The sequence below is a fragment of the Paraburkholderia fungorum genome, from assembly GCF_900099835.1.
GTDB lineage: Bacteria > Pseudomonadota > Gammaproteobacteria > Burkholderiales > Burkholderiaceae > Paraburkholderia > Paraburkholderia fungorum_A.
Map to the genome: position 1 here is coordinate 3510285 of NZ_FNKP01000001.1, position 112772 is coordinate 3623056.

The window sequence follows — 112772 nt, forward strand, 5'->3', positions numbered from 1 at the left end:
CTTCAAAGGCACGTACGACCAGACTCTCGCCGCAGGTATCGCCGCTTATCGCAGCGGCAACGCGCCGGCCATTCTGCAGGTCTACGAAGTCGGCACCGCCACGATGATGCAGGCGAAGAAAGCCGTCATTCCGGTCACCGAAGTGTTCAAACAAGCAGGCGTGCCGCTCGATCAGAAGGCCTTTGTGCCGACCATCGCCAGCTATTACAGCGACTCGAAAACCGGCGAGCTGATCTCGATGCCGTTCAATAGCTCGACGCCGGTGCTCTACTACAACAAGGATGCGTTCAAAAAGGCCGGGCTCAATCCGAACCAGCCGCCCAAAACCTGGGCCGAGTTGCAGGTCGACGCGCAGAAGCTGAAAGCGTCGGGTATGTCGTGCGGTTACTCGTCGGGCTGGCAAAGCTGGATTCAACTGGAGAACTACAGCGCATGGCACGCCGCGCCGTTCGCGTCGAAGAACAATGGGTTCGACGGCCTCGACGCGCAACTCGAATTCAACAAGCCGCTACAGGTCGCGCACATCCAGTTCCTGCAGAACATGGCGAAGGAAGGCACGTTCACCTACGTCGGCCGCAAGGACGAACCGGTCTCGAAGTTCTATAGCGGCGATTGCGGGATCATCACGAACTCGTCGGGTTCGCTTGCCACGATCAGGAAGTTCGCGAAGTTCAGTTTCGGCACCGGCATGATGCCGTACGACGCGAGCGTGAAGGGTGCGCCGCAGAACGCAATTATCGGCGGGGCGAGTTTGTGGGTGCTGTCGGGCAAGGACCCTGCCGTCTATAAAGGCGTGGCGAAATTCCTCGCGTATCTGTCGTCGGCGCCGGTGGCCGCGAAGTGGCACCAGGACACGGGCTATCTGCCGGTCACCACCGCCGCGTACGACATGACCCGGCAACAGGGCTTCTACGACAAGAACCCCGGCAGCGACACCGCCATCCGTCAGATGCTCAACAAGCCGCCGCTGCCGTACACGAAGGGTCTGCGTCTGGGCAACATGCCGCAGATTCGCACGGTCATCGACGAGGAACTCGAACAGGTGTGGGCGCAGAAGAAGACGCCGCAACAGGCGCTCGACTCGGCCGTGGCACGCGGTGACGACTTGCTGCGCCGCTTCGAAAAAGCGGGTAACTAGCCAGGCGCTCGCCTGCACGAGGCGCGGCGCACTCATCTGCGCCGCGCCCCGATCAAGGTCGCTGCATTCCCTGGGAGTTCCCAACAAAAATGGAAAAGCGCTCCAGCTTCGGCACCAGCCTGCTGCCCTACCTGCTCGTCGCGCCGCAACTCGCGATCACGCTGCTGTTTTTCTTGTGGCCCGCAGGCGAGGCGCTCTGGCAGTCCACGCAAACGCAGGACGCATTCGGCACGTCGAGCGAGTTTGTCGGGCTTGCCAACTTCAGGCAGCTCTTCGCCGATCCGCTTTATCTGTCGTCGTTCTATACGACGCTGATCTTCTGCACACTCGTGACCGTGTCGGGACTGGCCATCTCGCTGCTGCTCGCGGTATGCGCCGATCGCGTGACGCGCGGCGCGCGCATCTATCAGACGCTGCTGATCTGGCCTTATGCAGTCGCGCCCGCGATTGCCGCCGTGCTGTGGTCGTTCCTGTTCAATCCGAGCATCGGCCTGGTCACCTATACTCTGGCGAAATACGGGATCGTGTGGAATCACGCGCTGAATGCAGGTCAGGCGATGTTCCTGGTGGTGCTCGCGTCGGTCTGGAAACAGGTCAGCTATAACTTCCTGTTCTTCTACGCCGGTTTGCAGGCCATTCCGCGTTCGCTGATCGAAGCGGCTGCAATCGACGGCGCGGGTCCGGTGCGCAGATTCTTCGGTATCGCTTTGCCGCTGCTTTCGCCGACCAGTTTCTTCCTGCTCGTCATCAACATCACGTATGCGTTTTTCGATACGTTCCCCGTCATCGATGCAGCTACCAGCGGCGGCCCCGCTCAGGCAACCCGCACGCTGATCTACAAGATCTTCGCCGAAGGCTTCCAGGGACTCGACATCGGCAGTTCAGGCGCGCAGTCGGTGGTGTTGATGGTGATCGTCGTCGCGCTGACAGTCGTGCAATTCCGCTTTATCGAACGCAGGGTTCAATACTCATGATCGAGAACCGGCGCGGCTTCGACCTCTTCTGCCACGCGGTGCTGCTTGTCGGCGTCGTGCTGGTGGTGTTTCCCGTGTACGTGGCGTTCTGCGCGGCCACGATGAGCGAGCACGAGGTGTTCAGCGTGCCGCTGTCGCTGGTGCCGGGCACGCATCTGTTCGAGAACATCGCGACCGTGTGGACGCACGGCAGCGGCAACGCGGCGGCGCCGTTCGGCCGCATGCTGCTCAACAGCCTCGTGATGGCGCTGGTGATCTCGATCGGCAAGATCGCGGTCTCGATGATCTCCGCGTACGCAATCGTCTACTTCCGTTTTCCGTTCCGCAATCTCGCGTTCTGGCTGATCTTCGTCACGCTGATGCTGCCGGTCGAAGTGCGGATTTTCCCGACCGTTCAAGTCGTTTCGTCGATGCATCTGAGCAACACGTACAGCGGTTTGACGCTGCCGCTGATCGCGTCGGCCACCGCGACGTTTCTGTTCCGCCAGTTCTTCATGACGCTGCCGGACGAATTGATGGAAGCGGCGCGCATCGACGGCGCGGGGGCGATGCGCTTTTTCTGGGACGTGGTGTTGCCGCTGTCGAAAACGAACATGGCCGCGCTGTTCGTGATCACGTTCATTTACGGCTGGAATCAATATTTGTGGCCGATCCTGATCACGAGCCAGCAGTCGCTGATGACGGCCGTGGTCGGCATCCGCAGCATGATCGCGTCCGGCGACACCGCGACTGAATGGCATCTGGTGATGACCGCGACCTTGCTCGCGATGCTCCCGCCGCTCGCCGTCGTGCTGACGATGCAGCGCTGGTTTGTGCGCGGGCTGGTGGACTCGGAAAAGTGACCGGCGGCGACGCAATCGCGGCGCGTGTCGCGTCAGGAATCAAGCAAGCAAACAAAGGCTAAAACCGCATGGCTGCACTGACTCTGCAACGCGTTAAGAAAACCTACGACGGCAAACAGTTCGTGCTGCACGGCATCGACGTGGACGTCGCCGACGGCGAATTCGTCGTGATGGTCGGACCGTCCGGCTGCGGCAAATCCACGTTGCTGCGGATGGTCGCGGGACTCGAACGCATCTCCGAAGGCAGCATTTCCATCGCCGGAAAGGTGGTCAACGAGCTGGAGCCGAAGGACCGCAACATTGCGATGGTGTTCCAGAACTACGCGCTTTATCCACATATGAGCGTGGCCGAGAACATGGGCTACGCGCTGAAGATCGCCGGCGTCGAAAAAGCGCAGATCGCGAAGCGCGTGCAGAACGCCGCGCAGATTCTCGAACTCGAAGCGCTGTTGCAACGCAAGCCACGCGAGTTGTCCGGCGGACAACGGCAGCGGGTTGCGATGGGCCGCGCGATCGTCCGCGAGCCGGCGGTATTTCTGTTCGACGAACCGCTATCGAATCTCGACGCGCGTCTGCGCGTGCAGATGCGCCTCGAAATCCAGCGCCTGCATGCGCGGCTTGCGACGACGAGCCTGTACGTCACGCACGACCAGATCGAAGCGATGACGCTGGCGCAACGCGTGATCGTGATGAACAAGGGTCACGCGGAACAGATCGGCGCACCGACCGAAGTCTACGAGCGGCCGGCCACGGTGTTCGTCGCGAGCTTTATCGGCTCGCCGGGGATGAATCTGCTGGAAGGCCGCATATCGGATGACGGCGCGACGTTCGATGTCGCCGGCAACGGCCCGAAACTTCCGCTAACGGGTGCGGCCGCGATCGGCAATGAAGTCGCCCGAGGCCGCGAATGGACGCTCGGCATTCGTCCGGAGCACATGAGTCCGAGTCAGGTGGACGTGGCTCACGCGACTCTCACCGTCGATTCGTGCGAGCTGCTCGGCGCGGACAACCTCGCGCATGGCCGCTGGGGCAAGCACGATGTGACGGTGAGATTGCCGCATGCGCATCGGCCTAAAACGGGCGACGCGTTGCAGGTGGCACTGCCCGCAGCGCATCTGCATTTCTTCGACCCGGCGACGGGACGGCGGGCGAATTGAGGTTTCGCTAAGCGCGTAAGCCAGAAAAAATCAGAACAACAACGTCATCCATAACAATGAAAAATATCGCCGCCAAAACCGTCCGCTTCTGCTGCGCCGCTGCTTTGGCGATGCTATTCGGCGTGTCGTCCGGGGCCGCGTTTGCGTACGCCGCGCCGGCCCCCGGCTCGGATTCCGGCGAAGCCGACCTCAGCAATCACAATACATACACCAACCGCGACGGCAACACCGTCCACGCGCCGGCCCGCTCGCTGTCCGGCAAAGCGCCGGAAGGCGCAAGCGCACGCTGTCGCGACGGCACCTACAGCTTCAGCCGACACCGCAGTGGTACATGCTCCCGGCACGGCGGCGTCGCGGACTGGCTTTGAGCTTTGAGGCTTCGAGCTTCGGGCAGGGGCTTCGAACCCCGAAGCCCCCGCCCCAAAACCAAAGCCCCTGCCGCCCCACCCTCACCCCGAAGTACAATGCCAGCTGAACCACCCGCCCGCGCGCGGGGCGTCGCTGAGTCCGACGCCGCGCTCGATACCGCGCCGGCCGGCGCCAGGCACTCCGCCTGGCTTGAGCACCGCTAATACCGATTACCCATCCACCCCACGACTGCCCGCCCCCGCGCGGCCGGCGTCGTCAACGTCTATTGCAAGCAAATGGCCCAATACGTCTTTACCATGAACCGGGTCGGCAAAATCGTGCCGCCCAAGCGTCAAATCCTGAAAGACATCTCGCTGTCGTTTTTCCCCGGCGCGAAGATCGGCCTGCTCGGCCTGAACGGCTCGGGCAAGTCGACGCTGATCCGCATCATGGCCGGTGTGGACAAGGACATCGAAGGCGAAGCCACGCCGATGCCGAACCTGAACATCGGCTATCTGCCGCAAGAACCGCAGCTCGACCCGAACCAGACGGTGCGTGAAGCGGTCGAGGAAGGTCTCGGCGACGTGTTCAACGCGCAGAAGAAGCTCGACGAAATCTACGCGGCCTACGCCGAGGAAGACGCCGACTTCGACGCGCTCGCGGCCGAACAGGCGAAGTACGAAGCGATTCTGGCGACGTCGGACGGCAACGCCGAACAGCAGATCGAAATCGCCGCCGACGCACTGCGCCTGCCGGCCTGGGACGCGAAGATCGAGCATCTGTCGGGCGGCGAAAAGCGCCGCGTCGCACTGTGCAAGCTGCTGCTCGAAAAGCCCGACATGCTGCTGCTCGACGAACCGACCAACCACCTGGACGCGGAATCGGTCGACTGGCTCGAACAGTTCCTGACGCGCTTCCCGGGTACCGTCGTCGCCGTGACCCACGATCGCTACTTCCTCGATAACGCCGCCGAGTGGATTCTCGAACTCGACCGCGGCCACGGCATTCCGTGGAAGGGCAACTACAGCAGCTGGCTCGATCAGAAGGAAGAGCGCCTGAAGCAGGAAGAGTCGTCGGAATCGGCGCGTCAGAAGGCGATCAAGAAGGAACTGGAGTGGGTGCGCCAGAACCCGAAGGGCCGTCAGGCGAAATCGAAGGCGCGTATCGCCCGCTTCGAGGAACTGAACAGCCAGGACTACCAGAAGCGCAACGAAACGCAGGAAATCTTCATCCCGGTCGGCGACCGTCTGGGCAATGAAGTGATCGAGTTCAAGAACGTCAGCAAGTCGTATGGCGACCGTCTGCTGCTCGACGACGTCAGCTTCAAGATTCCGGCGGGCGCGATCGTCGGCATTATCGGGCCGAACGGCGCCGGTAAATCGACGCTGTTCCGCATGCTGACCGGCCGTGAACAGCCGGATTCGGGCGAAATCGTGCAAGGTCCGACCGTCAAGCTCGCTTACGTGGATCAAAGCCGCGACGCGCTGGACGGCTCGAAGACCGTGTTCGAAGAAATCTCCGGCGGTGCGGACGTGCTGACGGTCGGCAAGTACGAAACGCCGTCGCGCGCATACATCGGGCGCTTCAACTTCAAGGGCGGCGACCAGCAGAAGGTCGTCGGTAACCTGTCGGGCGGTGAGCGCGGCCGTTTGCATCTGGCGAAGACGCTGATCGCGGGCGGCAACGTACTGCTGCTGGACGAACCGTCGAACGACCTCGACGTCGAAACGCTGCGCGCGCTCGAAGACGCGCTGCTCGAATTCGCGGGCTCGGTGCTGGTGATTTCGCACGATCGCTGGTTCCTCGACCGGATCGCGACGCACATCCTCGCGTTCGAAGGCGATTCGCAAGTGACGTTCTTCGACGGCAACTACCAGGAATATGAAGCGGACAAGCGCGCGCGTCTCGGCGAAGAGGCTGCGCGTCCGAAGCGTCTGCGTTACAAGCCAATCGCGCGTTGATTGTAGGGCTGGCGGCCCTGCCCGAGTTTGGGCGGGCCGCTTCGCTCAAGTAGTTTTGCGGGCTGAATCTGGTGGTCGACATGGACCGTGAGAGACGGCCCGTTTTGTATTGGACTCATCGGGCCATCATTGCGGCTTGCCTCAACGGAATGGCGGCAATGGGTGCCAGGGCACATGCATTGCGTGCCACCGCGTGATACATGTCGTGATGCTCGCGGAACGCCGTATTCCGCGAGAACTAAAACGCCGCAAAACCGGCCAGAGCCACACCACGCACAACGTGATGACGAGGAGAAAACATGGCGATGTCGAAGGGCAAGCGCTGGTTGATCGCCGTGGGCGGCGTCCTGCTGGTGCTGGTTGTCGGGGTGCTCGGCGCGCTCCAGTTCGCACAGTGGGAAGTCAAGGAACGCGTGATCGCTGCCCTCGGCCCGCTCGGCAGCGCCGAGAACATCGACGTCGGCCTGACCTCGGTTCATCTCACGAACGTGCTTCTCAAACCGCCGCCCGGCTGGCCGGCCGGCGATCCGCTGCGGGCGGACGAAATCACCCTCACCCCCGATATCCGCGATCTGCTCGCGCGGCGCATCCACATCCGCAGCGTGGTGGTGCGCGGGTTCGACATGGCCGTGCTGCGCACGAAGGACGGCTCGCTGAATCTGCTGCCGAATCTGCGCGAATCGGTCAACAAATCGGATCAGGAAACGAACGGCGCCAGCGGCGCGGAACCGACCACGCCGCGCGAAAAGCAGATCGACCAGATCCGTTTCGAGCAGGGCAAATTCCATTTCTACGACATGACAGTCGGGCCGCCCGCGTTCAAGGTGACGGTTAGCAATGCGAATGCGACCGTCGGCAATATCCATTTGCCTGAACTCACCGAGCAGACCACCGTCGACGTCAGCGGCTCGATCAAAGGGCCGACGCATACGGGCACGGTGTCGTTCGGCGGCTGGATCAGGATCGCCAGCAAGGATTCGCAGACCACCAGCAAACTGCGCGGCATCGATATCGTGATGCTCGATCCGTATCTGCTGAAAAAGGCTGGGGCCAAGGCGCAAATCAACGGCGGCACGGTCGATCTGACGGTCGAGTCGACGGTGCGCAACTATCAGTTGCACGCGCCCGGCAGCGTGACGGTCCACAACCTGCAACTCGCCGACAGCGACAATCCGCTCGACACGTTCATGTCGATCCCGACCAAAGCCGCCGTTGCCGCCCTGAAGTCACACAACGGCGACATCACGCTGCATTTCGTGCTGGACGGAGATTTGCGCGATCCGAAATTCTCGGTGCGCGAAGGCATCATGAAACGACTCGGCGCCGGCTTCGCGAAGGAGTTGGGCGTGAGCGTGGAAGGTGTGGCGAAAGGCGCTGGCGAAACGGTGAAGGGTTTGGGGAACGCGTTGAAAAATTTGCTGGGACAGTGACGATTGTCAGTTGTCGAGGCGGCCGGGCAGTGAGATTGCCTGGCCGACGCCTCTTACGTCAACTGCGCGCTCAAACCGGCAGCCCCAGCTCCCGCAGCTTCGCTTCGGTCTGCGCGGCATTCGTGTGATGCACGCCATGCCAGCCAAGCGCGGTCGCGGCTTGCGCGTTCTTCAGGTTGTCGTCAATGAAAACCAGTTCGGCGGCCTGAATGCCAGGCATCTGCAACTCGATCCGCTGACGCATCTCCGCGAAAATCGCCGGATCGGGTTTCACCAGCTTTACCCGCCCCGACACGACGATGTCGCGAAACCGCCGCAACACCGGGTAGTGCTCCCACGCATACGGAAAAGTCTCGGCCGACCAGTTGGTCAGCCCGAACAGCGGCACATCGGCGGCCTCGAGCTTTTCCATGATCGCGACCCCCTCTTCCAGCACGCCCGCCACCATCTCATGCCAGCGTTCATAGAAAGCGCGGATCAAGGGTTCGTGATCGGGAAACTTCGCGATCAGCTCGTCGGTGGCTTCGACAATCGGCTGACCGCCGTCCTGGCGGATCACCCAGTCCATCGAGCAGACGTGAGTGAGAAACCAGCGGCGCTCCGTTTCGTCGGGAATCAGCTCGCGGTACAGATACTCGGGACTCCAGTCGATCAGCACGCCGCCGAAATCGAACACGACTGCCTTGATGGCCATGCGCTCTCCGTAAAGTCAGTTGCCTGCCAGCCGCCGCCCCACCGCGAGCGGATCGGGTTCAGATTCAGATGGGTTGTGTGCGCAACTCCAGCCACGCAAGCGCGTCGCCCGACACATGCGGCGACAGACGTGTGCGCACCGTTTCGTGATACGCGTTAAGCCACGCACGCTCATCGTCGCGCAGCAGCGACAGGTCGAGACAGCGCGTGTCGATCGGGCAAAGCGTCAACGTTTCGAACTTGAGAAAATCGCCGAATTCGGTTTTCCCGGCCGCCACATTCAGCACGAGGTTTTCGATCCGCACGCCCCACTTGCCCGGCCGGTAAATACCCGGCTCAACAGACGTGATCATGCCTTCTTCCATCGCGGTCCACGGTTCAGCGGGCGCGTAGTGCGAGATCACCTGCGGGCCTTCGTGCACATTCAGGAAATAGCCGACGCCATGACCGGTGCCGTGCCCGTAGTCAGCGCCCGCTTCCCAGATCGGCGCGCGGGCGATGGCGTCGAGCATCGGCGAGCGGATGCCGCGCGGGAATTGCGCACGCGACAACGCCATCGTGCCCTTCAGCACGATCGTGAAATCGCGCCGCTGCGCTTCGCTCGGGGTGCCGACCGGCACGACGCGCGTGATGTCGGTCGTGCCGCTCAGGTATTGCGCGCCGGAATCGATCAACAGCAATCCATCGCCTTCGACCACCGAATGTGATTCTTCGGTCGCGCGGTAATGCGGCATCGCGCCGTTCGCGTTGAAACCGGCGATCGTCGCAAAACTTAGCGAGACAAAGCCCGGACGACGCGCTCGCGCCGCCGTCAGCTTTTCGTCGATGGTCAATTCGGTGATCGTCTCGCGGCCCAGCGCGCTTTCGAACCACGCGAAGAATTCGGCCAGCGCCGCGCCGTCCTGCTCCATCGTCGCGCGCACGTGGGCGGCTTCGGCCTCGGTCTTGCACGCCTTGAAGAACGTGGACGGATTGACGGCCTCCACCACCTTCACGGTCGACGGCACCGGTTGCAGCGAGCCATAAGTGATGCGGCGCGGGTCGATCAGCAACGTGCTGCCGCCCGGCAATGCGGCAAGCGCGTCGGCCGCTTTTGCATACGGCTCGACTTTGATGCCGTCGCGCGTGAGCGCCGCGGCCAGCTCTGGCGAAACCTTGCCGTCTGCAACAAACAGCGACGCACCATCGACACCGATCAGCGCGTGCGCGACAAACACCGGGTTATAGCTGACGTCGGCGCCGCGCAGATTCAGCAGCCACGCGAGGTCGTCGAGCGTGGAAATGAAGTGCCACTGCGCGCCTTTGTCGGCCATCGCGCGACGAATCTGCGCCAGTTTTTCCGAACGCGCGACGCTGGCATGCGGCGCCGCGTGTTCGAACACAGCCTCAGCAGGCAACGACGGACGCTGCGGCCAGATTGCGTCGAACAGATCGACGTCGGTGCGCAGCTTCACGCCGCGCGCGTTCAGCGCCTGGGTCAATGCCCGCGCCGCCGCCACGCCGAGCACCGCTCCGTCGACACCCACCGTGCCGCCCTCCGCCACGTTTTGCGCGAGCCAGTCGAAGTGCGGCGCGGTTTGCTGGCCGCCTGTCATCTTCATGAGCTGGACGCCCGTTCCGGCCAGCTGCGCGTTGGCCTGCTCCCAGTAGCGGCTGTCGGTCCAGACGCCTGCGAAATCGGCGGTGACGACCAGCGTGCCAGCCGAACCGGTGAAGCCCGACAGCCATTGCCGGCCCTGCCAGCGCCCCGGCAGATACTCAGACAGATGCGGGTCGGCGGACGGTACCAGATAGGCGGCCACGCCCTCGCGCGCCATGGCGTCGCGCAAAGTCGTCAAACGTTCGGGGATGGAGGAAGTTTCGGGGAGTCGGGCATTCATGGGAGTCACCTGCAAGTATTCATCGACGGGAAAGCAAGCCGACCGTCACGGCAACGGCGAACAACGCAACGGCAGCGCAGACCGGCCATTCGAGCGTATCACCATCATGGAAAAGACCGGTCACATTGCCGGCCATGCGCGCGACGGCCGCGCCCAGAACGCCGGCCAGCAGCGCGAGCCACCAATGGGCACGGCTCGACCGGCGCAGCGGATGCAACCACCAGCCGGCGAGACCAATGACGACGCCGAGTACAACGATGCCGGGCCATCCCATTAGCGGTCAACCTCGCGCAGTTTCAGATTTGTCTCATGGGCGCAGAGGGCCAAGACGTCTAGCATTTTTGTCTCATTAACTTTGAAGTTCGGCACGGCGCTTTCCGCATAGCGGTTGAGTTTAGGGGTCGGGGTGATGTTAGGCAAGCCGTCAGCCTTCGGCCAAGCCTTCCCCGGTCATTGCCAGGCTGACACCGCGCCATGCGAATCGCTCTAATCGAACCCGACGTGCAGCATGCCCGAGCGATCGACCGGCTGGTCTTTGCCGGCGGCCATGTGTGCCAGCACTTCACCGCAAGCGCTCCATTTCTGCAGAGCGCGCAGACCGACTTCTTCGATCTTCTCATCACCGAAAACTGGGCCGGCGACCATTGCGCCGAAGACGTGATTCCGCTGGCCCGCGCAATCCTGCCGGATTTGCCGGTCATGGTGCTGATGGCCGCGCCGCGCGAAAGCCAGATTGTCGCCGCCTTGCACGCCGGCGCCGACGACTGCCTGAACAAACCGGTGCGCGGCCCGGAAATGCTGGCGCGCATCCACGCGCTGATGCGTCGCGCGGGGCTACGGCGACCGCCCAACCGGCGGCGGGATGTGATCGGCGGCTATTCGTTCGACGCCGCGCATTTCGCGGTCGCCTTCCGTGACCAGACGGTTATCCTGACGCCCAAGGAATTCCGGCTGGCGCTACTGCTGTTCAGCAATCTCGCGCGGCCCGTTTCGCGCGTACATATCCTCGAAGTCGTCTGGACACGTGGCCGCGACGTACCGTCGCGCACCGTCGACACCCACGTGTCGCGCGTACGCAGCAAATTGCAGTTGCGCGTCGAGCTCGGCTATTGCCTGACGCCGCTTTACGGCTACGGCTATCAACTCGACCCGGTTCCGCTCGAGACTCCCGCCGAGACCGCGTGACGGCTCGAGGATGTGGAAATCGTGGAAACGCTATAATATTGGGCTAAACCATAGTGCCCCCAAATGCAGCTTCTAACGATCGGAATCAATCACCACACTGCGCCTGTCGCCCTGCGCGAACGCGTGGCGTTTCCGCTCGAACAGATCAAGCCTGCACTGGACACATTCAAAGGCGTCTGGCTCGGCCGCACCGCCCGCACGGCGCCTGAAGCGGCAATTCTTTCCACGTGCAATCGCACTGAGCTTTACTGCGTCACCGACGACCAGGCCGCGCGCGAAGCCGCGATCCAGTGGTTTTCGAAGTACCACAATCTCCCCATCGACGAACTCGCGCCGCACGTCTACGCACTGCCGCAGTCTGAAGCGGTGCGCCATGCGTTCCGCGTCGCGTCGGGGCTCGATTCAATGGTGCTCGGCGAAACGCAAATCGTCGGACAAATGAAGGATGCGGTGCGCACCGCATCCGAAGCCGGCGCGCTCGGTACGTATCTGAACCAGTTGTTCCAGCGCACCTTCGCGGTCGCGAAGGAAGTACGCAGCACGACGGAAATCGGCGCGCAGTCGGTTTCGATGGCGGCCGCGGCCGTCCGGCTCGCACAGCGCATCTTCGACAAGATTTCGAACCAGCGCGTGCTGTTCATCGGCGCGGGCGAAATGATCGAGTTGTGCGCGACCCACTTTGCCGCGCAGCATCCGCGTGAACTGGTGGTCGCAAACCGTACCGCCGAGCGCGGTTCGCGGCTTGCCGAGCGCTTCAACGGCCGCGCTATTCCGCTGTCGGAACTGCCGTCGCGCATGCATGAATTCGACATCATCGTGTCGTGCACGGCGTCCACGTTGCCGATCATTGGGCTCGGCGCGGTCGAGCGCGCGGTGAAGGCGCGTCGTCACCGGCCCATTTTCATGGTCGACCTGGCCGTTCCGCGCGACATCGAGCCCGAAGCCGGTCAGCTCGAAGACGTGTTCCTTTACACCGTCGACGACCTCGGTGCGATCGTCCGCGAAGGCAATGCTTCGCGGCAAGCCGCGGTCGCGCAGGCCGAAGCGATCATCGAAACGCGCGTGCAGAATTTCATGCAGTGGCTCGACGCGCGCAGCATCGTGCCGGTTATCCGCCACATGCATACGCAAGCCGACGTGCTGCGCCGCGCCGAAGTCGAGCGTGCGCAGAAAATGCTCGCGCGTGGCGAAGATCCGGCTGCGGTGCTCGAAGCGTTGTCGCAGTCGCTCACCAATAAGCTGATCCACGGTCCCACGCATGCGCTCAATCACGCGAGCAGCGAAAGCCGTGACACGCTCATCGAACTGATGAGCGGTTTTTACAAACACTCCGGTTCCACCGAGCGTTAGCGGCGCAGCCTGCGCCGCGCTGTCCGCGCCTCGCACGAGTGGCGCGCGACGTGCTTCTGACAGGGCATCTGCCCACTCCCCTAGTCGCCGTCCCGCGGAGTCCGCTCCGATACCGATACCCGTCCGATGAAAACGAGCATGCAACGCAAGCTCGACCAGCTCACCATAAGGCTGGCCGAACTGAACGACCTGTTGAGCCGCGAGGACGTCACCTCGAATCTCGACCAATACCGCAAGCTGACGCGCGAACACGCCGAGCTTGGGCCGGTGGTCGAGCATTACGCGCTGTGGCGCAACGCGATGAACGATGCGGAAACCGCGCAGGAACTGCTGACGGACGCGTCGATGCGCGATTTCGCGGAAGAGGAAATTCGCGCGGCGCGTGACCGGATGGAGCAACTCGGTGCCGAACTGCAGAAGATGCTGCTGCCGAAAGATCCGAACGACGACCGCAATATCTTCGTCGAAATTCGTGCGGGTACGGGCGGCGACGAGTCAGCGCTGTTCGCGGGCGATCTGCTGCGGATGTATTTGCGCTATGCCGAGCGTAATCGCTGGCAGGTCGAAATGATGTCGGCGAGCGAATCGGACCTCGGCGGCTACAAGGAAGTGATCGTGCGGATCGCGGGCGAAGCCGCCTATTCGAAGCTGAAGTTCGAATCCGGCGGACATCGCGTGCAGCGCGTGCCCGCCACCGAAACTCAGGGCCGGATTCACACGTCGGCGTGCACGGTGGCTGTCATGCCTGAAGCCGATGAAATCGGCGAGGTCGAGATCAATCCGGCCGATCTGCGTATCGACACGTTCCGCGCGTCGGGCGCGGGCGGTCAGCACATCAACAAGACCGATTCGGCGGTGCGCGTCACGCACTTGCCGACGGGGATCGTCGTCGAATGTCAGGACGACCGCTCGCAACACAAGAACAAGGATCGCGCGCTGAAGGTGCTCGCCGCGCGCATCAAGGACAAGCAGTCGCACGAGCAGCAGGCGAAGGAAGCCGCGACGCGCAAAAGTCTGATCGGTTCGGGCGACCGTTCCGAGCGGATTCGTACGTATAACTTCCCGCAAGGACGGCTGACCGATCACCGGATCAACCTCACGCTGTATCGCCTCGACGCGATCATGGACGGCGATCTGGACGAACTGATCGCGGCGCTCGTCAGCGAGCATCAGGCCGAGTTGCTGGCTTCGCTGGGCGACGCGGACTGACCGGCAAGCCGATGACTTCTGCCACTCCGGTCACGCCCGCCGCGCTGTTGCGCGGCTCGCCATTGCCGCCGCTCGAAGCGCGGATTCTGCTCACACACGTGCTCGGCTGGCGGCCCACGCAGTTGATTACCCGCAGCGACGAAGCGCTCGATGCCGCGAATGTTGAGCAATTCCGCGCGCTCGAAGCCCGGCGCGTGGCCGGTGAGCCTGTCGCGCAACTGGTCGGCGCACGCGAGTTTTTCGGGCTGGATTTCGAGGTGACGCGCGACGTGCTGATTCCGCGTCCCGAAACCGAATTGCTGGTCGAAACCGCGCTGGCTGCCATGGAGGGCATTTCGCGTCCGCGCGTGCTCGATCTCGGCACTGGCACGGGCGCAATTGCCGTGGCGATTGCGTCGATGCGGCCCGACGCACAAGTCTGGGCGCTCGACCGTTCGGCCGAAGCGCTGGCGGTTGCCACACGCAATACGGTCCGTCTGCTGGATGCAAAACGGCCGGGGGGCGCTGTCGCGTTGAGCCGGAGCGACTGGTACGACTCGCTCGATCCGGCGTTGCGCTTCGACGTGATCGTCAGCAATCCGCCGTATATCGCGGACGGCGACCCGCATCTGTCGGAAGGCGATCTGCGCTTCGAACCGCGCGGCGCGCTTACCGACGAAGCCGACGGCCTCAGCGCGATCCGCAAAATCGTCGCTGGTGCGACCGCGCGGCTCGCCGCCAACGGCGTCCTGTGGATCGAGCACGGTTACGATCAGGCCAAAGCCGTCCGCGAACTGCTGACGGCGCAATGCTTCGCGCAGGTTCGCTCGGAGCGCGATCTCGCCGGAATCGAGCGGATCAGCGGCGGCCGCGTGAGCGCTGCCGCCTAGAACCGGCGGATCTCAAACCGGCCCTCGGCCGGCCGAAGCGAAATCCGCTATCATTTCAGCCTATTCCCTACACATCACGGAACCGCAAGGTCAGTCATGGATACGCAACAACGCATCAAGCAAATCGTCGACGAAAATAACGTCGTCCTCTTCATGAAGGGCACGGCCCAGTTTCCGATGTGCGGCTTTTCCGGCCGTGCCATCCAGATCCTGAAGGCATGCGGCGTCGGCGAAATCAAAACCGTCAACGTCCTCGAAGACGACGAAGTCCGCCAGGGCATCAAGACGTTCTCGAACTGGCCGACCATTCCGCAGCTCTACGTGAAGGGCGAGTTCATCGGCGGCTCGGACATCATGATGGAAATGTACGAATCGGGCGAACTCCAGCAGCTGTTCGCCGCGGCCTGATCGGCCTCGTCCGGACGTTTGTTCCCCCCGCATTTCCCGATAAGGCGCCGCGAGCCATGGAAACACGCGCTGCGGCGCCCCGCCGGCTGATCGTCGCGATCACCGGTGCAACCGGCGCCATCTACGGCATCCGGCTGCTTGAAACGCTGCGCAGGCTCGGCGGCGTCGAGAGCCATCTGCTGATTTCGAGCGCAGGCTGGCTCAATATCCAGCACGAACTCCAGTTGAGCAAAGAAGACGTGCATCCGCTCGCGGATGTCGTCCATTCTGTGCGCGACGTCGGCGCGAGCATCGCGTCCGGCTCGTTTGCCACCGACGGCATGGTCGTCGCCCCCTGTTCCATGCGAACGCTCGCAAGCGTCGCACATGGCTTTTCGGACAACCTGATCACCCGCGCCGCCGACGTCACGCTGAAAGAGCGCCGCCGGCTCGTCCTGCTTGTGCGCGAAACGCCGTTCAACCTCGCGCATCTGCGGAATATGACGGCGGTGACCGAAATGGGTGGCGTGATTTTCCCGCCCCTGCCTGCTTTCTACAATCAGCCCACCTCAATCGATCAGATGGTCGACCACACCGTCGCACGCGTGCTGGATCTATTCGCGCTCGGACCCGCGTTGTCGCCTGCCTGGGCTGGGTTGCGCGGTCCTCAGGAATAACGGGCCGACCGATTCTGGTCGGAATCAGCGAGCGCCGATTAATAACAACGGCGACACAATCAATTCTGATTTCGCCCGTTTATCAAACCTCAGTGTGGGCCTATATTGGTAGCAACCCCACTTCTGCGCCGCATTCACGCGGCTGCGTTGCTGCCATGAACCGCCTTCCTTCGCTTTTTCTTTCGCACGGCGCGCCCACGCTGCCGATCGATCCGTCCATGCCGTCCGCCGAATTCGGCTCGCTGAGCGCCCAGTTGCCGCGCCCGGAGTCCATCCTGATGCTGTCGGCCCACTGGGGCACGGCGCAGCCCGTGGCGAGCACGTCAACGGCCCCGGAGACCATTCACGACTTCTATGGCTTTCCGCGTCAGTTGTACGAGATCCAATATCCGGCTCCCGGGGCGCCCGACGTTGCGCGCCGCGCCGCCGCGCTGCTCGGCGACAACGGCATCCTCGCGGATGTCCAGCCGCACGGGCTCGACCACGGCGCGTGGGTGCCGATGCTGTTGATGTTCCCGCACGCCGACGTGCCCGTCGCCCAGTTGTCGATCCAGCCGCACATGGACGCCGCGCACCACTTCCACGTGGGCCGCGCGCTGCGTGCGCTGAAGGACGACGGCGTGATGGTGATCGGCTCCGGCCAGATCACGCACAATCTGCGCGCCGCCGATTTTTCAGCGCGTCCGGAAGACGCCGATCCGCGTGTTACGGAGTTCACCGACTGGTTCGAAGACAGGCTCGCCGCGCACGACGTCGACGCGCTGCTGGACTACCGCCGCCAGGCTCCGCACGCGGTGCTGATGCATCCGACGGACGAACATCTGCTGCCCGTCTTCGCTGCGCTAGGTGCCGCCGACGACGATTATTCGCTCGGCATCCAGTCGCTCGGCACGTTCCAGCGGTCGCTGGCCATGACGAACTACGTGTTCGGCACCGCCTGACCGACGCCGCCGCGCGAGCCGTCGGCAAACAAAAAGCCCGCCTGAGCACAAACTCAGGGGGGCTTTTTTTATCCGCCGACTCTAATCAGGAGCCGGCATCCAGCATTCGGCGCAGCAAAAAGTTAATGCGCGCCCATGCCTTCGAGCACTTCGTCGTGCGTCTGACGCTCTTCGAGGTATTCCGAGCGGTAGCCGCTCTGGACGCCCCAGTAGTAGAACACCAGCGCGAAAGCGATCACCACCACCATGTCCCAGCCGTACGGCAGGATGCCGAAACCGCCGAACTCCTTGCTGCCGATCAGCGACAACACCGCCATCACCGGCAGATACGCGACCAGCCACCACGCCGCCTTCAGATCGCGGCCCCAGCCGGCAAAACCCGACTTCGCCTGGAAGTAGAAGTACACCGGCAACGCGACGACCATCAGCAGAATGATTTCGCCGGTGAGCGGCCACTTAGCCCAGTACAGGATCAGCGACGCGCACGTGAACGCGAACGGCGCAATCACCTTCATGCCGACGATGTGCAGCGGACGATCGAGGTCAGTCGCCGCGCGGCGCAACGCCATCAGGCTGATCGGGCCCGTCAGGTACGAGATCACGGTCGCGACCGAAATCACGGCCGCCAGCGAGCTCCATCCACGGAAGAAGAACAGGAAGATGAACGACACCAGCAGGTTGAACCACATAGCCTGACGCGGTACGCCGTAGAACGGGTGCACGTTGCCGAACATCTTCGGCATCGTGTTGTTGCGCTCCATCGCGTAGATCATGCGGGTCGTGGTCGCCATGTACGTGGTACCCGTGCCGCTCGGGCTGACGAATGCGTCGACATACAGCAGGATCGCGAGCCAGTTCAGGTTCAGCGCAATCGCCAGTTCCGCGAACGGCGACGCGAAGTTGAAGTGACTCCAGCCCTTCATCACGTCGGTCGGGTTCACCGCGCCGATATAGGCGATCTGCAACAGCACGTAGATCACCAACGCCAGCAGAATCGAGCCGATCACCGCGAACGGCACGCTCTTGGCCGGATTACGCGCTTCACCCGCGAGGTTGATCGGGCTCTGGAAACCGTTGAACGCGAACACAATGCCGCTCGTGGCAACCGCCGTGAATACCGACGACCAGCCGTACGGCGCGAAGCTGCTCGCTTCACCGAAGTTTTCCTTGTGGAAACCCGTCAGCATCAAGCCGAGGATCGTCGCGCCAGGAATCAGGAACTTGAAGATCGTGATCGCCGAATTGGCGCGCGCGAACAACTTCACGCCCCAGTAGTTCAGCAGGAAGTAAATGATCACGAGACCCGCGGACAGTAATAACCCGTTGGTCGTTAATGACCCATTCACGAATAGCGCATGCGCCCATGGATAGGGCCACGTACTCATATATTGAATGGATGCTTCAGCCTCGATTGGAATCACCGAGACAATGGCAATCCAGTTGGCCCACGCGCTGATAAAGCCAACCAGCGCGCCATGCGAATAGCGCGCGTAACGCACCATCCCGCCGGATTCCGGGAACATTGCGCCGAGTTCGGCATAGGTCAACGCAATCGCGAGAATCACGACTGCGCCGATAATCCACGCACAAATGGAAGCCGGACCTGCAATTTTTGCGGCCTTCCACGCGCCGAACAGCCAGCCCGATCCGATGATCGAACCCAGGCCGGTCAGCATCAGCGCGAACGGCCCGATGTTCCGTTGTATAGAACTTTTCACGTCTTCTCCTGTTTCAGAACCATGTCGGCACCGCGTGACATCGCTTGGGGCGCTGGAGACGGGGTGACGCGCATGCATGCGCGACGGGTTCCATTCTAGACAGGTGCAACCGACGCGCGGCGCGTAGTTTAACGGTTGCACCGCATGGATGCAGCGAAACTAAGGGTTCTCCCTGGCAAATTTATGAGACACGCAGCAAGCTTTGTAAGCAAATTCCGCGCCCGTTAGTCAAATATTCGTAAAGTTTTAGGGAGAGTGTTGACCTTCTCTCAAAATCGCCGTATAACGTCCGGGCAGGATTTCAAGCGGCGAGTGAATTGGTCTTTCGTAGGTCGCCCATCAACGGTACTCCGGTTGTCCCATTACCCCCTTCCTTGATTTTCATGCACTTTCTGGGCTTCGGCCTTATTTACCATCTTTAGGAACAAGTAATATGGAAACCGGTACCGTCAAGTGGTTCAATGACGCAAAGGGCTTTGGCTTCATCACGCCGGACGGCGGTGGCGAAGATCTGTTCGCGCATTTCTCGGAAATCCGCACGGAAGGCTTCAAGACGCTGCAAGAAAACCAAAAGGTCACGTTTGAAGTCAAGACGGGCCCGAAGGGCAAGCAGGCTGCTAACATCAAGCCGGCTTAAGTGGCCAGGTAAGCAGACAAGCTTCCTTCTGGACGCAAAAAAACCCCGCCTCGGCGGGGTTTTTTTATATCCAGCTCAATTGAATCAATTGAATAAGCTGATTATCTTCGCGATACGCGATTGATTAAGTTCGGGTTTATCCGAAGATACGGCGTGCGTGAATACCGAGTCCCGTTGCGACGCTGGCGAGTCGATCGCCGAATACCGCTTTAGCGTCCGGAAATGCCGCCGCCAATGCACCCGATAGAAACGAAAGGCCGGTCGATCCACCTGTGAAATAAATCGCGCTGACGTCGCGGGTCGCGACGCCTGCCGCCTGCACCGTGTCGCGTGCGGCTTGCACAATGCGCAGCGTTTCGTCATGACCGGCTTTGATCAGTTGCGCTTCGTCGAATGCGAGGCGCAGGTCGTCTTCCACTTCGTCGAGATCGATCACGGTCTCACCGCCCGCCGCCACGCCGATCTTCGCTTCTTCCGCGTGCGCGGCCAGTGCGTGACCCAGACGGCGGTCCACGACGCGCATCAGCCGGTCGTGGTGCTTCGTCTCGGTGAACAGGTGGCGCATCAGCGTGAGTTCGCTGATGCGTTTCGGCGCGTAGACCGTGTTGATCAGATGCCACGTCGCCAGATCGAAATAGATCCGGTTCGGGATTTCGCGTCCTTCCGAATCCAGCGACTGGTAGCCGAGTTCGCGCAGAATCGTCGCCAGTTCGACGCGGCGGTCGAAGTCCGTGCCCGCGACGTGCACGCCGTGGTGCGCCAACACGTCGTCCTTGCGCTCGACGCGCTTCATCCGCTCCGGCCCCACCCGCACCAGCGAAAAGTCCGACGTACCGCCGCCGATGTCGGCAACCAGTACGAGCCCTTCTTCCGTCAGATGCGACTCGTAGTCGAACGCGGCTGCGATCGGCTCATACTGAAAGTGGATTTCCCGCAAACCGACTGCGCGCGCGGCCGCTTCGAGCTGCTGCTGCGCCATCAGATCGGCGCGCGGGTCGTCGTCGACGAAAAACACCGGCCGGCCCAGCACCGCGCGATTGATCGCGCCGCCCGTGCTCTTTTCGGCCGAGCGCTTCAGATGATCGACGAAGATCGCGATGATATCGGTGTACTTGATCGCCGTACCGTCGCCGAGATCGGTGGAATTCTCGGCAAGCGGCGAGCCGAGAATGCTTTTCATCGAGCGCATCAGACGGCCGTCGAAACCGTCGATGTAGGCCGCAAGCGCCGCCCGCCCGAACTCACGGGTGTCTTCGTCAGTGTTGAAAAAGACCGAGGTGGGCAGCGTCGTGTAGGCGCCTTCGACCGGCGCGAGCTTGAGCTGCGCGCCGTCAGGCACGGCTACGGCCGAGTTGGAAGTACCGAAGTCAATCGCGCAATAGTTCATGGCAGGAATCGCCGCTCACGGCTGGCGCGGACAGAAAGGGGAGCGGCTTTGTAACACGAAAGCTCGATCAGCATCAACTAACGTCCTCGGATAGCTGCGAAAAACGCAAAAGCTGCGCTCAACGGAACGAATATTGCTCTTTCGGACAGGATACGCCGCCAAATTTCTTTATTCAGGAGACCTCCAGCAATGAGCGCGCCGCCTACCGCCGTTGTCCGCGAAAAAAATGCCGGCCTGATTGAAACGGATTTGCCATCGCGGCTCGACCGTCTGCCGTGGGGCCGCTTTCACTCGCTGATCGTCGTAGCGCTAGGCGTGACGTGGCTGCTCGACGGTTTGGAGGTGACGCTGGCGGGGGCTGTGGCGAGTGCGCTGAAAACCAGTCCGGCGTTGCGCTTTACCAACGCCGACGTGGGTCTCGCGGGCAGTGCGTACATCGCGGGCGCGGTGCTCGGGGCGCTCGGTTTCGGCTGGCTGACCGACCGGCTCGGACGACGCAAACTGTTTTTCATCACGCTCGCGCTGTATCTGGCGGCAACCGCCGCGACCGCGCTGTCGTGGAATCTGGCGAGTTTCCTGCTGTTTCGCTTCCTGACCGGTGCAGGCATCGGCGGCGAATATACGGCAATCAATTCGACGATTCAGGAGTTCACGCCGGCGCGGGTGCGCGGCTGGACCGATCTCGGCATCAACGGCACGTTCTGGGTCGGCGCGGGGCTGGGTGCGGCGGGGTCGCTGGTGCTGCTCGATCCTCATTTGCTGCCCACCGACTGGGGCTGGCGCGCGTGTTTTTTTATCGGCGCGGTGCTGGCGCTGGCGATTTTGCCGATGCGCATCTGGGTGCCCGAAAGTCCGCGCTGGCTTCTGACGCACGGCGACGAGCGCGATGCACGCTCGATTGTCGACGGTATCGAAGCGCGTTTTCGCGCGGAAGGTCATACGCTTTCCGACGAGCATCTCACCCGCCTGCGATTGCGCGCACGCGGCCACACGCCGCTGAAAGAGGTTTTCCACACGCTGTTCAACGTGCACCGTCGACGCGCGCTAGTCGGCCTGACCCTGATGACCGCGCAGGCGTTTTTCTACAACGCGATCTTTTTCACCTATGCGCTGGTGCTCACCGATTTCTATCACGTGCCGGGCGATCACATCGGCTGGTATCTGCTGCCGTTCGCGCTCGGCAATTTCCTTGGGCCGCTGCTGCTCGGCCGCCTCTTCGACGTGATCGGGCGACGCAAGATGATCGCGACGACTTACGGCCTGTCCGCGATTCTGCTGACGCTCAGCGGTTACCTGTTCGAGCAGCAGATGCTCACCGTCGTCACGCAGACCATCGCGTGGATGGTGATTTTCTTCTTCGCGTCGGCCGCGGCGAGTTCGGCGTATCTGACGGTCAGCGAATCGTTTCCGCTCGAAATCCGCGCACTGGCAATTGCGGTTTTTTACGCGTTCGGAACGGCGCTGGGCGGCATTGTCGGACCTGCATTTTTTGGACGGCTGATCGACACGCATCAACGCAGCGCGGTGTTCTCGGGCTACCTGGTCGGCTCGGGGTTGATGCTCGCGGCCGCTATCGTCGCGGCGATCTGGGGCGTGGATGCGGAGCGCAAGTCGCTCGAAAACGTGGCGGCACCGTTGTCGAGCGTCGCCGATGGTGACGGTCACAGCGAAAACGCCGCGTAATAAAAAAACGCGCGGTCAGCGCCGCGCGTTTCGCCTGCTTCAAATAAACCAGCCGCTCAAAGCGCCTTCTTCCAGCCGCCACCAAACGCGATATCCGCCAGCGGCAAACGCTGACGCACCGACTTCTCACGCTCACGCAGCACCGGGTCGAGCTTGTCGACATCGCCGAAATGACCAATCGAAATCATCGCGATCACATCGACGTCGTTCGGCACGTTGAAAGCCGTGCGGAACGCGTTCGGATCGAACCCGCTCATCTGATGCGCAGCGAGACCGAGCGCATGCGCCTGCAACACCAGAGCCATGGCCGCAGCACCCGCGTCGTATGGCGCGCAGCGGTTCACTTCACCCTTGTTGTTGAGCGTGTGCGTGGTCACGGCGATCAGCACCGGCGCGGGCGCATTCCAGCCCTGGTTGAACGGCACCAGCGTGGCAAAAGCCTGCTTGAACGAAACTTCATCGACGCTGCGGTCGAATACGAGGAAACGCCAGGGTTGCGCGTTATACGAAGACGGTGCCCAGCGAGCCGCTTCGAGCACGGCACGCAGATTCTCGCGGCTCACCGGCTCGCTCGAATACGCGCGCGGGCTCCAGCGGCCTGCAAGCAGCTCGTGGATGGCAACTGCGGTAGGGGCGGGTTTGTTGGTCATGCGCTTCTCTCGGTCGAAATTCATGATCGCCGGGCGGGCGCCCGGGGCCACATAGCATACCCGGGCTTCGGCGCTCGTGCTCCAACTGGCGGGCAGTTTGTCTTCGCACGGCGTGGAAAAGAAACGGCCCTGCACAGAGGGCCGTCGATCGTTCGATTCGTCAGACTTTTCCGTTCTTTTACAGCACCGTGTATTACACCGCCTGCGTCTCAGGAACCTTGGCTGGCCGGTTGATCTGCAACACGATCACCGCCGCGACCAGGCACAAACCGCCGGAGATCATCGACGCCACCGTGTACGTGCCGAGGCTCGCGCGCAACATGCCCGCACCGAGCGCCGCGAAAGCCGCCCCGAGCTGGTGACCCGCGACAACCCAGCCGAACACTACGGGCGCCGATTCCTTGCCGTACACATCCGTCGCGAGACGCACGGTGGGCGGGACGGTCGCGATCCAGTCGAGACCGTAGAACACGGCGAACAGCGGCAAACCGAAGAAGTCGATCCCGAAGGCGTGCGGCAGATACATCAGCGACAAGCCGCGCAGCCCGTAGTACCAGAACAGCAGCACGCGGCTATTGAAGCGGTCCGACAGCCAGCCCGACAACGTCGTGCCGAACAGATCGAAGATGCCCATCGCGGCGAGCAGCGACGCGCCCTGCACTTCCGTCATGCCGTAGTCGCCGCACATCGCGATCAGATGGGTGCCGACGTAACCGTTGGTGCTCGCGCCGCAGATAAAAAAGCTGAAGAACAGCAGCCAGAAATCGCGCGTTTTGCTCGCCATGGCCAATGTGCCGAAAGCGATAGCCAACGGATTCTGCTTCTTGACGGCGCCGGCTTCCGGCGCGTCGTGCGGCTCGCCGTACGGACGCAGTTTCATATCAGCCGGACGTTCGGGCAGCAGAAAGGCGACCAGCGGAATCACCACCGCCGCCGCGAGCGCGACCACCCACACGACCTGACGCCAGCCGTAATGCTCGGCGATAGCGGCGAGCATCGGCAGGAACACGAGTTGGCCGGTGGCCGAACTCGCCGTGAGAATGCCCATGACGAGACCACGGCGCGTGGTGAACCAGCGTGTCACCACGGTCGCCGACAACGACAGCGCCGCCACGCCGGTCGAGCCGCCGACCATCACGCCCCAGATCAACACCATCTGCCACGGATGCGTCATCAGCGACGACAGCGCGACACCCGCCGCCATCGTCCCGAGCGCGGCCAGCAATGTCGGACGAATACCGAAGCGCTGCATCGCCGCTGCCGCGAACGGCCCCATCAGCCCGTAAAGCGCGATGTTCACGGAGATGGCGAGCGAGATCGTCGCGCGGCTCCAGCCGAATTGATGCTCCAGCGGCACCATCATCACGCTCGGCGTGGCGCGCGTGCCGGCCGCCGCCAGCAGCACCAGAAACACCACCGCGACGGTCAACCAGCCGTAGTGAAAACGCCCGCCAATCAATCTCGCTGCCCAGTTCATCGGTTCTCCCATCGACGCCCGACCGATCAGCCGCGTCGCATCCATTGTTACTGCTTCAGTAAGAGACTTGTGACAGATCAGTCACAATTGTGGTTGCGATATTAGTTACTGGTCGGTAACATGTCAAGGCGTCAATTCAATTCAGGTGGTCCCATGTCCGATAGTGAAACCGACAAGCCGGTCCGCGCAAGGCGCGCGCGCGGCGCGCAAACGGCCGGGCCGCAGGCGCAGGAGAATTTGTTGCGGGCTGCGGGCGAGCTGTTCTATCGCGAAGGGGTACGCACGGTCGGCGTCGATGCGGTGGTCGAGCGGGCTGGCGTGAACAAGATGAGTTTGTATCGCCAGTTTTCTTCGAAGGATGAACTGGTGATGGCGTATCTGGAGCGGAAAGACGAGCAGTTCTTCGGCTACGTCGAGAAGAGTTTCGCGCAACATCCCGGCGAACCAACTAAACAGCTTCAACAGTATTTCGACGACCTCGCACAGCGTGCGTCGATTGACGACTATCGCGGATGTCCGTTCGTGAACGTGTCGGTGGAGTTTCCGGACCCGGCGCATCCGGCGCGGCAGTTCGTCTTCAGCAACAAGCAGCGTTTGATGGCGCGGCTGCTCGAATTGACGACCGCCGCGAGCGCCGACGATCCGCCAGCGCTGGCCGACGCGCTGGGGCTGCTGATCGAAGGGGTGTACGCGGCGAGTCAGACCTATGGGCCGGGATGCGGACCTATTCGGGTCGCACCGAAGGTGGCTGCGCAGTTGATCGCGGCGGCTTGCGAGGAACGTGCGACGAAGCAGACCATGTAACGCGGGCCGCCTGATTTAGCCCGGTAAAATGACGCTTTTCCTCCAGCATTTCCCCGCCATGTCGTCGTTGCCCGCCGAATCCCACGAAGCCGTTATCGCCACCACCCGTCACTGGCTGACCGAGGCCGTGATCGGCCTGAATCTGTGTCCGTTCGCGAAGGCTGTGCACGTAAAGGGGCAAATTCGCTACGCCGTCAGCGACGCAGTGGACATGGAAGGCGTCCTGACCGATCTCGAAGCCGAGCTTCAGACGCTGGTCGCCGCCGACCCGACCGCCGTCGACACTACACTGCTGATCCTGCCGCGCACGCTCAGCGATTTTCTCGACTACAACGACTGCCTGTTCTTCGCCGAACGAATGCTCAAGCAGCTTCGGCTGGAAGGGATTGTTCAGATCGCCAGCTTTCATCCGGCTTATCAATTCGAAGACAGCGAGCCGAACGACATCGAAAACTACACGAACCGCGCGCCCTACCCGATTCTGCATTTGCTGCGCGAGGACAGCATCGAGCGAGCCGTCGACGCGTTCCCCGATGCGGAAGATATCTACGAACGCAATCAGGAAACGCTACGGCGTATCGGCCTCGCGGGCTGGAACGAGTTGATGAAGCGCTAACCGGCGCGGCAGATCAGGCGACGCTCGTTTCGACGAAAAACCGCTCCTTCAACTCGCCGATTCCGAGTGTTTCCATCACTTCATTGAGCCGTTCGGCCGGCCGGCGCCGCGGCAAATCCTTGTACTGCGCGATGATCAGTTCATTCTTCATCGAATGCTCCCAGCCCACGAGTTCGGTCACGCTGACCTGATACCCATGCGCCTCGAGCTGCAAACAGCGCAGCACATTCGTGATCTGGCTCCCAAATTCCCGTGTATGCAGCGGATGCCGCCAGATTTCGGTCAACGCATTCGCGAGCGACTTCTGCTTGTTCTGCCGTAACACCCCCGCCACTTCAGCCTGACAACAGGGCACGACCACGATGTACTTCGCCTTCTTTTCGAGCGCGAAGCGGATGGCGTCGTCGGTGGCGGTATTGCATGCGTGCAGCGCCGTCACGATGTCGATTTCGGCGGGCAGACGCGTCGACGTGATCGACTCCGCCACCGACAGATTCAGGAACGACATCCCCTTGAAGCCGAGCCGCGCGGCCAATTCTTCGGACTTCGTAACGAGGTCTTCGCGCGTTTCAATGCCGTAAATGTGCGAAGCCCCACCTGCAGCGTCCTGAAACTCCTTGAAGAAAAGATCGTAGAGGATAAAACCTAGGTATGACTTGCCCGCGCCGTGATCGACGAGGGTCAGGTTGCCCTGGTTCTCCTTGAGGTCTTTGAGCAGCGGCTCGATGAACTGAAACAGGTGATAAACCTGTTTCAGCTTGCGGCGGCTGTCCTGATTCATTTTGCCGTCGCGCGTGAGGATGTGGAGTTCCTTCAGGAGTTCGACGGACTGATTCGGGCGGATTTCGTGGGTTTTGCTGGACATCATGGGGGACCGCCATCAATTGCAGTACGAACGTGCGACAGATGACGGAAAAAAGGAATAGTTGCTGCCAGTTTACCCAAAGTGCGGCGCGCTTACCGAAGGAGCCGCGCTGACCATGCAAGAAATGCCGTCAACCTGGAACACTTCCTGCTCGATTTGAACTACGCGGGCCGTTCCGGGGAGTAGCAGAAGACAGCTTGCGCATCGGGCAAAGTCAATTTGCACAAGCCATGTCGCTGATAACAATAGGCTAGCGGCCGTGACAAGTTCACGCGAACCGGATGCATGTGGGGAGGGCGGTCCCGGAACACGGGCCGAACGTTACGTAACCAGCAGCGCGCCGAGACACTAACCGGACGCGCGCTCGGATAGATGAGGCGGCAATGGATACGGTACCCAACGGAAACGTAGAACAGAAGTTTCAGGAAATGCTGGCGAAGCTCATCGCGACGCCGGCCTGGTCGGAGAAGCAGCAGTTGGAACTGGAGATGGCGCGCGACATCTCCACGGAAATGCTTCGCCTGGCGGAAGTCATGCGCGATGGCAGCGTCGATATGGAAACGTGTCTGACGATGCTCAAGTACGCGAAGGTGCTCGATTTCGTGATGACGACGCTCGCGTCGCGGCGCGATATCAAGCCGCAAACGCTGCGGGTTATTTTCAAGCTGGCGGGGTTGAAGGTGGATGAGGCTTATCCTGGATAGGTTTCGTTCCGGTTTTTTGGTTTTGCAGTTCCGTCGATGCGGATAGAGATAAAACGGCGACAACGCCGCGATTTGCAAAAGCGGTTTCGTGCCGCTTGCGCGGGTCGCGGCGTTGTTTTTGGCGGCGGCTTCAGGCGCGCGGTGCTTCGACGGGCGGCGTACCGTCGTGAAACAGCGTCTTGAGTTGCGCGCGCAGTTCCGGCGAATCCGTGTGTTTGTGCACGGTCACCGCGTGCTGGACGGCGGCGTCGAGAAGCTCGCTCTCGGTGTCGGCGGATAAGGCGATGGTGCAGTTCGTGTCGCTCGGAAACTCGCGGCAATCGATATATTTGCGGGTCATGGCAGCCTCCTTGATCGGTATCGAGCAGCTATCGGATTTCCATGCGAACGGGCGACGCGTGGATTTCGTCGGTTCGTCCGTCAAGTCATTGCGGCAGTCGTGGACGCAACCGCCAACGGCTTTGCGGAAACGATGGCGATTAGCCAGTCAGGCTGGACGAACGAGAAAAACGGCGGGCGGGTTTAACTTAACGCGCGAGAAAATACGCGAGTCGCGTCGGATGGAAGGTGTTTGAAAAGTATAGGTCGCGTAGGGTAATAGCCAAGTCCAGCAAAGGCTCGGCGGCCGCCGCCAATGCAACGTAATCGCCACGACACAGCGCAGCGTTCCGGCTAGATCGCGCTGCAAATCACCGCTTTTGCAGCTTGCCCAACCGCCCACCCGTTTGCCCTGCGCTGTCCGCGATGTAAAAATAGCGCCCTCCGCGCCGCCCGATCATCCGATCCCGCCGACGCGCCGCCTCTTCCGCTTACCTCGCAGGTCCGCATGTCATCCTCGTTCGATTCCGTCCGTGTCGCCGTCATTGGCGGCGGTCCTGCTGGCCTGATGGCTGCCGAGGCACTCGCCCGCCCGGGCGTGCAGGTCGACGTCTATGACGCGATGCCGTCCGTCGGCCGGAAATTCCTGATGGCGGGCAAAGGCGGCATGAACATCACGCATTCGGAGCCGCTCGAGCCGTTTCTCGGCCGCTACGGCGCGCGTCGCGAGCAGATCGCGCCGCTACTCGACGCCTTCGGGCCCGACGCGCTGCGGGCCTGGTTGCAGGGGTTGGGTGTCGAGACATTCGTCGGCAGTTCGGGACGGGTTTTCCCCGCCGACATGAAGGCAGCGCCGATGCTACGAGCCTGGCTGCATCGATTGAGGGAAGCCGGCGTGCGCTTTCACATGCGGCACAGATGGAACGGTTGGACATCGCCCTCTTCCCGCAGCGACAACGACACCACCACGCACGCGCTCACCTTTGAAACGCCCGAAGGCGTGCAAACCGTGACTTGCGACGCTGTAGTGTTCGCGCTCGGCGGTGCAAGCTGGCCGCGCCTTGGATCGGACGCCGCCTGGGTCCCGCTGATGACCGCGCGCGACATTCCCATCGCACCCTTGCGCCCCGCGAACTGCGGCTTCGACGCGGATTGGAGCCCTTATCTGCGCGAGCGTTTCGCGGGTCAGCCGGTCAAGCCGGTGGCTATCACCGTCACCGATGTAGACAATAGAGTCCACAATCGACAAGGTGAAATACTTCTGACCGAAACGGGCCTCGAAGGAAGCCTGATTTATGCGATGTCGGCGTTCATCCGCGACCGGATTCTGGCCGACGGCGAAGTCACGATTTCGCTGGATCTGGCGCCAGGCCTGGCTCTCGAGCGAGTAGTCGCCGAGGTCACGCGTCCGCGCGGGTCACGTTCGATGTCGAGTCACCTGCACGGTCGAATCGGGATTGGCGGAGTAAAACTGGCGTTGCTGCACGAGATTTTGTCGAAGGAAGCGTTTTCGGACGTGGACGTTCTCGCGCAAGCGATCAAGGCGCTGCCGGTGAAGCTCGTGCGCACGCGGCCAATCGCCGAGGCGATTAGCACGGCAGGTGGTATTCCGTTCGAGGCGCTGGACGAGCGAATGATGATCGAGCAGTTGCCCGGCGCGTTTTGCGCGGGCGAGATGCTCGATTGGGAAGCGCCGACGGGCGGCTATCTGCTGACAGCCTGTTTCGCTAGCGGCCTGGTGGCAGGCAGAGGGGCGCTGGATTATCTGAAGGCTCGCGGCGCATCGGTGTGATGTAGCGCCGGGGCGCGGTTTCAATGGGCCGATGTTCGTGTAGTCGCACGCTCAATACAAAGCGTAAAGCGACAATTGACGCCTCACAACCAAGTCGTGACCCCTCGAATCAGCCACGTCACTTGAGGTCAAATCGAAACAAGCGTCGCGTTGATGCAAAACCCGGCGACACGCGCCGACGCATCAACGCGACGCTCATCGGCTCACCGCACCACTCGTTACCGCGGCTTCAACCGCCACAACGACGTCACCTCGGCCACACGCGCCTGATGCAGTGCATCCGTTTCATCGGTCGACTTCGGATGCCGCGGACGAATGTCCTCACGCCCGACCACCGTCAGCCCTGCTTTCTCGATCGCAGCCAGCAACCATTCGCGCGTCCGCAAGCCCAGGTGCTCGGCGAAATCCGACATGATCAGCCAGCCCTCGCCGCCCGGCGACAGATGCTCCGCGAGACCATTCAGGAAACCGAGCAACATCCGGCTCTCCGGATCGTAGATCGCGTACTCGACCGGCGACGCAGGCCGCGCCGGCACCCACGGCGGATTGCACACCACGAGCGGCGCGCGGCCTTCCGGGAACAAATCCGTCTGGACAATCTCAACCTGCTTGTCATAGCCGAGACGCGTGAGGTTTTCACGCGCACAAGCTAGCGCTCGCGGATCCTGATCGGTTGCGATAATTTTCTTGACGCCGCGTTTCGCCAGCAACGCGGCAAGCACGCCCGTACCCGTGCCGATATCGAACGCCTTGTTTAGCGAAGGCAGCGGCGTGCGCGCGACCAGATCCACATATTCACCGCGCACCGGCGAAAACACCCCGTAATGCGGATGAATCCGCTCGGCAAGCGCAGGAATCTCGACGCCCTTCTTGCGCCACTCGTGCGCGCCGATCAGTCCGAGCAGTTCGCGCAGCGACACGACCGACGCTTCTTCATTGGACGGCCCATAGGTTTCGATGCAGGCTTGCGCCACATCCGGCGCGCGGCGCAGCGGAATGCCGTAAGCGGCGTCGAGCGGAATCAGGATCATGCCGAGCGTGCGCGCGCGTTGCGACTGCGCCTGCCGATGCAGGTTGAATGCGTCGACCGGCGTCTCGCCCTGCTTGCGCGGTTTGCGCTCCAACCGGCGAGTGACCGCCTGCAGCAACTGGCGAGCGTTCTGGAAGTCGCCGTTCCACAGCAGCGCCGTGCCTTCACAGGCGAGGCGGTAGGCCGAGTCGGCGGTCGTCCGGTCATCCGCGACGATCACGCGCTTGGGCGGCGGCACGTTCGCTTCGGAGCGCCAACGCGCGGAACGGGGGCCTTCAGCTTCGGGCCAGGTAATGAATGCGGGGCTGGTCATGATGAGGTGGGATCGGTGTTGCGGGAGTGACGCGATGAGACGCTGCGTCGTCGGGGGCGTTGCCCGCCGGACGGAGTACTTGATAGCAATGCCGACTGACGCCCGAATAGTACCTCTGCTAAGCGGCTTCGCGGCGGGCTATTCGTCGACCGGAACGGCTAGGGTGAGTATCGAAACACATCAAATGTAGACAAAACAATCCACAATCGACAAGGTGAAAGAGATATGGTGATTTTGGGCCGTTCGCGGCCTCACCGGTGAGTGCGTGACCAATGGCTTTTCAGCTCCTTTGACACGCCTTCAGACAGCCCGGAAGCGCGGCCCGGCAAGCCTTTCGCGGGGTTCGGCGAACTTGCGACGACGCAGCGAACCCAGCCGCGAGCACCTAACGTGAACCGTCGCATTCAGCCAAATTCCGCCTTTTTGACAGCAAAATAGCCAATCCACGCGCGCAATAAAAAACGGGGTTTCTGACTGAACAGAAACCCCGTTTCGTACAACTGGTGCCGGCTGCAGGACTCGAACCCGCCACCTCATGATTACAAGTCAAGCGCTCTACCTGATGAGCTAAGCCGGCATGAGGCCGTGATTCTACTTCATTTCACGATCTTAAGGCGAGCCCTTCCGCCACCTTTTGTTCCATCGTCGTCAGGTTGCGGATTGTCGGTTGCGCTCTCGGCTTTCGCCGCCAGATCGGCTGCCGACAAAGTCTCGACCGCGCGCGGCGCAGCCGGTGCTTCGACTTCGTCGACCGCTTGCGCGTCGGCGCCCGAATCCTGCGCCTCGCCCCCCGCCGATTCGACCGGGAACGCCATGCCCTGGCCGTTTTCGCGTGCGTAAATCGCGAGAATATTCGCGATCGGCACTTCGATCTTGTGCGACTTGCCGGAGAAACGCGCGCTGAACTCGATCCACTCGTTGCCCATCTGCAACTGGCTGGTGGCCTCGAAGCTGATGTTCAACACGATCTCGTTGTCGCGCACGAACTGACGCGGCACGCGCGTCTGGTTGTCGACCCGAACGGCGATGTGCGGCGTGTAGCCGTTATCCGTGCACCACTCGTAAAGCGCGCGCAACAGGTAAGGCTTGGTGGAAATCTCTTGCATCTACAGTCCTCTTACCGGGCGCGAGCCCGCGCGGTCTATGCGCGGCGCCCTCGCCCCATAGCCAAACTCAACGACGCATCACCTTTTCCGAAGGCGTCAGCGCTTCGATATAAGCCGGGCGGCTGAAAATGCGCTCGGCGTACTTCATCAGCGGTGCGGCGTTCTTCGACAGCTCGATGCCGTAGTGGTCCAGACGCCACAGCAGCGGAGCGATCGCGACGTCGAGCATCGAGAACTCTTCGCCGAGCATGTACTTGTTCTTCAGGAAGATCGGCGCGAGCTGCGTCAGACGATCGCGGATCGCGAGACGTGCCTTCTCGTGATTCTTCTCGGCAGCCTTGCCCTTTTCGTTTTCGAGCGTGCCGACGTGCACGAACAGTTCCTTCTCGAAGTTCAGCAGGAACAGGCGGGCGCGGGCGCGCTGAACCGGGTCGGCCGGCATCAGTTGCGGGTGCGGGAAGCGCTCGTCGATGTATTCGTTGATGATGTTCGATTCGTACAGAATCAGGTCCCGTTCGACGAGAATCGGTACCTGACCGTACGGATTCATCACGGCGATGTCTTCCGGCTTGTTAAACAGGTCGACGTCGCGGATCTCGAAGTCCATGCCCTTTTCGAACAACACCAGCCGGCAGCGCTGGGAGAACGGGCAAGTAGTGCCGGAATACAGAACCATCATATTTACGTTTCCTCAAAAAGCTGAAAGGCCAGCGCGCGGAAAAACCGTTCAGCAGGTTCTTCCTGGCGCCGGCCCCACGCCGGGTGACGGCGTGATTATTTGATATGTTTCCAGTACGCGGCGTTCAGTCGCCAGGCGAAAAAGCTCAGGATACCGAGGAACATCAGCACCCACACGCCAAGTTGCTTGCGGGTTTTCTGGGTCGGTTCGGACATCCATGACAGGTACGACACGAGGTCGGCCACAGCAGAATCATAATCTACCGGCGACATGGTCCCCGGAGTGAGCTGCTGGAAGCCGACAAATTTGTGTACCGTTTCGCCGGTTTTTTCATCGGTTTCATCACCGAATTTCGCCGCACGCTGCCCCTGAAGCTGCCACAGCACGTGAGGCATGCTCACGTTCTCATACACGAGATTATTCCAGCCGGTTGGCCGCGTATTGTCGCGATAAAAGCTGCGCAGATACGTGTACAGCCAGTCCTTGCCACGCGCCCGCGCTTCCACCGACAGATCCGGCGGCGCTGCGCCGAACCACGCTTTCGCGTCTTCCGGGCGCATCGCGATGGTCATCGTATTGCCGATCTTGTCGCTGGTGAACAGCAGGTTCGACTGAATCTCGGCCGGCGTGATGCCGAGATCGGTGAGCCGGCTGTAGCGCATCAGGTTCGCGCTGTGGCAATTCAGGCAGTAGTTTACAAACAATTGCGCGCCGTGCTGCAAAGAAGCGAAATTGTCCGCGTTATCCGGCGCGCGGTCGAGAGGGAAATTCTCGTCCGCGTAGGCCGGAGCGGCCAGCAACGCAAGCAGTGTCGCGCCGATCAGCGCGCACGTCGAAAGCAGTTTTTTCATTTCGTGTTCTCCTGGCCCGCGATTAGTGAGGCTTGAACCGCACCCGTTCGGGTGGCTGCTTGAACGTGCCAAGCCGCGTCCAGAACGGCATACCGAGGAAAAACGCGAAGTAGATCAACGCACAGATCTGCGCAATCAGCGTGGAAGCAGGCGACGGCGGTTTGGTGCCGAGGAAGCCCAGCGTCAGGAACGCGATCACGAAGATGCCGTAGAAGACCTTGTGAAAAAACGGCCGGTAGCGGATCGACTTCACCGGCGAGCGGTCAAGCCACGGCAGGAAGAACAGCGAAATCACCGCGCTGCCCATCACCACCACGCCCCAGAACTTCGACTCGGTGAACGCCATCGCCAGAATCACCAGCACGGCGAGCACCGGCAGGCCGAGCTTCCACTTGCCGCGCGCGCGCACCAGTGCCAGCAGGCCAAGCAACGCGATCACGATCATCAGTACGATCTTGAATGGATCGGTGGTGGCGCGAAGCATTGCATAAAACGCTGTGAAGTACCAAACCGGCGCAATTTCTGGCGGCGTTTGCAGCGGATTGGCCGGAACGAAGTTATTCGACTCCAGGAAGTACCCGCCCATTTCCGGCGCGAAGAAAATGATCGCCGCGAAAATGAACAGGAACACCGTCACGCCCATGAAATCGTGCACCGAGTAATACGGGTGGAACGGAATGCCGTCGAGCGGAATGCCGTCCGGGTCCTTCTTCGCCTTGATCTCGATGCCGTCGGGATTGTTCGATCCCACTTCGTGCAGCGCGACCAGGTGAGCGACCACCAGCCCGACCAGCACCAGCGGAATCGCGATCACGTGAAACGCGAAGAAGCGGTTCAGCGTGACGTCCGAGACGACGTAGTCGCCGCGAATCCACAGCGACAGATCCGGCCCGATAAACGGAATCGCCGAGAACAGGTTGACGATCACCTGCGCGCCCCAGAACGACATTTGCCCCCACGGCAGCAGGTAGCCGAAGAACGCCTCGGCCATCAGGCACAGGAAGATCAGGCAGCCGAAAATCCACACCAGTTCGCGCGGCTTGCGATACGAGCCGTACATCAGCCCGCGGAACATGTGCAGATACACGACGACGAAAAACATCGACGCGCCCGTGGAGTGCATATAGCGGATCAGCCAGCCCCACGGCACCTCGCGCATGATGTACTCGACCGACGAGAACGCGAGCGTCGCGTCGGGCTTGTAGTTCATCGTGAGGAAGATGCCGGTGACGATCTGGTTGACCAGCACCAGCAACGCGAGCGAACCGAAGAAGTACCAGAAGTTGAAATTCTTCGGCGCGTAGTACTCGGAAACGTGTTTTTTCCAGGTGGAGGTCAGCGGAAAGCGCCGGTCGATCCAGCCGACCAGCCCGGTCGTCTCAACATCGTGCTCGATCGCCATTACGCTTCTCCTTTCTCGTCCTTGCCGATCACGAGGCTGGTCGCCGACGTGAACATGAATCGCGGGATGTCGAGGTTCTGGGGCGCGGGTTTGTTCTTGAAGACGCGGCCGGCCATGTCGTAGGTCGAGCCGTGGCAAGGGCACAGAAAGCCGCCTGGCCAGTTGTCTGGAAGATTGGGTTGCGCACCCTCCTGGAAGCGTGGCGTCGGCGTGCAGCCCAGATGGGTGCACACAGCAACGGCGACTAGAAGATGTTTGTTCTCGGCGCGTGAGCGGAACTCGTTGTTGCAGTACTCCGGCAACGGCATCGAAAAAGGATTTTTTGTGCGGGGATCGGCTACTTCGTTATCGGCTTTCTGTACATCGGCGAGCATCTGGTCGGTGCGGTTGATGACCCACACCGGTTTGCCGCGCCAGGCGACGGTGACCATGTCGCCGGGCTTGAGATTACTGATATCAACTTCGACCGGGGCGCCTGCGGCCATGGCCTTTTCAGATGGTGCAAACGAACTAACAAAGGGTACGACAATGGCAACGCCTCCTATGCCACTTGCTACGGTCGTCGCTACCAGCCAGTTCCGGCGGCTGCCGTCGACGCGTTCATCTTCTTTGTCTCGCATCACACGCCCCACTTCTGAGTTGGATTTTTCCTTCACGTCGCTTCTACCGCCGCTAGTTTGCGTGAATGGAGTCGCCATTTACAAGGGCTGATTGCCAAAAACCGTGCGAAGCCCTTGATAAATCAGGGTTTCTCCGTACGGTCCGCAAACTTTTTTGTGCCCCCTTTTAAGTGCCCTCTGCGTTAATCAGCGCTTTTTCTTCGTTAATGCAATTCGCAAAACTTTCAATTTCAAACGGGATTAGGGATATCGATAAAGACGTGCTCAATATCGAATTGCTCGGACAGATGTTTGCCCACCGCCTGCACGCCAAAACGTTCAGTTGCATGGTGTCCGGCTGCGAGAAAAGCGACCCCGCTTTCCGCCGAGGTGTGCATCACCGACTCCGACACTTCACCAGTCAGATAGACGTCGGCGCCCGCGTTGATCGCGGCGTCGAACATGTTTTGCGCAGCACCCGTGCACCAGCCCACGCGACGCAGTTGCCGATCCGGGTCGCCGAATACGAGCGGCGTGCGACCAAGCGTTTGTTCGATTTCCGCGGTGAAGTGCGCGAGCGTGATCGGCATCGGAAAAGTGGCGAGCCAGCCGAGGTCGTTCTCGCCGAAGCGCGCGTCGCTGATCCAGCCCATCTTCTCGCCGATCTGCGCGTTGTTGCCGAGCGTGGGATGGTCGTCGAGCGGCAGGTGATACGCGAACAGGTTGAGGTCGTTCGCAATCAGCAGTTTGAGACGCGCGTGTTTGCGGCCGGTGATCTGCGGTGCTTCGTTGCGCCAGAAGTAGCCGTGATGGACTAGTACAGCGTCCGCGCCCCAATCGAGCGCGGCTTCCAGGAAGGCCACCGAAGCGGTCACGCCGGTCGCGATCCTGTTGATTTTGCGACGCCCCTCGACCTGCAATCCATTGGGGCAATAGTCCTTGAAGCGCGCGGTTTCAAGAAGATTGTTCAAGTACAATTCAAGTTCGATCCGATCCATATAAACCTCTAGTCTTCAGATGCTTAGACGCTTTTGGCTGTTCTTTGCCCAAGCGGTGACTGTGCTGTTGGCGCTGATGTTCATCATTGCGACCCTCAAACCGCAGTGGCTCCAGCGTCAAGGGCAATTCGGCAAGCAACTCGCCGAACCCATCGTCGCCCTACGGGAAGTGGCGCCAGGCATCGGCAGCGGGCCAGCCCAGGCGTCCTATGCGGACGCTGCGCAAAAGGCGATGCCCGCGGTCGTCAATGTGTTCTCCAGCAAGGATGGCTCACTGCCGCCCGACCCTCGCGCGAAAGATCCTCTGTTCCGCTATTTCTTCGGCGACAAGAACAAGCGCAAGCAGGAGGAGCAACCCGCATCCAACCTCGGCTCCGGCGTAATAGTGAGTTCGGAAGGTTACATTCTAACGAACCAGCACGTCGTGGACGGCGCCGACCAGATCGAAATCGCGCTGGCCGATGGTCGCACCACGAATGCCAAGGTGATCGGCGTCGACCCGGAAACCGATCTTGCCGTGCTCAAGGTCAACATGACCAACCTGCCCACCATCACGCTCGGCCGCATGGACCAGACGCGGGTCGGCGACGTGGTGCTGGCGATCGGCAATCCGTTCGGCGTCGGGCAAACGGTGACCATGGGGATCGTCAGCGCGCTTGGGCGCAATCACCTCGGCATCAATACATTCGAGAACTTCATTCAGACTGACGCGGCTATTAATCCGGGCAACTCGGGAGGCGCGCTGGTCGATGTGAACGGCAATCTGCTCGGCATCAACACCGCAATTTATTCGCGCTCGGGCGGCTCGCTTGGGATTGGTTTTGCGATTCCCGTGTCGACGGCGCGTAGCGTGCTCGAAAGCATCATCACGACGGGCTCGGTCACGCGCGGCTGGATCGGCGTCGAACCGCAGGACGTGACGCCGGAGATCGCCGAGTCGTTCGGGCTGGAACAGAAGTCGGGCGCGATTGTCGCGGGCGTGCTGAAGAGCGGTCCCGCCGATCGCGCAGGCATCAAGCCGGGCGATATCCTGATCAGCGTGAATGGCGAGGAGATCACTGATACAACGCGTCTGTTGAACGTGATCGCTCAGATCAAGCCGGGGACGGCCGCGAAAGTGCATCTGGTGCGCAAAGGTCGCGAGATCGATCTGGACGTCACCATCGGCAAGCGCCCGCCTCCGCCGAAACAGCCCACCGACGATAACGGTGGTGGTGGCGATCAGCAGGATGATGACGGCGGTTGATGAATCAAGCGCTGCAAGCTAGCGGCTAGCGGTAGCAGCAAAACAAAAGGGGCAGTCCATATCGGACTGCCCCTTTTGTTTTTACCTCTAGGTCCAGCGCCCGAAACCCGCGCTAAACCCCGCACTCAATTCAACTCGGCGGATTCGCCTCTTCAATCACCGCTGGCTGCTTGCCCACAATCAGACGCGCCGCGATGATCCCCGCCTCGTACAACACGATCAGCGGAATCGCTAGGATTAGCTGCGAGAATACGTCAGGCGGCGTCACCACAGCCGAAATCACAAACGCGCCGACAATCACATACGGCCGGATTTCCCTCAGCTTCTTGATGGTCAGCAGGTTCATGCGGACCAGCAGCACCACGACGATCGGCACCTCGAACGTCACGCCGAACGCGATAAACATGGTGAGCACGAAGCTCAGGTAATTATCGATATCCGTCGTCATTTCCGCGCCGAGCGGCGCGTTGTAATGCGCCATCACACGGAAGATGGTTGGGAACACCACGAAATACGCGAACGCCATGCCGCACAGGAATAGCACATAACTGCTGCCCACCAGCGGCACGACCAGTTTCTTCTCGTGCTGATAAAGCCCCGGCGCGACGAATGCCCAGATCTGGTACAGCACGATGGGCAGCGCGATCACGAACGCGACCATCATGGTGACCTTCATCGGCACGAAGAACGAGCCGGTGACGTCGGTGACGATCATCTTGCCGTCCTTCGGCAAGTTCTGCATCAGCGGGCGTGCCAGCAGCCGGAAGATGTCTGGCGCCCAATACACGAGCCCGATAAACACCACGATGACGGCAATGCCCGCGCGAATGATGCGGTCGCGCAATTCAACGAGGTGGGAAATGAAGGTCTCTTCAGTGCCTTCGGTCTGGGTTTGCTGGGGGTCGCTCACGCCGGCCCTCGGTTAGAGATTGTCGTTCTGATCATCAGAAGAACCGCGTCGGACGACGCATGGTGGCCGGCGTATGCCGCGCAACGCGCGCAGCACCCGATTGCACGCGGGTGCGGCGGGTCGTGGCACGCTTGTACCACGTGGGCATGGCGGTCTGCTTGACGCGCCAGTTCTTGCGTTTGGGCGTGGCGGACGGCGTGCTGACCGGCCACGACGAATTGCTCGCCGAATTGCCGACGTCTTCCAGCGCGCCGCCGGCGATGCTCGGCGACACCGACGTTCCGCTGTTCCACGCATCGTTCAGTTCGGATTCGTGCTGGCGCAGGTTGTCCTGAACAGAGGTATGCACATTGGTCGCGGCTGTTTCGAACTCGGTTTTCATCCGACGCAATTCGTCGAGTTCGATTTCACGCGTGACTTCAGACTTCACGTCGTTGATATATCGCTGTGCGCGGCCAAACAGCGCGCCCGCCGTGCGGGCTACGCGAGGCAGGCGCTCTGGCCCGAGAACGACCAGCGCGACGACGCCGATCAGCGCCATCTTGGTTAGACCGAGGTCCAGCATGAAGTGGAATGTCCGTCAGTAACGCGGGTAAGCCGCGGCTTAGCGGTAATCGCCGGAATTCGGCGTCTTTTCCTTCGCTTCCACATCGACCGCGCCGTTGCGCGGCAGTTCGCGCTGTTGCGCTTCGCTGCCCGGCGTTTCGGCTTCCTTCATGCCTTCCTTGAAGCCCTTGACCGCGCCACCCAGGTCGGTACCGATATTGCGCAGCTTCTTCGTGCCGAACACGAGTGCCACGATCAACAACACGATCAGCCAATGCCAAATGCTCAACGAACCCATGACTACTCTCCTTAACCCCGACACCGCATCGCGATGCGGCAAAAAATTCGTGCGCCTTGCGGCGTGACTCGAAGCGCTGACGCTTCATCTATACGTTACCGCCGGCCCTTCCGATTCACTCGCCAGCAAATCAGGTGATTGTGGCCGGGTGAGCGCGTCGCCGTTATTACATTGCGGTAAAAACAACGGCGGCGTTCATTGTCCACGACCAGAATTCACCATGGACGTCGCAACACACGCGACGTGATCAACCCATTCGCTGCCAGGGGCGCGGCCCGGCGAGGATGTGCGCGTGCAGGTGATACACCTCCTGACCGCCGCCCGGCCCGGTATTGATTACCGTGCGAAAGCCCGTTTCACCGCCGGAATACGCCACGCCAAGCTGATCGGCCAGACGCGCCACCAAAACTAACATTCTACCAAGCAGCGGAGCATCGCTTTCGGTGCAGTTGGTCAGCGTGGCGATGTGCTTGCGCGGAATCACCAGCACGTGCGTTTCAGCGGCGGGACGGATATCGCGAAACGCTACGAATTCTTCGTCCTCGTGGACTTTGGTGGACGGAATCTCGCCGGCGGCGATCTTGCAGAAAAGGCAATTCGGGTCGTGACTCATCGTATTCCTGACGCAGTATGACTGGAGCGAGAAACGCGGCGCCGCGGGCTGGCGTGACGGATCGAAGGTCGGACCCGATTAACCATGGTCAGAAGCGGTCGAAAGCGGCCAGCGTTCAGACCCAGCCCCGCGGATTCGCAAGCGGCTTGTTATCGTACAGATACAGCCAGCCTTTGATAATACGGTACAACATCCAGATGCTGACGGCCCACAGAACCGGTATGCCAATCACGACGAACAGCAGCACGCCGCCAATCGCATAACCGAGCAGGCACAGCCAGAAAGAGCGGATCTGCCACTGAAAGTGGGCTTCGTACGGCGTGCCCACCACATCGGGCCGCTTCACGTAGTTGATGATGATCGCGATGAGGATCGTCAGCCCGCCCGTCAGCCAGTGGACCGCATACAACGCATACAGCACGTGGGTAAGCGTGCGCAGGCTGCGCTCACGCTCAGGCTCCATCGCGTTGCGGTAGACCGGCGGCGGATAGCTCTCGTGCGACTGTTCCATGCTTGCGTCCTCCCGAAGATGCGTCAGATACGTTCAGAGCAATGTGGACGCCGGAGCGGCCAACTTCAAGCAGGGCGCGATCAATTGGCACGCAATCGACGCCCGCCCTGCCCGACCACGATTCAATCGCCGTTCTGTTCGCGCTCGAGGCTCTTGCGCAGCGCCTTTTCTTCGAGACCCGACAGGCCTTCGCGGCGCTCGAGTTCGGCGAGCACGTCCGCCGGGCTCAGGTCGAAGTGCGACAGCATCACGAGGCAGTGGAACCACAGGTCCGCGACTTCGCCAACCAGCGCCTTCGGCGCGCCGCCGTGGCGCGTGTCCTTCGCGGCCAGTACGACTTCGGTGGCTTCTTCGCCGATCTTCTTCAGAATCGCGTCGTCGCCCTTGTGGAACAGACGGGACACATAGGAAACGTCCGGATCGCCGCCCTTGCGGCTGTCGATGATCGCCGCGAGACGCAGCAGCGTGTCGTTCGTGGAAGCTTGCGTGGATTGCGTCATTTGTAGATGTGTTCGGGGTCTTTCAGCACGGGATCGACGGCAACCCAGTCGCCATCGTCCACCGAGCCTTCAAATTTCTGGAAAAAGCACGAGTGACGGCCGGTGTGGCACGCGATGCCCGACACCTGCTCGACCTTCAGTAACACGACGTCTTCGTCGCAATCGAGCCGCACTTCATGCACATGCTGCACGTGGCCAGACTCCTCGCCCTTGAACCACAGGCGCTGACGCGAGCGTGAGAAATACACCGCGCGGCCCAATTCAATGGTCTTCGCCAGAGCTTCGCGGTTCATCCACGCGAACATCAGCACGTCGTTCGTCGACGCTTCCTGCGCGATCACCGGTACGAGGCCGTTCGCGTCCCACCTGACCTTGTCGAGCCAATTCACTGCCGAGGGATTCACCACGTCACAACCTCACCGAAATGCCCTGATCGGCCATGAAGCGCTTGGCCTCGCCCACGGTGTGTTCGCCGTAGTGGAAGATGCTCGCGGCCAGCACAGCGTCCGCGTGACCGTTCTTGATACCGTCGGCCAGATGCTGCAGGTTGCCGACGCCGCCCGATGCGATCACCGGAATCGGCACCGCGTCCGACACCGCGCGCGTGAGCGCGAGGTCGAAACCGCTCTTGGTGCCGTCGCGGTCCATGCTGGTCAGCAGGATTTCGCCTGCGCCGAGTTCGGCCATCTTGCGCGCCCATTCGACCGCTTCGAGGCCGGTGGCTTTGCGGCCGCCATGCGTGAACACTTCCCAGCGAGGCGCTTCGCCATCGGCGGAAACGCGCTTTGCATCGATCGCGACGACGATGCATTGCGAGCCGTATTTGTCCGTCGCGTCTTTGACGAGCTGCGGATTCGCCACCGCCGACGAGTTCATGCTGATCTTGTCCGCGCCCGCGTTCAGCAAGCGCCGCACGTCCTCGACCGCGCGCACGCCGCCGCCGACCGTCAGCGGGATGAACACTTGCGAAGCCACGGCTTCGATGATCGGCAGGATCAGATCGCGCTGATCCGACGTCGCGGTGATGTCGAGGAAGGTGAGTTCGTCCGCGCCTTGATCGTCGTAACGGCGGGCAATTTCGACCGGGTCGCCTGCATCGCGCAGTTCGACGAAGTTGACGCCCTTGACCACGCGGCCAGCCGTGACGTCGAGACAGGGGATGATGCGTTTAGCTAGAGCCATGATCTTGCAATTCTGCCAATACCGCTGATGAGGCCGCTCGCCCGCAAGCAGGAAAGCGGCACGGTGCCGGCGCGATGAGCCGCGTCGCGCCGCGCGTGAGGTCATGCCGACACGGTTTGCTGCGTCTTGCCGGCGTGCCGCGTTGCCGGTTGTGGCGTGCCGCGAAAGACCGGACGCGCTAACCGGATGCCGCCATCGAATCCGGCCGCAAGGCACGGCAACCACAAACGGCCGCCGTTTGCGGCTGCGGCAAGCTGCCTTGTATTAAGCGTCGTCCGATTCGCGCAGACGGTCGGCCAGCGTTTGCGCCGCCGCGAAGTCCAGGTCGCCCGAATAAATCGCGCGGCCGCAGATCACGCCTTCGATGCCTTCGTCTTCGACTTCGCACAGCGATTCGATGTCGGTCAGATTCGACAGACCGCCGCTTGCGATCACCGGAATCTTCACCGCGCGCGCGAGGCGCACCGTCGCTTCGATGTTGATGCCTTGCAGCATGCCGTCGCGACCGATGTCCGTGTAGATGATCGATTCGCAGCCGTAGTCCTCGAACTTGCGCGCGAGATCGGCGACTTCGTGGCCGGTCAGCTTGCTCCAGCCGTCGGTCGCGACCTTGCCGTCTTTCGCGTCCAGCCCGACGATGATATGGCCGCCGAACGCCGTGCATGCGTCCTGCAGAAAGCCCGGATTCTTCACCGCCGCCGTGCCGATGATCACGTACGACAGACCGTCGTCCAGATAGCGTTCGATCGTGTTCAGGTCGCGGATACCGCCGCCCAACTGCACGGGGATCTCGCCGCCCACTTCTTCGATGATCGCCCGGATCGCGTCTTCGTTCTTCGGCTTGCCGGCGAACGCGCCGTTCAGATCGACGAGGTGCAAACGACGGGCGCCACGGTCGACCCAATGTCGGGCCATTGCCGCCGGTTCCTCGGAAAATATCGTCGCCTGGTCCATATCGCCTTGTTTGAGGCGGACACAGTGACCGTCTTTCAGGTCGATGGCGGGAATCAGCAGCATAGCAATCGGGTGTTGTCTGGGAAGGGGTTGAAGGTTGGCGGCAGCGGCTGGTCGACCAGTCCGTCTGAACGCCGTTTCGCTAGTTTAGTACAACTCTTTCGACGCCCTTGCGGTGCGTCGTTCGCGAGCAGGTCGAGCGAAATCGTGGTGCTACGGTTGTGGCGCATGGCAGATACCCCGCTTGTGGCGGGACGTTGCATGGCTACGGGATGAAGAAAGGCGCTCACGGGTTCCAGTGCACGAAATTGCGATACACGCGCAGCCCCGCGTCGGCGCTCTTTTCCGGGTGGAATTGGGTGGCGAAGATGTTATCCCGCGCTACCGCCGAGGTAAAGGGCACGCCGTACACCGTTTCGCCCGACGTATGGGCCGCGTTGTCCGGCTGCACGTAATAACTGTGCACGAAATAGAAGAACGCGTTGTCGGCGACACCGTCCCACAGCGGATGCGGCTGCGCCTGGCGCACGCGGTTCCAGCCCATTTGCGGAACCTTGAAGCGCGAACCGTCGTCCTGAATCTGACCTTCCAGATCGAAGCGCAGCACCTTACCCGGCAGCAGGCCGAGGCCCGGCGTATCGCCTTCGGCGCTCCAGTCGAACAGCATCTGCTCGCCGACGCACACGCCCATCAGCGGCTTGCTGCGCGACGCTTCAAGCACCGCTTCCTGCAAGCCGGACTCGGCGAGACTGCGCATGCAGTCGGGTATCGCGCCCTGCCCCGGCAGCACCACGCGATCGGCCGCGCGGATCGCTTCGGGCCGGTCGACGATCGCCACGTCCGCTTCCGGCGCGGCTTTGCGCAATGCCTGGGCAACCGAACGCAGGTTGCCCATTCCGTAATCCACAATCGCTATCGAAGTTTTCATCTCAATTTTGGCTGCAATGCCTTCAATCCATCGACGCCGATTTTCGCCGTCTGTACTGCAAATGCCTGCTTTTGATTCAGGTCCGGCTTCGTAGCGCGAGTTCCGCGTCGAACGACCCATGCTGCATGGATGACGCGATATGCATGGGTCAATGCGTCGCTTAGAGACTGCCCTTGGTCGACGGAATCTGTCCTGCGGCGCGCTCGTCCAGTTCGGTGGCCATGCGCAACGCACGCCCGAACGCCTTGAACACCGTTTCCAGCTGATGGTGGGCATTCAGGCCGCGCAGGTTGTCGACATGCAGCGTCACGCCCGCATGATTGACGAAGCCGCGGAAAAACTCGATCGACAGATCGACGTCGAACGTGCCGATGCGCGCCCGCGTGAATGGGACATGGAATTCGAGGCCCGGACGGCCGGAGAAGTCGATCACGACACGCGACAGCGCTTCGTCGAGCGGCACGTAAGAATGACCGTAACGGCGAATGCCCTTGCGGTCGCCGATCGCTTTCGCGACGGCCATGCCGAGCGTGATGCCGGTATCTTCGACCGTATGGTGGTCGTCGATATGCAGGTCGCCATGCGCTTCGATGTCGAGGTCGAACAATCCATGCCGTGCAATCTGGTCGAGCATGTGGTCCAGAAACGGCACGCCGGTGGCCAGCTTCTGCTGACCGGTGCCGTCCAGATTGATCTTCACACGGATCTGCGTTTCGCTGGTGTTGCGAACGACTTCCGCAAGGCGCATGGTAATTCCTCGAATCGAGCTAGAAAGCGATAGTAGTGTGGGGTGGAAAAACGGCTGGCCGCGCGCGCTGTCCAGTTTGGCGGAGAGCGCTCACGCGGCCGTTCGGCAAGCCGTTCAATGCAGCACGAGTTTCAGTCCGGCGAGCAATTGCGCATTTTCTTCGGGGGAACCGACGGTCAAACGCACGCAATTGGCCAGCAATGGATGCATTTTACTCACGTTTTTGATCAGAACTCGTGCAGTGAGCAGGGTTTCGAACAGAACGGACGCATCGGGCACGCGCACCAGCAGGAAGTTGCCGGCGCTCGGGAACACTTCGGCGCCCGGCAATGCGGCCACTGCATCGGCGAGCCGGGTACGTTCTTCGCGCAATTGCGCGGCTTGCGCGTCGAGTACGTCGACGTGATCGAGCAGGAAATCGGCGGCGGCCTGCGTCAGCACGTTGGTGTTGTACGGCGGCCTCACTTTGTCGAGTTCGGTGAGCCAGACGCGTTTGCCGACCAGATAGCCGAGGCGGATGCCTGCCAGTCCGAGTTTGGACACCGTGCGCATCACGACGACGTTGTCGAACTCGTCGGCGCGCGGCAGCCAGCTTTGCTGCGCGAACGGTTGATACGCCTCGTCGATCACCACGAGGCTCGTGCTCGCGGCGGCGATGATGCGCTCCATGTCGGCTTCGTCGAACAGCGTGCCGGTCGGGTTGTTCGGATACGCGAGGTAGACGATCGCCGGCTGGTGCTCGGCGATGGCCGCGAGCATCGCTTCGGTGTCGAGCGAGAAATCGGCTTTCAGCGGCACACCGACAAATTCCAGGTTCGCCAGCTTCGCCGACATCTGGTACATCACGAAACCCGGCACCGGCGCGAGCACCTTGGCGCCAGGCTTCGCACACGCGATCGACAGCATGCTGATGATTTCATCCGAGCCGTTGCCGAGCAGCACATCGCAGCCGGTCGGCACACCCATCACGCGTTTGATCTTTTCGATCAACGCTTCGGGACGCGGCGCAGGATAGCGATTCAGCGCCACCCCGGCGAGATGCTCGCCGAGATGCGCGGCCAGTACCGGCGGCAGCGAAAACGGATTTTCCATCGCGTCGAGCTTGATGAAGCCCGTCGCGTCCGGAACCGGATAGCTCGTCATGGCGAGCACGTCGCCGCGGATGATGTCGTGTGGTGTCGTCATAGGTCTCGGGAACGGGACGCGAATAACGTGCCGCCCTGGCTTCGGGGCGGCACACGGGCCGTTCCGGCTCGTCTGTATTGTCGTTATTGAACGGGCTGGCGCCTGCAATCTGTCGCTGAAGTTCGCGGGGGCATCGGCTGGATACCCCGGCGTCTTACATCTTCTGCATCAGCTGCGCGGCGCCACGCCCGCTATTGGCATTAGCCGCGTTCGTTGTTGTTCTGCCGCATCCGGTATTCGGCGCTGCGGGCGTGCGCCTGCAAGCCTTCACCGTAGGCAAGTTCGGCGGCGATCTCGCCGAGCGTCTGCGCGCCTTCCGCGCTGACTTGGATCACACTGGAGCGCTTGAAGAAATCATAGACACCCAGTGGCGACGAGAACCGTGCGGTACGCGACGTAGGCAGCACGTGATTCGGGCCTGCGCAATAGTCGCCGAGGCTCTCACTGGTGTAGCGGCCAAGGAAAATCGCGCCGGCATGGCGAATCAGTTGACCCCACTGATGCGGTTCCAGCGCCGAGATTTCGAGGTGTTCCGGCGCGATTTCGTTGGCGATGGCGCAGGCTTCGGCCATGTCGCGCACCTTGATCAGCGCGCCCCGGTCTTCGAGCGACTGGCGGATCACGTCGCGGCGCGGCATGGTCGGCAGCAATTCGTTGATCGCGTCGTGGACGCGGGCGATGAATGCGTCGTCCGGACACAGCAGGATGGACTGCGCGAGTTCGTCGTGCTCGGCCTGCGAGAACAGGTCCATCGCGACCCAGCGCGGGTCGGTTGTGCCGTCGCACAGCACCAGAATTTCCGACGGTCCGGCGATCATGTCGATGCCGACCGTGCCGAACACGCGACGCTTCGCCGACGCGACATACGCGTTGCCGGGGCCGCAGATCTTGTCGACCGCCGGCACGGTTTCCGTGCCGTAGGCCAGCGCCGCCACCGCCTGCGCGCCGCCGATCGTGAACACGCGATCCACGCCGCCCAGCAGCGCAGCAGCGAGCACCAGCGGATTCTTCACGCCGTCCGGCGTAGGCACGACCATGACGATTTCACGCACGCCGGCCACCCGCGCCGGAATCGCGTTCATCAGCACCGACGACGGATACGCCGCCTTGCCGCCCGGCACGTAGATGCCCGCGCGATCCAGCGGCGTGACCTTCTGGCCCAGCACCGTGCCGTCGGCCTCGGTGTACTGCCAGCTATGGCTGCCGCACTCGATCTTCTGCTTCTCGTGATAGCCGCGCACTCGTGCCGCCGCCGCTTCGAGCGCCGCGCGGCGCTTCGGCTCCAGGCTTTCGAGCGCCGCGTCCAGTTCCGACATCGGCAATTCGAGCGCGCCGACGCTCTTCGCGTCGAGCCGGTCGAAGCGGTTCGTGTATTCGAGCACCGCCGCGTCGCCGCGCGCCTTCACGTCGGTCAGAATCTGCGCGACCGAGCGCTCGATTGCTTCGTCTTCGCTCGCCTCGAACGCGAGCACCGCGTGCAGCGACTTGTGGAAGTCGGGAGCGGTGGAATCGAGCTTGCGAATCTTGATAGACATACGTTATCCGTTTCGGTAAGGCGCGCCTGATAGCGGGTGAAGGACAGCGTGACCACGACCGGACCACGCTCGCGCCATCACGCCATCACGCCGCTCAGCCGGCTTGCGACGCGCGTTCGAACGCGTCGAGAATCGGCCGCAATGCGGCGCGCTTGAGCTTCAGCGCCGCCTGGTTCACAACGAGGCGCGACGAAATCTGCATGATCTCCTCCACCTCGACAAGATTGTTGGCACGCAGGGTATTGCCGGAGCTGACCAGGTCGACGATCGCGTCGGCGAGGCCGACCAGCGGTGCCAGTTCCATCGAACCGTACAGCTTGATCAGGTCGACGTGAACGCCCTTGGCGGCAAAATGCTCACGTGCGGTTTCAACGTACTTGGTCGCCACGCGCAGGCGCGCGCCCTGGCGCACCGCGTTCGCGTAATCGAAACCCGCCGCGACCGCGACCGACATCCGGCAGCGCGCGATATCCAGGTCGACCGGCTGATACAAACCGCCGCCGCCATGTTCGAGCAGCACGTCCTTGCCTGCCACGCCGAAGTCGGCTGCGCCGTATTCGACGTAGGTCGGCACGTCGGTCGCGCGCACGATGATCACGCGCACATTCGCGTCGGTAGTCGGCAGAATCAGCTTGCGCGAGGTTTCCGGATCTTCAGTCACTTCGATGCCGGCTGCGGAGAGCAGCGGCAACGTTTCTTCGAAGATACGCCCTTTCGACAACGCCAGCGTGAGCGGTGCGTTCACCGCCGGCGACGACGAAGTTTGCGGCATCGAACTCATGCCTGGCTCCCGGACACGCGACGCACTTTCGCGCCGATTGCGTTGAGCTTGGTTTCCATCCGGTCGTAGCCGCGATCCAGATGATAGATACGGTCGATCAGCGTCTCGCCTTCGGCGCGCAACGCAGCGATCACGAGGCTTGCGGACGCGCGCAGATCGGTCGCCATCACCTTCGCGCCCGACAGCTTCTCGACGCCGTTCACGAGCGCGGTATTGCCGTCGATCGTGATGCTTGCGCCGAGGCGATTCAGTTCCTGCACGTGCATGAAGCGGTTTTCGAAGATCGTTTCGACGACCTGCGAGGTGCCGTCCGCGATCGTGTTCAGCGCCATGAACTGCGCCTGCATGTCGGTCGGAAACGCCGGGTATTCGGACGTGCGGAACGTCACGGCGGCCGGACGCTTGTCCATGCGCACGCGCATCCAATCGTCGCCTTCGTCGATCGTGACGCCAGCTTCGCGCAGCTTTTCTGTCACGGCTTCGAGAATCAGCGGACGCACCTTGCGCAACGTGACGTCGCCACCGGCTGCGGCCACCGCGCACAGGAACGTGCCGGCTTCGATGCGATCAGGAATGACCGTGTGCTTCGCGCCGTGCAGCTTGTCGACGCCCTGAATCACGAGGCGATCCGTGCCGATGCCTTCGATCTTCGCGCCCATCGACACCAGCAGATGCGCCAGATCGCTGACTTCCGGCTCACGCGCCGCGTTCTCGATGACCGTCTCGCCATCGGCCAGCACCGCCGCCATCAGCAGGTTCTCAGTGCCCGTCACGGTGATCATGTCGGTGACGATGCGCGCGCCCTTCAGACGCTTCGCGCGCGCTTCGATGAAGCCGTGCTCGATCGTGATCTCGGCACCCATCGCCTGAAGGCCCTTGATGTGCTGATCCACCGGACGTGCGCCGATTGCGCAGCCGCCCGGCAGCGACACCCGCGCGTGACCGAAGCGCGCGACCAGCGGGCCGAGCACGAGGATCGACGCGCGCATGGTCTTGACCATCTCGTACGGCGCGACGACGTTGTCGACCTTCGACGCGTCCAGCGACACCCGCCCTTCGCCGCTCTCGATCCTCACGCCCATCTGGCCGAGCAGCTTGAGCATCGTGCGAACGTCCTGCAGATCGGGCACGTTCTCCAGATGCACCGGCTCCGCGGAGAGCAGCGCCGCGCACAGGATCGGCAACGCCGCGTTCTTCGCACCCGAGACGACGACTTCACCCGACAGCGGGTAGCCACCTTCAATGACGAGTTTATCCATGCCTGTCAGTTCCTGATCTGCCCGGCCATCAGCCTGGGCTGCGTTGACTTTTGTGTTCGACGCGCCGCTACCGGCGTCGCGTCCATCTTGAGTAATTCGCACTAAATTTCCAGATTACGCGTTCTGCCATTCGGCGGGCGTCAGCGTCTTCATGCTGAGCGCGTGGATTTCTTCGCGCATGCGGTCGCCGAGCGCCGCATACACGAGTTGATGGCGCTGGATCGGGCGCTTGCCTTCGAAGCTCGGCGACACGATGGTCGCGAAGAAATGCTGGCCATCGCCTTCAACCTGAAGATGCTCGCAAGCGAGTCCGGCGGCGATGTATTGCTTGACCTGTTCTGGAGTCGGCAACATGAGAGAAGCTCCTGATCAGTGGCGCAGTTTGTAGCCGGTCGCGAGCATGCGCATCGCGATCGCGGCCAGCACCACAAAGAAACCGGCGACGATCGCAAGGCTCACGAGCGGATTGATATCCGACATCCCGAAGAAACCGTAGCGAAAGCCGTCGATCATGTAGAAAAAAGGATTGAGCCGCGACACTTCGCGCCAGACCGGCGGCAGCGTGTGCGTGGAATAGAACACGCCCGACAGGAACGTGAGCGGCATGATCAGAAAGTTCTGGAACGCGGCCAGCTGATCGAACTTCTCGGCCCAGATACCGGCGATGAGGCCGAGCGTGCCAAGAATCGCCGCGCCGAAAATCGCGAACAGAATGATGTAAAGCGGCGCGGTGAAGCTGACCGGAATGAACCAGATCGTCACGATGAACACGCCGAAACCGACCGCGAGCCCGCGCGCGACCGCGGCGAGCACGTAAGCGGCGAACATCTCGTAGTGCGACAGCGGCGGCAGCAGCACGAACACCAGGTTGCCGGTGATCTTCGACTGGATCAGCGACGACGAACTGTTGGCGAACGCGTTCTGCAACACGCTCATCATCACGAGACCGGGGATCAGGAAGCTCGTGTATTCGACACCCGGATACACCTGCACATGGCCGCGCAACGCATGGCCGAAGATGGTCAGATACAGCAGCGCGGTGATGACCGGCGCGAGCACGGTCTGGAACGCCACCTTCCAGAACCGCAGCAGTTCCTTGTAAAACAGCGTACGAAAACCGCTCATGCAAGCCCCTCGATCACTTCCGGACCGTTCATCACCTGAACGAACACATCTTCGAGGTCGGCCTTGCGGACCTCGATTTCTTCGAACGTACAGCCCGCTGCGCGGCACTGCGCGAGAATCGTCTCGACTTCGTCGTAGCTCGACAGACGCAGCAGATGCTGACGGCCATTGCCGTTACCCGCGCCGCTTTCCACTTCGAGCGGGCGCAACTCGGCGGGCAGCACGCCCTGTGCGAAACGCACGAACAGTTGCATGCCGGCAAAGCGCTGCAACAGCGCGTTGGTGCGTTCGAGCGCGACCACCTCGCCGCGCCGCAGCATCGCAATGCGATCGCACAGCGACTCGGCTTCTTCCAGATAGTGCGTGGTCAGCACAATCGTGTGACCTTCGCGATTCAGGCGCGAGATGAATTTCCACAGCGTTTGACGCAACTCGACGTCGACGCCCGCGGTCGGCTCGTCGAGCACGATGACCGGCGGACGATGCACCAGCGCCTGCGCGACCAGCACGCGGCGCTTCATGCCGCCCGACAGCGCGCGCATGTTGGCGTCGGCTTTATCGGTGAGATCGAGATTGGCCATGATCTCGTCGATCCACGCGTCGTTGTTGCGCAGCCCGTAGTAGCCGGACTGAATGCGCAACGTCTCGCGGACGGTGAAGAACGGATCGAATACGAGCTCCTGCGGCACCACGCCGAGCGAGCGGCGCGCGTCGCGGAAGTCGGTCACCACGTCGTGGCCACGGACCGCGATGCTGCCTTCATCGGCGCGCGCGAGACCGGCGAGGATGCTGATGAGCGTCGTCTTACCCGCGCCGTTCGGACCGAGCAGTCCGAAGAACTCGCCTTCTTCGACCGTGAGGCTGACGCCCTTGAGCGCCTGCAAGTCCTTGTAGCGCTTCTTGACGTTACGAATTTCTATGGCTGACATGACTATGGGCCGCGTGGGACGCGGCGCCTAAAGGAGCCCTGAGGGGGCGCAAAAATGCTGGGAGAGACGAAATTGGGGCCGGTTAGATGCCCCAAAAAACGTTTGATTATAGGGCAAAAATCAGTGGCCCCGCCCCGCTTGGGGGATTGGGGATGACGCTAGTGAAGCGTCAATGTCGGGACGATGACAGAAGCGTATCGACGCCGTAGGCTTGCGCGAGACTGGCGAGACCAGCCGGCAGATTCACAATCTCAAACTTGATACCGCGTGCCTGGGCAGCGCGTTCCCACGCGAGCAGAACCGCCAGCGCGGACGAATCGAATTGCGCGAGCGGCGCGCAATCCACGCCGTTCGCGCCTGCCGCGATACGTTGCAAACCCGCCGCGAGCGCGGCTTTCGCGCTCTCGTGGGTGAGCGTCGCGCCGCTTTCGAAGCGGTTCGCGACGGGGCTCAGCACTTCGCTCACGACTGCTTGCCTGCGGCGAGTTGCTGGTTACGCTGCGTCAGGAACGCGATCAGTCCGTCCACGCCCTTCTGCTGGATCTGTTCGTTGAACTGTTGCTGATACGCCTGAATCAGCCATGCGCCGAGCACGTTGATGTCATACACGCGCCAGCCTTGCGGCGTCTTGTACAGACGGTAGTCGAGTTCGATCGGCGAGCCGTTGTTCATCACGACCGAGCGCACCACAGTGTCGGTGTCGTCCGGATTCATGCGGAACGGCTTGTACTGGATCTGCTGGTCGCGCACCTGAGCGAGCGCGCCCGAGTAAGTGCGGATCAGCAGCATCTTGAACTGTTCGACGACCTGGTCCTGCTGCGCCGGCGTGGCGCTGCGCCAGTTACGGCCCATCGCCAGTTGCGTGGTGCGGCGGAAATCGGTGTACGGCAGGATCTTTTCGTTGACGAGTTTGGTGATGTGCGAGATGTCGCCCTGCTGGATCGACTTATCGCTGCGAACCGCGTCGATCACCTGTTGGGTGACGGTCTTGATCATACCGTCAGGCGAATTGCTGTCGACAGTTTGTGCCGATGCACCGCCACTGACAAACGAGAACAACGCAGCAAACAGCGGAATCAGGAAGAATTTTTTCATATCGAGCCTTGCCTTAAAAATAGTGCAACCGTTTGAGCCGACCTTACCACGCGAGTTCGACAGCAATCCATGCGCAAACTGCGAGAGTCGTATCGATCTGTTACGGCTGCACGTTTAGCGCAATTTGAATGACGGAAAGTTGAAACGCTGCGGCGGAACCAGCTGGCCGGCCGGAATCTGCGTCGTTTCGGGGCCGCCGTTCAGGTCGAGCGGCGGCGTTTCCGCGCTGCCGGACACGGCTTCCGGAGCCTGCGCATTGCTGCCGGTTTCAGGCGCGCCAGTCACCGCGCCCGATGCCGGAGCCGGCTTTGCTGCAGCACCCGCCGTGCCCGCCGCCGCAGCGGCCGGTGCGCCGGCTGCGCCGCCGTCGACGTCGTCGTACTTGGGCAGAGGCGCTTCGTCGTCGTAGTTCGGCAGCGCCTGCGATTGCGGGTTCCGGCTGCCGTTGGACAGCAGATACTGGCGACGCTGCAGATACGCATTACGCACGAACGAATATTTGTCGAGCGCCGCGCCTTCCAGCACGTCGCTCGCGTTCAGCAGATTCGCGCGCGTATTGACGATATTCACGCCGTACAGTGCCCAGCTCAGCCCGTCCGGGTGGATGTAGCTCAGCGGATTCACATAGTAATTGCCGATCGAACCCACGGCATCGCGGACGGTACTCGGTCCGAACAGCGGCAGCACCAGGTAAGGACCCGCCGGCACGCCGTAATGACCGAGCGTCAGGCCGAGGTCGTTGTCGTGCTTGGGCAGCTTGGCCAGCGTCGCCACGTCGAACAGACCGCCAACACCGAACACCGTGTTGATCACGATCCGCATGATGTCTTCGACACCGTCGGTGATCTTCAACTGCAGCAGGTTGTTCGCCGCGATGTAGACGTCGCCGATGTTCGAGAAGAAGTTCGTCACGCTGTCGCGCACCGGCTGCGGCGTGAGCCACACGTAGCCTTTGGCGACCGGCTTCAGCGCGTACTGGTCGACCTTGTCGTTGACCGTGAAAATGGTGCGGTTAAGGCCTTCTAACGGATCGCCCTTGGTCGGCGTCTGCACTGTCGTGCAGCCGGCAAGCAGCGCCGCGGCTATCGCCACTTTGCCCAGCCGAAAGGCGCGCGCGCCCCCGATACGTGTGGTCAGCATTCTTATTCTCCTTATTGGCCGGCGGCGCCGGAAGCAGGCAGACCCGGCGCCGGAGCCGGAGCGGCCGGCGCGGGCGCCGACGCACCAGGTTTCGATGCACCCGAATCCGCGGCCTTGCTATACAGAAACTGTCCAATCAGATTTTCCAGCACGATGGCCGATTGCGTCATCGAGATCGTGTCGCCCGCTTTAAGCATTTCGGTGTCGCCACCGGGTTCGAGCCCGATGTATTGCTCGCCGAGCAGACCCGACGTCAGGATCTTCGCGGACGTGTCCTTCGGAAACTGATATTGCTTGTCGAGATCGATCGTGACAACGGCCTGGTACGCATTGCTGTCGAAGCCGATCGACGCGACCCGGCCGACCGTCACGCCCGCACTCTTCACAGGCGCGCGCGCCTTGAGTCCGCCGATATTGTCGAACTTGAGTTTGACCGGATACGTTGCCTGGAAAGACAACGAGCTCATGTTGCCGGCCTTCAGCGCGAGAAACAGCAACGCCACGAAACCCAGCACCACGAACAGGCCGACCCAGAAGTCGAGAGCAGTCTTTTTCATCGTCATCCCAAAGTGAATCCGCCACGCCGTCGACGCTTTCCGCCGGGCGCCCCGCTATCGGACCCCGGACGAAAACGTGCAGCGCAGTCTTAGCTGAACATCAATGCAGTCAGCAGAAAATCGAGCCCGAGCACCGCGAGCGACGCGTACACGACGGTTTTCGTCGTGGCACGCGACACGCCTTCCGGTGTCGGCTTGGCTTCGTAGCCTTGAAACAGCGCAACGAACGTCACCGCGAGGCCGAACACCACACTCTTGATGACCCCCGCGCCCACGTCGCGCCACACGTCGACGCCGCCTTGCATTTGCGACCAGAACGCGCCTGAATCCACGCCGATCAGCAGCACGCCCACCACATAGCCGCCGAACACGCCGACCGCGCTGAAGATCGCGGCGAGGATCGGCATCGAGATAATGCCCGCCCACAGGCGCGGCGCGACCACGACCTTGACCGGGTCGACGGCCATCATTTCCATTGCCGTGAGTTGCTCGCCTGCCTTCATCAAGCCGATTTCCGCCGTCAGCGACGTGCCCGCGCGGCCGGCGAACAGCAGCGCGGTCACCACCGGCCCGAGTTCGCGCACCAGCGACAGCGCGACCAGCAGCCCCAGCGCCTGCTCGGAGCCGTAGCGGTTCAGCGTGTAATAGCCTTGCAAGCCGAGCACGAAACCGACGAACAGCCCCGACACGGCAATGATCACCAGCGAATAATTACCTACGAAGTGGATCTGCTTCGTGACAAGACGCGGACGGCGCAGCAACGGGAAAAATTCGAGCAGCAGCCGCAGGAAAAACCGCGTGGCATAGCCGGCCGTGCCCAGCCCGCCGATCACCGAGCGACCGATCGCACTGATCATGACTGACCTCCGCCGATGCCGAAGTCCGCCGCCAGCGGCGTCTTGCTCGGGTAATGGAATTTGAACGGGCCGTCGGGCGCGCCGTCGATGAATTGCCGCACCGTCGGATCGGTCGACGCGCGCAGTTCGGCGGGCGTGCCTTCAGCGTGAACGCCGCCGTTGGCGAGAAAGTAGACGTAGTCGGCGATCGCGAACGATTCCGGCACGTCGTGCGTAACCAGGATCGACGTTGCGCCAAGTGCCTGATTCAGCGCACGAATCAGGTTCGCGGTAATGCCGAGCGAGATGGGATCGAGACCGGCGAACGGCTCGTCGTACATCATCAGCTCGGGATCGAGCGCGATGGCGCGCGCCAGTGCGACACGCCGCGCCATGCCGCCCGAAATCTCCGACGGCAGCAGATCGCGCGCGCCACGCAGACCGACCGCGTTGAGCTTCATCAGCACGAGGTCGCGCAGCAGATCTTCGGGAAGATCGGTGTGTTCGCGCAATGCGAAGGCGACGTTTTCGAACACCGACATATCGGTGAACAGCGCGCCGAACTGGAACAGCATGCCCATCTTGCGGCGCAACGCGTACAGGCCGTCACGCGTTTGCCGGCCGATGTCCTGGCCCTGAAACAGGATCTGGCCACGCTGCGCGCGCACCAGACCGCCGATCAGGCGCAGCACCGTGGTCTTGCCGCACCCCGAGCCGCCCATGACCGCGACGACCTGGCCGCGCCTGAAGCGCAGATTCAGGTTCGACAGGACGAGCCGGTCGGCATAGCCGAAGTCGACGTCGCGCAGCTCGAGTAAGGTCTCGGGGGAGGAAGACACGAAACTGACAGTCCTTTTACACGGAAGGCCGAATTATAGGGCCATCATGCAAATGCTGCCGTGAAGGGCCCTGTCCCTTGACGAAGTCTGACGATTATTGCGTAAACCCTTGTTGCAGTGCAGAAACGGCAGCCGCCGGATCGGACGCTTCGGTCACGGCCCGCACCACCGCCGCGCAACCGACGCCTGTGGCCAGCACCTGCGGCAAAACCTGCAGGTCGATTCCGCCGATTGCCACCAGCGGCACCACGCCGTCCAGGAGGCGCACGTAACGGGCGAGGCGCTTGAGGCCTTGTGGCGCCGTCGGCATGACCTTTGTCGTCGTCGGGAAGACTGCGCCCAGCGCGATGTAGCTCGGCCGGAAGTGCAGCGCCTTCAGGATTTCGTAGAAACCGTGCGTCGACAGACCCAGCCGGATGCCGGCCTCGGCCAGCGCCGACAGGTCTGCGGTATGCACATCTTCCTGACCAAGATGGACGCCGTAAGCGCCCGCCTCGAGCGCCGCCCGCCAGTGATCGTTGATGAAAACCTGCGCGTCGTGCGCGCGGCCGGCGGCCACGCTACGAGCGATTTCGTGCTTCAGTTCGTCGGCGGGTTCGGCCGCTTTGTGGCGCAACTGAACCGTCTTCACGCCGAAACCGACCACCCGCTCGACCCACTCGGCGGTCGGCAGCACCGGATAGAGACCGAGCCGGTCCGGGCAGCGCGGAAACGCCTTCGCCGGTGCAGCCGGCAAGCCGGTAAGACGCGGAAAGCGTGTGATATCGGCCGGGAATGCATCGTCTGCGCGGGTTTCGTCGCCGTCGCGCCAGGCGAGTGCCAGCACCAGCGCGTCATGCGGATCGAAACCGCAATCCAGAAACGCAGCCAGCGCGGCAATCCAGTCTTCCGCCAGATGGCCTTCGAGACGATACGTCTCACCGCCCAGATGCAGCGCGGCCTTGCCTTGCGCGGCTTCGATCACGCCCGCGCCCTGCACCTGCCAGCGCGCCACCTGCTCGCCGTGCTGCTGGGCGTCGGCGATCACGATCAGGTCGCCGCCGTTCGATGCGTCCGGCGCGCTCAGGCAGATGCGCCACGGCGCGTGCGTCGGCGGCCAGTCGCCGAGACGGGCGCGGATGCGCTCGGCGGCTTCGGTGAGTTCGTCGGCTGGCGGCCAGAACAGGTCGCGGTCTTTCAATGCCAGTGTTTGCGTCATGCGGCGCTCCCGTCTTGGTGCCAGAACGGCATGCCGACCACCGGCGTGCTCGCGTGTGCGCTTTCGCGCTCGGCCATCGGCCCCGCCAGATAAGCCTGGCGGCCCGCTTCGACACCCAGTGCAAAGGCGCGCGCCATCGCATCGGGGTGCGTGGCCTGCGACACCGCCGTGTTCAGCAACACGCCGTCGAAGCCCCACTCCATCACCTGAGCCGCGTGCGACGGCACGCCGAGCCCGGCGTCGACGATCAGCGGCACGTCGGGCAGACGCTCGCGCAGCACGCGCAAGCCGTACGGATTGATCACACCCTTGCCGGTGCCGATCGGCGCGCCCCACGGCATCAGCGCTTCACAGCCGGCGTCCAGCAGACGGCGGCCGATCACCAGGTCTTCGGTGCAATACGGCAGTACCTTGAAGCCGTCCTTGACCAGTTGCGCAGCCGCTTCGATCAGGCCGACCGGGTCGGGCTGCAGCGTGTAGTCGTCGCCGATCAGTTCGAGCTTGATCCAGTCGGTTTCGAAGATTTCGCGCGCCATGTGCGCGGTCGTCACCGCTTCGCCGACCGTCAGGCAGCCGGCCGTGTTCGGCAGCAGCGGCACGCCGTGGCGCTTGAGCAGGTCGAAGAAACCGGCTTCGGCGCCGCCTTCGTTCATCTGACGGCGCAACGCGACGGTCACCATGCCGGGGCGCGCGGCGTCGATCGAATCGGACAGCGATTGCAGCGACGGATACCGCGACGTGCCCAGCAGCACGCGGCTTGCGAAGGTCTGGCCGTAGAGCGTGAGCGCGTCGGCGGTTGAAGCCGTTGCAGCAGTTTGGGGGGAAGTCATTTGCATAGTCTTTGTCTCCGGCAAGGCGTGGCGGGTTTAGCCACCGGCCACGGGTTGCACGACATCGAGCCGGTCGCCCGGCTGCAGCGCGCGCGCGGCATGCTGGGTGCGCGCGACGAAATCGCCGTTCAGCGCGACCGCGAACGGCGGACGCGCGCCGAACGCGGCGAGCGCATCGGCGACAGTCGCGCCTTCGGGCAACGACAACGGCTTCTGATTGATATGAATGTCCATGGTGTTCGAATACGGTTCAGGCAGGTTCTATCGATGACGGAAGCGGCACAGTGCATCGCGCAAAACGCCTATGACGCGCAACGCTCATGCCGGCTCCCGCGCGGAATCCAGTTGGAAAAGCTCGCTCCAGCGCGCGGCGTGGCGCCAGTCGGCGAACGCGTCGGCATCGCCCACACGGCCGTCGAGCAGCGCTGAAGCGAAACGGACGGCTTCGTCGGCGACCTCGGGCACGATCATGTAGCCGTGCCGGTACAGGCCGTTCACGCGCAGCGTCTGCGCGCCGTCCCACAGCAGCGCCGGCCGGTGATCCGGCAAAGTCGGGCGGCACTGCGAATTCAGTTCGAGGATGCGAGCCTCGCCGAAACCGGGATGCACCGAAAACGCCGCGCTCAGCAATTCGAGCGCCGAGCGCACGCTGACCGGCGACATGTCCTCGCCTTCGACTTCGGTCGCACCGATCACGTACAGATCGTTCTCTTTCGGCGCGATATACAGCGGATAACGCGGATGCAGCAGCCGCACCGGCCGCGTCAGCTTGATGCCGGGAGCGTGCACGCGCGCGACTTCGCCGCGAATGCCGCGCAAAGTGGGCAGCGCGGGCTTCGCGCCGAGCCCCCGGCAGTCGATCGTGATGCGCGCGGGCGGCAGCGCGGCATCGTCGACCGGCGTGTTCCAGTGAGTGTCGACGCCGCGTTGCGCGAGCCCCGCGGCCAGCGCGGCGAGCACCTGACGGTTATCCAGTTGACCTTCGCGCGGCAGCAGCCAGCCCTGATTGAAGCGGCCTGCCAGAGCGGGCTCCGCTGCCCCGACTTGTGCACCCGCCAGCGTCACGAAACCGCCGTCGAGCAACTCGGCTGGCGCATTCGAACGCACCCGGCGTTCGAACAGAGGCGCTTCGGTGCGATCCGCGTGATGCCAGACCACCAGCGTGCCGTTGCGCTGGAAAAACACGGGTTCGGGCAATTCCGCGAGCACTTGCGGCCAGGTGTCGAGCGAACTGGCGCCCAGCCGCGTAATCAGCAACTCCGCGCTGGCGGCTTCGGCGAGCGGCGCGAGCATCGCGGCTGCCACCCACGCTGCGGCCTGAGTGCCGGCGGCATCGCCACGCTCATACAGCGCCACGCGATGCCCCTGCCCTGCCAGACGCCATGCGACCAGCCGTCCGCTAAGACCGCCGCCGAGCACGGCGAAATCGGGTGTTGGGGAGGTGGGACGGTTCATCGTGCGCGCTCCGTCCGGTTGCCGGAGGCAACGCTGAAGCACGGCGCGTCAGCAGCGACGCGGCGAAGAGCAAAACACATATCTGAAGAATTGGCGGTCATCGAGTCCTTTCCGTACGGCAAAAATCGCACGTACCCAGGACGAAACCGGCGGGTAAAGCCGGCCGGACAACACGCGCGCACTGAATGTACGGACGCCGCCCGGCGGGGAATGGAAGATTGGTAGCTTCCGGAAACTTCCCGCGCCGGTATTACCCGGATCGGGTGCAAAGGGTCTCTCTCAGCCTCGCCGCCACGGCGTGAAAACCACGCCGCCAAGGGGCGAAGCACCCCTGTTTCGTCGAAGGTCATTAGACCATAAAACGCGCGCAGCCCGCAAACCAGCGGGCTGTCGCGCCGGCCGGAATTGATCCGGCACGCTATTTCTTTACGCGGATGCGGCCGGGTGCAACGCTCTGGCACAATGCACGAACGCATGTCGTCGAAGCGCGGCGCGAACGGCCTGTCGAGCCGCTTACGCCACGACGGCATGAGGTGAAGCCCTTAAGCGAAAATTAATTTTCGCTTAAGGGCTTCACGCCAGAATCGGACGCTCACCCGGACGCGCGTTCGTCGAGCACGACGCCCGGGCATGTACCGAGAATCCGCCGCAGAGCGGCCCCGAGGGTGGGCCAGCCTGCAAGGGAAACCCGGCACCGAGCCAACCCATCCGGGTCTGCCCAAGCGGGCCGCTCCGAACGGGCCAGCACTTCATCAGGACGCTCATGACACCGACCACCTCTGCCAGCCCCGCGCTGCCGCCAGACGAAAAAGTCTCCGCCTGGAGCCTGATCAAACCTTACTGGGTCTCCGAGGAAAAAAAAGTTGCCTGGGGCCTGCTCATCACGATCGTGGTGATGAACCTGCTTATCGTGTGGATCAACGTGCGCCTGAACCGCTGGAGCGCCGACTTCTACAACGCGCTGCAAAGCAAGAACGTGCACGATTTTCCGCACCTGCTGATGGTGTTTTCGCTGCTCGCGTTCGCCTTCATCATTCTCGCGGTGTACCGCGGTTATCTGCGTCAGATGCTCGGATTCCGCTGGCGTCAGTGGCTCACCACCCGGTACCTGAACGAGTGGCTGAAAGACAGCGCCTTCTACCGGATCGAACGCGACCGGCTCGCCGACAACCCCGACCAGCGGATCAGCGACGACCTGCAATCGCTCGCCACCAGCACGCTGTCGCTAACCCTCGACCTGCTGTCCACCGTTGTCACGCTGGTGTCGTTCATCACGATCCTCTGGTCGCTGGCCGGCGCGCTGAGCATCTCGCTCGGCGGCATGCCGCTGCAGATTCCCGGCTACATGGTGTGGGCCGCGGCGCTGTACGCGGTGATCGGTTCGGTCGTCATCCAGAAGGTGGGCCATCCGCTCGTGCCGATCAACTACCAGGCGCAGAAAGTCGAGGCGGACTTCCGTTTCGGCCTGATCCGGCTGCGCGAGAACGCCGAACAGATCGCCTTCTACAACGGCATGGAAGTCGAGAAGAAGAACGCGCACTCGCTGTTCGGCCGCATCCGCGACAACTGGTGGCAGGTGATGAAGTACACCAAGCGGCTCACTTTCGTATCCGCCTTCTACGGCCAGATCGCCATCATCTTCCCGATCGTGGTCGCCGCGCCCCGCTACTTCGCCGGCGCGTTCTCGTTCGGCGTGCTGATGCAGATTTCGAGTGCGTTCGGCACCGTCAGCGATTCGTTCTCGTGGTTCATCAACAGTTACGGCAGCCTCGTCGAATGGCGCGCTACGGTGAACCGGCTGCGCGAATTCAAGCGCGTCGTGCATGCGCCGCGTCTGAAGGAGTCGGTGTCGCCGGCTACCGAACATGGCGGCATCAACCTGCATTTCGTCGATGAAGACCGCCTCTCCACCGAAGGCCTCAAGCTCGCGCTGCCGAACGGCAGCCCGCTGTCGCGCATCCGCGATATCGCGATCGAGCCGGGTTCGCGCTGGCTGGTGCGGGGTCCGTCGGGCGCGGGCAAGAGCACGCTGATGCGCGCGCTCGCCGGCTTGTGGCCGTTCGGCGACGGCGCGATCGACGCACCGGTCAACGCGCGCATGATGTTCATTCCGCAGGTCAGCTATATGCCGATCGGCACGCTGAAAGCGGCGCTCGCCTACCCCTCGGCCGCCGACACCTATACCGACGACGAATGCCGCGAGGCGCTCGTCATCTGCCACCTGTCGGAATACGCGGATCGCCTGCAGGAATCGGGGCACTGGACGCGGATTCTGTCGCCGGGTGAGCAACAGCGTCTGGCCGGTGCGCGCGTGCTGCTGCACAAGCCCGACTACCTGTTCCTCGACGAAGCGACCAGCGCGCTCGACGCGGAAAACGAGGCGCGTCTTTATCGCCTGTTCACCGAGCGCTTGCCGAAGGCGGCGATTGTCAGCGTCGCGCATCGCGAATCGCTGGCTGCGTTCCACGAAGAAACGCTCGATGTCGAGCGTGCCGGCGAACCTGTCGCGGCATGAGCGACGCCGGCCGCGAAGCGGGCGACGTGATTAGCCCAAAGGCTGATCGCGTCGTGCTGATCACCGGCGCCGGTTCCGGTATCGGCGCGGCGCTTGCGCGTCGTATCGCGGGGCCGCGTCAATCGTTGATGTTGCACTCGCGCGGCGCCGACGATGCCGCCCGCGAACGTCTCGCGCAGGTGGCCGCCGAATGCAGCGCGAGCGGCGCAATCTGCGCGACAGTATTCGGCGATCTCGCCGAACGTGGCGCCGCGGAACATGTGATCGACCAGACGTTGGCGACATTCGGCGCGCTCGATCAACTGGTCGCCAACGCGGGACATGCTCAACGTCAGGCGCTCAATGCGCTCGATCCCGACTCATTCAGCAGCGCTTTTGCTGCGATGCCGGCCGCGTTCGCGGCGCTCGTCAAACGCGCAATGCCCGCGCTGGAAACGTCAAAGCGCGGCCGCGTGATCGCGCTGAGTTCTTTCGTCGCGCATCGTTATCGCGCGGACGCACCGTTTGCCGCGACGGCGGCGGCAAAAGCAGCGCTTGAATCGCTGGCTAAAACGGCTGCGGCTGAACTGGCGCCGTACGGCGTCACCGTTAATTGCGTGGCGCCCGGTTATACCCGCAAGGATCGCGGCCCAAGTGCCGATAACGCATCGGTATGGCAACGCGCCGCCGAAGCAACGCCGCTCGGCCATGTCGCTGAACCTGCCGATGTTGCCGCGCTGATCGCGTTTCTTCTGTCGGACGAAGCGCGTCATATCACCGGCCAGGTGATTCATATCGACGGCGGTCTCACGCTCGGCTGAGCGAACATGGAAGCGCGGCTTCGGCTTCCGAAATCATCCAGCCGACGCAGCAAAACATCATCACAAAATCCGCCTAAGCACCTCTGCCCGGCAACATCAAGAAATATCCCGAAATACCCGACAACAACTCGAAAGCATTTGCGAAGCGGGCGGGCTGTTCCGCCCTTTGAAAATGCCGCCTGGCGGCGACGATAGTCGTGCGGGCCGTACCACGTGCGGTCCGCATGTCATTCACTGCTACAGGACTCTCCGCACATGTCATCCGATCGCCGCTCCTCTGCTTTGATCCAGCGCCTTGCGCTGGCTTTCGGCTCCGCCCTGCTGCTCACCTGTGCCGCGCAGGCAGCGCAAGCCGCTCAATCGGCCGAGCCCGCCGACGTTTGCCCCGCGCTCAAACACATCGTCGACGCCACCGATTTCAAGCAGTTGCAATCGCAACCTGACGCGCGCCTGCCGGGCGTCGCAAACGGCGACGACTGCAACTCCAGCAAGCATTCCTACGATTGCCACTGGCGCGCGCACTGGCAGGCCGACGGCGTGATCAACGATCCGCTCGAGGAAATCGGCGCCGATATCGCCGCGTGCTTCCCGAATGTCGTGCACGACGTCAACACGCCGACGCGTCAGCATTTCATCGTGAAGACGGACGACCGCCGGGTCAGCGTCACCGCAAGCGTTCAGGGACAAAACGAATTGCGCCTGCGCGTGGTTCGCTAATTTCACGCTGAGTTCGCGTTCAGTTCGCGCCGACCTGGCGCTGACTTTACGCAAAACCTGTCGCTGAAAACGGCGCTAATCCGTCGCCAACACGGCGCCGAAACGCAGTCCTGAACGCTGCAAACGCTGTCGTCCGCTGCGATCCCGCTTCCTTTGACCGCCACCAGGCAACGCCTCATGACCTTCATGCCGAGCATCCACGCTTACGCTTTCACGCGAGTCCCACGGACTGCATGGGTCATGTTGCGGCGGCCCTGCGCGTGGCTGGCCATAGCCGGCACGCTCGCGTTCGGGCTGAACGGTTGCGCATGGACGCTGATCTCGGCCGCCGACGCAACCGGTTCGGTGATTCAGGCGGGTTACGCGATCGCCGCCAACTATTCGTCGCCGACGTTCGTCAACGGCCAGCCGGCCGATCTGCATCACGTGTGCATCGAGGTGAACCCGGCGGTGTCGGTCGGCGATTTCGTGCCGTCGCTGCAAATGGCGCTCGGCCATCGTGGAATTCGTTCGGATGTCTACAATCCGGGCACCTCACCCGCTGGCTGCGAGGCGCGTCTCGTCTACAACGCCGCGATCGACTACGGCCGCCGCTCGTTCAGCGACGAATCGATCCAGTATCTGTCGATCATCGACCTGACGTTGATCCAGGACGGCCGTATTCTCGTCACCGCACGCTATCAAACGGGCGGCCTCAACACCGACCGCTTCTCGTCGGCATCGACCAAACTCACCGGTCTGATCGACCGGATGGTGGTCGACAAAAAGGCATTCACGCCGGTCCCCCCGCAAACCATTCAGACGTCGCAGGCCAATTAAGTTCGCAGTTTGCTTGCTTTGTCTTACGCGGGAAAGGATTCGAAAGCGTCATGCGCTTTGCTCCGCGCGTGAGGATCACTAAGATGGCCTGAATGAACCAATCCATCCTGGTCGTCGACGACGACCCCGTCGTACGAGAGCTCGTCAGCGAATATCTGCAGGGACGCGGCTTTAAAGTCACCACGCTCGAACACGGCGTGGCGCTTCAGCGCGCGTTGCAGGAAGAGCGTCCCGCGCTGATCGTGCTCGATATCATGATGCCGGAACTCGACGGCATCAGTGCGCTGCGCGCATTGCGCGTCGCGGGCGACGATATTCCCGTGATTCTATTGACGGCGCGTGCCGACCCGATCGACCGCGTGATCGGTCTCGAACTCGGTGCCGACGATTATCTCGGCAAACCCTTCGAACCGAGCGAACTGGTCGCGCGCATCCGCACGGTGCTGCGCCGTCGCGGCACGATTGCGCCGAGCGCGCCTGAACAGCGTGCACCCTACCGTTTCGGGCATTTCGAAGTGAATTTCCCGGCGCGCGAACTGCGCCGCGACGGCGAACGCATTTCGCTGCGTTCCAGCGAATTCGCAATGCTCAAGGTGTTCGTCACGCACGCGATGACCGTGCTCACGCGCGCGCAGTTGCTGGAGAAATTGCACGGCAACAGCGAGGCGCATCGCAATCGCAGCCTTGATGTGTCGATCTGGCGATTGCGCCGGCTAATCGAGGTAGACCCGTCCGAACCGCGTTACGTGCAGACCGTCTGGGGACGCGGTTACGTGTTCGTGCCGGACGGCGAGATCGGCGCGGCTGAGCGGAGTGGCACACTGGCCTGAAGCACCGTCCTCACGGCATGCGGCGCGTGAATTCACCTGCATCAACACACCATTCGACGTGGGCGTTGCTTCATAGACCGAAGCAACGCCCATTTTCTCTTGAGCGTCAGAAAGTCAGCACGCTCATGAACATTCTTTGCAGCCAGCCCATCGTGGTGGAATCGGACACCATCCCCACGCCGGCCTGCTCGATGCGCGCGTTCGCGACCTTGCTCGACTCGACGTAATTGCCCGATTCGATGTCCTTCGGATTGACGATGCCTGAGAGCCGCAAGCGATCGCGGTTGCCGCTTTGCGAAATCACTTTCTCTCCCGACACCACCAGGTTGCCGGTCGGCATCGTGCCGATCACGGTGACGGCGAGCGTGCCGGTCATCGCGCTGGTATCGGTAATGTTGCCCTGCCCGGCGTAAGTCGTGGACGCCGAGCCGATATTGAACAGCCTCGCGAGTCGCGCGGCCGCGTTGGTCGATTGATCGGCGGCGGTGGCGGTAATGCTGCTCGAACGGCTCGCCGCAGCCGTCGCGCTGTTGTTGCCGTTATATGACTCCGACAGCACGATCGTCAGCACGTCGCCGATATGTTGCGCGCGTGGCGTTTCATACATCAGCAACGTCTGTCCGGCCTGATAGATCGCGCCTTGCGTGTTGATGTTCAACGGCGTGGACGCGAGCGGCGGCGCCATCGGCGTTTCGACGATGGAATCCGAATGGCTCGCGCAGGCCGCCAGCCAGAACGTGGCGCCGAGCGCGACAGTAAGACGTAGCGCAGTCATGCATGCTCCTTGGCCCGATGGGCCGGGTTCGTACGGACACGGTTCATCAACATCAACCAGCCTCGGCGCCGCTTGCCTGCCATTGCCGCACGACCGACTTCACCCAGGTATCCGTGCCTTTCAGCAGATAGGTGAGCGTGCCGTTGCGGCTGCCCGGCAGGAAGCACAACGTGATCGAGCTCACCGCGTTTTCCCAGATATAGGTCGGCAACACGCCCATTGACGCGTTCTGCGTCGCGAGACGTGGCGGCCCATATCGACCTGCAAGTGCATTGCGCAGATCTTCGGCGGTGATCTCGTCGATTAAAAAAGAAATCTCGTACAGACGCAGCGCGCTTTGCCCGTCGATCCGCGCAAAACGCAGCACGTGTTCCAGCGCGGGTGCGCCGTCGACCACGGCCTGCGAGGCAGTCCAATGGTCGTCCGTGCGATGCGCCCAGCGGCACGCGACGGTCAGGCTGTCATGCGATTTCAGCCGCATGCCGAGCGCGCCCGCCTGCACGTCCGTCTCGCAGACGGGCACGCTGTCCGGTGGCGTCGCCCGCACCTTCGAGCCGGCGCGGAAATCGTCCAGCGTGATGCCAAGCGGGACGCCGCGAAAATCGAAGGGCGCATCTCTCGACACCGCACTCGCCGCCTTCGCCTGACGCGCGACGGGTTGCGCCTGCACGGCCATCGGGATGAGGCCGCCAAGCAGCGCCAGGGCGCAGGCAGTCCGTTTGAGAGTCATGATCAGTCGATCGCCGACGCACATGCGTTGAACGGCGTGGCCGCCGCATGGCCCACGACCGGGATGATGTCCGCCGCGGCCGCAGTCAGCCGGCACGGCAGCGCAACGACGCCGCAGCCGCCGAGCGGCAGCAGCGTCGCGCCGAGCGTCAACCACGCAACGACACGTATCAGGCGTTCAGATGTTCTCGAGGTCGACACAAGGGCCTCTTGGGATCAGGCAGTCGTATTGACGTTATGACCGACGAGCCCGGTGGGCAGCGACGGAGTCGCGGTAGCCTTGGGCGTCGTGGCAACCGGATTGCTCGGCGCGGCAGGCTTTGCCGCCGGCTTTGGGGTCAACCCAGGAAGAGCGGTTGAAGTGAGAGTGTTGCTAATAGTCATGAGAACCTCGCATGGCGCTGGATTGTGATTCACGCCGCATGCTGTCGGCCCAGCGCATCAGGCGGAGAGAGCTTCGGCGTACGACGCAATGAACTGCACGACGAATCATCTCTCTGCCTGTTCGCGAGTAATGCACGAAGAAAAGCGCGCTTTCCGGCAGTTCTTACGACCCATTGCGAGGAATTGCTTCGGGTTCCCAATTCACCCAAAATATTTCATCGGACAAATTCAGGTGCTCCGGGACGGATGCGCGCGAGCTTCCGCGAGGGTCCGTCCGGATTCGTTGAAATATGCTGTGAGCCTTGAACGGCGGGCCTTACACGCGGGTCGGCGTGATTGGCGCGAGGGATCGTAAGTGTTGGTAAGAAAACTGGGAAGCGCGTGTCACGCGGACCAGCTTAAAATTTCGGCATGAATCCACAGGTCCTTATCGTCGACGACGATCCGGTCGTACGCGATCTGCTATGCAAGTTTCTGCAATCGAACGGCTTCGACGCGTCCGTGCTGCACGACGGCACTCATCTCCAGCGCCGGCTCGAGCGTGAACGGCCGTCGGTCGTCGTGCTCGACATCATGATGCCCAACACCGACGGCCTGCGCGCGCTCACCGCGCTGCGCGCCGCCGGCGACGACATCCCGGTGATTTTCGTGACCGCGCGCGGCACGGTGGCCGATCGCATTGTCGGGCTCTCGCTCGGTGCGGACGACTATCTGACCAAGCCGTTCGATCCGCGCGAACTGCTCGCGCGCATCCACACGGTGTTGCGCCGCCGGGGTCCGTCCACGACCAGCGCGCCGGAAGCCCGCAAACGCTACAAGTTCGGCCCGTTCGAACTCGACTTCGCGACCCGCTCGCTCACGCGCGACGACACCAAGCTGCCGTTGCGCGACAGTGAGTTCGCGCTCCTGAAGATCTTCGTCAACAATCCGTACAAGGTGTTGTCGCGCGTGCTGATTCACGATCTCGTGCATCGCGACAATCTCGCGTTCCGCGACCGCAGCCTCGACGTGCCGATCTGGCGCCTGCGCCGCGTGATCGAAGACGATCCGTCCAACCCCTGCTACGTGCAAACGGTGCGCGGCAAAGGCTACGTCTTCGTACCCGACGCCGACGGCACGCCTTTCGCCGACGAGGCCCCGCCCAGCGCATGAAAAACCCGCTGAACACGCTGTTCGGCAGAATGGCGTTGCTGTCGGCGGCGGTGTTGTTTGCGATTCAGGCCGGCTGGTTCGTGCTGGTGATCATGCAGCCGCCGCGCCATGAAATCGACGGCTTTGCGCGTGGCCTTCTGCTGGTGCTGCAGGCCATCAACGGCGAGCCGGTGAAGGGCGCTGCCCTCGCGCCCGCCATGCGCGTGCATCTCGTGCCCACCTGGAACATGCCGGCGAGCGTGCATCTGCGCACGCCAACGGAACGTCCGCTGGTCGAACTGAGCCGGCAACTACGCGACAACCTGCCGATCGGTACGCAAATCGCCGTCGACGACGTGCGGCCGCCCCACATCTGGGTACTGTTCCCGGGCAAGTCGAATTGGGTGGTCGTGCCGGTCGACGTGCCACCGCGCCCGCGCTTTCTTGTCGAAGGCGCGTCGATGCTGCTTGCCGCGCTGATCCTGTCGCTGTTCGCGGTCTGGCAAATGCAACGGCCGCTATCACGCGTCGCCGACGCGGCTCGTGCGTTCGGTTCTGGTGGCCGTCCTGAACCGGTGACTGTGCAGGGTCCGCGAGAGTTGCGTGATCTGATCGGTTCGTTCAACGACATGATGCGTCGCCTGAACGAAGCCGGCGACGACCAGGCCGTGATGCTCGCGGGCGTCGCGCACGATCTGAAAGCGCCGCTCACGCGGCTCAAATTGCGCGCGAGCGTGCTGGTGGCGGAGAACGAGCGCGCGGGTCTGATTCGCGATGTCGACTCGCTGACCAACATCGTCCAGCAGTTTCTCGAATTCGCCGGTCAGTCCGCCGATGCCGGGCCGCCTGTCGAAGTCGACGAGTTCCTGCGCGAACAGTTTTCGTCCGGCGATGCGGCCAGCGATTCATCCGGCGACAGCAGCGACGCCCCGCTATTCACGCTCGATCTGCGCGCGGGCTCCGCGTTCGCACTGCCGCGCACGCTGCTCGACCGCCTCGTCACGAATCTCGTCGACAACGCGCTCGAACACGGCGCGCCGCCGGTGGATATCAGCACGTCGCGAAACGACCGGCATTGGGTAATCAGCGTGCGCGATCGCGGCCCGGGCATTCCCGACGACCGCATCGCGGCGGCGATGAAGCCGTTCGTCCGGCTCGACGCGGCGCGCGGAGGCGAAGGTCATTGCGGGCTCGGTCTCGCGATCGTCGCGCGGTTGGCGCACGATCGCGGCGGACGTTGTCACGTGCTCAATCATCCGCAAGGCGGTCTGGACGTGCGGATCGAATTGCCGGTGGCGCTACCGCTGGCATGCTGAAGAAACGAAGGGAATGGAGAGGGAAACAGGCCACTTACGCAGCCTTACGGTGTGGCCTTTGACGAGTGGCGTGGCCTTATAGTCAGCACCGGCAACCTCGATGCCGCCCTTCTCAGTCCGCCCAGTTTTTTAGGGCGGACATTTTTTTGTCCGGGCTTTGTCTACGTTGTTCGGACTTCACGCGCCGCCGCATTTCATGGCGCTCGACGCCGCGCGAGATTCACCGCCTCGCGGCCAATCACACCACTCAACGCACGAGCCGACTGCGCAGCGTATCGATCGTCGTCTGAGACATGCCGAGGCCCTGCGTCAGATAGTTCGCCATCGTGCCGTAGCTTGCCTGCACCTGGTCGAACCCGGCCTGCAGATAACTCTCCTGAACGTTCAGCAACGGCGCCTCGACCGTCGCAATCGCGTCGCCATCCTGCGCGCGCAGCGTGGCGGTCTGCGTCTGGATCGACTGCGCCAGATAAACATTGCTCAGCAGATAGTCCTGCATGATGACGTCGAGCGGAACGTTGGCAATACTCAGCAGCACTGCCGCGACCCAGCCGGTGCGATCCTTGCCCGCGCTCGAATGGAACAGTTGCGCGCCCGCGCCGTCGGCCAGACGCGTCAGCAGCGCGCCAAATGCGGCACGCTGCGCGCCGCCGAACACGTACGAACGCGCCTGCATTTCCATGAACGAGGTGGCGGCATCGGATGTCGCGAAGGTCGGCTCGACGAAGTCGCTGGTGCCGAGCACGTTGTACGTCTGTGAGGTTGCACCGTCCGGCAGGACATCGGCGGTTCGCGCGATTTCACCCGGCGTGCGCAGATCGTAGACCGACGCGATACCGAGTTTGTCGACGGTTGCCTGGTCGGCGCTGCTGAAGGTCAGCACGTTCGCGCGAAAGAAAGCGCCACGGCGCATCTGCTTGCCGTCTACCGTCAGATAGCCGACCGAAGCCCCGGCGAGATCGCGAAAGTTACTCACCGACGCGAGGCGCGGCGTTTCCGGCTGATCGGTTTCGAGATTGCCGCCGCCGCACGCGGACAGCATCGAACTGCCCAGCCCTGAGAAGAGCAAGGCACTGGCGGAACCTTTGAGGAAGCTCCGGCGCGCTGGAGAAATGTGGCTCAGCGCGCCCGGACCTGTCCGCAGGCTCGTGCTCGCGGCACGGTGGGACAGCGAGCAGGTTTTCGCGGTTGCGGGCATTAGGCGTGGCTGGCGCGGACGTGAGGGATCGGAATTGCAGCTTCGGGGCTGAGCGCGCAGTTTAACGGTGCTTACGCCGTTTTACGTTACATGGTAGTAGTTGGTAAGAAAACGTATGGAAGGCTTCCGCGAGCCTGCGGCGGGTTTGCGGGTGCGGATGCACTGCCGGTCGGCGGTCGAAGCGGTTTCAACGGTGTTTCCTTTCCCTTAGCGGCTATTACCTTGTCGTTACCGCGTGAGCCGCGTGATAACGCTGCCAGCCATTTTTGACCTGGCGTGCCTTACAACGCCGCATCCCCGTAAAATACAAACGCCCTTCAATCACGCCCCCGGCACGCAAAAAGACCTGGAGACCACAACAAAACATGCCTTCTCTCCAATGGTTCACCGAGCTGAGTCCGCGCGAGCGGCGCACGCTTTACGCCGGGTTCGGCGGCTACGCAGTCGACGCTTTCGACTTCATGATCTACTCGTTCCTCATTCCGACGCTGATCGCGACGTGGGGCATGACCAAAAGCGAAGCCGGCATGATCGCCACCAGTTCGCTGATCTCATCGGCAATCGGTGGCTGGCTCGCGGGCATTCTTGCCGACCGCTACGGCCGCATCCGCGTGCTTCAGTGGACCATCGCCACCTTCGCGATCTTCACTTTTCTGTCGGGCTTCACCCATTCGTTCTGGCAACTGCTGGCCACGCGCACGCTGCAAGGCATCGGCTTTGGCGGTGAGTGGTCGGTCGTGACGATCATGATGGCCGAGACGATCCGCTCGCCGCAGCATCGCGCGAAAGCGGTGGGCACCGTGCAGAGCAGCTGGTCGTTCGGCTGGGCGGCGGCGGCGATCGTCTACTGGGCGTCGTTTGCGTTGCTGCCGGAACAGTACGCGTGGCGCGCGTGCTTCTGGGTCGGCCTGCTGCCCGCCGCGTGGATCATCTACATTCGCCGTAACGTGAGCGACCCGGAAATCTTTCTCGAGACACGCCGCGCGCGCGAAAACGGCTTCGACACCTCGCACTTCCTGCAGATCTTCTCGGGCGTTCACCTCAAGACCACGCTGCTCGGCAGCGCGCTGTGCACCGGCATGCTCGGTGGGTATTACGCGATCACCACGTGGCTGCCGACCTACCTCAAAACTGTGCGCCATCTGTCGGTGTTCAACACCAGCGGCTATCTGATCGTGCTGATCGTCGGCTCGTTCACCGGCTATATCGTCGGCGCGATTCTGTGCGACACGATCGGCCGGCGCGCGTCGTTCGTGCTGTTCGCGATCGGCTCGTTCGTGCTCGGCATGGTCTACACGATGCTGCCCATCACCGACGGCATGATGCTCGCGCTCGGCTTCCCGCTCGGCATCGTCGTGCAGGGAATTTTCGCGGGCGTGGGCGCGTATCTGTCGGAGTTGTATCCGAATGCGATACGCGGCTCCGGACAAGGCTTCTGCTACAACCTCGGGCGCGGACTCGGCTCCTTCTTTCCGATTCTGGTCGGTACACTGTCGCAAACCATGACGCTCGTTAAGGCAATGGGCATTGTGGCCGGCGCGGGTTATCTGCTCGTGATCGTTGCCGCACTGTGTCTGCCGGAAACGAAGGGCAAAGTCCTCGGTGCGACTGGCTCGGTCGCCTGAATTCGCAGCAGCACTCATCCATGAAAACGATTGTTCTCGGCGGCGGCGTCATTGGCGTCGCCACGGCTTTTTACCTGGGCCAGCAAGGCTGCGAAGTCACGGTGATCGAGCGCGAACCCGACGTCGCGCTGTCCACCAGTTTCGGCAATGCGGGCGTGATCGCCCCGGGCTATGTGACGCCGTGGGCCGCTCCCGGCATGCCGGTCAAGATCCTCAAATACCTGTTCAAACCCGCGTCGCCGCTAATCTTCCGGCCTACGTTCGATCCGGCGCAATGGCGCTGGATCGCGCGCTGGCTGCGCGAATGCGACCTCGAACATTTCCGCGTCAACAAGCAGCGGATGCAGCGCATCGCTTATTACAGCCGCGATTGTCTGCATGAGTTTCGCGGACGTCATCCGTTCGATTACGGTCGCAGCCAGGGCTATCTGCAACTGTTTCGCAGCGAGTACGACGTCGAGCTGGCGCAGCCCGCGCTAACCGTGTTGCGCGACGCGGGCATCGCGCATCGGGAAGTGAGCGCGGCGCAGTGCATCGAGATCGAACCGGGCCTGCGCTGGGCGCGTGAGACGCCGCTCTCCGGCCTCTATCTCCCCGACGACGAAGCCGGCGATTGCGCCCGCTTCACCCGCGAATTGCGCGCGATCTGCGAGCGCAACGGCGTGCGTTTTCGCTTCGATACCAGCGTCACGGGGCTCGATGTGCGAAGCGGTGCGGTGCATGGCGTGCATGTCGACAGCGAACACGGCGCGGAGACCTTGCTGGCCGATGCCGTGGTGGTCGCGCTGGGTGTCGACAGCGCGGAGCTTCTCGCGCCGCTCGGCGTGAAGGTGCCGCTCTATCCGGTGAAAGGCTATTCGGCGACGCTCCCCGTCACCGACGAAGAAAAAGCGCCGCGCGCCGCGTTGATGGACGAGTCGTTGAAAACCGCGATCACGCGTTTCGGCAACAACCTGCGAATTGCGGGCACCGCTGAATTGGGCAACGGCCAGACCACCTTGCGCGAGCAGGCGTTGCAAACGTTGATGAAGGTGCTGCGCGACTGGTTTCCGCACGCGGCCAATCCGACGTCCGCGCATTTCTGGGTCGGACGCAGGCCCATGACGCCCGACGGTGCGCCTTTGCTCGGGCCGTCCGGCGTGGACAATTTATGGCTGAACCTCGGTCACGGCTCGACCGGATGGGCGATGTCGATGGGTTCAGGACGCGTGGTCGCGGATCTGATCACGCAGCGCAAGCCGGAAATCGATCTCGATGGACTGACGTTGGCGCGCTACCGGAAGTAACGCGGCGGTCACCACGCACGTTAAAAAGCCGGGTCCACCTTCTCAGGTGGCCCGGCTCTGTTTTTTTACCGCTTTGTTCTACCGCTGTATGTGCCGCTTCTTAAGCTGTCGCACATTGTCGTCTCCACCTCTTCCTGCAAACTTTGACCGGCTTTCGCTTTTGTTCACACGGCGAAAACCGGCGGCAATCAGGTTTGAGACGTCTTAACGCGGCAGTTCCGAATGACCCATCAGGAATGCATCGACGGAACGCGCGCACTGACGGCCTTCGCGAATCGCCCACACCACCAGCGACTGACCGCGACGCATATCGCCCGCCGTGAACACCTTGTCCACCGACGTGTAATACGCCTTGTCGCCTTCGGTCGCGGCACGCACGTTGCCGCGTGCATCCTTGTCGACGCCGAACGCTTCGAGCACCGGCGACACCGGCTGCGTGAAGCCCATGGCCAGCAGCACCAGATCGGCCTTCATTTCGAATTCGGAGTTCGGCACTTCGACCATCTTGCCGTCCTTCCATTCGACGCGCGCGGCGATCAGCTTCTCGACCTTGCCGTTCTTGCCTTCGAGGCGCTTGGTCGCGACCGCCCAATCGCGCTCGCAGCCTTCGTCATGCGACGACGACGTGCGCAGCTTGATCGGCCAGTACGGCCACACGAGCGGCTTGTTCTCTTCTTCCGGCGGCTGCGGCAGCAGTTCGAATTGCGTGACGCTCTTCGCGCCATGACGATTCGATGTGCCCACGCAGTCCGAACCCGTATCGCCACCGCCGATCACGACAACGTGCTTGCCCTTCGCGAGCAACTGGTTCGTAACCTTGTCGCCGGCGTTGACCTTGTTCTGCTGCGGCAGGAATTCCATCGCGTAATGGATGCCTTCCAGCTCACGGCCCGGCACCGGCAGATCGCGCGGCGTTTCCGAACCGCCTGCCACCACAACTGCGTCGAACTGTTCTTTCAGCTCGGCCGGGGTGATGGTTTCCTTCGCCGTGTTGCCGATCCAGGCCGGCAGCGAGCCTTCCTTGCCGACGAACACGTTCGCGCGGAACGTCACGCCTTCGGCTTCCATCTGACGCATGCGGCGGTCGATCAGCCACTTTTCCAGCTTGAAGTCGGGAATGCCATAACGCAGCAGGCCGCCAATGCGGTCGTTCTTTTCGAACACCGTCACATCGTGCCCCGCACGCGCGAGTTGCTGCGCGACGGCGAGACCCGCGGGGCCGGAACCGACCACCGCGACCTTCTTGCCGGTCTTGTGCTTCGGCGGCTGCGGAGCAACCCAGCCTTCAGCCCACGCCTTGTCGATGATCGCGTGTTCGATCGACTTGATGCCGACCGGATCGTTGTTGATGCCGAGCGTGCACGCCGCTTCGCACGGTGCCGGGCAGATGCGGCCCGTGAACTCGGGGAAGTTGTTGGTCGAATGCAGCACTTCGATCGCGTTCTTCCAGTCCTGATGGAACACCAGGTCGTTGAAGTCCGGGATGATGTTGTTCACCGGGCAGCCGTTGTTGCAGAACGGAATACCGCAGTCCATGCAACGTGCGCCCTGAATCTTCGCTTCGTCGTCGCTCAATGCCGCGACGAATTCCTTGTAGTGCTTCACACGCGTGAGCGGAGCTTCGTACGTCTCGTGTCGACGTTCGAACTCGAGAAAACCGGTTGCCTTGCCCATGTGGTTCTCTTCTCTATCTGTATCTAGGGGTGATCTGGACCCGCCGCGCGTCGAATGGTCGAGAGGCGGCGGGTACGGCTAAATGTGACGTCTGCGTCCGAGCAGCAATCTGGCTGGTTAAGCGGCGAGAACTTCCTTGTTCGCCTTCTTCGCGGCCAGCTCGCCCAGTGCGCGCTTGTATTCGGTCGGGAACACCTTCACGAATTGACGGCGCGACGCATCCCAGTTTTCGAGCAATGCTTTCGCACGCGGCGAACCGGTGAACTGGAAGTGACGCTCGATGAGACCCTTCAGCAGCGCCTCGTCGGTCGTCTCGCAGTGCCACAGGCCCTTGTCGACCGTGCGTTCCTGTTCGGCCTGTTGCAAGACCGGATCGAGCGCGACCATCGACTTGTTGCACTTGCCGGCGAACGTGCTGTCCGGATCGAACACATAAGCGACGCCGCCCGACATACCGGCTGCGAAGTTACGGCCCGTTTCGCCGAGCACGACCACCGTGCCGCCCGTCATGTATTCGCAACCGTGGTCGCCCGTACCTTCGACAACCGACGTCGCACCCGAGTTACGCACGCAGAAACGCTCGCCTGCCACGCCGCGGAAGAACGACTCGCCTTCGATCGCGCCGTACATCACCGTGTTGCCGCAGATGATGTTCTCTTCCGACTTACCGCGGAAATCGTTGGTCGGACGGATGATGATGCGGCCACCCGACAGGCCCTTACCCACGTAGTCGTTGCCGTCGCCGACCAGATCCAGCGTCACGCCCTTCGCGAGGAACGCGCCGAAGCTCTGACCCGCGGTGCCCTTCAACTGGATGTGGATCGAGTCGTCGGGCAGGCCGTCGTGGCCGTACTTCTTCGCGATCGCGCCGGACAGCATCGCGCCGACCGTACGGTTCACGTTGCGCACCGGCTGGATGAACGACACGTGCTCGCCCTTTTCCAGCGCGGCCTTCGCCTTCTCGATCAGCGTGTGGTCGAGTGCCTTGTCCAGACCGTGGTCCTGCACGTCGACGTGCTTGCGCGCGACTTCCGCACCGACTTGCGGCAGGTAGAACACACGCGAGAAGTCCAGACCCTTCGCCTTCCAGTGCTCGATGCCCTTCTTCATGTCGAGCAGTTCGGCGTGACCGATCAGGTCGTCGAACTTGCGGATACCCAGTTGCGCCATGATTTCGCGCGCTTCTTCAGCAACGAAGAAGAAGAAGTTGACGACGTGTTCCGGCTGGCCCTTGAACTTCTCACGCAGCACCGGATCTTGCGTCGCGACGCCGACCGGGCAGGTGTTCAGATGGCACTTGCGCATCATGATGCAGCCTTCGACGACCAGCGGAGCCGTCGCGAAACCGAATTCGTCCGCGCCGAGCAGCGCGCCGATCACGACGTCGCGGCCGGTCTTCATCTGACCGTCGGCCTGCACGCGGATACGGCCGCGCAGATGGTTCAGCACCAGCGTTTGCTGCGTTTCGGCCAGACCGAGTTCCCACGGCGTGCCGGCATGCTTGACCGACGACAGCGGCGACGCACCCGTACCACCGTCATGACCGGCGATCACGACGTGATCGGCCTTGGCCTTCGCCACACCTGCAGCCACCGTACCGACGCCCGACTCCGACACCAGCTTCACCGACACGCTAGCTGCCGAGTTGGCGTTCTTCAGGTCGTGAATCAGTTGCGCCAGATCTTCGATCGAGTAGATGTCGTGGTGCGGCGGCGGCGAAATCAGGCCGACGCCCGGCACCGAGTAACGCAGCTTGCCGATGTATTCCGACACCTTGTGGCCCGGCAGCTGACCGCCTTCGCCCGGCTTCGCGCCTTGCGCCATCTTGATCTGGATCTGATCGGCCGACGCCAGGTATTCCGCCGTCACGCCGAAACGGCCCGACGCCACCTGCTTGATGCGCGAACGCAGCGAGTCGCCTTCCTTCAGCGGAATGTCGGCAATCACTTCGTCGCCGATGATCGACTTCATCGTGTCGCCGTTCTTGATCGGAATGCCGCGCAGTTCGTTGCGATAACGGTTCGCGTCTTCGCCGCCTTCACCGGTGTTCGACTTGCCGCCGATGCGGTTCATCGCGACAGCCAGCGTAGCGTGCGCTTCGGTGCTGATCGAGCCCATCGACATGGCGCCGGTCGCGAAACGCGTGACGATGTCTTTCGCCGATTCGACTTCGTCGAGCGGGATCGCCTTGGTCGGGTCGAACTTGAATTCGAACAGGCCGCGGAACGTCATGTGGCGCTTGGTCTGATCGTTGATCAGATGCGCGTATTCCTTATACGTCTGATACGAGTTGCTGCGAGCCGAGTGTTGCAGCTTCGCGATCGCATCCGGCGTCCACATGTGTTCTTCGCCGCGCACGCGGTACGCGTACTCGCCGCCCGCGTCGAGCATGTTCGCGAGGATCGGGTTGTCGCCGAACGCGTCGCGGTGCAGACGGATCGCTTCTTCCGCGACGTCGAACAGGCCGATGCCGCCAACCTTCGACGACGTGCCCTTGAAGTACTTCACCACGAGGTCTTCAGCCAGGCCGACCGCTTCGAAAATCTGCGCGCCGGTGTACGACATGTAGGTCGAAATACCCATCTTCGACATGACCTTCATCAGGCCCTTGCCGACTGCCTTGGTGAAGTTGTAGACCGCTTTTTCCGCCGACAGGTCGCCCTTCAGGCCGGTTGCCATCTGCGCGAGCGTTTCCATCGCGAGGTACGGGTGGACGGCTTCGGCGCCGTAGCCCGCAAGCAACGCGAAGTGGTGCGTTTCACGCGCCGAGCCGGTTTCGACGACCAGACCCGTGCTCGTGCGCAGACCTTGCTGCACGAGGTGCGTGTGGATCGCGGCCGTGGCCAGCAGCGCCGGGATCGCGACGTTGTCGCGGTCGGTCTTGCGGTCCGACACGATCAGCATGTTGTAGCCGGACTTGACGGCGTCGACGGCTTCCGCGCACAGCGACGCGAGACGCGCTTCGATACCTTCCTTGCCCCATGCCACCGGATAGCAGATGTTCAGTTCGTACGAGCTGAACTTGCCGCCCGTGTACTGATCGATCGCGCGGATCTTCGCGATGTCCTTGAAGTCGAGCACGGGCTGCGACACTTCGAGACGCATCGGCGGGTTGATGTTGTTCGTGTCCAGCAGGTTCGGCTTCGGACCGACGAACGACACCAGCGACATCACCATGTTTTCGCGGATCGGGTCGATCGGCGGGTTCGTCACTTGCGCGAACAACTGCTTGAAGTAGTGATACAGCGTCTTGTTCTTGTTGGACATGACCGCCAGCGGCGAGTCGTTGCCCATCGAGCCGATCGCTTCTTCGCCGGCTTGCGCCATCGGCGCCATCAGGAACTTGAGGTCTTCCTGCGTGTAGCCGAACGCCTGCTGACGATCCAGCAAAGCAGCGGCTTCGCGGCGTTCCGTCGCGACGTCTTCGGCCTTCGCCTCGATTTCGTCGAGCTTGATGCGCACAGCGTCGATCCAGCTCTTGTACGGCTTCGCGTTCGCGAGGTTGTCCTTGAGCTCCTTGTCGTCGATGATGCGACCGTGTTCCATGTCGATCAGGAACATCTTGCCCGGCTGCAGACGCCACTTCTTGACGATCTTCGACTCGGGGATCGGCAGCGTGCCGGCTTCCGACGCCATGATGACGAGGTCGTCGTCCGTGACGATGTAGCGCGCCGGACGCAGACCGTTACGGTCGAGCGTCGCGCCGATCTGACGGCCGTCGGTGAACGCGATCGCGGCGGGGCCGTCCCACGGCTCCATCATCGCGGCGTGGTATTCGTAGAACGCGCGGCGGTTGTCGTCCATCAGCGTGTGCTGTTCCCAGGCTTCCGGGATCATCATCATCATTGCGTGGACGAGCGGGTAACCGGCCATCACCAGCAGTTCGAGACAGTTGTCGAACGATGCGGTGTCGGATTGGCCCGGGTAGATCAGCGGCCACAGCTTCGGCAAGTCGTCGCCGAGCACGTGCGACGCGATTGCGCCGGTACGCGCGTTGAGCCAGTTGACGTTGCCCTTCACCGTGTTGATTTCGCCGTTGTGGGCGATCATGCGGTACGGGTGAGCCAGTTCCCACGCCGGGAACGTGTTGGTCGAGAAGCGTTGGTGAACCAGCGCCAGCGCCGAAACGGTGCGCTCGTCCTGCAGGTCGCGGTAATACACGCCGACCTGACCGGCCAGCAGCAGGCCCTTATAGACCACCGTGCGCGCCGACATGGACGGCACGAAGTATTCCTTGCCGTGCTTGAGCTTGAGCGCCTGGATGCGGTGGCTGCCGGTCTTGCGGATCACGTACAGCTTCCGCTCGAGCGCGTCCGTCACGATGATGTCCTTGCCGCGGCCGATGAAGATCTGGCGGATCAGCGGCTCGCTCGCCTTCACGGTCGGCGAAATCGGCATGGTGTGATCGACCGGCACGTCGCGCCAACCCAGCACGACCTGGCCTTCGGCCTTCACCGTGCGTTCCAGTTCCTGCTCGCAGGCGAGGCGCGATGCGTGTTCCTTCGGCAGGAACACCATGCCGACGCCGTACTCGCCGTACGGCGGCAGCGTCACGCCCTGCTTCGCCATTTCCTCGCGATAGAAACCGTCCGGAATCTGGATCAGGATGCCCGCGCCGTCGCCCATCAGCGGATCGGCGCCGACGGCGCCCCGGTGGTCGAGGTTCTCGAGAATCTTCAGACCCTGCTCGATGATCTCGTGGCTTTTCTGGCCCTTGATGTGAGCAACGAAGCCGACGCCGCAGGCGTCGTGCTCGTTTTGCGGGTCGTACAGACCTTGCGCGGCGGGAACCGGATGAGTCGGTTGCAGGTGGTCGTTCATGGGGACACCGTCTGTAGGGGGCCTGACAGGCCGTTAAACCATTTTTCTATTGCCGCAGTTTGCGTTGCAACTGCGACGGCGCTACCTACGCTGAGATGCTACGCGTAACGAAAAAGCGCCGGAATTCGGAATATACGCGACGAATCAATGGAATAGCAAATAAAACCTTATGTTCGAACCCCAATTATCAAATTGGTGCATCGCACTTAATTTTTAATGGTGCCATATCAAATTGGGGCAAAAGAAAACGGCATGCGCGATGCCGTTTTCGTGCAGATCTTTGATGCGAAACGCTTTATTGGGTATGAGGCGTCTCGCGGACCTTGCGCGGCCGCCCGCGCGGCAGCGGCGATACACGCCTGTTTGCGGCCCGTGCGGCCCATTCGCGATAGGTATCGCTGCCCAGAACCCAGCCTTTTAGCGTGGCCTGCTGAAGCTGGCTGGCTTCGCGTTCGTCGAGCGGCTGCTCGCACAATTCGCGGTACGCGCGTTGACGTTCGAACGGCGTATTGCCGAGCGACCAGTACAACGGGTGGTCGGTGATCAGGCTGTCGAGCGTGAGGCCGATGTGATGCCGGTAACTCGACCAGCGGTAATCTTCCGGCGCGCTCACCAGTTGCGCGCGCACCGGACACATTTCGACGACCCGGCTCGCCAGCAAAAAGTAGCGCTCGCCCTCGATTACCGTGGCACGATAGCGACCCTCCCACAAGGTTCCGCGACGCGCGTAACGCCGGTTGAAGTGCGCCACATAGCGACGCCCCACCGCCTGCATCGCTTTCGGCAGACTCGACTCCTCGGTGGGAGTGACGAGCAGTTGCACGGCGCCAGGCATCAACGCGTACGCATGGATCGAGAGGTGATGGTCGCGCGAAGCCGCCTTCAGGCAGTCGATGAAGAGTTCGTAGTCCTGGTCGTCGACGAATGCGGGCTGCTGATCGAGCCCGCGAAGGATGACGTGCTGCGGCTGGTCAGGGACATAAAGACGTGCAAGCCGTGCCATGCTGGAGTATCCGATAGTCGCGTTGGTACATACCCGAAGGTCCGAAGAGCCGCATGCGCCAAAGGTTCGACGCGGCGCGGCCAGGCCAGAAAGCGCGCGGCGCTTAGGGAGAAAGCTCTAACCGCCGCGTATGGTTAGTTTCAAACGTTCTCGTCATAATGAGCGGGCCTTTTTTGGAGGAGCACATATGAAATTAAAACAGGCCGTAACGGGGATCGCAGCGTTAGCTTGCATGTCAACAGCAGCGCATGCGCAATCGGCCGGTACCATTTACTTCACGACGGGCTGGTTCCACCTGGCGCCTCAATCGAGCAGCAAGCCGCTCACGATAACCAGCCTTGGCGGCAGCCCGACCAACATCACCGAACCCAACACCGGCGCATCGCTTGATTCCGCCGATACCCTCGGCCTCACCGCCGGCTACTTCATCACCGATCACATCGCGACCGAATTTGTTATTGGCGTCCCGCCCAAGTTCGCTCTGAACGGCACGGGCAGCTTCGAACAATACGGCAAACTGGGTTCGGCAAAACAGTGGAGCCCGACTCTGCTGTTCAAGTACTACTTCAACGCACCGACCGCCTCGTTCCGCCCGTATCTTGGCGTCGGCGTGAGCCGCATCTGGTTCACGGACGAAAAGATCACCAACGGCGTGTTCCAGGCAAACGTTCTGCATGGTCCGACCAGCGTCTCTACGGATAGTTCGTGGGAGCCCGTGTTTAATGCCGGTTTCACGTACGCATTCAATCAGCACTGGTTCGCGGGCGTGTCGCTCTCCTATCTGCCGCTCAGCACGACAGCCAAACTGACGACCGCAGCGAATACACCGGTCGGCACACTGACCGCGACGTCGCAAACCAAGATCAAGCTGAACCCGATCGTCACGTACGTCAACATCGGTTACCGTTTCTAACGCTCTCGAAGAAAATTGGGGCCGTTGAGTTAGGTTAGTCGAATTTTCGCGGGTTAGACAACGCCGTCATTTATCCAGTGACGGCGTTTTTTTATTTGGCGCGTAGGGTGTACGGTAATTTTCATGGGCCTGCCGGATGCGAGCTCGAAAGTTTGTAAATTTAACCCGCGACCACGCCGGCTTGTGCAATATGTGCTGACGAATTCGAGCCGGTTCCGCCGCGCTTAGGGGGTTTCAGCTTTGGCACCGAAGTTGCGTTCGCATGGTGTTTCCCGCGTCGCGACGCAACACTGCGTCATGATGAAACGCGTGGGACCTTTTTGACCCTCATCGACGGAGCGACCATGACAGCACTTCCGAACACGAGAGACGCCCTCGGCGAATCCTGGACGAGCACGAGCCGCCGCGCGCGACGTATTGCCCGCCATAGCCGCCATGCGGCAGAAGATATTGCAGGCGAACTGCGCACGCTGATGTCCGAACTCGAGTCCACTTTGGCGGACGGCACCCAGGCCGACGCTGTGGCATTGCGCGGCAAGTTGCGCAAACAACTGGAAGCCGCGCGCGCCCGCCTGAACGACACCCGTGAAGCCGTGCGCGAACGCGCCGAAGTCGCGATCTCGGATGCCGACGATTACGTGCATGAAAACCCGTGGCAGACGATTGCGATCGTCGGCGGGGTTGCGTTGATCGCGGGGGCGCTGTTTGCGTCGCGGTTGCGCTGACGGATTGCGGATTGCGTGACGGTTGGCGACGGCGCGCGCTGAGCGGCCGTCGGTCGCGCGGATTGCGTAAAATTAAAGCGCCGCGCTGTCTGGTGATGAGCTAAATGGATGCGGCTGCCGCTGCCCCATCAGCAACATGTCGCGAATTGCGCGTGTAGGGCAGCGTTTATTTGAACGCTGATCCTTACTAAGCGCGACACCGCCGCCGACGGCTCAAAATACCGCGCCGCCTGGCCTAGTTGTCGTCGATCACAAAGAGCCGCTGATACTCCTTCACCGCGTATCGATCCGTCATGCCCGCGATGTAATGCGCGATTAACCGGGGTTGCGACGCCGCGTCCGTTGACTGATAGCCCGGCGGCAACAGCCGCGGATCTTCCGTGAATGCGTCGAACAGCCCCACCACCACGCGACGAGCCTTGTTGGCCATACGCATCACGCGGTAATGGCGATACAGGTTCTTGAATAGAAAGCGCTTGAGCGTGGCCGCCTGCGCGGCCGTCGTTTCGCTATGCGCAACGAGCGCAGGCGCGGCGCGCACGTCGTCGAGCGACTGCGGTGCATGGCGCACCAGATTCGACTGGGTCGTCTCGATCAGGTCGACAATCAGCGCGTTGATAATCCGGCGCACCGTTTCGTGGATCAATCTGCGTCCTTCGATCTGCGGATAATCGCCGCGCGCCGTCTCGTAATGCGTCTGCCACAACTCCACTTCCGCCAGTTGCTCGACGGTGAGCAAACCGGAACGCAAACCGTCATCGACGTCGTGATTGTTGTAGGCGATCTCGTCGGCAACATTGGCAATCTGCGCTTCGATGGACGGCTGCCGTCCTTCGAGAAACCGTTCGCCTAACGCCCCCAGCCGCCGCGCGTTCTCTCGCGAACAATGTTTGAGGATGCCCTCACGGGTCTCGAAGCACAGATTCAGGCCGTTAAACGCGCCGTAGTGCTCTTCCAGATCGTCGACCACCGCGAGACTTTGCAGGTTGTGCTCGAAGCCGCCATGCTCGCGCATGCATTCGTTCAAGGCGTCCTGTCCGGCATGGCCGAACGGCGTGTGGCCGAGATCATGAGCAAGTGAAATGGCCTCGACGAGGTCTTCGTTGACGCGCAGATTGCGCGCGACCGAACGCGCGATCTGCGCGACTTCGAGACTGTGCGTGAGACGGGTGCGAAACAGATCGCCCTCGTGATTCACGAAGACTTGCGTCTTGTATTCGAGTCGACGGAATGCCGTGGAGTGGACGATACGATCGCGGTCGCGCTGAAACTCGGTGCGCGCGCCTGGCGCGGATTCGGGATAGCGGCGGCCGTGCGACTGCGCGGAATGCGCGGCGTAAGGCGCGAGATGCGCTTCGAGTGCGTCCTGCGTCGGCACGGCGAGCACCGCCATGCGTGCCGCCGGGTCATGCTGTACTTCGTCGCTGCGCCTGTCAGTCACCGGGTTCTCCGAAACATGGGCGGCGCCTCGTGACGCGGGTGCTTGATGCCTCGCTGAAAAATGCTCCGTCGAACTAGATAGCGGCGGCCAGCGTGGCTTGCACTTCGGCGTCGGGCGCCTGGGTGATCAGCGTCTCACCGAAACGCTTCAGCAGAATGAATTTGATTGCGCCGGCTTCTGCCTTCTTGTCGACCTGCATGAGTTCGACATAACGCGCTGCGCCGAGCGACGGCGCTTTGGTCGGCAAATGCGCGGCGACGATCACGTCGACCAGGCGCTTGCGCTCCGCGGCGTCGAGATAGCCCATGCGCACGGAGAGATCCGCCGCCATCACCATTCCGCAGCCGACGGCCTCGCCGTGCAGCCATTCGCCATAGCCGAGTCCGGCTTCGATCGCGTGGCCGAACGTGTGGCCGAAATTGAGGATGGCGCGCAGGCCGCCTTCGCGCTCGTCCTGAGCCACCACCGACGCCTTGATCTCGCACGACCGCTTGACCGCCTCGGTCAGCGCTTCCGGCTCGCAGCGGTTCAGCGCATCGATATTGCATTCGATCCAGTCGAAGAAGCCGGCGTCGGCGATCGCGCCGGTCTTGATGACTTCGGCGACGCCCGCAGCCAGTTCGCGCCCGGGCAGCGTGCGCAGCGCGCCGATGTCGGCGATCACTGCCTGCGGCTGGTAGAACGCGCCGATCATGTTCTTGCCGAGCGGGTGATTGATACCCGTCTTGCCGCCCACCGACGAATCCACCTGCGACAGCAACGTGGTCGGCACCTGGATGAACGGCACGCCACGCATGTAGCAGGCAGCCGCAAAACCGGTCATGTCGCCGATCACGCCGCCGCCCAGTGCGATCAGCGTGGTCTTGCGGTCGGCGCGCGAGCCGAGCAGCGCGTCGAAAATCAGATTCAGCGTTTCGAGATTCTTGTGCGCTTCGCCGTCCGGCAAAACGACCGTCGACACCTGTTTGCCCAGCGGCGCCAGCGCGGCGCGCAGCTTGTCGCCGTAAAGCGGGTCGACGGTGGTGTTGGTGACGATGGTGACCGAGTTACCGGCGATGTGCGGCGCGAACAACGCCGTCTGACCGATCAGATCGGCACCGATATGGATGGGGTAGGCGCGCTCGCCCAGTTCGACGTTGACGGTAATCATACGGTCCATTATGAAGCAGGATGTTTGGCTACGCCGGCCATCTCGAGCTGCATCAGAACCATATTGACGAGTCCGTTGACCGAAGGCCGGCCGGTTTCAATCACGAAATGCGCGCATTCCCGGTACAGCGGGTCGCGCACTTCATAGAGTGCTTCGAGGCGTGCCTTGGGATCTTCGGTCTGCAGAAGCGGCCGGTTCTTGTCGCGCCGGGTGCGCAGCCACAGATCGTGCGGATTGGCGCGCAGATAGATCACTACGCCGTTGTTCTGCAGCGCCGTGCGGTTTTCAGCCCGCAAAACCGCGCCGCCGCCGGTCGCCAGCACGATATTTTCGCGCCCGGTGAGCTCGGAAATCACGCTCGCCTCGCGGTCGCGAAAGCCCGCCTCGCCCTCCAGCTCGAAGATCACAGGGATGCGCGCGCCCGTACGCGCTTCGATTTCATGGTCGGAATCGAAGAACGGGCGATCGAGACGGCGCGCAATGGCCCGGCCCACGGTGGTTTTCCCTGCCCCCATGAGCCCTACGAAAATTACATTGGCGTGTGCGTCCCGCGCTTGCAACGGTGTCCTCTGGCTAATCCGGTATGGGTTCGTGCCGCAGCTTACTGGCAAAGCAGCCGCCTTGTCGAGCCTGAGCGCCGCCGCTGGCGAGCGACGGCACCCTATCCCTAATTTTTCTGGACGACGCGCGGCGTGATGAAAATTGCCAGTTCACTGCGCTGGTCACGATGTGTGGTGTTGCGAAAAAGCGCGCCCAAAAACGGTATTTTGCCCAGGAGCGGCACCCGAGTCACATCATCCCGGTCGTCGGTCGCGTAAATTCCGCCGATCGACACCGTACCACCATCCTCGACTTCGACGCGTGTTTGTACGTGTTTGGTGTTGATCGCGGGTCCGGCGTCGGTCTGTTCGCCGACGCTGTCTTTGGCGACGTCGAGGTCCAGCACAACGCGGCCGTCCGGCATGATTTGCGGCTCGACCTCCAGTTTGAGCGTAGCCCGGCGAAACTGCACGCCCGACACGCCCTGCCCCACTTTCGCCTGATACGGCAGCTCGGTGCCCTGCTCGACCACCGCTTTCATCCGGTCCGCCGTGACGACACGCGGACTCGACACGATTTCCCCGCGCCCCTCGGCTTCGAGCGCACTCAGCTCGACATTCAGCAGACGGGTGGCTGCGGCGGCGAATAGGCTCAGGCCGGCGGTTGCCGCGTCGAAGCCTGAAATCGGCCGGGCCGACAGATCGTAGACGGTGCCGTCCGCGTTGCCGTTCAAACCTTTCGCCGTACCGTCGGAGTTAGTGGCCGCCATCGACAGCTTCACGCCGAGATTGCGCGAAAAACCATGCTCGCCTTCGACGATATGCGCCTCGATCAGCACCTGGCGGGTCGGCCGGTCGACTGCGGCGACCAGCGCCTCAATCTGCGCGAGCCGCCCTTCGATGTCGGTAATGAACAGGAGATTGGTGCGCGGGTCCGCCGTCACGGCACCACGCTTGGACAGCACGCGCTGGGTGCCGGAACCGGTCAGCAGACGCCGGACATCCTCGGCATGCGCGTAATGCAGCTGGACCGTGCGGCTCGCCAGCGGCTCGAGGTCGGCGGCACGCGCGTGGGCTTCGAAACGCTGTCGCTCGCGCGCCGCCAGTTCCGCCTGGGGCGCGACCCAGACCACATTGCCGTGGCGCTCCATGGCCAGATTGTTGACGTCGAGCAAGGTGTCGAATGCCGCTCGCCATGGCACCTTGTCGAGCCGCAACGAGACCACGCCGCGCACTTTCTCGCTCGCCACAATGTTCAGGCCCGTGAACTCGGCGAAGGCCTTGAGGACCGCCCCGAGCTCGGCTTTCTGGAAACTCAGGGAGATCGGTTTGTTGTCGGCGGCAAGATGGGCGTCGGCGGCGGTTTTAGGCGCGCCGCTCAGGCGTTCGAGCGGCGGCAATGGCACCGGCGGACCTTCCAGGCCGGAGGCGTTCGTGGAGTCGTCGCGAGGCTGGTCGGACGGGCGTCTTTGCAGTGGGACCGAACCTTCAACGGCGTCGGCAAATGTGCTCGCGTCGGCTTCGGGCGGCACGCCGTCAGACGATGTGGCGCTTCGCGCGGCGCCTGGATCGTCCGATGAATCGTCGCGAAATGGATTGGCCACTTCTGCGGCGACGGCACGCGGCAGCGGCACTGCGTCGTACGAAGCATCGGACTGCGGCGCAACGGAACCGTCGGCCAGCATATAGGCGGGTAACGGCGGCAGCGGCCCAATCGACGCGTGCGCAAGGCCGCCGCCCAACGTCGCGCTGACGCAAAGGCCGACATATAGGAGAGCGCCACGCGGCGCGCATGCGATACCGGAACCGCGAGCAACCTGCGCGCCGCCATTCGGGTGCACTGCAACGGATGGATCAACAATACGCATCAGGACGCCTCCGCCAGCGCCAGCGTGCGCGTCGTGCCACCGTTAGCAAGCGTGACACCATCCGCGTCGATTCTCGTGACCCGCTCAGCCCCGACCTGTTGCCCGGAGGTCACGGTTGTCGAGCCATCCTGCGTATCTAGCAAAGCCAGACCGCGCGTTAAGTCGCGCAACAATCCGACCACGCGTAGCGACGAACTATCGGGAAGATCGTCACCGGCTTGCATCTGCGGATGCGAAAACGGGTCGAAGAATACGATGTCTTCGTCGTCATCCGAATCGAGACTTGCGTCGTTGAAAGCGTCGGTCGAAGTGGCTGACACAGCCGGTCGCAGCGCATTGAACACGCGCAATGTCGCGCTCACCGATAGAGAGGCGGCATCCTGTTTGACGGTTAAGTCGACTGGCACGATCAGCACCGGCAAGTCGGAAAGCCCGCGCATGAACGCCATCAGATGCACGAAGTCGGTGTGGGCGGTGATCTGTAAGGGACGCCCGCCATCGGCGTTCGCGCTGGTCGGCGCACCCGGCGCCACCGCCTGCAACGACACGCTATTTTGCGCGGCCAGCTCGGAGACGACGCGCACGTCGTCCGCTGAACTCCAGGGTGCGCGCGATGGCTCGGCGGGCATCGCGGCGAACGCGCGACGCAACTTGGGCAATTGCGTGAGCGAGCGCGAAGCATCCGCGAGCCGCTGCTTGCTGGCCGCCAACGCAACGCGGCTCGCCTCGATACTGCTCAAGTCGGCAACAACCGAGCCATACGCGCCCGCGCCAAAAACCAGCGCGGCAATCGCCAAAGCCGTGAGCCAGCGACGCCGCCGACTCCATGCTTCGAGCGGCAACCTCGCCTGCGCCATTAAAGAAGAAAGCGAGATTGCGCTGTTCGCCGCGCCGCCGGATTTGACAAGGATCGTGCTCATTTTGTACCTCCAGAAATTTCCGACTTCACAGGACGCGACGCCGCGGCGGCTGCGACAGCACGAACCGCTTTTAAAACCGGCTCGCGCCAGAGCAACCGCGCGCCAAACTCGATCGGACCGGTCACGCTCTCATCCGCGAGCGCGTGAGCACGCAACACTGGACGATGGAGGTCGCTCATCTCCGTTCCCGTCACGCCGCGAATCGCGCCGAGGCGTTTGAGCCACTCGGCCGAAGCGAGATGTCCCCGCGAAGTCGCCAGCAATTCGGTGTCGTGTTCACGCTGACGCAACTGCCGCAACACGACGCCGTTGCCGGGTTCAAAACTCAGCGCATCGAGCAGATCGCGGAAATGGGTGAGCGGCTCCGACAAGCTCATGGCGAGCGCCGTGGCTTTGCGCTGCTCGTCCTGCGCGCGCGTCAATCTGGCGTGTTCGGCGAGCGGCACGGCCATTTGTGTGAAAGACCGTTCAATCGATGCGCGTTCAGCGTCGGTTCGCGTCTTCCCGAATGCCTGCCACGCGGCCAGAACAACAACAGCGGCGACCCCGGCCAGTGCGGCAGCAAGCCATTCACGCAGACAGCGCCGACGCGCAAGACGCGCATTGCGTTGTCGATAAGGCAGCAGGTTGAATCCGCCGAGCCATGGTTCTGCGACGCGCACTTTGAGCGATGAAGGTGATGCCTGCGAACTCGCGGAACGCGAAAATCTGCGCGAACGGGAAAGCAGAGGTGAGTTCAAAAGGTCGCGCGTCATTCGCACACTCCGCGCAATGCGAGTCCAAATGCCACCGCTCCGGCCGGCTCGTATAACAACGGATCGACGAATTGCCGCGTGCGGCTTCCCAGCGCGGCGCATTCGAACGGCAGCGTCGTACAGCCCAATATGTCGGCGATATCAGCGAGCGAGAAACCCACGCCGTCGAGCAGATCGACCTCGCCGCTCACCAGAGCGCAGTCCAGCACGGGACCGTGGACGAGGTCACGCAACGCATCGGCGAGATCGGCGTGCTCGGGCGCCGGATACCGCATTTCACCGGCGATGCCATCGTCGACGATGCGCCATCCGTACACGCCGTCCGTGCCGATCCATAACGCGACATAAGGCTCGTGCGGATCGAGTTCGTGACTCGCCGCGTAACGCATTGCACGCAGCGCCGCGTGCGGCTCGCCGTCGACGGCCGTCAGCGAAATACCGGCCATCGCGGCGCATTCCATTCGCGCTTCGAGATGTTGGCGCGCTGTGGCCGCAATCGTCACGGAGCGGATTGGCGAAGGGCTTTCGTCGACGAACCAGTCCACCGCGAGCGCGTGCCGCTCCAGCCCTGCGATGCGCTCGGCCTCGCTCATCACGGCGGGTTCCAGCCCAGCGAGCGCGTGTCCACCGTCTTCCGCGCAATGGCTTTGCGCGACGAGCCGCGCGAACGGCACGATGCTGGTCAACGTGGCCGATGCAGGCATCGCCATCGCGCATCGCAATGCATGTGTTGCACAGCCGCGCGGCAAACCGGCGAACGCGTCGCGCAGTGCACGCGCTATCGCGTGCCGGTCGACGATCTCGCTGCCGGCCATTGCCCCTGCGCCCAGCGGCATGGTGCAAAGGTATTCCAGATGCAGTGCGCCGCGAGCACGCGAACGCTGACTCACCACCACCAGCCGCAAGACCTGCGAACCGATATCGATCCCCGCGCCAAAACGCTGCGCACCTGATTTCACAGCCTGAAGCCACGAATTGCTAAAGCTCATCACGTCCCCCCTCTGATCCACGCGACGAACCATTCGAACGCGAGTAACGAGGAAGAATTGTCCGTAGACAGCCGCCCGAGCGACACTCGGCCGAACGGCCAACGTTGCTCAGCGAACGTCCTGCATGGCATCAAAGCGTCTACAGTGAAGTCATCGCTGAGCGCCCCGCTGACTTGCAGGCTACCGTTCGTAAGCAACCCGAAAGCTAACGGCCCTGGCGGCTATAATCGCGGGACTGTTTTTTGGTGCACATATGCAATCAACGTCTCCTACGTCCCCGCCGCCCGCCCCTCAGAAGCGCAAACGCCCGTGGTGGCTCAAGCTCATCATTGGGTTTTTCGGTCTGATCGTCGCGGGCGTTCTGTGCGTGTTGCTGGTGGTCGGATACGCACTGGTCGTAGCAACGCCCAACCTGCCTTCGCTCGACGCGCTGACCGACTACCGTCCCAAAGTGCCGCTGCGCATCTACACGGCCGACCACGTGCTGATCGGCGAATTCGGCGAAGAGCGGCGCGACATCGTGCATATCCAGGACGTGCCCGATAGTCTGAAGAAGGCGATTCTCGCGATCGAAGACGCGCGCTTTTACGACCACGGCGGCGTCGATCTGACCGGTATCGCGCGAGCCGGCATCGTTGCGCTGACCAATGGTCACGCCACGCAAGGCGCGAGCACGATCACCATGCAGGTGGCACGCAACTTCTTCCTGTCGAGCGAAAAGACCTACACGCGCAAGATTTACGAGATGCTGCTCGCGTACAAGATCGAGTCGAAGCTGACGAAAGATCAGATTCTCGAGGTGTACATGAATCAGATCTATCTCGGTCAGCGCGCGTATGGCTTCGCGAGCGCGGCGCGCGTGTACTTCGGCAAGGATCTGAAGGATCTGACGCTGGCTGAATCGGCCATGCTCGCGGGCCTGCCGAAAGCGCCGTCTGCCTATAACCCGGTGGTGAATCCGAAGCGCGCGAAGGTTCGTCAGGAGTACATCCTGGAGCGCATGGTCGAATTGCATTACATCACCCAGGAACAATACGACGAGGCTAGCAGACAGGTGCTTGTCGTGAAGGGCGCGGGCAAGGAGTTCAGCGTGCACGCGGAATACGTCGCGGAAATGGTGCGGCAGATGATGTACGCGCAGTATCGCGAAGAGGCATACACCCGCGGCCTGAACGTCGTGACCACGATCGATTCAGCCGATCAGGACGTCGCTTACCGCGCGCTGCGCAAAGGTCTGATGGACTACGAACGTCGTCACGGCTATCGCGGACCGGAGGCGTTCATCGATCTGCCATCCGACGCGGAAGACCGCGAACAGGCGATCGACGACGCACTGCTCGAACATCCGGATAACGGCGAAATCATCGCGGCAGTCGTCACGGCGGCGAGTCCGAAGCAGGTTCAGGCAACCTTCATCGACGGCAATACCGCGACCGTTCAGGGCGACGGTCTGCGTTATGCGCAATCCGCGCTCAACACGCGTGCGCAGCCGAACCAGCGCGTGCGGCCGGGCGCGATCATCCGTCTGGTCAAGAACGACGACGGCGACTGGTCGATTACGCAATTGCCGCAAGTTGAAGGCGCGTTTATCTCCGTAATTCCACAGGACGGCGCGATTCGCGCGCTGGTCGGCGGCTTCGACTTCAACAAGAACAAGTTCAATCACGTGACGCAGGCATGGCGTCAGCCGGGTTCGAGTTTCAAGCCGTTCATTTATTCGGCGTCGCTCGAAAAGGGACTCGGACCGGCCACGATCATCAACGACGCGCCGCTGTTTTTTAGCGCAGCGGAGACCGGTGGCCAGGCGTGGGAACCGAAGAACTACGGCGGCGGTTTCGACGGTCCGATGACCATGCGTACCGCGCTGATGAAGTCGAAGAACCTGGTGTCGATCCGTATCCTGAACCAGATCGGCACGAAGTACGCGCAGCAGTACATCACGCGCTTCGGCTTCGACGCGGAACGGCACCCGGCTTATCTGCCGATGGCGCTCGGCGCCGGTCTCGTCACACCGTTGCAGATGGCCGGTGCGTTTTCAGTGTTCGCCAACGGCGGCTATCGGGTGAATCCGTATCTGATCGCTGAAGTTACCGATCAGCGTGGCATCGTGGTTTCGCACGCGCAGCCGCTGATTGCGGCGCAAAACGCGCCGCACGCCATCGCCCCGCGCAATGCCTACGTGATGAACAGTCTGCTGCAAAGCGTCGCGCAACACGGCACGGGCGCCAAGACCAACGTGCTCAAACGCACCGATCTCGGCGGCAAGACGGGCACCACCAACGATTCGCGCGACGCATGGTTCGCCGGTTATCAGCACACGCTCACGGCGATTGCGTGGATCGGCTACGACAATCCGCGCAGTCTCGGCGACAAGGAAACCGGCGGCGGCCTCGCGCTGCCGGTCTGGGTCGAGTACATGGCGCGCGCGCTCAAAGGCGTACCGGAGTACAAGATGCCGCGTCCCGAAGACGTCGACGAAATCGGCTCGGAACTCTATTTCGACGACTTCACGCCGGGCAACGGCTTCGTTTCGACGGTCGGCGTGAGTCAGGCGACGCTGGATGCCCAGGCGAGCGCCGCAGCGGCCGCTCCCGAACAGGTCGGCGAGCAGGAAAAGCAGGACATCATGAATCTGTTCCGTGGACACTGACGGCACCGTCAGCTTTTGTTCGGCCCAATAAAAAACCGCCGCGCCCGATGCGCGGCGGTTCTGTTTTCAGCGTGACTTCCAGGCCCGCGTTTAGGGGGCTTTGAACACCACCGGCTCACCCGCCTGCTGCGTCGCGTACTCCGTCAGCGCGGAGAAAAACTCCGTGCCGCCGCGGGTGTCGCGCCATTCGCCGTCGATGAAACGGTAGTGAAAGCCGCCTGCTTTCGCGGCGATCCAGATCTCGCGCATCGGCGGCTGGAGATTGACGATAATCTTCGAGCGGTTCTCGAATTCGAGGGTCAGCACGTTGCCGCTGCGCTCGAGTTCGATGTCGGCTTCGGTGTCGTCGAGCGCGCTTTCGATAGCGGCTAGCGCGGCTTCCGCACGGGTCAGGTAATCACTATCGGACATGCTAAACTCCATCGATTATTTATTCAGGGACAGTCATGCGAGTCGTATCTCGGATGCGCGCGGCGGCGCCCGGCCGCGCGATTGTAGCGGGTTTGGTCATTCTCGCAGGTTGCGCACTTGCCGGCTGCGGGCAACGCGGGGCGCTCTATCTGCCCCAGGTTCCGCCGCTACCCGCCCCACCGGCCACCCGCACGCAGGCACCGTCGCCAGATGACGTAAAACCGGACACCAGCAACGCCTCCGAAGCCGGCACCGTGCCGGATACTTCGGGCACGGCAATGTCGCTTTCGCCGGAAACAGAACTTGCCGCACCGCCCGAGTCCGCAGCATCCGGCACCTCGGCTCCATTGCCTGCCTCCGCTGTCACCCCCGTTCAATAAGACTTTCGCATGACTCGATCCGCATTTGACTACGTCGACGGCGTATTGCACGCCGAAGGCGTGTCCGCCGTCTCCCTCGCCGAACAATTCGGCACGCCGCTGTACGTGTACTCGCGCGCCGCCCTCACCGCTGCATGGAACGCGTACGCGGGCGCTTGCGCCGGCCGTCGCGCAACGGTTCACGTGGCCGTCAAGGCCAACAGCAATCTCGCGGTGCTGAACGTATTCGCGCGACTCGGCGCGGGCTTCGACATCGTGTCGGGCGGCGAACTGGCGCGCGTGCTGGCAGCTGGCGGCAAAGCGGAAAACACCGTGTTTTCCGGCGTCGGCAAGCATGCGAACGAAATGCGCGACGCGCTCGCGGCCGGCGTCAAATGCTTCAACGTCGAGTCGATTCCCGAGCTGGATCGGCTGAACGCGGTTGCGGCGGAAATGGGCAAGAAGGCGCCTGTGTCGCTTCGCGTGAATCCTGATGTCGATGCAAAAACGCATCCGTATATTTCCACCGGCCTGAAGTCGAACAAGTTCGGCGTCGCTTTCGAAGACGCGCGCGCCACGTATCGCGCTGCTGCGGCAATGGCGAATCTCGACGTGGTCGGTATCGACTGCCATATCGGCTCGCAGATCACCGAAGTCGCGCCTTACCTCGACGCGGTCGACAAAGTGCTGGAACTGGTCGAGCAGATCGAACAGGACGGCGTGAAGATCCGTCATATCGACGTAGGCGGTGGGCTCGGCATTACCTACGACGACGAAACTCCGCCGGAGATCGGTGAGTTCGTGCGTACCGTGCTGGATCGTATCGAAGCGCGTGGCCACGGCCATCGCGAAGTGTATTTCGAGCCGGGCCGCTCGCTGGTCGGCAACGCGGGCATTCTGCTGACGCGCGTCGAGTTTCTGAAGCCGGGCGCGGAAAAGAACTTCGCAATCGTCGACGCAGCGATGACCGATCTCGCGCGTCCCGCGATGTACGAGGCGTACCACGCAATCGACGCCGTCGTTAAGCGCGACACTCCGGCTCACGTGTATGACGTCGTCGGCCCGGTTTGCGAAAGCGGCGACTGGCTCGGCCGTGAACGTCTGCTGGCCGTCGAACCTGGCGACCTGCTGGCGATCCGCTCGGCTGGTGCATATGGCTTCGTGATGAGCTCCAACTACAACACGCGCCCGCGTGCGGCCGAGGTGATGGTCGATGGTACACAGGTGTATGTGGTTCGTGCACGCGAAGAGGTTCAGCAGCTGTTTGCGGGCGAAACGATTCTGCCGGCGTAAACGCAACGCGGTGACGCGAGCAACATGAAAAAAGGCGATGCCAATGCGGCATCGCCTTTTTTTCGTGCTGTGCTCAAGTGAATTCGCGAGCGCTCAACGCGTTCTCGACCGACTCCCACGTAGCCACGCGACCAACCTCCAAACCAGCAACACGATCATGATCGCGCCGTAAATCTTCGGCAGAAACAGGTCGTGCTTGCCGGCCTTCATCCACCAGAAATGCAGGATCGCGAGCGCGCCAATCAGATAGATCGCGCGATGCAGCGTCTGCCAGCGTCGGCCGAGTTTGCGCACCATCGCGCGCGGCGAAGTTGCAGCGAGAGCGATCAGCAGCACGAACGCCGCGAAACCCACGGTGATGAATGGCCGCTTGCCGATGTCCTTCAGAATGGCCGCCACGTCGAACCACTTGTCGAACCAGAGATAAGTCGTGAAATGCAGCGTCGCGTAGAAGAACGCGTAGAGGCCGAGCATCCGGCGAAAACGCACGAGCGCCGCGACGCCGGTGAGTCGGCGCAACGGGGTCACGGCCAGCGTGATGCACAGAAAAACCAGCGTCCAGAGACCGGTCGAGCGCGTGATGAACTCGATCGGATTGGCGCCGAGCCGGTCGGTCATCCCGAATAACACGAGGCGCGCGAGCGGATACCAAGCGGCGATGAACACGGCGACCTTGGCTGGCGCGATCCAGCGCGCGCCACCTGCGGACCGAGTCTTATTCGGCGTCTGAATGGTCCGGGATGAAACATAAGACCCTGCCGCTTGCGCACGCTGCGTCTTATGCTCGGACTCGGTCTCGCTGGCCGGTTGCGTATCGGAATCCATCGTCGTGCCTCAGAAATTCTTCTTCAGGTCCATGCCTTGATAGAGCGACGCAACCTGATCCCCGTACCCGTTGAACATCAGCGTCTTGCGCTTCGGCGTGAAAAAACCGTCACCGATACGCCGCTCGGTCGCCTGACTCCAGCGCGGATGATCCACGTTCGGATTCACGTTCGAATAAAACCCATACTCGTTCGACGCATAGGTGTTCCAGCTAGTCGGCGGCTGCTTGTCGAGAAAGCGGATTTTCACCAGCGACTTCGCGCTTTTGAAGCCGTACTTCCACGGCACCACGACGCGCACCGGCGCGCCGTTCTGATTCGGCAGAACCTGCCCGTAGAGGCCCATTGTCAGCAGCGTCAGCGGATTCATCGCTTCGTCCATCCGCAGACCCTCGGAATACGGCCAGTCGAGCACGGGCGTCGACAGGCCAGGCATCTGCGACGGATCGGCCAGCGTGATGAACTGCACGTACTTCGCATTGCCATTGGGCTGCACGCGTTTGATCAATTCCGACAGGGGTATGCCGATCCACGGAATCACCATCGACCATCCTTCGACGCAGCGCAGCCGGTACACCCGCTCCTCGAGCGGCGCCAGCTTGAGCAATTCGTCGATGTCATACACCTTCGGATTCTTGATCTCGCCCTCGACGCTCACCTTCCACGGATGCGGCCGCAGCGTCCCCGCGTTCTGCGCGGGATCGGCCTTGTCGGTGCCGAACTCGTAGAAATTGTTGTAGGTGGTGATGTCTTTGAACGGCGTGGCCTGGTCGAGCGCGACGAAGCGCGCGTTGGTCTTCGCGGCCAGCTTCTGTGCTTTCGCGTCCGGCGATGTGTAAGCCGCCCGCGCCGCCTCGCCATGCGCGCCGATCAGGCCGCCGAGCGCCGTCGCACCGGCCGCCTGCAACACGCGCCGCCGGTTCTCGAAAACGCGCTGCGGCGTGATTTCACTGCGCGCAATGTCGTCGCCGGTCAGTTTTGTTCTGTCGCTGCGTTTGATCCACATCCTGCTGCTCCTTGACGGCCCATCGATCTGCACATCTTACGGGGCCATATTGATGACTGCGGGCGCGGTCGTCGGCCGCTCATCCATAGGTACTCCAACAGCGAACACCTTGGATGCAGCGAATATTCCGCGCACCATAAAAAAACCGCCGGGTGCAAAGCACGCGGCGGTTTCTTGAACGTCTGAAGCAATGGTTCTTACAGCTTGCCGTAGCTATGCAAGCCCGACAGGAACATGTTCACGCCAAGGAACGCGAAGGTCGTGACCAGCAGACCGGTCAGCGCCCACCATGCCGCCACCGCGCCGCGCAACCCCTTCATCAGACGCATGTGCAGCCAGGCCGCGTAGTTCAGCCAGACGATCAGCGCCCACGTTTCCTTCGGGTCCCAGCTCCAGTAACCGCCCCAGGCTTCAGCGGCCCACAACGCGCCAAGAATCGTCGCAATCGTGAAGAACGCGAAACCGACGGCGATCGACTTGTACATCAGGTCATCGAGCACATCGAGCGCCGGCAGGCGGTCGGCCAGCACGCCGCGCTCTTTCGACAGATACGCGACCCCGACCATGGCCGACAGCGCAAAGCTGCCGTAGCCGATGAAGTTCGCCGGCACGTGGATCTTCATCCACCAGCTTTGCAGCGCGGGGACGAGCGGCTGGATTTGCTGCGCGTCGCGAGCGACCGAGTACCACATCAGGAAGCCGACAGCCGCGCTGATCACCAGCAGCACGAACGCGCCGAGCGCGCGGGTGTTGTAGTGCTGCTCGTAGTACAGATAAAACAGCGCGGTGATCAGGCTGAACAGCACGAACACTTCGTACAGGTTCGAGATTGGAATATGACCGACGTCAGCGCCGATCAGATAGGACTCGTACCAGCGCACCATCAGGCCGACAAAGCCCATCACCACTGCGGCCCACGTCATCTTCGAACCGATCGCGGCGCCGGTCGGCGAGCGCGACAGCAGGCCGATCCAGTAGAACACGGTAGCGAACACGAAGAGCGCGCTCATCCACAGAATCGCGGACTGGCTCGACAGGAAATACTTGAGGAAGAACGCGTTATCGGCGCGGCTGAGGTCGCCGTGATAGATCTGGATGGCCAGCAGCGACAGCGCTGCAATGCCCACCATCAGTGGACGCACGGGCTTCCAGCGCCAGCCGAGCGTGATGAACACCGGCACCGCACACACCAGCACGAGCTTGTCGTAGTAATTCATGAACGGGTGATAGCGCGACAGCGCAAAACCCGCGCCCGCGACCATCACCACGGCAAACAGCCAGTCGATCGCGCCGAGCCGCTTCAGGAACGGCCGGTCGTCGTACTGCGCGACATTGAGCGTCTCGCTCGCGAACGTCTTGTCGGGCCGCGATGCGGAGGAGGATGAGGAAACCTGAGTCAAGTCCATGATCTTACCGGGTCGAATCTTGTGAACTGGCGGACGGCGCGCCGGCAGGGCCGGGCTTGCTGGAGGCGCTGTCGGCGTCGGATGCTACGGTGAGTTTCGCGCCGAGCGCAGCGCCTACGGCGTCGCGCGTCTGGACGAACTCCTTTTCGAAGTCGAGTGTTTTGCGTGCGCTCGACATCGCCATTACGACGTTTGTGCCGTGATCGGTATCTTTGAGCCAGAACCAGAGGCGCCGTTCGCGGACGTAGAACATCGAAAAGATGCCTAACACGAGGAGCAGGCTGCCAAGATACACGACTTTTTTGCCCGGCGCGCGCGTCAACTGAAATACCGAAGCTTGCACCTGCTTGAATGAGTCAAGTTGTAAATAGACCGGCGATCCATACAGAAAGCTGTCAGATATTGCGTTGATCGAGCTTTGTACGAAGCGGCTGGCGTCCGCATTGGCCTGCGCTTCGGGCTCGCCGAGCTGCTGGCGGGACAGTTGCCACAGATCCCACGTCGCGCCTTCGAGCATGCGCAGCAGCAGACCCGCGGCCTTTTCCTGCTCGCCCTTCGGCACCGAATGGTCGATAAAACCGGCGATGGCCTGGAAACCGCCGACCGGCTGCCCGTCCGGCATCTTGATGCTGTTGTCGGCGCCCGCGAAAAGGGTCAGCACGCGCAGCGCGCTTTCTTCCAGATGCTGTTGCAACTCGGGGTTCGAACCGGGCACCGAGCGCTGCGCGAAACGGTGAGCCGCCGTCGTACGCATGGCCGGATCTTCGAGCGTCGCGCGCAGGTTCATCCACTCCTTGACCGTGCCGCCGGTGTCGGCGGGAATGCGCAGGTAGCGGAACGGGTCGTCCGGATTCACGCGCATGCCGGCGAGGAACATCTTTTCGCCCGACACGTCCACCGGCAGCATGTAGTTGTTGTACTCGCGCGCCTGGCCGTCCTTGCCGCGCACCTTGTATTGGACCGACGGGCCGACGTTATGCAGATCGAGTGGCTTCGAGGTTTTAGCGCCCGAGCCGAGCCGTTCGTCGAACGCTTCCTTCAACGTTTGATGCGCAGCGACGCCGCGCGCGTCGTTCTGCCCGCTGCCGTTCGAAATGTTTTCGACGTTGATCGCGCGGAAGTCGGTGAACTCGACCGTTTGTCCATCGGCGAGCGGCGTTGCGGTGCTCAACGGCGCATTGCCGCCGATCGTGCCGCCGAACGGCGCGGTTTTCGCGCTTGCGCCGGTCATCGGAAAGGCCGTCATCTGCATCTGCGAGCCGCCGTCCTGGAAGCTCGACTGATAGATCGACACGCCGTCATACGTGAACGGCTTGTTCACTTCGACACGCGCCGGGATGCGCGCGCCCGTCTGGTGATCGACCACGACGATGTCGCTCGCAAACAGCTTCGGCATGCCAGTCGAGTAGTAATCGACGATGAACTTGTTCAACTCGATCGAGAACGGCAGGTCCTGAATGAGCGAGCCGTCGGGCTGGTTCAGGATCGCCGTCGACACATGCTGCCCTTCCGGCACCCATGCATAACCACGGAACGTCGGGTTCGATTGCGACAGACGGTGGTCGGGCGTGATGTCGTTGATCACGGTGTTCGAGCGGATCGGCGACTTGTCGAACATCCACATTTGCAGCTTGATCGGCAGATTGCTGTCGAGCAGGCCGCCCACGCAGATCACGACGATAGCGAGGTGAGCGGAAATGTAGCCGAATTTGGTCAACGCGCCGCGCTTGGCCGCGATCAGTGTCGCGCCTTCGGACTCACGCGTGACGAACTTGTAGCCGAGCTTCGACGAGAGTCTGGCGAGCACCGCCGAGGTCTGCGCACGCGTGCCGCTCACCGCGAACTCGCCTTTGTGATGGAATGCGCGCAGGCTGTTTTCGCGGACCTTGTCCTTCCAGCTCTTTGCGTCGGCGACCATCTTCGGCGCATTGCGGATCACGCATAGCGACACCGACACCATCAGAAAGCCGAGGATCGTCATGAACCACCACGAGCTGTACACCGTGTACAGACTCAGCGAGCGGAAGATGTCCGCCCAGAACGGGCCGAACTGATTGACGTAGTTGGGATACGGATCGTCCTGCGTGAGAACGGTGCCGATGATGCTGGCAATCGACAGGATCACGAGCAGCGCAATCGCAAAACGCATCGAACTCAATACTTCGACGACGCTGCGCGTGATGCGATTGCCCGACTTCGACTGCAAACCCGACGTGGTAACGCTCATTCATACTCCGACTGAACAGCAAAAAAGGGTGAAAGGCTGTCGTAGACACGAAGCCTCCACCCTTTTCTTGTTTTGTACCGACCTTGCCAGGACGGTTGCACTTGCGTGCGGACTCTTAATGCAAGCCCGCGATGTAATCGGCAACAGCCTTGATCTCGCTGTCCGACAGACGCGATGCTATCGCATGCATCGCGTCGTTGTTATTACGGGCGCCAGGACCTTGCGTGAACGCCAGCAACTGGGCCACCGAATATTCCGCCCATTGCCCCGACAAACGCGGGAATTGAGACGGAATGCCCTGACCGGTCGGCCCGTGACAGCTTGCACAGGCCGGCACACCCTTGTCGGCAACCCCGCCGCGATAAATCTTCTCACCTAGCGCGACCGTGTCTTTGTTGTGCGCGTAACCGGGCTTCGGGGTTTGCGTCGAGAAATAGGCGGCCACGTTGATCATGTCCTGATCGGACAGCGCCGCGGCCATGCCCGCCATGATCGCATTGTTGCGCGCGGGCTGTTTGGCGCCCGGCTGAATCTTGAAGTCTTTGAGCTGCTTGACGAGGTACTCAGGATGCTGACCCGCCAGCTTCGGATATGCGCCGCCGGCACTGTTGCCGTCTGCACCATGACATGACGCGCAAACCTGCACCGCGATTGCCTGCCCCCGATTGACGTCCGGCTTGACCGGATCTGCTGCTCGTGCCTGAATTGCCAAACCTGAAAGACCTGCCGCTACATGAAGCACCATCAGAGTCTTGCTCAGTCGATTCATTCGCACACCCTGTCTCGTCTTGTGGGATTTTAGAGGTTTTGCAAAATACGACGGCGACCGAGTGACCACCAGTAACGCGCCAAGGCACGCGGGCTGGCCTCCTCAGGTTTTCAGTAAACCATCGTATTGTACAATAACTCGCTAATCGCTAAGACGCCAGTCGGGCTTGACCCGTCCCCACTCCGGGTTCCCCGGCGTCTCGAATCCTGGCCTGATCATGTCCTTCCTGCTCCACCAATCCCGCTTTTTCACGACCGTCAATCACCTGCGTGATCTGCCGGCCACGTCGCAACCCGAGATCTGCTTCGCCGGGCGCTCGAACGCCGGCAAGTCGACGGCCATCAACATTCTGTGCAATCAGAAGCGACTGGCCTTCGCCAGTAAGACGCCGGGACGCACGCAGCACATCAACTATTTTTCGGTGGGTAAGGAAGACGATCCGACCGCGTATCTGGTCGACCTGCCGGGCTACGGTTACGCCGAAGTGCCGGGAGCGGCGAAGGCTCACTGGGAGGCGCTGCTGTCCACGTACCTGCAATCGCGCTCGCAACTACGCGGCATGATTCTGATGATGGACTCGCGCCGTCCGCTGACCGATCTGGACCGGCGCATGATCGAGTGGTTCGCGCCGACCGGCAAGCCGATTCACACGCTGCTGACCAAGTGCGACAAATTGACCCGCCAGGAAAGCGTCAACGCGTTGCGCGCGACGCAGAAAGGTCTGGCTGAATATCGCACTGCGGGCTATCGCGGCGATCTGACTGCGCAACTTTTCTCGGCGCTCAAGCGTGTCGGGATCGACGAAGCGCATGAGCTGGTTGAAAGCTGGCTGATCCCTTCTGCGAAGGGCGAAGCGGACGCTGCGGAGTAAGCGCAACCGCCGCTGCTCCAGGGGCACGAAACCATCATTTCCGTTCGCCCATAAAAAAACCCGCCGCTTAAACGGCGGGTCAAACAGCCTAATCGAAAAACGACAGGCACCCGCTCAGGGAGGAGAAGCGGGGAGGTCAGCGCCAGGCGCCTTGCTCGATCGGTATGATATACCATTGTCTCGAAAAGTTTCCGGGAGCGGAGGCAGGCGTGATTTGTCCACTCCATTCATCTACGATCTTCGATTCGATATGAGCTTCTATCCGCACTATCGTCCGCGCCGTATGCGCCGCGACGACTTCTCGCGTCGCATGATGCGAGAAAACATCCTCACCACCAACGATCTGATTTACCCCGTGTTCATCGTCGAAGGCACCAACGTGCGGCAAGCCGTACCGTCGATGCCGGGCGTCGAACGCGTGTCGGTCGATCTGCTGATGGGTGTCGCCGAGCAATGCGTCGCGCTGGGCGTGCCGGTGCTGTCGCTGTTCCCCGCGATCGAGCCGTCGCTGAAGACGCCCGATGGCCGCGAAGCGACCAATCCGGCCGGCCTGATCCCGCGCGCGGTTCGCGAACTGAAGAAGAATTTCCCCGAATTGGGCATCCTCACCGACGTCGCGCTCGATCCGTACACGAGCCACGGCCAGGACGGCGTGCTTGACGAAGCCGGCTATGTGATCAACGACGAAACCGTCGAGATTCTGGTCGAGCAGGCGCGTGCGCAAGCCGAAGCAGGCGTCGACATCGTCGCTCCGTCGGACATGATGGACGGCCGGATTGGCGCAATCCGCGAGATGCTGGAGAGCGAGGACCACGTCCACACGCGCATCATGGCTTACGCGGCCAAGTTCGCGTCGGCGTTTTACGGCCCGTTCCGCGATGCAGTAGGTTCCGCGACGAACCTCGGCAAAAGCAACAAGATGACGTACCAGATGGACCCGGCCAACTCGAATGAAGCGCTGCGCGAAGTGCAGGCGGACATCAACGAAGGCGCGGACATGGTGATGGTCAAGCCAGGTATGCCGTATCTGGATATCGTACGGCGCGTGAAGGACGAGTTCCAGTTCCCGACTTACGTGTACCAGGTGAGCGGCGAGTACGCGATGCTGAAGGCGGCCGCGCAGAACGGCTGGCTCGATCACGACAAGGCGATGATGGAATCGCTGCTCGCGTTCAAGCGCGCGGGCGCGGATGGCGTGCTGACCTACTTCGCACTGGATGCCGCGCGGATTTTGCGGGCGCAGAAGTAGGTTGAGGCGCTGCTGGTTTTAGCTTTAACGCTAACTGGAGCTTAAAAAAAACGGAGGCGGACCCAAGGGTCGCGCCTCCGTTTTATATTAGGGCTGCCGGTTTTGCCTTTGCTGATTAAACCCCGGCCCCACTCGCCTTATCCAGCGAGCGCAAGAATTTGTCCGCAGATTCATAACCGACGACGCGCAATACCTCCTTGCCAGCCGGATCGAAGAAAATAATGCCCGGTGGCCCGAACAGGCCAAAGCGTTTCAACAATGTTTGATCGTCGGCGTTGTTCGCGGTGACGTCGGCGCGCAGCAGATTCATCTGCTTCAATTTGGCTTGCACGCGCGCGTCGCTAAAGGTGAACTTCTCCATTTCCTTGCAGCTGACGCACCAGTCCGCATAAAAATCGAGCATGGCTGGCTGAGAAGCCGTTTTGACGGCCTGATCCAACTCATTCGATGAGCGAACCGGTGCAAATGTCAGATCGCTCTGAGGCGCGGCAGGCGCGTTATTGGACACGTTGCCGACGCCCCCCCTTGCGGCCAATACTGCGAGCGGCCTAAGAGGATCGGACGAGCCAGCGGCAAGTCCCACGAGCAACACGGCCGCCCAGATCGCGAGCGCCGCGCCGATACCCCGGCTGAGGCGGCGCCAGATCGACCCGTCCACGGACGCCGCCGAGAACAACCCCAGCGACGCTGCGGCAACCAGCAACCAGAGCGCGCTCAGCAGCATTTGAGCTGCGGCACCGAGTACCGGCCACACGATCCATAACGCCGCGGCCAGCAGCACGACTCCGAAAAACACCTTGACGCCATCCATCCAGGCACCCGCGCGCGGAAGGAGCGTTCCGGCGCCGAAACCGATGATCAGCAGAGGGACGCCGAGCCCAAGACCCATCGCAAACAATGCTGCGCCGCCGAGGAACGCGTTGCCCGTGTGAGCGATGAACGCCAGCACGGCAAACAGCGGCGCGGTCATGCAAGCGCCCACTACGAGGGCGGACAGTGCGCCCATCACCGCGACGGCAGCGAACTTGCCGCCCGAGCGTCCCGTCGACGCACGCGAAACGCCGTCCTGCCAGCGCTGCGGCAACGCAATGTCGAATCCTGCAAGCAAGGTCAGCGCAAAAACGGTCAACAAGACGCCGAACGCGCCCAGCACCCACGGATTCTGCAACCACGCGCCGAGGCTCTGCCCAACCAACGCCGCCGCGACGCCGAGCGCCGTATAAACGAGCGCCATCCCGATTACATACGCCAGCGACAACGCAAAACCGCGCGCACGCGTCACCCGCGCACCCTCGCCGATGATGATTGCCGAAAGAATCGGAATCATCGGATACGAGCACGGCAGCAGGCTAAGCACGGCGCCGGCGACAAAATAGAGCCCGATGATCGCGATGAAACCGCCGCCTTGCAGCAACGATTGCGCGTAGTCAGCGCTCGTGGCGCGCTCGTACCAGGGTTCGTCTTCTGTACTGGACTTTTGGTTTGTCGCATTCGTGGCCGTAGTCGCCGGGGCCGTCGCGCTGCCCGCCGGCTGCAACGCAGCGCCGCTGACGTGGTACACACGCTCCATCGGCGGATAGCAGATGCCGGCATCCGCGCACCCTTGCGACGTCACCGCCAGATCGAACGGGCCGGCCGCCTGCTTGACCGGAATGCGGATCGTCAGCTCGTTACGATACGTCTCGACGTTCTTGTTGAACGTCTCGTCAAACTTGACGTGGCCGGCGGGCAATTGCGGCTCGCCAATCGTGGCCGTGCCGTTGCGGGTCGCAAACGCAAAGCGCTCGCGATACATGTAGTAGCCGTCGGCAATCTTGTACGTGACATCTACCTCGCCGGGCTTTTCGGTCGCGCTGAATTTGAACGCGACGGCAGGATCCAGGAAGTTATCGTCAGCACGGGCAGGCGTGCCGAATTGCGCAAGAATCACGCAGCCGAGCAGGAAAAATGCAGTGCGCAGCGCTTGGCGCGCACGTCGGTCGAGACCGTTAAACATGGAGGGGGCGTTGGGTTTCGGTAGTGATCCACTGGCCGTACGCGGCTGATGCCGACGCCTGCCACATGATGATTTCCGGCGTGTCGTAGGGATGGTGCGCCTGAATGAACTGTTCCAGTTCCAGCGCGCGAGCGACGCTCGTCTTGAACAGCAACTGGATTTCCTGCGCGGTTTCGATCGCGCCCTGCCAGTGATAGCTAGATTGAACGCTGCCAAGTTGCGTGACACAAGCGCAAAGCCGCGCGGCAAGGGCATCCGCGGCGAGTTTCTGGGCAACGGCCGCGTCCGGCACCGTCGTCAGAAGCAAGGTCACATTTACGCTCACACAAACTCCAGCCAGGCACGATTCAGGTGCCGGTATCGTATCACCAGGCTCGGGGTGCCGCAGGCGGCTGGACTGTTGTGGCACAGGGGCGTCACGTTGCGTTGACGACCGCAAAAACCATCACCCTGCGGCCGGAAAAATTTCAAAAAAAAAAGCCAGGCTGATTGCCTGGCTTTCTTTCAATGCCTGAAGCTTACTCAGCTTCTTGCACTTCGACTTCTTCAACTTCCGGACGATCGAGCAGTTCGACCAGTGCCATCGGTGCGTTGTCGCCGACGCGGAAACCGAACTTCAGGACGCGCAGGTAGCCGCCCGGACGGGTAGCGTAACGCGGGCCGAGAACTTCGAACAGCTTCGTGACCGAGTCACGATCGCGCAGGCGGTTGAACGCCAGACGACGATTTGCCAGCGACGGCTTCTTGCCGAGCGTGATCAGCGGCTCGACAACTTTACGGAGTTCTTTTGCTTTCGGCAGCGTGGTCTTGATGACTTCGTGCGCGATCAGCGAGTTCGACATATTACGGAGCATTGCCAGACGGTGGCTGCTCGTGCGGTTCAGTTTCCGCAGACCATGACGGTGACGCATGTTAATTCCTTCGATTCAAAGTTTTGGTCCAGCTCTTCTATCGCGCTCAACTACCCGAAGGTGATGAGTGCACGGGCCGGTAGTGAAAAAAGACAAGACGCGGATTTTAAAGGAAAATCCGCGTCTTTGCCAGTGCAGCGGCGGGTTCTATCCCGGGATTACGTCTCGACTTACTTGTCCAAACCTGCCGGCGGCCAGTTTTCGAGCTTCATTCCGAGCGTCAAACCACGCGACGCCAAGACTTCCTTGATTTCGTTCAGCGACTTGCGGCCCAGATTCGGCGTCTTGAGCAGCTCGTTTTCCGTACGCTGGATCAGGTCGCCGATGTAGTAAATGTTCTCGGCCTTCAGGCAGTTCGCGGAACGAACCGTCAGTTCGAGATCATCAACCGGACGCAGCAGGATCGGATCGATCTGCGGCGCACGCGACGGCGCTTCAGCCGTTGCTTCGGTGCCTTCCAGTGCAGCGAACACCGACAGTTGATCAACCAGAATACGAGCCGATTGACGGATCGCTTCTTCCGGCGAAATCACACCGTTGGTTTCGATGTTCATCACGAGCTTGTCGAGGTCGGTACGCTGTTCGACGCGAGCACTTTCAACGGCGTAGCTCACACGGCGAACCGGCGAGAACGACGCGTCCAGCACGATACGGCCGATGATCTTGGCCGACTCTTCGCCGTAACGACGCACGTTGCCCGGCACATAGCCGCGGCCCTTTTCGATCTTGATCTGCACGTCGAGCTTGCCGCCCTTCGACAGATGCGCGATCACGTGATCCGGGTTGATCACTTCGCAGTCGTGCGCGAGTTCGATGTCGCCAGCGGTGACAACGCCTTCGCCTTCCTTGCGCAGCGTAACCGTCACTTCGTCACGGTTATGCAGCTTGAACACGACACCCTTCAGGTTCAACAACAGGTTGACCACATCCTCTTGCACACCGTCGAGCGTCGAATATTCATGTACGACGCCTGCGATCGTCACTTCGGTCGGCGCATAGCCGATCATCGACGACAGCAGCACGCGCCGAAGCGCGTTACCCAAGGTGTGGCCGTAACCGCGTTCAAACGGTTCCATGACCACTTTCGCATGGCTCTCGCCAAGCGATTCAACAGCGATGATCTTGGGCTTCAACAAACTGGTTTGCATAGGTTTTCCTTTTCAATACCCTCGGCTCGTTACACCGATAAGGCTGACCGGTAACAACCTGAAAATAAACAGCCGGGACGCCCCCTTGCATATCGCAAACAGGGTGCCCCGGCCGTTAATCCGATTACCGCGAATACAATTCGACGATCAGGCTTTCGTTGATATCGCCAGCGATGTCGCTGCGTTCCGGCTTCGACTTGAACGTGCCTTCGAACTTCTTCGAATCGACAGCGACCCAGCTCGGCAGACCGCCTTGCTCAGCCAGCGACAGCGCTTCGAGAATACGCGCCTGCTTCTTCTTCTGTTCGCGCACTGCGACGACGTCGCCTGCCTTCACTTGCATCGACGGGATGTTCGACACAACGCCGTTCACCGTGATCGCCTTGTGGCTCACGAGTTGACGTGCTTCAGCGCGCGTCGAACCGAAACCCATGCGATACACGACGTTATCCAGACGCGATTCGAGCAATTGCAGCAGGTTTTCACCCGTATTGCCCTTCAGGCGGTCAGCTTCAGCGAAGTAACGACGGAATTGACGCTCGAGAACACCGTAGATACGCTTAACTTTTTGCTTTTCGCGCAACTGCGTGCCGTAGTCGGACGTACGTGCACCCGAAGTGCGGCCATGTTGGCCAGGCTTGCTGTCAAGCTTGCACTTGTCAGCCAGCGAACGACGGGCGCTCTTCAGGAAGAGGTCAGTGCCTTCACGGCGGGACAGCTTGGCCTTAGGGCCGATATAACGTGCCACGTTGATTCCTTCATTGATTAATCACGCGAGTGCATGCATTCGCGCTAGTCCGAACCCTTTGGGTCGAACGGTGGGCTTAGTCAATTCAATAGCGCAAGCAGCCTGCCGCCGCGCAGGGCGGCAACAGGCGCTAGCAATACAAGCGTCTTAGATACGACGACGCTTCGGCGGACGGCAGCCGTTGTGCGGGACCGGAGTCACGTCGGAGATCGCCGTGATCTTGATACCAAGACCATGCAACGCGCGCACCGCCGATTCACGGCCAGGACCGGGGCCCTTGATCCGCACTTCGAGGTTCTTCACGCCGTATTCCATCGCCACGCGGCCAGCCGATTCGGCTGCCACCTGGGCTGCAAACGGAGTCGATTTACGCGAACCCTTGAAGCCCTGACCACCCGACGTTGCCCAAGCAAGTGCATTGCCTTGACGATCGGTGATCGTGATGATGGTGTTGTTGAACGACGCGTGAACGTGAACCACGCCCTCGGCGACGTTCTTCTTGACCTTCTTGCGAACGCGTTGCGCCGCGGAGTTGTTCGAAGCCTTAGCCATTACGTTTTCCTGTAACTGTCAGTTCCGCTTACTTCTTCAGCGATTGCGCTGCACGACGCGGACCCTTGCGCGTACGGGCATTCGTACGCGTGCGCTGGCCGCGCAGGGGCAAGCCCTTACGATGCCGAACGCCACGGTAGCAGCCGAGATCCATCAGGCGCTTGATGTTCATCGTCGTTTCACGGCGCAGATCGCCTTCAACGATGAACTTGCCGACTTCTTCACGCAGCTTTTCGAGGTCTGCGTCGTTCAGGTCTTTGACCTTCTTCGAAAATGCCACACCAGCAGCGACGCAGATGTCGCGCGAGCGCGTGCGGCCGACACCGTAAATAGCCGTCAGGCCGATTTCGGTATGCTGGTGATTCGGGATGTTAACCCCTGCGATACGAGCCATTGTTTTTCCTCAAACAAAAAGCGCAGCAAAAAGCGCGGCGTTCAGCCTTGACGCTGTTTGTGGCGCGGATCAGAGCTGCAAATCACGCGCACAACGCCTTTGCGCTTGATGATCTTGCAATTGCGGCAAATGCGCTTAACCGATGCCATCACTTTCATGATATTACCCTTTTTTCAAATCACTTCGCCCGGAACACGATCCGCGCACGCGACAGATCGTAAGGCGTCAATTCAACCGTTACCTTGTCGCCCGGCAAGATTCGGATGTAGTGCATCCGCATCTTGCCGGATATGTGTCCCAATACGACATGGCCGTTTTCCAGCTTCACCCTGAAGGTAGCGTTAGGCAGGTTTTCGATGACTTCACCCTGCATCTGGATAACATCGTCTTTGGCCATATGTCCTTTCAACGCATCGGGACGCCGCCGCCTTTGAAATTAGCTTTCTTAAGCAGCGATTCATACTGTTGCGACATAACGTACGACTGCACCTGCGCCATGAAATCCATTGTGACGACGACAATGATCAGCAGCGACGTTCCACCAAAATAAAACGGCACGTTCCAGCGCAGCACCAGAAATTCGGGCAGCAGACAAACAAACACGATGTAGATCGCACCAGCCAGCGTCAGACGCGTGAGGATACGGTCGATATACCGCGCTGTTTGATCGCCCGGGCGGATGCCAGGGACGAAAGCGCCACTCTTTTTCAGGTTGTCGGCCGTTTCTCTGCTGTTGAACACCAGTGCGGTGTAGAAGAAGCAGAAGAAAACGATCGCCAACGCGTACAGCAACACGTACACGGGTTGACCGGGCTTAAGGGCTTCGGCCACGTTGTGCAACGTGTCTGCGAACCAGCTGGTACGCGACCCCGAACTAAACCAGTTCAGGATAGTTGCCGGGAAGAGAATGATCGACGATGCAAAGATCGGCGGAATCACGCCCGACATATTCAGCTTCAGCGGCAGATGTGAAGACTGTCCGCCGTAAATCTTGTTACCGACTTGCCGCTTGGCGTAATTCACAAGAATCTTGCGCTGGCCGCGTTCAATGAACACCACCAGATACGTCACAGCAGCAATCAGCGCGACCACGATAATCGCCGAGATGATGCTCATCGAGCCGGTTCGCACCAATTCGAAGAGACCACCGATTGCATTCGGGAAACCCGCTGCAATACCGCCGAAAATGATGATCGAGATACCGTTGCCAAGCCCACGCTCCGTGATCTGCTCACCCAGCCACATCAGGAACATCGTGCCCGTCACCAGCGTCACGACCGTCGTCAACCGAAACACCATTCCCGGATCGATCACCAAGCCCGGCTGATTTTCCAGGGCGACGGCAATGCCGAACGCCTGGAACGTCGCCAGCAGGACCGTAAAGATACGCGTGTACTGCGTAATCTTCCGCTGACCCGCCTGCCCTTCCTTTTTCAGCGCTTCCAGCTGCGGCGAGACAATCGCCAGCAACTGCATGATGATCGACGCCGAAATGTACGGCATGATCCCCAGCGCAAAAATCGTGAACCGCGAAAGTGCGCCACCCGAAAACATGTTGAACATGCCAAGGATGCCGCCCGACTGGCTTTGGAACAACTTCGCCAGCTGGTCCGGGTCAATACCCGGCACCGGAATGTGCGCGCCGATACGGTAGACGATCAACGCCAGCAGCAGGAATACTGCACGCCGACGCAGATCGCCAAACTTCGCCGCGCTGCGACCGGGTTTTGCGAGACTCGGGCTGTTAGCCAAGTACCTTCTCCGATGCAAATGCTAGTGACGGCAAATAACTTGCGCGTTACTCGGCAAAAGAGCCGCCGGCTGCTTCGATAGCAGCGCGCGCACCCTTCGTCGCACCCAGACCCTTCACAACGACCTTGCGCTTGAGCTCGCCCGTCGCGATGATCTTGGCGCTCTTGATCAGCTCACCGACCAGGCCGGCTTGCTTCAGAGCCAGCAAGTCGATTTCGTCGACCGGCAGCTTTTCCAGATCAGAGAGACGCACTTCACCAACGAATTCCTTCGTCAGCGAGGTGAAGCCACGCTTCGGCAGGCGACGTTGCAGCGGCATTTGACCGCCCTCGAAGCCAACCTTGTGAAAGCCGCCCGAACGCGACTTCTGACCCTTGTGACCACGGCCAGCGGTCTTGCCGAGGCCGGAGCCGATGCCGCGACCAACGCGACGCTTTGCGTGCTTCGCGCCTTCAGCCGGCTTCAGGTTATTCAATTCCATTATCAACTCCTTGAGTCCTGGTCAGCCGCTTAGCTGATGACCTTAACGAGGTACGAAACCTTGTTGATCATGCCGCGCACAGCCGGCGTGTCCTGCAACTCGCTAACCGAGTTGAGTCGGCGCAGGCCCAAGCCACGCACCGTAGCACGGTGCGTTTCACGGGTGCCGATCAGGCTCTTGACGAGCTGGACCTTGACAGTTTTATCAGACATGGTGTCCACCTTAGCCCAGAATATCTTCGACGGACTTGCCGCGCTTCGCCGCGATGTCGCCCGGCGTGGACTGCTTACGCAGACCGTCGAGCGTTGCACGAACGAGGTTGTACGGGTTCGTCGAACCGTGGCTCTTGGCCACAACGTTCTGCACGCCCATCACGTCGAACACTGCGCGCATCGGACCGCCAGCGATCACACCGGTACCGTCCTTGGCCGGAGCCAGGAGGACCATCGATGCGCCGTGCTTACCGTGCACTTCGTGTTGCAGGGTGCCGTTCTTAAGCGGCACCTTGAACATGTTGCGGCGAGCCTGTTCCATCGCCTTCTGAACAGCGACCGGCACTTCCTTCGCCTTGCCCTTGCCCATACCGACGCGGCCATCACCGTCGCCAACCACGGTCAGTGCGGCAAAACCGAGAATCCGGCCGCCCTTCACAACCTTGGTCACGCGGTTGACCGAAATCATCTTTTCGCGCAGGCCGTCGTCGCGTTCGTCAGCCTGAACTTTCGCTTGCATCTTTGCCATGACGAATTCTTCCCTTAGAACTTGAGTCCGGCTTCGCGCGCCGCATCAGCCAGCGCTTTCACGCGGCCGTGGTAACGGAAACCCGAACGGTCGAAGGCGACGGATTCGATGCCGGCAGCCTTAGCCTTTTCTGCAATGCGCTTACCGATCAGGGTCGCAGCATTGACGTTGCCGCCCTTGCCAGTCTGATC

Annotated in this window: 115 protein-coding genes, 1 tRNA gene and 1 riboswitch (2 of these 117 cut by a window edge); of the genes, 37 read left to right on the forward strand and 79 right to left on the reverse strand. The window is 62.0% G+C overall.

Annotation, left to right across the window (positions count from 1 at the left end; all coding sequences use genetic code 11):
* The 7 genes from ugpB to BLS41_RS15600 all read left to right on the forward strand — a co-directional run.
* Window positions 1–1138: the 3' portion of a sn-glycerol-3-phosphate ABC transporter substrate-binding protein UgpB gene (ugpB, locus tag BLS41_RS15570; RefSeq protein WP_074765970.1), read on the forward strand. 188 nt of this gene lie to the left of the window's left edge; 1138 of the gene's 1326 nt are visible here — the last part of the coding sequence; its start codon lies off the left edge, out of view; its stop codon occupies window positions 1136–1138.
* A gap of 89 nt (window positions 1139–1227) precedes the next feature.
* Window positions 1228–2112, forward strand: coding sequence for a sn-glycerol-3-phosphate ABC transporter permease UgpA (gene ugpA / locus BLS41_RS15575; protein WP_074765972.1), 885 nt, complete (start codon window positions 1228–1230; stop codon window positions 2110–2112).
* On the forward strand, window positions 2109–2954 hold the full coding sequence (gene ugpE, locus BLS41_RS15580) for a sn-glycerol-3-phosphate ABC transporter permease UgpE (RefSeq protein WP_074765974.1): 846 nt from the start codon (window positions 2109–2111) through the stop codon (window positions 2952–2954). The genes ugpA and ugpE overlap by 4 nt, the downstream gene beginning before the upstream one ends.
* Before the next feature lie 68 nt (window positions 2955–3022).
* Window positions 3023–4111, forward strand: a complete 1089-nt coding sequence (locus BLS41_RS15585; RefSeq protein ID WP_074765976.1) for a sn-glycerol-3-phosphate import ATP-binding protein UgpC — start codon at window positions 3023–3025, stop codon at window positions 4109–4111.
* A 56-nt stretch (window positions 4112–4167) separates the two neighbouring features.
* A complete protein-coding gene (locus BLS41_RS15590; protein ID WP_074765979.1) occupies window positions 4168–4479 on the forward strand; it encodes a DUF3761 domain-containing protein in 312 nt (103 codons plus the stop codon).
* Between the two features lie 276 nt (window positions 4480–4755).
* Window positions 4756–6420, forward strand: a complete 1665-nt coding sequence (gene ettA, locus BLS41_RS15595; RefSeq protein WP_074765981.1) for an energy-dependent translational throttle protein EttA — start codon at window positions 4756–4758, stop codon at window positions 6418–6420.
* Between the two features lie 299 nt (window positions 6421–6719).
* The gene (locus BLS41_RS15600; protein ID WP_074765983.1) at window positions 6720–7850 is read left to right on the forward strand and encodes a DUF748 domain-containing protein; all 1131 of its coding nucleotides are present in this window, start codon (window positions 6720–6722) and stop codon (window positions 7848–7850) included.
* 70 nt (window positions 7851–7920) lie between these two features.
* On the opposite strand, the gene BLS41_RS15605 is transcribed toward BLS41_RS15600, so the two are convergent.
* The 3 genes from BLS41_RS15605 to BLS41_RS15615 all read right to left on the reverse strand — a co-directional run bounded on the left by BLS41_RS15605 (window position 7921) and on the right by BLS41_RS15615 (window position 10697).
* A complete protein-coding gene (locus BLS41_RS15605) occupies window positions 7921–8544 on the reverse strand; it encodes an HAD family hydrolase (protein WP_074765985.1) in 624 nt (207 codons plus the stop codon).
* Window positions 8545–8608: 64 nt separating this feature from the next.
* Complete coding sequence (locus BLS41_RS15610; protein WP_074765986.1) at window positions 8609–10423, reverse strand: aminopeptidase P family protein; 1815 nt, start codon at window positions 10421–10423, stop codon at window positions 8609–8611.
* Between the two features lie 19 nt (window positions 10424–10442).
* Complete coding sequence (locus BLS41_RS15615; RefSeq protein WP_074765988.1) at window positions 10443–10697, reverse strand: hypothetical protein; 255 nt, start codon at window positions 10695–10697, stop codon at window positions 10443–10445.
* Between the two features lie 200 nt (window positions 10698–10897).
* Between BLS41_RS15615 and BLS41_RS15620 the strand changes: the two genes are divergently transcribed.
* The 7 genes from BLS41_RS15620 to BLS41_RS15650 all read left to right on the forward strand — a co-directional run bounded on the left by BLS41_RS15620 (window position 10898) and on the right by BLS41_RS15650 (window position 17041).
* On the forward strand, window positions 10898–11608 hold the full coding sequence (locus BLS41_RS15620) for a response regulator transcription factor (protein ID WP_074765990.1): 711 nt from the start codon (window positions 10898–10900) through the stop codon (window positions 11606–11608).
* 63 nt (window positions 11609–11671) lie between these two features.
* Complete coding sequence (gene hemA, locus BLS41_RS15625; RefSeq protein ID WP_074765992.1) at window positions 11672–12958, forward strand: glutamyl-tRNA reductase; 1287 nt, start codon at window positions 11672–11674, stop codon at window positions 12956–12958.
* 126 nt (window positions 12959–13084) lie between these two features.
* Window positions 13085–14167, forward strand: coding sequence for a peptide chain release factor 1 (gene prfA / locus BLS41_RS15630; protein WP_074765995.1), 1083 nt, complete (start codon window positions 13085–13087; stop codon window positions 14165–14167).
* Window positions 14168–14178: 11 nt separating this feature from the next.
* Window positions 14179–15036: a peptide chain release factor N(5)-glutamine methyltransferase gene (gene prmC, locus BLS41_RS15635; protein ID WP_074765998.1), complete on the forward strand. Its 858-nt coding sequence runs from the start codon at window positions 14179–14181 to the stop codon at window positions 15034–15036.
* Between the two features lie 96 nt (window positions 15037–15132).
* Complete coding sequence (gene grxD, locus BLS41_RS15640) at window positions 15133–15444, forward strand: Grx4 family monothiol glutaredoxin (RefSeq protein WP_074766000.1); 312 nt, start codon at window positions 15133–15135, stop codon at window positions 15442–15444.
* Between the two features lie 56 nt (window positions 15445–15500).
* Window positions 15501–16100, forward strand: a complete 600-nt coding sequence (locus tag BLS41_RS15645) for a UbiX family flavin prenyltransferase (RefSeq protein WP_074766002.1) — start codon at window positions 15501–15503, stop codon at window positions 16098–16100.
* A gap of 155 nt (window positions 16101–16255) precedes the next feature.
* A complete protein-coding gene (locus BLS41_RS15650; protein ID WP_074766004.1) occupies window positions 16256–17041 on the forward strand; it encodes a DODA-type extradiol aromatic ring-opening family dioxygenase in 786 nt (261 codons plus the stop codon).
* A 122-nt stretch (window positions 17042–17163) separates the two neighbouring features.
* Here BLS41_RS15650 and BLS41_RS15655 read toward each other — a convergent pair whose 3' ends face one another.
* The gene (locus tag BLS41_RS15655) at window positions 17164–18759 is read right to left on the reverse strand and encodes an APC family permease (protein ID WP_074766006.1); all 1596 of its coding nucleotides are present in this window, start codon (window positions 18757–18759) and stop codon (window positions 17164–17166) included.
* 433 nt (window positions 18760–19192) lie between these two features.
* On the opposite strand from BLS41_RS15655, the gene BLS41_RS15660 reads away from it, so the two are divergent.
* Window positions 19193–19396 (forward strand): cold-shock protein, encoded by a 204-nt coding sequence (locus BLS41_RS15660; protein ID WP_060858913.1) that lies wholly within the window; start codon window positions 19193–19195, stop codon window positions 19394–19396.
* A 136-nt stretch (window positions 19397–19532) separates the two neighbouring features.
* Here BLS41_RS15660 and BLS41_RS15665 read toward each other — a convergent pair whose 3' ends face one another.
* On the reverse strand, window positions 19533–20783 hold the full coding sequence (locus BLS41_RS15665) for an Hsp70 family protein (RefSeq protein WP_074766008.1): 1251 nt from the start codon (window positions 20781–20783) through the stop codon (window positions 19533–19535).
* A gap of 189 nt (window positions 20784–20972) precedes the next feature.
* On the opposite strand from BLS41_RS15665, the gene BLS41_RS15670 reads away from it, so the two are divergent.
* Window positions 20973–22466, forward strand: a complete 1494-nt coding sequence (locus tag BLS41_RS15670; RefSeq protein ID WP_074766010.1) for an MFS transporter — start codon at window positions 20973–20975, stop codon at window positions 22464–22466.
* A gap of 56 nt (window positions 22467–22522) precedes the next feature.
* On the opposite strand, the gene BLS41_RS15675 is transcribed toward BLS41_RS15670, so the two are convergent.
* Both BLS41_RS15675 and BLS41_RS15680 read right to left on the reverse strand, forming a co-directional pair.
* A complete protein-coding gene (locus BLS41_RS15675) occupies window positions 22523–23116 on the reverse strand; it encodes a nitroreductase family protein (protein ID WP_171910235.1) in 594 nt (197 codons plus the stop codon).
* Between the two features lie 193 nt (window positions 23117–23309).
* Entirely contained in the window at window positions 23310–24593 is a 1284-nt protein-coding gene (locus BLS41_RS15680) for an MFS transporter (RefSeq protein WP_074766589.1), read from the reverse strand.
* A gap of 153 nt (window positions 24594–24746) precedes the next feature.
* Between BLS41_RS15680 and BLS41_RS15685 the strand changes: the two genes are divergently transcribed.
* Window positions 24747–25397, forward strand: coding sequence for a TetR/AcrR family transcriptional regulator (locus tag BLS41_RS15685; protein WP_074766012.1), 651 nt, complete (start codon window positions 24747–24749; stop codon window positions 25395–25397).
* Between the two features lie 28 nt (window positions 25398–25425).
* Window positions 25426–26013 (forward strand): DUF1415 domain-containing protein, encoded by a 588-nt coding sequence (locus BLS41_RS15690; RefSeq protein ID WP_171910236.1) that lies wholly within the window; start codon window positions 25426–25428, stop codon window positions 26011–26013.
* Window positions 26014–26026: 13 nt separating this feature from the next.
* On the opposite strand, the gene BLS41_RS15695 is transcribed toward BLS41_RS15690, so the two are convergent.
* A complete protein-coding gene (locus BLS41_RS15695) occupies window positions 26027–26878 on the reverse strand; it encodes a class I SAM-dependent methyltransferase (RefSeq protein ID WP_074766590.1) in 852 nt (283 codons plus the stop codon).
* Between the two features lie 383 nt (window positions 26879–27261).
* Here BLS41_RS15695 and BLS41_RS15700 point away from each other — a divergent pair, with 383 nt between their 5' ends.
* On the forward strand, window positions 27262–27582 hold the full coding sequence (locus BLS41_RS15700) for a type II toxin-antitoxin system HicA family toxin (RefSeq protein ID WP_012434486.1): 321 nt from the start codon (window positions 27262–27264) through the stop codon (window positions 27580–27582).
* Window positions 27583–27712: 130 nt separating this feature from the next.
* On the opposite strand, the gene BLS41_RS15705 is transcribed toward BLS41_RS15700, so the two are convergent.
* Window positions 27713–27922 (reverse strand): DUF1059 domain-containing protein, encoded by a 210-nt coding sequence (locus BLS41_RS15705; RefSeq protein ID WP_074766016.1) that lies wholly within the window; start codon window positions 27920–27922, stop codon window positions 27713–27715.
* A gap of 486 nt (window positions 27923–28408) precedes the next feature.
* Between BLS41_RS15705 and BLS41_RS15710 the strand changes: the two genes are divergently transcribed.
* Window positions 28409–29692, forward strand: a complete 1284-nt coding sequence (locus tag BLS41_RS15710) for a TIGR03862 family flavoprotein (RefSeq protein WP_074766018.1) — start codon at window positions 28409–28411, stop codon at window positions 29690–29692.
* Between the two features lie 218 nt (window positions 29693–29910).
* On the opposite strand, the gene BLS41_RS15715 is transcribed toward BLS41_RS15710, so the two are convergent.
* The 8 genes from BLS41_RS15715 to BLS41_RS15750 all read right to left on the reverse strand — a co-directional run bounded on the left by BLS41_RS15715 (window position 29911) and on the right by BLS41_RS15750 (window position 36670).
* A complete protein-coding gene (locus tag BLS41_RS15715; RefSeq protein WP_074766020.1) occupies window positions 29911–31035 on the reverse strand; it encodes a methyltransferase in 1125 nt (374 codons plus the stop codon).
* 501 nt (window positions 31036–31536) lie between these two features.
* Window positions 31537–31612, reverse strand: a tRNA-Thr gene (locus BLS41_RS15720).
* Between the two features lie 19 nt (window positions 31613–31631).
* Complete coding sequence (locus BLS41_RS15725; RefSeq protein ID WP_074766022.1) at window positions 31632–32141, reverse strand: ClpXP protease specificity-enhancing factor; 510 nt, start codon at window positions 32139–32141, stop codon at window positions 31632–31634.
* Window positions 32142–32208: 67 nt separating this feature from the next.
* The gene (locus BLS41_RS15730; RefSeq protein ID WP_006052302.1) at window positions 32209–32820 is read right to left on the reverse strand and encodes a glutathione S-transferase N-terminal domain-containing protein; all 612 of its coding nucleotides are present in this window, start codon (window positions 32818–32820) and stop codon (window positions 32209–32211) included.
* A gap of 95 nt (window positions 32821–32915) precedes the next feature.
* Window positions 32916–33671, reverse strand: coding sequence for a cytochrome c1 (locus BLS41_RS15735; protein WP_074766024.1), 756 nt, complete (start codon window positions 33669–33671; stop codon window positions 32916–32918).
* Window positions 33672–33693: 22 nt separating this feature from the next.
* The gene (locus BLS41_RS15740; protein WP_074766026.1) at window positions 33694–35073 is read right to left on the reverse strand and encodes a cytochrome b; all 1380 of its coding nucleotides are present in this window, start codon (window positions 35071–35073) and stop codon (window positions 33694–33696) included.
* Window positions 35073–35693 carry a ubiquinol-cytochrome c reductase iron-sulfur subunit gene (gene petA, locus BLS41_RS15745; RefSeq protein WP_074766028.1) on the reverse strand — a complete coding sequence of 207 codons (621 nt, stop codon included), beginning with the start codon at window positions 35691–35693 and terminating at the stop codon, window positions 35073–35075. The genes BLS41_RS15740 and petA overlap by 1 nt, the downstream gene beginning before the upstream one ends.
* 230 nt (window positions 35694–35923) lie before the next feature.
* Window positions 35924–36670, reverse strand: coding sequence for a Nif3-like dinuclear metal center hexameric protein (locus BLS41_RS15750; protein WP_074766030.1), 747 nt, complete (start codon window positions 36668–36670; stop codon window positions 35924–35926).
* A 19-nt stretch (window positions 36671–36689) separates the two neighbouring features.
* Between BLS41_RS15750 and BLS41_RS15755 the strand changes: the two genes are divergently transcribed.
* Window positions 36690–37916 carry a Do family serine endopeptidase gene (locus BLS41_RS15755; protein ID WP_074766032.1) on the forward strand — a complete coding sequence of 409 codons (1227 nt, stop codon included), beginning with the start codon at window positions 36690–36692 and terminating at the stop codon, window positions 37914–37916.
* 130 nt (window positions 37917–38046) lie between these two features.
* Here the strand turns inward: BLS41_RS15755 and tatC are convergent, their stop codons facing one another.
* From tatC to BLS41_RS15895, 28 genes are all read right to left on the reverse strand, one after another.
* A complete protein-coding gene (gene tatC, locus BLS41_RS15760) occupies window positions 38047–38826 on the reverse strand; it encodes a twin-arginine translocase subunit TatC (protein WP_074766034.1) in 780 nt (259 codons plus the stop codon).
* A 34-nt stretch (window positions 38827–38860) separates the two neighbouring features.
* A complete protein-coding gene (gene tatB, locus BLS41_RS15765; RefSeq protein WP_074766036.1) occupies window positions 38861–39391 on the reverse strand; it encodes a Sec-independent protein translocase protein TatB in 531 nt (176 codons plus the stop codon).
* Window positions 39392–39430: 39 nt separating this feature from the next.
* The gene (gene tatA / locus BLS41_RS15770) at window positions 39431–39670 is read right to left on the reverse strand and encodes a Sec-independent protein translocase subunit TatA (RefSeq protein ID WP_074766038.1); all 240 of its coding nucleotides are present in this window, start codon (window positions 39668–39670) and stop codon (window positions 39431–39433) included.
* 247 nt (window positions 39671–39917) lie between these two features.
* Window positions 39918–40283, reverse strand: coding sequence for a histidine triad nucleotide-binding protein (locus BLS41_RS15775; RefSeq protein ID WP_074766040.1), 366 nt, complete (start codon window positions 40281–40283; stop codon window positions 39918–39920).
* A gap of 115 nt (window positions 40284–40398) precedes the next feature.
* Window positions 40399–40794, reverse strand: coding sequence for a DUF4870 family protein (locus BLS41_RS15780; RefSeq protein ID WP_074766042.1), 396 nt, complete (start codon window positions 40792–40794; stop codon window positions 40399–40401).
* 122 nt (window positions 40795–40916) lie between these two features.
* Window positions 40917–41294: a phosphoribosyl-ATP diphosphatase gene (locus tag BLS41_RS15785; protein ID WP_074766044.1), complete on the reverse strand. Its 378-nt coding sequence runs from the start codon at window positions 41292–41294 to the stop codon at window positions 40917–40919.
* Window positions 41291–41701 carry a phosphoribosyl-AMP cyclohydrolase gene (gene hisI / locus BLS41_RS15790; RefSeq protein ID WP_171910238.1) on the reverse strand — a complete coding sequence of 137 codons (411 nt, stop codon included), beginning with the start codon at window positions 41699–41701 and terminating at the stop codon, window positions 41291–41293. The genes BLS41_RS15785 and hisI overlap by 4 nt, the downstream gene beginning before the upstream one ends.
* 1 nt (window position 41702) lies before the next feature.
* On the reverse strand, window positions 41703–42476 hold the full coding sequence (gene hisF, locus BLS41_RS15795; protein ID WP_074766594.1) for an imidazole glycerol phosphate synthase subunit HisF: 774 nt from the start codon (window positions 42474–42476) through the stop codon (window positions 41703–41705).
* 264 nt (window positions 42477–42740) lie between these two features.
* Window positions 42741–43493: a 1-(5-phosphoribosyl)-5-[(5-phosphoribosylamino)methylideneamino]imidazole-4-carboxamide isomerase gene (gene hisA, locus BLS41_RS15800; protein ID WP_074766046.1), complete on the reverse strand. Its 753-nt coding sequence runs from the start codon at window positions 43491–43493 to the stop codon at window positions 42741–42743.
* 223 nt (window positions 43494–43716) lie between these two features.
* Window positions 43717–44358, reverse strand: coding sequence for an imidazole glycerol phosphate synthase subunit HisH (gene hisH / locus BLS41_RS15805; RefSeq protein ID WP_074766596.1), 642 nt, complete (start codon window positions 44356–44358; stop codon window positions 43717–43719).
* Between the two features lie 160 nt (window positions 44359–44518).
* The gene (gene hisB / locus BLS41_RS15810) at window positions 44519–45106 is read right to left on the reverse strand and encodes an imidazoleglycerol-phosphate dehydratase HisB (protein ID WP_074766048.1); all 588 of its coding nucleotides are present in this window, start codon (window positions 45104–45106) and stop codon (window positions 44519–44521) included.
* Window positions 45107–45220: 114 nt separating this feature from the next.
* Complete coding sequence (gene hisC / locus BLS41_RS15815) at window positions 45221–46291, reverse strand: histidinol-phosphate transaminase (RefSeq protein ID WP_074766050.1); 1071 nt, start codon at window positions 46289–46291, stop codon at window positions 45221–45223.
* Between the two features lie 200 nt (window positions 46292–46491).
* Complete coding sequence (hisD, locus tag BLS41_RS15820; RefSeq protein WP_074766052.1) at window positions 46492–47826, reverse strand: histidinol dehydrogenase; 1335 nt, start codon at window positions 47824–47826, stop codon at window positions 46492–46494.
* Window positions 47827–47920: 94 nt separating this feature from the next.
* Window positions 47921–48607: an ATP phosphoribosyltransferase gene (gene hisG / locus BLS41_RS15825; RefSeq protein WP_074766054.1), complete on the reverse strand. Its 687-nt coding sequence runs from the start codon at window positions 48605–48607 to the stop codon at window positions 47921–47923.
* Window positions 48604–49866 (reverse strand): UDP-N-acetylglucosamine 1-carboxyvinyltransferase, encoded by a 1263-nt coding sequence (gene murA, locus BLS41_RS15830; RefSeq protein ID WP_074766056.1) that lies wholly within the window; start codon window positions 49864–49866, stop codon window positions 48604–48606. Before murA ends, hisG begins: the two co-directional genes overlap by 4 nt.
* A 114-nt stretch (window positions 49867–49980) precedes the next feature.
* Window positions 49981–50220, reverse strand: a complete 240-nt coding sequence (locus BLS41_RS15835) for a BolA family protein (protein ID WP_074766058.1) — start codon at window positions 50218–50220, stop codon at window positions 49981–49983.
* Between the two features lie 15 nt (window positions 50221–50235).
* Window positions 50236–50991, reverse strand: a complete 756-nt coding sequence (locus BLS41_RS15840) for an ABC transporter permease (protein WP_074766060.1) — start codon at window positions 50989–50991, stop codon at window positions 50236–50238.
* Window positions 50988–51920, reverse strand: a complete 933-nt coding sequence (locus BLS41_RS15845; RefSeq protein ID WP_074766062.1) for an ABC transporter ATP-binding protein — start codon at window positions 51918–51920, stop codon at window positions 50988–50990. Before BLS41_RS15845 ends, BLS41_RS15840 begins: the two co-directional genes overlap by 4 nt.
* A gap of 169 nt (window positions 51921–52089) precedes the next feature.
* Window positions 52090–52386: an STAS domain-containing protein gene (locus BLS41_RS15850; RefSeq protein ID WP_074766064.1), complete on the reverse strand. Its 297-nt coding sequence runs from the start codon at window positions 52384–52386 to the stop codon at window positions 52090–52092.
* A complete protein-coding gene (locus BLS41_RS15855; RefSeq protein WP_074766066.1) occupies window positions 52383–53015 on the reverse strand; it encodes an MlaC/ttg2D family ABC transporter substrate-binding protein in 633 nt (210 codons plus the stop codon). The genes BLS41_RS15850 and BLS41_RS15855 overlap by 4 nt, the downstream gene beginning before the upstream one ends.
* A 114-nt stretch (window positions 53016–53129) precedes the next feature.
* A complete protein-coding gene (locus tag BLS41_RS15860) occupies window positions 53130–54155 on the reverse strand; it encodes an MlaA family lipoprotein (protein WP_074766068.1) in 1026 nt (341 codons plus the stop codon).
* A gap of 11 nt (window positions 54156–54166) precedes the next feature.
* Window positions 54167–54712 carry an outer membrane lipid asymmetry maintenance protein MlaD gene (mlaD, locus tag BLS41_RS15865; protein ID WP_074766597.1) on the reverse strand — a complete coding sequence of 182 codons (546 nt, stop codon included), beginning with the start codon at window positions 54710–54712 and terminating at the stop codon, window positions 54167–54169.
* An 89-nt stretch (window positions 54713–54801) separates the two neighbouring features.
* Window positions 54802–55569: a lipid asymmetry maintenance ABC transporter permease subunit MlaE gene (gene mlaE / locus BLS41_RS15870; protein WP_074766070.1), complete on the reverse strand. Its 768-nt coding sequence runs from the start codon at window positions 55567–55569 to the stop codon at window positions 54802–54804.
* Entirely contained in the window at window positions 55566–56387 is an 822-nt protein-coding gene (locus BLS41_RS15875) for an ABC transporter ATP-binding protein (RefSeq protein ID WP_074766072.1), read from the reverse strand. Before BLS41_RS15875 ends, mlaE begins: the two co-directional genes overlap by 4 nt.
* A gap of 94 nt (window positions 56388–56481) precedes the next feature.
* Window positions 56482–57585, reverse strand: coding sequence for a thiamine phosphate synthase (thiE, locus tag BLS41_RS15880; protein WP_074766074.1), 1104 nt, complete (start codon window positions 57583–57585; stop codon window positions 56482–56484).
* Window positions 57582–58421 (reverse strand): thiazole synthase, encoded by an 840-nt coding sequence (locus BLS41_RS15885; RefSeq protein ID WP_143026269.1) that lies wholly within the window; start codon window positions 58419–58421, stop codon window positions 57582–57584. The genes thiE and BLS41_RS15885 overlap by 4 nt, the downstream gene beginning before the upstream one ends.
* A gap of 30 nt (window positions 58422–58451) precedes the next feature.
* Complete coding sequence (gene thiS, locus BLS41_RS15890; protein WP_074766076.1) at window positions 58452–58649, reverse strand: sulfur carrier protein ThiS; 198 nt, start codon at window positions 58647–58649, stop codon at window positions 58452–58454.
* Between the two features lie 84 nt (window positions 58650–58733).
* Complete coding sequence (locus BLS41_RS15895) at window positions 58734–59870, reverse strand: FAD-dependent oxidoreductase (RefSeq protein ID WP_074766078.1); 1137 nt, start codon at window positions 59868–59870, stop codon at window positions 58734–58736.
* 219 nt (window positions 59871–60089) lie between these two features.
* Window positions 60090–60213, reverse strand: a riboswitch (TPP riboswitch).
* Window positions 60214–60633: 420 nt separating this feature from the next.
* On the opposite strand from BLS41_RS15895, the gene BLS41_RS15900 reads away from it, so the two are divergent.
* The 5 genes from BLS41_RS15900 (at window position 60634) to BLS41_RS15920 (ending at window position 65551) form a co-directional block, all read left to right on the forward strand.
* Complete coding sequence (locus BLS41_RS15900; protein ID WP_074766080.1) at window positions 60634–62385, forward strand: ABC transporter ATP-binding protein/permease; 1752 nt, start codon at window positions 60634–60636, stop codon at window positions 62383–62385.
* Window positions 62382–63185 (forward strand): SDR family NAD(P)-dependent oxidoreductase, encoded by an 804-nt coding sequence (locus tag BLS41_RS15905; RefSeq protein WP_074766082.1) that lies wholly within the window; start codon window positions 62382–62384, stop codon window positions 63183–63185. The genes BLS41_RS15900 and BLS41_RS15905 overlap by 4 nt, the downstream gene beginning before the upstream one ends.
* A gap of 255 nt (window positions 63186–63440) precedes the next feature.
* Window positions 63441–63902 (forward strand): hypothetical protein, encoded by a 462-nt coding sequence (locus BLS41_RS15910; protein WP_074766084.1) that lies wholly within the window; start codon window positions 63441–63443, stop codon window positions 63900–63902.
* A gap of 240 nt (window positions 63903–64142) precedes the next feature.
* Window positions 64143–64721, forward strand: a complete 579-nt coding sequence (locus BLS41_RS15915) for a hypothetical protein (RefSeq protein WP_436971988.1) — start codon at window positions 64143–64145, stop codon at window positions 64719–64721.
* A gap of 92 nt (window positions 64722–64813) precedes the next feature.
* On the forward strand, window positions 64814–65551 hold the full coding sequence (locus BLS41_RS15920) for a response regulator (RefSeq protein WP_074766088.1): 738 nt from the start codon (window positions 64814–64816) through the stop codon (window positions 65549–65551).
* Window positions 65552–65657: 106 nt separating this feature from the next.
* Here BLS41_RS15920 and BLS41_RS15925 read toward each other — a convergent pair whose 3' ends face one another.
* Genes BLS41_RS15925 through BLS41_RS15935 form a run of 3 tightly spaced genes read right to left on the reverse strand, consistent with a single transcriptional unit; the run spans window position 65658 to window position 67256 of the window.
* A complete protein-coding gene (locus BLS41_RS15925) occupies window positions 65658–66326 on the reverse strand; it encodes a flagellar basal body L-ring protein FlgH (protein ID WP_074766089.1) in 669 nt (222 codons plus the stop codon).
* A 52-nt stretch (window positions 66327–66378) separates the two neighbouring features.
* Window positions 66379–67056: a hypothetical protein gene (locus tag BLS41_RS15930; RefSeq protein ID WP_074766091.1), complete on the reverse strand. Its 678-nt coding sequence runs from the start codon at window positions 67054–67056 to the stop codon at window positions 66379–66381.
* Window positions 67057–67058: 2 nt separating this feature from the next.
* A complete protein-coding gene (locus BLS41_RS15935) occupies window positions 67059–67256 on the reverse strand; it encodes a DUF6726 family protein (protein WP_074766093.1) in 198 nt (65 codons plus the stop codon).
* A gap of 594 nt (window positions 67257–67850) precedes the next feature.
* Between BLS41_RS15935 and BLS41_RS15940 the strand changes: the two genes are divergently transcribed.
* Complete coding sequence (locus BLS41_RS15940; RefSeq protein WP_074766095.1) at window positions 67851–68591, forward strand: response regulator; 741 nt, start codon at window positions 67851–67853, stop codon at window positions 68589–68591.
* Window positions 68588–69886, forward strand: a complete 1299-nt coding sequence (locus BLS41_RS15945) for an ATP-binding protein (RefSeq protein WP_074766097.1) — start codon at window positions 68588–68590, stop codon at window positions 69884–69886. The genes BLS41_RS15940 and BLS41_RS15945 overlap by 4 nt, the downstream gene beginning before the upstream one ends.
* Window positions 69887–70133: 247 nt before the next feature.
* Here the strand turns inward: BLS41_RS15945 and BLS41_RS15950 are convergent, their stop codons facing one another.
* Complete coding sequence (locus BLS41_RS15950; protein WP_074766099.1) at window positions 70134–71084, reverse strand: tyrosine-protein phosphatase; 951 nt, start codon at window positions 71082–71084, stop codon at window positions 70134–70136.
* Between the two features lie 365 nt (window positions 71085–71449).
* On the opposite strand from BLS41_RS15950, the gene BLS41_RS15955 reads away from it, so the two are divergent.
* Together BLS41_RS15955 and BLS41_RS15960 are read left to right on the forward strand one after the other, a co-directional pair.
* Window positions 71450–72709, forward strand: a complete 1260-nt coding sequence (locus tag BLS41_RS15955) for an MFS transporter (RefSeq protein WP_074766101.1) — start codon at window positions 71450–71452, stop codon at window positions 72707–72709.
* A 20-nt stretch (window positions 72710–72729) separates the two neighbouring features.
* Window positions 72730–73995, forward strand: a complete 1266-nt coding sequence (locus tag BLS41_RS15960) for a D-amino acid dehydrogenase (RefSeq protein WP_074766103.1) — start codon at window positions 72730–72732, stop codon at window positions 73993–73995.
* A 204-nt stretch (window positions 73996–74199) separates the two neighbouring features.
* On the opposite strand, the gene BLS41_RS15965 is transcribed toward BLS41_RS15960, so the two are convergent.
* The 3 genes from BLS41_RS15965 to BLS41_RS15975 all read right to left on the reverse strand — a co-directional run bounded on the left by BLS41_RS15965 (window position 74200) and on the right by BLS41_RS15975 (window position 81493).
* On the reverse strand, window positions 74200–75669 hold the full coding sequence (locus tag BLS41_RS15965; protein WP_074766105.1) for a glutamate synthase subunit beta: 1470 nt from the start codon (window positions 75667–75669) through the stop codon (window positions 74200–74202).
* A 117-nt stretch (window positions 75670–75786) separates the two neighbouring features.
* On the reverse strand, window positions 75787–80490 hold the full coding sequence (locus BLS41_RS15970) for a glutamate synthase-related protein (RefSeq protein WP_074766107.1): 4704 nt from the start codon (window positions 80488–80490) through the stop codon (window positions 75787–75789).
* Between the two features lie 295 nt (window positions 80491–80785).
* A complete protein-coding gene (locus BLS41_RS15975; RefSeq protein ID WP_042329221.1) occupies window positions 80786–81493 on the reverse strand; it encodes a transposase in 708 nt (235 codons plus the stop codon).
* A gap of 187 nt (window positions 81494–81680) precedes the next feature.
* Between BLS41_RS15975 and BLS41_RS15980 the strand changes: the two genes are divergently transcribed.
* Both BLS41_RS15980 and BLS41_RS15985 read left to right on the forward strand, forming a co-directional pair.
* Window positions 81681–82406, forward strand: coding sequence for an OmpW/AlkL family protein (locus BLS41_RS15980; RefSeq protein ID WP_074766109.1), 726 nt, complete (start codon window positions 81681–81683; stop codon window positions 82404–82406).
* A gap of 344 nt (window positions 82407–82750) precedes the next feature.
* Window positions 82751–83131 (forward strand): ElaB/YgaM/YqjD family protein, encoded by a 381-nt coding sequence (locus tag BLS41_RS15985; protein WP_074766111.1) that lies wholly within the window; start codon window positions 82751–82753, stop codon window positions 83129–83131.
* 235 nt (window positions 83132–83366) lie between these two features.
* On the opposite strand, the gene BLS41_RS15990 is transcribed toward BLS41_RS15985, so the two are convergent.
* From BLS41_RS15990 to pilM, 7 genes are all read right to left on the reverse strand, one after another.
* On the reverse strand, window positions 83367–84572 hold the full coding sequence (locus tag BLS41_RS15990) for a deoxyguanosinetriphosphate triphosphohydrolase (protein WP_074766113.1): 1206 nt from the start codon (window positions 84570–84572) through the stop codon (window positions 83367–83369).
* 73 nt (window positions 84573–84645) lie between these two features.
* A complete protein-coding gene (gene aroB / locus BLS41_RS15995) occupies window positions 84646–85731 on the reverse strand; it encodes a 3-dehydroquinate synthase (RefSeq protein WP_074766115.1) in 1086 nt (361 codons plus the stop codon).
* Entirely contained in the window at window positions 85731–86282 is a 552-nt protein-coding gene (locus BLS41_RS16000; RefSeq protein ID WP_074766117.1) for a shikimate kinase, read from the reverse strand. Before BLS41_RS16000 ends, aroB begins: the two co-directional genes overlap by 1 nt.
* A gap of 107 nt (window positions 86283–86389) precedes the next feature.
* The gene (gene pilQ / locus BLS41_RS16005; RefSeq protein WP_436972000.1) at window positions 86390–88132 is read right to left on the reverse strand and encodes a type IV pilus secretin PilQ; all 1743 of its coding nucleotides are present in this window, start codon (window positions 88130–88132) and stop codon (window positions 86390–86392) included.
* The gene (locus tag BLS41_RS16010; protein ID WP_074766119.1) at window positions 88129–89049 is read right to left on the reverse strand and encodes a hypothetical protein; all 921 of its coding nucleotides are present in this window, start codon (window positions 89047–89049) and stop codon (window positions 88129–88131) included. The genes pilQ and BLS41_RS16010 overlap by 4 nt, the downstream gene beginning before the upstream one ends.
* Window positions 89046–89804, reverse strand: a complete 759-nt coding sequence (locus BLS41_RS16015) for a fimbrial assembly protein (protein ID WP_074766121.1) — start codon at window positions 89802–89804, stop codon at window positions 89046–89048. The genes BLS41_RS16010 and BLS41_RS16015 overlap by 4 nt, the downstream gene beginning before the upstream one ends.
* Window positions 89801–90793: a type IV pilus biogenesis protein PilM gene (gene pilM / locus BLS41_RS16020; RefSeq protein WP_074766123.1), complete on the reverse strand. Its 993-nt coding sequence runs from the start codon at window positions 90791–90793 to the stop codon at window positions 89801–89803. Before pilM ends, BLS41_RS16015 begins: the two co-directional genes overlap by 4 nt.
* A gap of 253 nt (window positions 90794–91046) precedes the next feature.
* Here pilM and BLS41_RS16025 point away from each other — a divergent pair, with 253 nt between their 5' ends.
* Entirely contained in the window at window positions 91047–93443 is a 2397-nt protein-coding gene (locus BLS41_RS16025) for a penicillin-binding protein 1A (protein ID WP_074766125.1), read from the forward strand.
* A 90-nt stretch (window positions 93444–93533) separates the two neighbouring features.
* Here the strand turns inward: BLS41_RS16025 and cyaY are convergent, their stop codons facing one another.
* A complete protein-coding gene (gene cyaY / locus BLS41_RS16030) occupies window positions 93534–93854 on the reverse strand; it encodes an iron donor protein CyaY (RefSeq protein ID WP_074766126.1) in 321 nt (106 codons plus the stop codon).
* Window positions 93855–93889: 35 nt separating this feature from the next.
* Here cyaY and lptM point away from each other — a divergent pair, with 35 nt between their 5' ends.
* Window positions 93890–94234: an LPS translocon maturation chaperone LptM gene (gene lptM / locus BLS41_RS39610; RefSeq protein WP_074766128.1), complete on the forward strand. Its 345-nt coding sequence runs from the start codon at window positions 93890–93892 to the stop codon at window positions 94232–94234.
* A gap of 9 nt (window positions 94235–94243) precedes the next feature.
* Window positions 94244–95506, forward strand: coding sequence for a diaminopimelate decarboxylase (gene lysA / locus BLS41_RS16040; protein ID WP_074766130.1), 1263 nt, complete (start codon window positions 94244–94246; stop codon window positions 95504–95506).
* Window positions 95507–95599: 93 nt separating this feature from the next.
* Here the strand turns inward: lysA and msrQ are convergent, their stop codons facing one another.
* The 5 genes from msrQ to BLS41_RS16065 all read right to left on the reverse strand — a co-directional run bounded on the left by msrQ (window position 95600) and on the right by BLS41_RS16065 (window position 101738).
* Complete coding sequence (msrQ, locus tag BLS41_RS16045) at window positions 95600–96331, reverse strand: protein-methionine-sulfoxide reductase heme-binding subunit MsrQ (protein WP_074766132.1); 732 nt, start codon at window positions 96329–96331, stop codon at window positions 95600–95602.
* A gap of 9 nt (window positions 96332–96340) precedes the next feature.
* The gene (gene msrP / locus BLS41_RS16050) at window positions 96341–97336 is read right to left on the reverse strand and encodes a protein-methionine-sulfoxide reductase catalytic subunit MsrP (RefSeq protein WP_074766134.1); all 996 of its coding nucleotides are present in this window, start codon (window positions 97334–97336) and stop codon (window positions 96341–96343) included.
* 197 nt (window positions 97337–97533) lie between these two features.
* The gene (ccsB, locus tag BLS41_RS16055) at window positions 97534–98742 is read right to left on the reverse strand and encodes a c-type cytochrome biogenesis protein CcsB (RefSeq protein WP_074766136.1); all 1209 of its coding nucleotides are present in this window, start codon (window positions 98740–98742) and stop codon (window positions 97534–97536) included.
* Window positions 98743–98746: 4 nt separating this feature from the next.
* Window positions 98747–100969 carry a cytochrome c biogenesis protein ResB gene (locus tag BLS41_RS16060; RefSeq protein WP_074766138.1) on the reverse strand — a complete coding sequence of 741 codons (2223 nt, stop codon included), beginning with the start codon at window positions 100967–100969 and terminating at the stop codon, window positions 98747–98749.
* A 115-nt stretch (window positions 100970–101084) separates the two neighbouring features.
* Window positions 101085–101738, reverse strand: coding sequence for a c-type cytochrome (locus BLS41_RS16065; protein ID WP_074766140.1), 654 nt, complete (start codon window positions 101736–101738; stop codon window positions 101085–101087).
* A 217-nt stretch (window positions 101739–101955) separates the two neighbouring features.
* On the opposite strand from BLS41_RS16065, the gene yihA reads away from it, so the two are divergent.
* Window positions 101956–102609 (forward strand): ribosome biogenesis GTP-binding protein YihA/YsxC, encoded by a 654-nt coding sequence (gene yihA, locus BLS41_RS16070; protein ID WP_074766142.1) that lies wholly within the window; start codon window positions 101956–101958, stop codon window positions 102607–102609.
* Between the two features lie 250 nt (window positions 102610–102859).
* Window positions 102860–103858 carry a porphobilinogen synthase gene (gene hemB / locus BLS41_RS16075; protein ID WP_074766144.1) on the forward strand — a complete coding sequence of 333 codons (999 nt, stop codon included), beginning with the start codon at window positions 102860–102862 and terminating at the stop codon, window positions 103856–103858.
* A gap of 115 nt (window positions 103859–103973) precedes the next feature.
* On the opposite strand, the gene dsbD is transcribed toward hemB, so the two are convergent.
* From dsbD to rplR, 14 genes are all read right to left on the reverse strand, one after another.
* Window positions 103974–105854, reverse strand: a complete 1881-nt coding sequence (dsbD, locus tag BLS41_RS16080; RefSeq protein WP_074766146.1) for a protein-disulfide reductase DsbD — start codon at window positions 105852–105854, stop codon at window positions 103974–103976.
* Window positions 105847–106179: a divalent-cation tolerance protein CutA gene (gene cutA, locus BLS41_RS16085; RefSeq protein WP_074766148.1), complete on the reverse strand. Its 333-nt coding sequence runs from the start codon at window positions 106177–106179 to the stop codon at window positions 105847–105849. The genes dsbD and cutA overlap by 8 nt, the downstream gene beginning before the upstream one ends.
* 193 nt (window positions 106180–106372) lie before the next feature.
* On the reverse strand, window positions 106373–106765 hold the full coding sequence (gene rplQ / locus BLS41_RS16090) for a 50S ribosomal protein L17 (protein WP_074766150.1): 393 nt from the start codon (window positions 106763–106765) through the stop codon (window positions 106373–106375).
* 170 nt (window positions 106766–106935) lie between these two features.
* Window positions 106936–107913: a DNA-directed RNA polymerase subunit alpha gene (locus tag BLS41_RS16095; protein ID WP_074766152.1), complete on the reverse strand. Its 978-nt coding sequence runs from the start codon at window positions 107911–107913 to the stop codon at window positions 106936–106938.
* 124 nt (window positions 107914–108037) lie between these two features.
* The gene (gene rpsD, locus BLS41_RS16100) at window positions 108038–108661 is read right to left on the reverse strand and encodes a 30S ribosomal protein S4 (RefSeq protein ID WP_027800372.1); all 624 of its coding nucleotides are present in this window, start codon (window positions 108659–108661) and stop codon (window positions 108038–108040) included.
* Window positions 108662–108808: 147 nt separating this feature from the next.
* Window positions 108809–109213, reverse strand: a complete 405-nt coding sequence (rpsK, locus tag BLS41_RS16105) for a 30S ribosomal protein S11 (protein WP_006052224.1) — start codon at window positions 109211–109213, stop codon at window positions 108809–108811.
* 28 nt (window positions 109214–109241) lie between these two features.
* Window positions 109242–109607 carry a 30S ribosomal protein S13 gene (gene rpsM / locus BLS41_RS16110; RefSeq protein ID WP_012434566.1) on the reverse strand — a complete coding sequence of 122 codons (366 nt, stop codon included), beginning with the start codon at window positions 109605–109607 and terminating at the stop codon, window positions 109242–109244.
* A 41-nt stretch (window positions 109608–109648) separates the two neighbouring features.
* The gene (gene rpmJ, locus BLS41_RS16115) at window positions 109649–109765 is read right to left on the reverse strand and encodes a 50S ribosomal protein L36 (protein WP_004199844.1); all 117 of its coding nucleotides are present in this window, start codon (window positions 109763–109765) and stop codon (window positions 109649–109651) included.
* A 20-nt stretch (window positions 109766–109785) separates the two neighbouring features.
* The gene (gene infA, locus BLS41_RS16120) at window positions 109786–110004 is read right to left on the reverse strand and encodes a translation initiation factor IF-1 (protein WP_004521905.1); all 219 of its coding nucleotides are present in this window, start codon (window positions 110002–110004) and stop codon (window positions 109786–109788) included.
* Window positions 110005–110012: 8 nt separating this feature from the next.
* Window positions 110013–111359 carry a preprotein translocase subunit SecY gene (gene secY / locus BLS41_RS16125; RefSeq protein WP_042329256.1) on the reverse strand — a complete coding sequence of 449 codons (1347 nt, stop codon included), beginning with the start codon at window positions 111357–111359 and terminating at the stop codon, window positions 110013–110015.
* A gap of 46 nt (window positions 111360–111405) precedes the next feature.
* On the reverse strand, window positions 111406–111840 hold the full coding sequence (rplO, locus tag BLS41_RS16130; RefSeq protein ID WP_011490050.1) for a 50S ribosomal protein L15: 435 nt from the start codon (window positions 111838–111840) through the stop codon (window positions 111406–111408).
* Window positions 111841–111869: 29 nt separating this feature from the next.
* A complete protein-coding gene (gene rpmD / locus BLS41_RS16135; RefSeq protein ID WP_007180126.1) occupies window positions 111870–112052 on the reverse strand; it encodes a 50S ribosomal protein L30 in 183 nt (60 codons plus the stop codon).
* Between the two features lie 10 nt (window positions 112053–112062).
* Entirely contained in the window at window positions 112063–112581 is a 519-nt protein-coding gene (rpsE, locus tag BLS41_RS16140) for a 30S ribosomal protein S5 (protein WP_006052219.1), read from the reverse strand.
* Between the two features lie 14 nt (window positions 112582–112595).
* Window positions 112596–112772, reverse strand: the final stretch of a protein-coding gene (rplR, locus tag BLS41_RS16145) for a 50S ribosomal protein L18 (protein ID WP_012434568.1). 189 nt of this gene lie beyond the right edge of the window; the window shows 177 of its 366 coding nt (coding positions 190–366); its start codon lies off the right edge, out of view; it ends in the stop codon at window positions 112596–112598.

Bases quoted from the DNA above. Each gene is read 5' to 3' on its own strand.
- BLS41_RS15585 (WP_074765976.1), top strand. From the start codon at position 3,023: ATGGCTGCACTGACTCTGCAACGCGTTAAGAAAACCTACGACGGCAAA.
- BLS41_RS15975 (WP_042329221.1), bottom strand. From the start codon at position 81,493: ATGGCACGGCTTGCACGTCTTTATGTCCCTGACCAGCCGCAGCACGTC.
- cyaY (WP_074766126.1), bottom strand. From the start codon at position 93,854: ATGTCCGATAGTGATTACCTGACCCGTGCGGAAGCCGCGCTAGCCGCT.
- BLS41_RS15895 (WP_074766078.1), bottom strand. From the start codon at position 59,870: ATGAACCGTCCCACCTCCCCAACACCCGATTTCGCCGTGCTCGGCGGC.
- BLS41_RS15605 (WP_074765985.1), bottom strand. From the start codon at position 8,544: ATGGCCATCAAGGCAGTCGTGTTCGATTTCGGCGGCGTGCTGATCGAC.
- BLS41_RS15700 (WP_012434486.1), top strand. From the start codon at position 27,262: ATGGATACGGTACCCAACGGAAACGTAGAACAGAAGTTTCAGGAAATG.
- BLS41_RS15710 (WP_074766018.1), top strand. From the start codon at position 28,409: ATGTCATCCTCGTTCGATTCCGTCCGTGTCGCCGTCATTGGCGGCGGT.
- petA (WP_074766028.1), bottom strand. From the start codon at position 35,693: ATGCGAGACAAAGAAGATGAACGCGTCGACGGCAGCCGCCGGAACTGG.
- prfA (WP_074765995.1), top strand. From the start codon at position 13,085: ATGAAAACGAGCATGCAACGCAAGCTCGACCAGCTCACCATAAGGCTG.
- ugpA (WP_074765972.1), top strand. From the start codon at position 1,228: ATGGAAAAGCGCTCCAGCTTCGGCACCAGCCTGCTGCCCTACCTGCTC.
- BLS41_RS16015 (WP_074766121.1), bottom strand. From the start codon at position 89,804: ATGACGCGCGACCTTTTGAACTCACCTCTGCTTTCCCGTTCGCGCAGA.
- ccsB (WP_074766136.1), bottom strand. From the start codon at position 98,742: ATGGACTTGACTCAGGTTTCCTCATCCTCCTCCGCATCGCGGCCCGAC.
- BLS41_RS15705 (WP_074766016.1), bottom strand. From the start codon at position 27,922: ATGACCCGCAAATATATCGATTGCCGCGAGTTTCCGAGCGACACGAAC.
- BLS41_RS15785 (WP_074766044.1), bottom strand. From the start codon at position 41,294: ATGACGCAATCCACGCAAGCTTCCACGAACGACACGCTGCTGCGTCTC.
- BLS41_RS15905 (WP_074766082.1), top strand. From the start codon at position 62,382: ATGAGCGACGCCGGCCGCGAAGCGGGCGACGTGATTAGCCCAAAGGCT.
- BLS41_RS15960 (WP_074766103.1), top strand. From the start codon at position 72,730: ATGAAAACGATTGTTCTCGGCGGCGGCGTCATTGGCGTCGCCACGGCT.
- BLS41_RS15780 (WP_074766042.1), bottom strand. From the start codon at position 40,794: ATGGAACAGTCGCACGAGAGCTATCCGCCGCCGGTCTACCGCAACGCG.
- BLS41_RS15665 (WP_074766008.1), bottom strand. From the start codon at position 20,783: ATGAACTATTGCGCGATTGACTTCGGTACTTCCAACTCGGCCGTAGCC.
- BLS41_RS15885 (WP_143026269.1), bottom strand. From the start codon at position 58,421: ATGCAAATGACTTCCCCCCAAACTGCTGCAACGGCTTCAACCGCCGAC.
- mlaD (WP_074766597.1), bottom strand. From the start codon at position 54,712: ATGAAAAAGACTGCTCTCGACTTCTGGGTCGGCCTGTTCGTGGTGCTG.
- BLS41_RS15680 (WP_074766589.1), bottom strand. From the start codon at position 24,593: ATGAACTGGGCAGCGAGATTGATTGGCGGGCGTTTTCACTACGGCTGG.
- BLS41_RS15715 (WP_074766020.1), bottom strand. From the start codon at position 31,035: ATGACCAGCCCCGCATTCATTACCTGGCCCGAAGCTGAAGGCCCCCGT.
- thiS (WP_074766076.1), bottom strand. From the start codon at position 58,649: ATGGACATTCATATCAATCAGAAGCCGTTGTCGTTGCCCGAAGGCGCG.
- hemB (WP_074766144.1), top strand. From the start codon at position 102,860: ATGAGCTTCTATCCGCACTATCGTCCGCGCCGTATGCGCCGCGACGAC.
- BLS41_RS15615 (WP_074765988.1), bottom strand. From the start codon at position 10,697: ATGGGATGGCCCGGCATCGTTGTACTCGGCGTCGTCATTGGTCTCGCC.
- BLS41_RS15695 (WP_074766590.1), bottom strand. From the start codon at position 26,878: ATGTCCAGCAAAACCCACGAAATCCGCCCGAATCAGTCCGTCGAACTC.
- infA (WP_004521905.1), bottom strand. From the start codon at position 110,004: ATGGCCAAAGACGATGTTATCCAGATGCAGGGTGAAGTCATCGAAAAC.
- BLS41_RS15670 (WP_074766010.1), top strand. From the start codon at position 20,973: ATGAGCGCGCCGCCTACCGCCGTTGTCCGCGAAAAAAATGCCGGCCTG.
- BLS41_RS15600 (WP_074765983.1), top strand. From the start codon at position 6,720: ATGGCGATGTCGAAGGGCAAGCGCTGGTTGATCGCCGTGGGCGGCGTC.
- hisD (WP_074766052.1), bottom strand. From the start codon at position 47,826: ATGTCTATCAAGATTCGCAAGCTCGATTCCACCGCTCCCGACTTCCAC.
- ugpE (WP_074765974.1), top strand. From the start codon at position 2,109: ATGATCGAGAACCGGCGCGGCTTCGACCTCTTCTGCCACGCGGTGCTG.
- yihA (WP_074766142.1), top strand. From the start codon at position 101,956: ATGTCCTTCCTGCTCCACCAATCCCGCTTTTTCACGACCGTCAATCAC.
- BLS41_RS15835 (WP_074766058.1), bottom strand. From the start codon at position 50,220: ATGTTGCCGACTCCAGAACAGGTCAAGCAATACATCGCCGCCGGACTC.
- BLS41_RS15930 (WP_074766091.1), bottom strand. From the start codon at position 67,056: ATGACTCTCAAACGGACTGCCTGCGCCCTGGCGCTGCTTGGCGGCCTC.
- BLS41_RS15755 (WP_074766032.1), top strand. From the start codon at position 36,690: ATGCTTAGACGCTTTTGGCTGTTCTTTGCCCAAGCGGTGACTGTGCTG.
- BLS41_RS15840 (WP_074766060.1), bottom strand. From the start codon at position 50,991: ATGAGCGGTTTTCGTACGCTGTTTTACAAGGAACTGCTGCGGTTCTGG.
- BLS41_RS15730 (WP_006052302.1), bottom strand. From the start codon at position 32,820: ATGATGGTTCTGTATTCCGGCACTACTTGCCCGTTCTCCCAGCGCTGC.
- ettA (WP_074765981.1), top strand. From the start codon at position 4,756: ATGGCCCAATACGTCTTTACCATGAACCGGGTCGGCAAAATCGTGCCG.
- mlaE (WP_074766070.1), bottom strand. From the start codon at position 55,569: ATGATCAGTGCGATCGGTCGCTCGGTGATCGGCGGGCTGGGCACGGCC.
- BLS41_RS15860 (WP_074766068.1), bottom strand. From the start codon at position 54,155: ATGCTGACCACACGTATCGGGGGCGCGCGCGCCTTTCGGCTGGGCAAA.
- BLS41_RS15955 (WP_074766101.1), top strand. From the start codon at position 71,450: ATGCCTTCTCTCCAATGGTTCACCGAGCTGAGTCCGCGCGAGCGGCGC.
- BLS41_RS15775 (WP_074766040.1), bottom strand. From the start codon at position 40,283: ATGAGTCACGACCCGAATTGCCTTTTCTGCAAGATCGCCGCCGGCGAG.
- BLS41_RS15735 (WP_074766024.1), bottom strand. From the start codon at position 33,671: ATGAAAAAACTGCTTTCGACGTGCGCGCTGATCGGCGCGACACTGCTT.
- dsbD (WP_074766146.1), bottom strand. From the start codon at position 105,854: ATGTTTAACGGTCTCGACCGACGTGCGCGCCAAGCGCTGCGCACTGCA.
- BLS41_RS15965 (WP_074766105.1), bottom strand. From the start codon at position 75,669: ATGGGCAAGGCAACCGGTTTTCTCGAGTTCGAACGTCGACACGAGACG.
- rpmD (WP_007180126.1), bottom strand. From the start codon at position 112,052: ATGTCTGATAAAACTGTCAAGGTCCAGCTCGTCAAGAGCCTGATCGGC.
- BLS41_RS15675 (WP_171910235.1), bottom strand. From the start codon at position 23,116: ATGACCAACAAACCCGCCCCTACCGCAGTTGCCATCCACGAGCTGCTT.
- BLS41_RS15910 (WP_074766084.1), top strand. From the start codon at position 63,441: ATGTCATCCGATCGCCGCTCCTCTGCTTTGATCCAGCGCCTTGCGCTG.
- BLS41_RS15940 (WP_074766095.1), top strand. From the start codon at position 67,851: ATGAATCCACAGGTCCTTATCGTCGACGACGATCCGGTCGTACGCGAT.
- BLS41_RS15925 (WP_074766089.1), bottom strand. From the start codon at position 66,326: ATGACTGCGCTACGTCTTACTGTCGCGCTCGGCGCCACGTTCTGGCTG.
- BLS41_RS15900 (WP_074766080.1), top strand. From the start codon at position 60,634: ATGACACCGACCACCTCTGCCAGCCCCGCGCTGCCGCCAGACGAAAAA.
- BLS41_RS15620 (WP_074765990.1), top strand. From the start codon at position 10,898: ATGCGAATCGCTCTAATCGAACCCGACGTGCAGCATGCCCGAGCGATC.
- grxD (WP_074766000.1), top strand. From the start codon at position 15,133: ATGGATACGCAACAACGCATCAAGCAAATCGTCGACGAAAATAACGTC.
- BLS41_RS15690 (WP_171910236.1), top strand. From the start codon at position 25,426: ATGACGCTTTTCCTCCAGCATTTCCCCGCCATGTCGTCGTTGCCCGCC.
- tatB (WP_074766036.1), bottom strand. From the start codon at position 39,391: ATGCTGGACCTCGGTCTAACCAAGATGGCGCTGATCGGCGTCGTCGCG.
- BLS41_RS15725 (WP_074766022.1), bottom strand. From the start codon at position 32,141: ATGCAAGAGATTTCCACCAAGCCTTACCTGTTGCGCGCGCTTTACGAG.
- lysA (WP_074766130.1), top strand. From the start codon at position 94,244: ATGACTCGATCCGCATTTGACTACGTCGACGGCGTATTGCACGCCGAA.
- BLS41_RS15970 (WP_074766107.1), bottom strand. From the start codon at position 80,490: ATGAACGACCACCTGCAACCGACTCATCCGGTTCCCGCCGCGCAAGGT.
- hisB (WP_074766048.1), bottom strand. From the start codon at position 45,106: ATGCGCCTTGCGGAAGTCGTTCGCAACACCAGCGAAACGCAGATCCGT.
- BLS41_RS15845 (WP_074766062.1), bottom strand. From the start codon at position 51,920: ATGTCAGCCATAGAAATTCGTAACGTCAAGAAGCGCTACAAGGACTTG.
- BLS41_RS15985 (WP_074766111.1), top strand. From the start codon at position 82,751: ATGACAGCACTTCCGAACACGAGAGACGCCCTCGGCGAATCCTGGACG.
- BLS41_RS15915 (WP_436971988.1), top strand. From the start codon at position 64,143: ATGTTGCGGCGGCCCTGCGCGTGGCTGGCCATAGCCGGCACGCTCGCG.
- hisF (WP_074766594.1), bottom strand. From the start codon at position 42,476: ATGGCTCTAGCTAAACGCATCATCCCCTGTCTCGACGTCACGGCTGGC.
- BLS41_RS15650 (WP_074766004.1), top strand. From the start codon at position 16,256: ATGAACCGCCTTCCTTCGCTTTTTCTTTCGCACGGCGCGCCCACGCTG.
- BLS41_RS15740 (WP_074766026.1), bottom strand. From the start codon at position 35,073: ATGGCGATCGAGCACGATGTTGAGACGACCGGGCTGGTCGGCTGGATC.
- hemA (WP_074765992.1), top strand. From the start codon at position 11,672: ATGCAGCTTCTAACGATCGGAATCAATCACCACACTGCGCCTGTCGCC.
- BLS41_RS15660 (WP_060858913.1), top strand. From the start codon at position 19,193: ATGGAAACCGGTACCGTCAAGTGGTTCAATGACGCAAAGGGCTTTGGC.
- msrQ (WP_074766132.1), bottom strand. From the start codon at position 96,331: ATGGATTCCGATACGCAACCGGCCAGCGAGACCGAGTCCGAGCATAAG.
- BLS41_RS15610 (WP_074765986.1), bottom strand. From the start codon at position 10,423: ATGAATGCCCGACTCCCCGAAACTTCCTCCATCCCCGAACGTTTGACG.
- hisH (WP_074766596.1), bottom strand. From the start codon at position 44,358: ATGAAAACTTCGATAGCGATTGTGGATTACGGAATGGGCAACCTGCGT.
- rpsM (WP_012434566.1), bottom strand. From the start codon at position 109,607: ATGGCTCGTATCGCAGGGGTTAACATCCCGAATCACCAGCATACCGAA.
- BLS41_RS15945 (WP_074766097.1), top strand. From the start codon at position 68,588: ATGAAAAACCCGCTGAACACGCTGTTCGGCAGAATGGCGTTGCTGTCG.
- murA (WP_074766056.1), bottom strand. From the start codon at position 49,866: ATGGATAAACTCGTCATTGAAGGTGGCTACCCGCTGTCGGGTGAAGTC.
- BLS41_RS16065 (WP_074766140.1), bottom strand. From the start codon at position 101,738: ATGAATCGACTGAGCAAGACTCTGATGGTGCTTCATGTAGCGGCAGGT.
- BLS41_RS15920 (WP_074766088.1), top strand. From the start codon at position 64,814: ATGAACCAATCCATCCTGGTCGTCGACGACGACCCCGTCGTACGAGAG.
- BLS41_RS16095 (WP_074766152.1), bottom strand. From the start codon at position 107,913: ATGCAAACCAGTTTGTTGAAGCCCAAGATCATCGCTGTTGAATCGCTT.
- BLS41_RS15855 (WP_074766066.1), bottom strand. From the start codon at position 53,015: ATGAAAAAATTCTTCCTGATTCCGCTGTTTGCTGCGTTGTTCTCGTTT.
- lptM (WP_074766128.1), top strand. From the start codon at position 93,890: ATGCGAGTCGTATCTCGGATGCGCGCGGCGGCGCCCGGCCGCGCGATT.
- hisC (WP_074766050.1), bottom strand. From the start codon at position 46,291: ATGACGACACCACACGACATCATCCGCGGCGACGTGCTCGCCATGACG.
- BLS41_RS15950 (WP_074766099.1), bottom strand. From the start codon at position 71,084: ATGCCCGCAACCGCGAAAACCTGCTCGCTGTCCCACCGTGCCGCGAGC.
- hisA (WP_074766046.1), bottom strand. From the start codon at position 43,493: ATGCTGCTGATTCCCGCCATCGACCTGAAAGACGGTCACTGTGTCCGC.
- BLS41_RS15685 (WP_074766012.1), top strand. From the start codon at position 24,747: ATGTCCGATAGTGAAACCGACAAGCCGGTCCGCGCAAGGCGCGCGCGC.
- tatA (WP_074766038.1), bottom strand. From the start codon at position 39,670: ATGGGTTCGTTGAGCATTTGGCATTGGCTGATCGTGTTGTTGATCGTG.
- BLS41_RS15590 (WP_074765979.1), top strand. From the start codon at position 4,168: ATGAAAAATATCGCCGCCAAAACCGTCCGCTTCTGCTGCGCCGCTGCT.
- BLS41_RS16060 (WP_074766138.1), bottom strand. From the start codon at position 100,969: ATGAGCGTTACCACGTCGGGTTTGCAGTCGAAGTCGGGCAATCGCATC.
- hisG (WP_074766054.1), bottom strand. From the start codon at position 48,607: ATGAGTTCGATGCCGCAAACTTCGTCGTCGCCGGCGGTGAACGCACCG.
- rpsK (WP_006052224.1), bottom strand. From the start codon at position 109,213: ATGGCTAAGGCTTCGAACAACTCCGCGGCGCAACGCGTTCGCAAGAAG.
- rpsE (WP_006052219.1), bottom strand. From the start codon at position 112,581: ATGGCAAAGATGCAAGCGAAAGTTCAGGCTGACGAACGCGACGACGGC.
- rpmJ (WP_004199844.1), bottom strand. From the start codon at position 109,765: ATGAAAGTGATGGCATCGGTTAAGCGCATTTGCCGCAATTGCAAGATC.
- rplO (WP_011490050.1), bottom strand. From the start codon at position 111,840: ATGGAATTGAATAACCTGAAGCCGGCTGAAGGCGCGAAGCACGCAAAG.
- msrP (WP_074766134.1), bottom strand. From the start codon at position 97,336: ATGTGGATCAAACGCAGCGACAGAACAAAACTGACCGGCGACGACATT.
- rplQ (WP_074766150.1), bottom strand. From the start codon at position 106,765: ATGCGTCACCGTCATGGTCTGCGGAAACTGAACCGCACGAGCAGCCAC.
- thiE (WP_074766074.1), bottom strand. From the start codon at position 57,585: ATGACGCAAACACTGGCATTGAAAGACCGCGACCTGTTCTGGCCGCCA.
- aroB (WP_074766115.1), bottom strand. From the start codon at position 85,731: ATGGACCGTATGATTACCGTCAACGTCGAACTGGGCGAGCGCGCCTAC.
- pilM (WP_074766123.1), bottom strand. From the start codon at position 90,793: ATGAGCTTTAGCAATTCGTGGCTTCAGGCTGTGAAATCAGGTGCGCAG.
- BLS41_RS15980 (WP_074766109.1), top strand. From the start codon at position 81,681: ATGAAATTAAAACAGGCCGTAACGGGGATCGCAGCGTTAGCTTGCATG.
- BLS41_RS15645 (WP_074766002.1), top strand. From the start codon at position 15,501: ATGGAAACACGCGCTGCGGCGCCCCGCCGGCTGATCGTCGCGATCACC.
- BLS41_RS15750 (WP_074766030.1), bottom strand. From the start codon at position 36,670: ATGGATCGGATCGAACTTGAATTGTACTTGAACAATCTTCTTGAAACC.
- prmC (WP_074765998.1), top strand. From the start codon at position 14,179: ATGACTTCTGCCACTCCGGTCACGCCCGCCGCGCTGTTGCGCGGCTCG.
- BLS41_RS16025 (WP_074766125.1), top strand. From the start codon at position 91,047: ATGCAATCAACGTCTCCTACGTCCCCGCCGCCCGCCCCTCAGAAGCGC.
- BLS41_RS16010 (WP_074766119.1), bottom strand. From the start codon at position 89,049: ATGAGCACGATCCTTGTCAAATCCGGCGGCGCGGCGAACAGCGCAATC.